This is a genomic window from Streptomyces canus (assembly GCF_030816965.1).
Taxonomy (GTDB): Bacteria; Actinomycetota; Actinomycetes; order Streptomycetales; family Streptomycetaceae; genus Streptomyces; species Streptomyces canus_E.
This window is the reverse complement of sequence record NZ_JAUSYQ010000002.1, coordinates 6,449,704-6,563,411: the sequence shown is the minus strand read 5'-3', so window position 1 is coordinate 6,563,411 and position 113,708 is coordinate 6,449,704. Positions and strand designations below refer to the sequence as shown.

Genomic DNA, 113,708 nt, shown 5'->3' with positions numbered 1-113,708 from the left:
ACCGTGCCGACCTTCTCGGATGCGATCCTCGTCTATCTGCGCGACCCGCTGCCCGTCGGCGACGAGCGGCCCACCGGCCCTCTTGTGCTCCGGCTGCGGCGCAGTGACCGGATCCCACAGCAGGAGCGGGACCTGGAAGACGGCATCCTGCCGGTGCCGGTGCCGGAGAACCCGACCGAGCTGGACGCCCTCGGCACCGAACTGTGCGAGGTGCAGCCGGGCAGTGCGCTCGCCGAGGTGCTGCGCGGGGTGCGGCCGGTCTTCACGGACACGCCCGCGGCCCGCGCCGCGCTGCCCGAGCTGCTCGGCGAGGGCGGCGAGTTCACCGTACCGACCGGTCGGCGGTCGATTCTGGCCCCGCTGCGCGGCCGGCGCCGGGTCATCGGCGCCGCCCTGTTCCTGCGCCGCCCCGACCGCGTCCCCTTCGACCCGGACGACCTGCTCGTCGCCGCCCAGCTCGCCACGCACAGCGCGCTGGGCATCGACAAGGCGGTCCTCTACGGCCGTGAGGCGTACATCGCCGACGAGCTGCAGCGCACCATGCTGCCCGAGACGCTCCCGCGGCCGACGGGAGTGCGGCTGGCGTCGCGCTATCTGCCCGCCGCCGAGACGGCCCGGGTGGGCGGTGACTGGTACGACGCGATCCCGCTGCCGGGCAGCCGGGTCGCCCTGGTCGTGGGTGACGTGATGGGCCATTCCATGACGTCCGCGGCGATCATGGGTCAGTTGCGGACCACGGCACAGACGCTGGCCGGGCTCGATCTGCCCCCGCAGGAGGTGCTGCACCACCTCGACGAGCAGGCGCAGCGGCTCGGTACGGACCGTATGGCGACCTGCCTCTACGCCGTGTACGACCCGGTGTCGCACCGCATCACCATCGCCAACGCCGGTCATCCGCCACCGGTGCTGCTGCACCTGGGCGGCCGTGCCGAGGTGCTCCGGGTGCCGCCGGGCGCGCCGATCGGTGTCGGGGGCGTGGACTTCGAGGCCGTGGAGCTGGACGCGCCGGCCGGGGCAACGCTGTTGCTGTACACCGACGGGCTTGTCGAGTCCCGGCTGCGGGACGTGTGGACCGGCATAGAGCAGTTGCGGGAGAAGCTCGCCGCGACGGCTCAGCTCACCGGACCGGATCATCCGCCGCCGCTGGAGGCGCTGTGCGACGAGGTGCTCGACATGCTCGGGCCGGGTGACCGGGACGACGACATCGCGTTGCTCGCGGCCCGCTTCGACGGGATCGCGCCCAGTGATGTGGCGTACTGGTTCCTGGAGCCGGAGGACGCGGCGCCGGGGCGTGCGCGGCGCCTCGCGCGGCGGGCGCTGTCCCGCTGGGGCATGGAGGATCTCACCGACTCCGTCGAGCTGTTGGTGAGTGAGGTCGTCACCAACGCGGTGCGGTACGCGACCCGGCCGGTGACGCTTCGGTTGCTGCGGACCGATGTGCTGCGGTGCGAGGTCGGGGACGACGTGCCGCAACTGCCGCGGCTGCGGCAGGCCCGGGCCACCGATGAGGGTGGGCGAGGGCTGTACCTCGTCAACCGGCTGGCCCGGCGGTGGGGAGCGACCCGGCTCAGCACCGGCAAGGTGGTGTGGTTCGAGCTCAACAGGAGCTGAAGCACCGCTGACATGCGAGAAGGGGCGCCCGGTGGTCACCAGGCGCCCCTTCTTCTTCGCTACTGGTCGTCGTTCGGGTCGAACGGGTTCTCCGGTGAGGTCGTGATGTCGACCGGAGTGCTCTGCTCGCCGGTCGGCGCAGACTGCGACGGCGTCTCCGACGGCGTCTCCGAGGGGGTCTCCGACGGCGTCTCCGAGGGAGTCTCCGAGGGTTCCTCCGTGGTCGGGGTCGACGACGGCGTCTCGGACCGGGTCGGGGTCGGGCTCGGGGTCCAGGTGGGCTGAACCGCTGCGCCCTGGTCGGTGTCGAGGTCGAACTTGGTGTTCTCGGCCGCGACGCCGAAGGTGTACGCCGCCCAGATCTGCGCCGGGAAGCCACCGCCATTGACGCGGGGGAGGCCGGCGGTCTTGTACATCTTGGTCTGGGCGCCGGTCTTGGCGTCCTCACCGAACAGGGCGACCGAGGTGACCAGGTCCGGTGTGAATCCGTTGAACCAGGCCGAGAGGTTGTCGTCGGAGGTACCCGTCTTGCCGGCGACCTTACGGCCGTCGCGGGCCGGGTTCTCCGCCACGGACACCTTCGCCGTACCGTCGGCGACCACGCCGGTCAGTACCGAGGTCACCGTGTCGGCGGCCTTCCGGCTGATGACCTGCTCGCCGATCGGGTCCGGCAGCCGGGTCTCGGTGCCGCCCTGCTCCGCCGACTTGATGATGGTCGGCGTGACCTGCTGGCCGTGGTTGTCGAGCGTGGCGTAGACGCCGGCCATCTGGATCGGGCTCGCGCCCATGGTGCCCAGGGTGTAGGCCGGCAGCGGCTTCAGCTTGCCGGTGTCCATACCGAGCTTGGTGGCCGTCTCCAGCACCTTGTCCATGCCGACGTCGACGCCCATCTGCGCGAAGACGGAGTTGATGGACTGGTTCATCGCCGTCTGGACGGTGACCTGCTTGCCGTAGTTGTGGTCGTCCTCGTTCTCGGGAGCGAATCCGACCTTGTCGCCGTTGCTGTCCACGACCTGACGCTTGCTGGTGCCGTCGTAGATCGTGTTCGCGCCGATCGTCTTGCCGCCCTGCGTCTCGGAGGCGTTCTCCAGGGCGGCGGCGAGGATGACCGGCTTGAAGGTCGACGCGGGCTGGTAGTCGGTGCGGTTGGCGTTGCTGATGAAGTGTTTGGTGTAGTCCTGCCCGCCGTACAGCGCGACGATCTTCCCCGTCTTGGGGTCGACGGAGACGGCGCCGGCCTGGACGTTCTTGTCGACCGTCCGCTTCTTCGGGTCCAGTTTGCTGATCAGCTGGGTCTTGACGGACTTCTCCAGCTGGGCCTGCTTCTTCTTGTCGATGTTCAGAGTGATGGTCCAGCCCGAGTTCTCGACCCGGGCCTCGGCCTCGTCCTGGGTGATGCCCTGCGTCTTGACCAGCTGCTTCTCCAGCTGCTGGTTGGCGAGCTTGACCAGGTAGCCCTTCTGGCCCTCGAGACCGGGGGCGGCCTTGGGCGCCAGGGGCACCGGGAACGTCATGGCGTCGCGCTTGGCCTTGTTCAGCCAGCCCTGCTCGACCATGTTGTCCAGGACGTAGTTCCAGCGGTTCTGCACCAGCTTCTTGCCGGTCGGGCTGGCGACCGCCCAGTCGTACTGGCTCGGGGCCTGGAGCAGCGCGGCGAGATACGCGCCCTGTTGGACGCTGAGCTTCTTGGCGTCGACGCGGTAGTAGTCCCGGGCGGCGGCCTGGATGCCGTAGTCGCCGCGGCCGTAGTAGCTGGTGTTGATGTAGCCCGCGAGGATCTCGTCCTTGGACTTCTGGCGGTCCACCTTCAGCGAGATGACCAGTTCCCTCAGCTTGCGCGTGATGGTCTGGTCCTGGTCGAGGTAGTAGTTCTTGACGTACTGCTGGGTGATCGTCGAGCCACCCTGCTTGCCCTTGCCCGACAGAGTGTTGATCAGGCCGCGGGCGGTGCCCTTGAGGTCGACGCCGGCGTCCGTGTAGAAGGTCTTGTTCTCCGCCGCCACGAAGGTGCGCTGGACTTCCTTGGGCACCACGGCGAGGTCCACGATCTCGCGGTTGGTGTCGCCGACGCGGGCCAGGACCGATCCGTCGCTGTACTTGTAGATGTTGCTCTGCTTCTGCGCGGCCGCGTTGCCCTTGGGGACGTCGACCATCATGTACAGCACGATGAAGGCGCCGATGCCGAGCAGGCAGAAGCCGAGGAAGGTGCCGAGGATCTTCTTCCAGGTGAAGAGCCGGCGTATGCGGCTCTTACCATTCTTCGCGCCCTTCTTACCCCGCGCGGCGGCCTTGCGCGCCGCGGCCCTGCCGCCCGGGGTGACACCCTCGCTCGGCGTCCCGGACGAGCGCGTGGGCGGCGCCGCGCGGCGGCCACCGCGCTGACGTGCTCTTCTCTCTTCCGCTCGTCCCATGGGTCGACTCGCTCCGCTTCCTCATCGGCGGCCACACAGGTTCGTGGCACAGGTCAGCTCAGAAAGCTAACACCGGTCCATATGGCGCAGGACCTTCGATCGGGTCTTGGGGGGGCGTGAGAATCAGCACCCGCCTCCTCGGAACCAGACCTCCGAGAGGGTGTCAAGGTTGCCGGGACGGGGTAAAGTGATATCACTTAGTTAACACCGAGCTAGACTCGAGACGGGGGACCTCCATGTCCGCGCAAGACTCCGCATCCATAGCCGACACACCCGACATGCCCGCCCCGCGCGTGCGGGAGTTCGCCGCGCACAGCATCGGCGGCGCGCTCGCGCTGCTGCTGGGCCTGGTCGGGCTGCTGCTCGCCGTCTTCCTGTTCGCCGCGAGCGGCGAGAGCCCCGGTTTCGCCGTCGGTGGGGCCGCCGTCCTGATCGTGGCGCTCATCTCGCTGCGCGGCCTCAACACGGTGGCGCCGGGTGAGGCCCGAGTGGTCCAGCTCTTCGGTCGCTACAAGGGCACGATCCGCCAGGACGGCCTGCGCTGGGTGAACCCCTTCACCTCCCGTACGAAGGTCTCCACCCGGGTCCGCAACCACGAGACCGCCGTCCTCAAGGTCAACGACGCCTACGGCAACCCGATCGAGCTGGCCGCGGTCGTGGTGTGGAAGGTCGAGGACACCGCGCAGGCCACCTTCGAGGTGGACGACTTCGTGAAGTTCGTCGCCACCCAGACGGAGACGGCGGTACGGCACATCGCCATCGAGTACCCCTACGACGCCCACGAGGAGGACGGGCTCTCGCTGCGGGGCAACGCCGACGAGATCACCCAGAAGCTCGCCACCGAACTGCACGCGCGCGTGGAGTCGGCCGGCGTCCAGATCATCGAGTCCCGCTTCACCCACCTCGCCTATGCGCCGGAGATCGCCTCGGCGATGCTCCAGCGGCAACAGGCCGGCGCGGTCGTCGCGGCCCGGCGGCAGATCGTGGAGGGCGCGGTCGGCATGGTCGAGGAGGCGCTCGCCCGGATCACCGAGCGGGACATCGTCGAGCTGGACGAGGAGCGCAAGGCGGCGATGGTGTCCAACCTGATGGTGGTGTTGTGCGGCGACCGCGCCCCGCAGCCGGTTCTCAACACCGGGACCCTTTACCAGTGACGACACCTTCCGAGGGGGGCTCCCCCGAGCGGCGGCCTCAGCAGCGCAAGCAGGTGCTGCTGAGGCTGGACCCGCTGGTGTACGAGGCGCTGGCGCGGTGGGCCGGGGACGAGCTGCGGTCGGCGAACGCGCAGATCGAGTTCCTGCTGCGCCGGGCCCTGAAGGAGACCGGCCGGCTTCCCGGCGACACCGGGCCGCTGCCGCGCCGGGGTCGGCCACCCAAGGACACCCGGGACACGTAGCAGAACCGTGACAATCGGCCCCCACCTGCGGCTGCTCACCGCCTGACCCCATCTACACACGCCGCGTATACATGCGGGGTATACACCGCATGTACAGTCCTCTCCATGTCCATCGGTCACACCCTCCTAGGGCTCCTGGAGTCCGGGCCCCGCCACGGTTACGACCTCAAGCGGGCCTTCGACGAGAAGTTCGGTCACGACCGGCCGCTGCACTACGGCCAGGTCTACTCGACGATGTCGCGGCTGCTGAAGAACGGGCTCGTCGAAGTCGACGGGATCGAGCCCGGCGGCGGACCCGAGCGGAAGCGGTACGCCATCACCGACGCCGGGATCACCGACGTCCAGCGGTGGCTCGCGACGCCGGAGAAGCCCGAGCCGTATCTCCAGTCCACGCTGTACACCAAGGTCGTCCTCGCGCTGCTCACGCACCGGGACGCCGGCGACATCCTCGACAACCAGCGCGCCGAGCACCTGCGGATGATGCGCATCCTCACCGACCGCAAGCGCAAGGGCGACCTCGCCGACCAGCTGATCTGCGATCACGCCCTGTTCCATCTGGAAGCCGACCTGCGCTGGCTGGAGCTCACCGCCGCGCGTCTCGACAAGCTCGCGGAGGTGGTGGTCAAGTGACCCCGGCCGGTTCCCTGCTCGTAGCCGACGAGCTGCGCAAGACCTACGGTCCGACCGTCGCACTCGACGGCGCCGAGTTCTCCATCCACCCCGGCGAGGTCGTCGCCGTGATGGGCCCCTCCGGGTCCGGCAAGTCGACCCTGCTGCACTGTCTCGCCGGGATCGTCACGCCCGACTCGGGCTCGATCACCTACAACGGCCGTGAAATGGCCACGATGAACGACGCCGAGCGCAGTGCGCTTCGGCGCTCCGAGTTCGGTTTCGTCTTCCAGTTCGGGCAGCTCGTCCCCGAGCTGACCTGCGTGGAGAACGTGGCGCTGCCGCTGCGGCTCAACGGCACGTCCCGCAAGGAGGCCGAGAAGGCGGCGCTGGGCTGGATGGAACGTCTCGAGGTCGACGACCTGAGGAAGAAGCGGCCCGGTGAGGTGTCCGGCGGTCAGGGGCAGCGCGTGGCCGTGGCCCGCTCCCTGGTGACCAACCCGCGCGTGCTGTTCGCCGACGAGCCGACCGGCGCGCTCGACTCCCTCAACGGCGAGAGGGTCATGGACCTGCTCACCGAGGCCGCCCGGTCCACCAACGCGGCCGTCGTCCTCGTCACGCACGAGGCACGGGTGGCCGCCTACTCCGACCGCGAGATCGTCGTACGGGACGGGAAGTCCCGGGACATGGAGCGGGTCGTATGAGTCTCAGGCAGTGGTGGCGAGACCTCGCCATGGGGGTCCGGTTCGCCTTCGCGGGCGGACGCGAGGGGTGGGTCCGGGCGCTGCTGACCGCGGTCGGCGTAGGTCTGGGGGTGGCGTTGCTGCTGCTGACCACCGCGCTGCCGAGCGCCCTGGCGGTCCGGCACGACCGGGAGGAGGCCCGTACGGACATCACGTACAGCGACAAGGTCATCCCGAAGGCGGCCGACACCCTGCTGGTCGCTGCCACCGGAACCACCTTCCGGGACATGAGCGTCCGCGGCCGGGAGCTGGAGCCCGAGGGACCGAAGGCGCCGCTGCCGCCGGGGGTCGGGAGCTTTCCGGCGGCCGGCGAGATGGTCGTCTCCCCCGCGCTGAAGAAGCTGCTGGAGTCCGGCGACGGCAGGCTCCTGCGGGACCGGCTGCCCGAGCGGATCGTCGGCACGATCGGCGAGAGCGGGCTCATCGGTTCCCATGAACTCGCCTACTACCGGGGCGCCGAGGGGCTCGCGGCCCAGGGCATCGACGGCGGCCGGGTCGTCCGGATCGACCGCTTCGGGGACCCGAACCCGACCGAGGAGCAGACCGATCCTGTCATGCTCCTGCTGATCCTCGTCGTCTTCGTCGTCCTGCTGATGCCGGTCGCCGTGTTCATCACCGCGGCCGTGCGCTTCGGCGGCGAGCGGCGCGACCGGCGGCTCGCGGCCCTGCGCCTGGTGGGCTCCGACGGCCGCTCGACCCGGCGGATCGCCGCCGGCGAGGCGCTCGCGGGAGCGGTGCTGGGGCTGGTCCTCGGCACCGGGTTCTTCCTGATCGGACGTGAAGTGGCGGGCTCCGTCGAGGTGTTCGGGATGAGCGTGTTCCCGAGCTACCTCAACCCCTCCCCCGCACTGGCCCTGCTGGTCGGTCTCGCGGTGCCCGCCGCGGCCGTCATGGTGACGCTGTTCGCCCTGCGCGGCGTGGTGATCGAGCCGCTCGGCGTGGTGCGTACGGCCAAACCCGCACGGCGCCGGCTGTGGTGGCGGCTGCTGCTGCCGCTGGCCGGACTCGCGATGCTCTACCCGATGGTCGGACAGGGGCGCGACGAGGGCGACTTCAACCAGTACCTCGTCACCGGCGGTGTCATCCTGCTGCTGGTCGGCGTGACCGCGCTGCTGCCGTGGATCGTCGAGGCGGTCGTGGCCCGGCTGGGCGCGGGCGGACTGTCCTGGCAACTGGCCGTGCGACGACTCCAGTTGAGCAGCGGTACGGCGGCCCGGATGGTCAACGGCATCGCGGTCGCGGTGGCCGGGGCGATCGCGCTGCAGATGCTGTTTGCGGGTGTCGAGGGCGACTACACCAAGAGCACCGGCTACGACGTCTCGCGGGCGCAGATGCAGGTGAGCGTGCCGGACGGGAAGACGCTCGCCGCGACCGCGAAGGAACTCGCCGCGACCAAGGGCGTGGAGAAGGTGTACGCGTTCGACGAGGGGTATATCGCCGACGGGCCGGGCGACGAGGCGCGCTGGAGCCGGGTGACCGTCGCCGACTGCGCGTCGCTGCGCGAGATCGCCGTACTGCCCTCGTGCCGCGAGGGCGACTCCTTCGTCCTTCAGGGCGGCGGGGACGACGGCGAGGAGGGGGCCCTGACCGCCAAGCCCGGCCGGACGCTCTACTTCGAGACCGAGACCTCCGACGGCTCCGGGAACACCAAGCCGGTCGCCTGGACTCTGCCGAAGGACGTCAAGCAGGCCCGCTCCGTCGTGGATCCGACCGGCTACAAGCGCGGCGGCCTCCTGATCACCCCGAGCGCCCTGTCCTCGACGGTCGCGCCGGGCGTGCGCGGGCAGGTCTATCTGCGGCTCGACGAGTCGCTGCCGGACGCGCGCGAGTACGTACGCAACACGGCGGCCCGCATCAACCCGCTCGAAGAGCCGATGAACTGGGTGTCGTTCGAGCGCAACGACCGCTACGAGTCCATCCGCACCGGCCTGTTCGTCGGCGCCGCCTGTGTCCTCGCGCTGATCGGGGCGAGCCTGCTGGTCTCCCAGCTGGAGCAGCTGCGTGAGCGCAAGAAGCTGCTGTCGGCGCTGGTCGCCTTCGGCACCCGCAGGCGCACCCTGAGTCTGTCGGTGCTCTGGCAGACGGCGATCCCGATCACGCTGGGGCTGCTGCTGGCCTCGGTGGTGGGGCTGACGCTGGGCGCGGTCCTGCTGCGGATGACGGACACCACGGTGCGCGTGGACTGGCCGAGCGTGCTGTCGATGACCGGCGTGGGGGCGGCGGTGGTCATCGTGGTGACGGTGCTGAGCCTGCCGCCGCTGCTGAGGCTGATGCGGCCGGACGGGCTGCGGACGGAGTAACCGCCCGCAGCCGGCCGTCCACCAGTAGTGCTTCACCACCCGCCGGGTTCTCGCTGTTGACCAGGACCTCCTGGAGAAGTGGTTGTCACCGCTGACCCCGCGGCGCTCCTTGAAGACGTCCTCGGTCATCACGACCGTACGGCCCAGGACAGGTCGAGGGTCGCACCCGCCAGGAGGTCCAGGACCTCCGGCGGGTGGTTCTCGACGGTCTCGTACGAGGGCGTCGGTGCGAGGGACTTGACCAGGCCCATCACCTGGTCGGAGAAACTCCTTCTGGCGCTTTCTCGGTCGCCTTGTCGGTGAGGATCGAGCCGATCCTGTTCAGGGTCGGCTGGGTCGCCCGGTGCAGGTGGTCCACGTCCATGCCCTCGTCGCCGAGCACCACCATCAGGGCGGTGTCACCGACGGCGTAGAAGGCGGCGCAGCCGTGACCGCCGGGGCGACCGCCCGCGGCACGCTGCGCCGGACGGATTCATTTGGGCCTTCCGTTTCGGAGTCGGAAGAAGCTGCCGGGTTTTCGGCGGGGCAGATCGGTTCCTGTCGCGGACGGGGACTGCTCCACGGGCGTGGGCGTGCGAGGCCGGAGTTCATCGCCGTCGGGAAGAGAGCGGACCACGATGGGCGTGGACGGTCCGGCGCACATCAGGAGCCCCTCGTCGAGCATGCGCGCGACCTCTACCGTCAACTCGCGCCGCAGGGGCCCGGATCCGTTGTCCGTGCCCGCGCGCACGGGCCGTTCGCGGCCGGGGTGCACCGGGTGCGGCAGCGCGGCCAGGGCGGTGAGTCTGCGGATCACGTCCTGCAACAGCCGCAGAGGCGGCTCACCCCGGGGGACCTGCGCGAACGGCTCCGCGGTGGCGCGGCGTTCGCAGTCCTCCACCCGGCCCGCGGCCAGCGCGAACGCGGCGTCGTGCAGGGCCGGCGCGCACACCACACGCAGCTGCGCGGCCCCCGCGTAACCGTGCGCGATGAGCGCGGTGGCCGGCCGGCGCGAACCGCCGGACTCCCGCACCAGCTCGGCCCACTGCTCGCCACTGACCCGCCCGGAGCGCAGCAGCGGTGCCTCGGGTCCCTGGGCACCGGGCGACTCCACGGCGACCACGTGGCCGTCCCCCAAGTGGAAGGTGCCACCGGGTGTCCCGGTGATCCGCAGCTCTCCGGTGAAGCCGTCACGGCCGCACGCGGCCAGGGCCTGTGCCAGGTGTTCGTGGCCCGACATCACACCCCCGCCGCCTCGCACGTACGCCTGACGCGTAGCGCTGAGGAGGGAATGTGTATCAGTCCGGGCGCATATTCCGGGGGCTGGTTTCCTACCTGCCGCCAGTTGACGGAAGTTGAATTCGCGGGCTGTTCAAAGCACTGTGTTCGGCGTTCATTCGACCGAATCCGAGGGAGGTTTTTCGGGGTCCGGGGGCGGTTCCGCCGGGCCCTGTTCATCCGCTACGGCCTCGTCCTCGATCTCGGGTGGCGCCGACTGCTCCTCGGCGTACGCCTTGAGGTAGCTCACCACCGTGTTCGTCACCGCCACCAGCGGTACGGCCACCACCGCGCCGCCGATGCCGGCCACCATGCCGCCCGTCGCGACCGTGAGGACGACCGCGAGCGGGTGGACGCGCACCGCGCGGCCGAGGATGAACGGCTGGAGGATGTGGCCCTCGATCTGCTGGACGGCGAGGACCACCACGAGCGTCATCACGGCCGTGAACACGCCCTGCGTGACCAGCGCGACGAGTACCGCCAGCGCTCCGGAGGCGACCGCGCCCACGAGCGGGATGAACGAGAACAGGAAGATGAAGACGGCCAGCGGGACGGCCATGGGGACGTCGAGGAAGTAGATGCCGATGCCGATGAAGACGGCGTCGATGAGGGCCACGAGGACCGTGCCGCGGACGTAGGCGGTCAGGGTGCGCCAGGCGCGCGGTCCCGCGCCGGCCACGGCGGGCCGGGCGGCCGCGGGGACCAGCTTCAGCGTCCACGCCCAGATGCGCCGGCCGTCGTAGAGCAGGAAGAGCGTGGAGAAGAAGGTCAGCAGTATGCCGGTGAGCGCCTCCACGACGACCTGGACGCCCTCCAGGCCCGCCGACGTGATCTGGTCGGTGTTGGCGCCGACCGCCTCCCGCAGGTTCTTGGCGATCTGGTTGATCTGCTTGTCGGTGACGTGGAAGGGGCTCTTCAGGAGCCAGTTGCGCAGGTCGTCGATGCCGTTCTGGATCTGGTCGGAGAGGTCGTCGATGTTCTCCATGACCTGCCAGGTCACGAACCAGCCCAGCAGCCCGATGATGACGAAGCCGAGGATCGCGGTGAGAGCCGTGGCGGGGCCGCGCGGGACGCCGTGCCGCATGAGGCGGGCCACCGTCGGCTGGAGCAGCGCGGTGATGAGCAGGGCGACGACGAAGGCGAAGACGACGAGCTGTACGGAGCTGATCACCCGCATCAGCACCCAGACGGTGCCCGCGAGCACCAGCAGCCGCCAGCCGGCCTCGGCGGCGACCCGTACGCCCCACGGCACGGCCTGCGCCGGATCGGGACGGGGAACCAGCACGACAGGGGCGCGGGAGGCGGCGCTCGACGGCCTCTTCGACCCGCGCTCGGACGGCTGGGCCGAGTCAGCCTCGGCCTCCTCACGGGCCACCTCCGCGCGGCGCTCGTCCAACCGCTCACCCATATCGGTCAGTCGGGTACCGATCCGACCGAGCCACCCTGGCACTCGCGACATGATCCGTCCTCTTCCCCCGTCTCTCCTCACCACTCCCCCCTGGAGTCGTCCGGTCCGACCGTACATGGCAGAAGCCCCTCCCCCTAGGACGGGGAGGGGCTTCGCGAGGTTGAGAGCAGGGCGCGCTCAGTACCAGTGGTTGGCCTGCCAGAACGACCAGGCCTCGCAGGGGCTGCCGTACCGGCTGTCCATGTAGTTGAGGCCCCACTTGATCTGGGTGGCCGGGTTGGTCTGCCAGTCGGCGCCGACCGACGACATCTTGGAGCCCGGCAGGGCCTGGAAGAGACCGTAGGCACCGGAGGAGGCGTTGACGGCCTGGTAGTTCCAGCTGGACTCGTGGTCCACGATGTTGCTGAAGCACTGGAACTGTCCGCTCGGCACCATCGAGGCAGCCATCGCCTGGATCTGCGCGACGGTGTACGAGCTCTGGACCGGGAAGCTGGAGGAGCTCCTGCTGGCCTTTTCCTTGGCCTCGGCGCGCTCTTTGGCTTCCTTGGCCGCCTTCTCGGCGGCCTCCTTCTTCTCGATCGCGGACTTGGCGGCGGCCTTGCGCGCCGACTCCTCCGCGACCTTCTTGGCGCTCGCGTCCGCGGCGATGGCCTGGGTGTCGGCCTGCTGCGTGAGGGACGCGGTCTGCACCTGAGCCTGCTCACCCGCGGGGATGTCCGCCAGGAGCGTCGTGTCGGCTGCCGTCGCCTCGGCGTCGTTCGGCTGCGCGACACTGCCGGAGGCAACTCCGACAACGCTTCCGACAGCGGTGACCGCGGTGGCGGAGGCCACTGCGAATCCCCGGACCGAAATCGGGCTCACACGGTTTCCTTCCAGCATCGCCCGCTTCGGTGACCCTGGCGGACGCAATCGTGCCCCTAGACACTGGCCTCCCAACTAACGGGGTCACGGGAGGCACGGGCCCGGTGGGCAACTCCCTCGCGGGGAGCGCCGCATGGTGCGCGGGCGGCATACGACGACGCTGTGGAGTTGGTGGTGTTGCTGTGGTGCCGTACCGCTGGGGGTACAGGTGTGTCGTATGCGGGGCCTGACAGGAATGAGACTCTGCCGTAACCGGACGCCGGGTGGCAATTCTGAGTTGCGTGTGAAAGCTCACATCCCGTTTGGGCCCAGGGATTTCGAGAAACAGCACCACGCGAAGGCGCCGCCCGGCTAGGCTCTTGGCCTTTCCGGACGGCGCCAACTGGCCCTGGATTACCCCAGATGGCCTAGATCTGGCCGTCTTCGAGCATTTCGGTCACAAGGGCCGCGATCTGGGACCTCTCGGACCTCGTCAGCGTGACGTGGGCGAAGAGGGGGTGACCCTTCAGCTTCTCCACCACGGCGACGACACCGTCGTAGCGACCGACCCTCAGATTGTCCCGCTGGGCCACGTCATGGGTCAGAACGACCCGTGAATTCGCGCCGATTCGGGACAGAACGGTGAGAAGTACATTCCGTTCCAGGGACTGCGCCTCGTCCACGATCACGAACGCGTCGTGGAGCGAGCGGCCGCGGATGTGGGTGAGCGGCAGAACCTCGAGCATGCCGCGTGCGGTGACCTCCTCGATGACCTCGCGGCTGGTGACCGCGGACAGCGTGTCGAAGACCGCCTGCGCCCAGGGGCTCATCTTCTCGGACTCGGAGCCCGGCAGATAGCCCAGTTCCTGCCCGCCGACCGCGTAGAGCGGACGGAAGACCATGACCTTCTTGTGCTGGCGGCGCTCCAGGACCGCCTCCAGACCCGCGCACAGCGCGAGCGCCGACTTGCCGGTGCCGGCCCGGCCGCCCATGGACACGATCCCGATGTCCGGGTCGAGGAGGATGTCCAGCGCGATGCGCTGCTCCGCGCTCCTCCCCTTGATGCCGAACGCCTCCCGGTCGCCGCGCACCAGACGGACGTTTCCCTCGGGCGAGACCCGGCCGAGGGCCTTGCCGCGCTCCGAGTGGATCGTCAGCCCGGTGTGCACGGGGATGTCGGCGGCCTCGGGAACGTAGACATGCCCCTCGTCGAAGAGGATGTCCACCTGTTCACCCGGCAGGGTCAGCTCGGACATTCCGGTCCAGCCGGAATTCTCCGTGATGGCGAGTTCGGCGCGGTACTCCTCGGCGAGGAGCCCGACCGAGGACGCCTTGATCCTGAGCGGGAGGTCCTTCGACACGACAGTGACGTCGAACCCCTCGGCCTGCAGGTTGCGGGCGACCGCGAGGATGCGGGAGTCGTTGTCACCAAGGCGGTATCCGGACGGCAGCACGCTGGGGTCCGAGTGGTTGAGCTCGACACGGACGGTCCCGCCGAGTTCCCCGATCGGGATGGGGGCGTCGAGTCGGCCGAACCGGACCCGGAACTCGTCGAGCAGCCGCAGGGCCTGCCGGGCGAAGTAGCCGAGTTCGGGATGGTGCCTCTTGGCCTCCAGCTCCGTGACCACGACGATGGGGAGCACGACCTCGTGCTCGTCGAAGCGGTTCAGGGCGTTCGGGTCGGCCAGCAGGACGCTGGTGTCGAGAACATAGGTGCGCCGGTCAGGCATGCGGCGCTTTGTGCTGGTCACCACGGAAGGACGTACCCCCTCGGATGAGGTCGGGGAGCGACGGAGTGGAGCTGGACCGGTCGTCGGCCCGTTTGCACGGACCGGGAACCGGCCCTCCACTGCTTCTTCCGTGCTGTGACCGCACGGTCGAGCTGGTGCAAGGGGCCTCCCGGGCGGACGGCCCCGTGCCGTCCGCTGAGATCCGACACCCGTGGTTCGGGCATCGACCTGACTGCCTTATGCCCTCGAACAAGCGATGCCATGCCGACTCATGTGACGACGCCCTGGTGAACTCCTGGGGATCCGGGGGTATCCCGCTGAAAATGTGACACTTCTGCCCCGAACGGGGTACCCGGAACGGTTGGTCAGCCGCCGTAGCGGCGGTGGCGTGCCGCGTAGTCGCGCAGCGCGCGCAGGAAGTCGACCTTGCGGAAGGCCGGCCAGAAGACCTCGCAGAAGTAGTACTCCGAATGGGCGGTCTGCCACAGCATGAAGCCGGACAGCCGCTGCTCACCGCTGGTACGGATCACGAGGTCGGGGTCGGGCTGGTCGCCGGTGTAGAGATGGCGGCCGATCATGTCGATGTCGACGGCCTCGGCGAGCTCCTCCATCGAGGTGCCCTTGTCGTGCGCGTCCAGCAGCATCGACCGTACGGCGTCGGCGATCTCCTGGCGGCCGCCGTAGCCGATGGCGACGTTGACGAGTATGCCGTCGACGTGGGCCGTGGACTCCTCCGCCTCCTTCAGCGCCGTCTGCATCGGGGAGGGCAGCAGGTCGGGGGTGCCGACGTGGTGGACCCGCCAGCGGCCGTCGGCGGCGAGGGTGCGGACGACGTCCTCGATGATGCCGAGGAGGGGACCGAGCTCCTCCGGCGGGCGGTTGAAGTTGTCCGTCGACAGCAGCCAGAGGGTGACGACCTCGACGTCCGTCTCGGTGCACCAGCCGAGGAACTCCTCGATCTTCTCCGCGCCGGCGCGGTGGCCGTCGACAGGGGTGGAACCGGCTGCCTTCGCCCAGCGCCGACTGCCGTCCACGATGACACCGATGTGCTTCGGCACCTGGGCGTGGTCCAGGTGGCCTTCCACCCGGCGTGCGTAGAGCCTGACGAGCAGGCCGCGCAGCTTGTCGCGCAGGTTCACGTGATTGTCAGCCCCTTTGACGGATGGCGGTCCCCGCGGCTAGAGCGTACCGGGGAGTGTCGGACGCCCGGTGTACGGGGGGCCATCTGCCCGTGCGCTCCTGCGTGTTGTGGGGGCCGGTGGTGTCGGCGCGGCGGGGCTGTGAAGCCCTTCGGGTGGGTGGCCCCTGCGTCGGCAGGAAGAAGCGTCCTGGTCCGCGCGAGAAAAAACGGGCCGGTCCGTGGGGGGGAGACGGACCGGCCCGAGGGGGGGGTTCCACCATAACCCTTCGTGAGGAATGGTGGGCGCATCGGCGCGCCAAAACTACTCTCCGGAGTCGGACGGCGACGGCACGGTGGCCGATCGAAGCCCTGTTCATGGGGGTTTCGTGGCCGAATCACGGCGGAATCATGGGGACGTGGGGCATCGCCCAAGCGGGTGACTCCGGGTCGGAACGTTTCTTTGACGCCGGGAAGTGGGCGCGGCACCGCGCAGCCCCCTCCTCTGCGCGGTGCCACCGCGCAGCTTTGCTGACGCGAATTGCCTCGCTTTGAATTTACGTCAGCCGCAGACTGGAGGCGAGCCGCCTGGGATAACGATGTGGAAACCCCGTGAAGACCATGGATATGCGGTCCAGGCCGACGCACGATGCACCAGTTGTCCGATTTGCAGCTATCTGGGAGCCGTCTGCACCCGGGAACGTCAGGCGCGTGGCTTACGGGCCTCCAGGAGATGGCGGCTGCTGTGGGCGACGAAGGGGCCCTCGGACTCGATCCGCTCGTGCAGGGACCGAAGCCGGGGCTCGTACTCGGCCACGGTGAAGCCGGGGACCATCCACACCACCTTGCGCAGGAAGTGGACGACGGCGGCGATGTCGTGGAACTCGATCCGCAGGCGCTCGGCGCGCAGGTCGACGATCTCCAGTCCGGCGGCCTCGGCGGCGGCGCGCTCGCGGTCGGGGTGACGGTCCGAGCTCTGCTCCTCCGGCTGCGGGCCGAGAAAGTGCTCGACGAGTTCGAAGACGCTGCGCGGGCCGACGTGCTGGGCGAAGTACGTGCCGCCCGGCTGCAACACGCGCGCGATCTCCGCCCACTGGGGGTCGACCGGGTGCCGGCTGCTGACCAGATCGAAGGTGTCGTCGGCGAAGGGCAGCGGCGCGTCCTGCGGTGCGGCGACGACCACGATGCCGCGCGGACGCAGCAGGGCGGTGGCCTTGGCGACGTTCGGCGGCCAGCCCTCGGTGGCCGCGGCGAGCAGCGGTGTCCGGACCCTCTGCCCGAGGGCGAAGTCCAGGACCTCGCCACCGCCGGTCTGGATGTCGAGCGAGGCGGTGGCACCGGCCAGGCGGTCGCCGAGGGAGCGGGCGAACCCCCACGAGGGCCGCGCCTCGGTGGCCCGCCCCTCGAACCACGAGAAGTCCCAGCCCTCGGTGGGCACGGCGGCGCCCTCGGCGACGAGGTCCTCGAAGGTACGGGTGCGGTGGGAGGTCATGGGAGTGATCGTCGCAGGATGACGCGGGCGGGCGCCGCTCGTTTTTTTCGGCCACTTCGGGATTCCGGCCACTTCAGGACCGGGGATCCCCTCCGCCCAGCGGGTCAGGGCACCAGGGGCCGGACGTCCTCCGCGGCGAACCGTACGAAACTCTCCGGGTCGGGTTCGTCGGCCGTCGGCTGGAGGACGACCGTGTCGGCGCCGGCGTCGGCAAGTCGCTGGACGGCCTTGGCCACCGCCCCCGCGTCCCCGGCGACGCCGAGGTCGGGGACGTCCGCGACGCCCTCTGCGGTGAGTTCGGCGCGCAGCCGGGCGGCCGCGTCGGGCCCGGTGGCGGTGAGGAGGTAGACGACGATCCGGTGCCGGTCCGGCCGCCCCGCCTTCTGCCGTCCCTCGTCGATGAGCCGACGGGCCCGGCGGACCCCCTCGGGCGGGGTGTTGGCGGTGAGCACCGTGCCGTCGGCGGCCTCGCCCGCGAGGCGCAGGGTGCGCGGGCCGGTGGCCCCGGTGAGCACCTCGACGGGACCCTCGGGCGGCCAGTCGAGGGCGACGTCGTCCAACGAGACGTACCGCCCCCGGGTGCTGACGCGCTCGCCTGCCAACAGGGCGCGCAGCGCGACGAGGTGCTCGCGCAGCAGGGTGAGCGGCGACTCCGCCCGCGCTCCCACCTGCCCCATCCAGTCCTGCACACCATGGCCGACACCAAGGACCGCCCGCCCGGGGAACATCCGGTGCAGGGTGGCCGCCTCCATCGCCGTGATGGCGACGTTCCGCAGCGGCACCGGGAGCAGGCCGACGCCGATCCGCACCCGCTCGGTCCACGCGAGGGCGGCAGCGGCGGTGGAGATTCCGCCCTCCCTGAAGCAGTCCTCCCACAGCCAGAGCTCTTCGAGCCCCGTCTCGTCCGCGAGCCGGGCGAGGGCCCGCAGCCGCTCGGGAGGGAGTTGGGGGCGGAACACCGCGCCGAGTTCGGTCATGCCGACCTTCCTACCCGTGGGGAGGGACAGGACAACTTCTTTACGGCGTCGGCTCGTACCGCAGCAGTACGACGCCGTTGCCGAAGGTGTGCGACTCGACGAGCCGGAGGGAGGTCAGCGTGTCGGTGTGCGGGAACAGGGGCTTGCCCCGGCCGACGAGAACGGGGTGGACGTAGATCCGCAGCTCGTCGACGAGGCCGTACCGCAAAAAGGTCTTCCCCAAGTCGGCCCCGCCCAGCGCGAGATCACCACCCGGCTGCGCCTTCAGCGCCCGGACCTCTTCCGGTACGACCTCACGGACGAGCGTGGAGTTCCAGTCGACGTCCGTGAGGGTCCGGGAGTAGACGATCTTGGGGAGATCCCGCCAGATCGGAGCGAACTCCCTGACGGATGCGGGGGCGTCGGGGTCGGCGTCGGCGGTGGGCCAGTAGTCGGCCATGAGCTCGTAGACGACCCGGCCGTGGAGCAGTCCGCCCATGCTCCCGACCGTGGCGTTCATGTGCGTGTGCAGTTCGTCGTCGACACGGTGCCAGCTGATGTCCCGGTCGGGGCCCTCGATGTAGCCGTCGAGGGACACGGACATCATCAGGACGATTTTTCGCATCGGCCACCTGACCTGGGCAGAAGAGAGAGGATCGACACCCACGGTACTGGGGCGACAGGGACGGCGTGGGAACGCCAGGGCGGGAGGTGGCTCCGGGATGGGGCGCTGGCTGGACGGGCGGGGCAAGCTGGTCGTGCACGGGGAGCGGGAGGAGTTCGCCGTACCGCTGGAGATCGCGAGCTCCTACCGGGCCCGGACGAAGGGACTGCTGGGACGCGACCGCATCGAGGGTGCCCTGCTCCTCTCCCCCGCGGGCAGTGTGCACACCTTCCGGATGCGGTTTCCCATCGACGTCGCCTACCTCGACCGCCGGCTCCGCGTCATCGCCGTACGCACGATGAAGCCGGGGCGACTGGGGCTGCCGCGGCTGCGGTCCCGGCATGTGCTGGAGGCGGAGGCCGGGGTGATGGAGGGGTGGGGGGTGCGGGTGGGGGTGCGGGTGGAGGTGGCTCTCGGGTAGGCAGTGGAGATCAGGTCGAGAACGGCAACGGGACGCGTCGCGTCCAAAGACGCAGCTGGGCCCCATGGACGACACGGTTGTGACCCGGGTCCCGCCGTCAGCCACGCGACGTCAGGCATTCCGGAAGGACGGGACCCCAGTGCGACCAGGCCCTCGGCCGCCTCCTGAAGGACACGATCAACTGGTTCTGATCACCGAGCCCGGACAGTAAAAGGACGGTAAGATCAGCCGACTTGTGAGACGGGCGTGATGGCCGGGGGGCCAGTGGCGCGCGGCCCGTCTCCTTTAAGGGGAGGGTCTTCCGTGGCTCGTCATGTCTTCGCGTCTCTGCGGCTCGTCGCCGCCTCCGCAGTGCTGGCGGCCGGACTGAGCCCGCTGCTGCCGTCCGCCGCCGTGGCTGAGGAGGCGCAGGAGACGGTAGTGCCGGCGACGCTGCGGAGTTCCCATCTGACGGGCTCGCTTGTCGGATACAACAGCGCGGACTACGGCACGGAGGGTGCCGGTGCCCAGGGCTTCTTCCACCGCATCGAGGGCCACTCGGGGATCATGTGGACGCGGTACGCGGACGGTGAGTCGATCGCCGCGCCCCCGATCGCAGGGGCGTACCTCGTGTTCGGCACGGGCAGTGACGTCCTCGACTACCGCTACAACGACGGCCGTAGCCTGCTGTTCGACGCCGTCAGCGGTACGACCCACACGGTCCGGATGACCGAGGGACGGACACTGCTCCGGTTCTACGGCAGCACGGCCGTCACCTATCGCAGCGTGACCGGTGAGGACGGTACGACCACGGCCAAGGACCTCCGTCTGTCGACCGTGGGCGATGACGGGGCCATGATCGACACCGAGATCGCCGGCGTGCCCGAGGGAAAGGTGCTGGGCTTGCCGCGGGGCGCGGACGAGACCAGCGTCTTCTTCCACGCCAAGTGGGACGGCAGCTTCCGGATGGTGGAGGTCGACCGGGAGACCGCCCAAGTGCGCGGCTGGACCCAGCCCTTGCCCTCGGACTACACCAACGTCCGCTTCTCGCGGGACCACGTGGCGCTCTATGGCAAGCCGAGCAACCCCAAGGTCCTCGTGGTACCGCGCTCCGACCTGTCGGCCACCGCGACCGAGGTCACCCTGGGCGACGGCACCAGCGCGGCCCCGGCCACCGATGTTGCCCTCGTCGGCGACTGGCTGGTCCACCGGCCCAGCGGCGGAAAGGCCGTCAAGGCGGTGCCGATCAAGGGCGGTGCCGCTGTCACCCTGCTCACCTCCTCCAACGAGGGCGTCTCCGCCGCGCCGGACGGCACGGCCCTGTATCTCGGGCGTACAGCCGCCGACGACTGGGGGTTCCAGCGCTTCGTCCCCGGCGCGGACGGCGGCCCGCCGGTCGTCTCGCAGGCGAAGGCGCTGCCGAGGCCGCCGTTCAGGATTCAGGGGCTGGCTCTTGAGCAGGGGCGGCTGGTGGTCGCCGACGGCAGCGGCCGGGAGCGGGACACCTACGTGCGGACCGTCGCCGCGACCGGCACACCCACGTTCGGGGCGCGGTCCCCGTACGACGGGACCGAGACGTCGCTGTACGACTGCCCGGTTCAAGAGGGTGGCTGCCGGATCTTCGGTACGGCCGACAACCGTGTGGTCTGGCTGGCGAAGAACTCGGTGGACGACGACCGTCTCACCGCCGACGGACCCGCCCCGTACGGCTACCGTTCCCTGAGCGTCCCCGCGGGCGGGCGGATCACCGACGTCTCCGGCCGGTACGTGATCCACACGACCGCGACAAAGCAGTCCGTCTACGAGATCGACAACAGCACTGCGGCCGTCACCCGCACCCCCACCGCATCCGCCCTCTCCGGCGACATCTTGTGGACGGCGGGGGCGAGTCCCGGTGAGGTCACCGCGTACAACCTCTCGACGAAGAGGACCACCGAGACCCTGAAGCTCAGCTCTGGCTGCACCCCCACCGAACTCCAGGCGCTGGGCCGCTACTTGTACTGGACCTGCGACGGCAGGGCCGGCGTCCACGACCGAGCGACAGGCAAGTCCGTGCCGGTCCCGGCAGACGAGGCCAAGCTCGGCGACGGGTTCGTCGTCACGCACGACAAGCAGGCCCGAAAGCTGACGCTCACCACGGTCGCCGACGGGACGGCCGCGAGCCGGGTGATCGGGGACCTGCCCGACACCGGGACCTCGCAGCGGGACGTGCGCTGGACCGTCGACGAGGCCGGCGCCAACGCGGCCTACGTGGACGACAAGGAGCAGGTGCACCTCGTACCGTCCGGGGTGGCGCAGCAACCGCTGCGCCCGCTGGGTCCGGCGGTGAACTCGTCATGGCTCAACGCCCGGTACACGGACCCCACGTACTACGCCCTCACCACCCTGGCGTTGTCGAAACCCGCGAGCTGGCGGATGACCGTGCGCAGCAAGGCGACGGGGAAGGTCGTCGACACGGTCGACGGCGAGGCCCGCGGGGAGATCAAGGCCGGATGGGACGGGATGACCGCGGGTGGACTCGCACCCAACGGCTGGTACGACTGGACCCTGTCGGCCGCCCCGGTGGACGGTGTCGGCACGCCGGTGTCAGCGCACAGCAGCTTCCGGCTGGTGGAGGCGGCCCCGGTGCACCGGGACCACGTGGGCGCGGACGGTAACCCCGACGGCATCGGCGACCTGCTCGTCCTCAACTCCTCGGGCCGGCTGAACTTCTGGGCGGGCACCGGCAAGGGCACGTTCTCCGGGCAGTCCATGGGCAATGCTTGGCCCACCAGCATCAAGGCGGTGCCGTTCGGGGACCTGAGCGGTGACCGATGCAATGACGTGCTCGTGCGGTACAGCAGCGGGGCCCTGCGGCTGTACAGGCCGGGCTGCGGTGAGTATCTGGAGCCGTCGACGCCGTACACCAGTCTCGGCACCAGCGGATGGACGCAGTACGACGTCCTGACCGCGCCCGGTGACGTGACCAAGGACGGCCGCCCGGACCTGATCGCCCGCAACTCCTCCACCGGCACGGTCTACCTCTACAAGGGCACGTCCACAGGGAAGCTCTCCGCGCGGGTGAAGCTCTACGACAACTGGAAGGGCTACAAGAAGATCGTCGGCACCGGTGACCTCAACGGCGACGGCATCGGGGATGTACTCGCCCAGGACAAGTCCAACAACCTCTACCGGTACGACGGCAGGGGCAACGGCACCTTCAAAGCGCGCGTGAAGCTGTTCACGGCGTGGGGTGGCTCCTACAACGTGATCGTCGGAGTCGGGGACATCACTGCCGATGGCAAGGCGGACCTGGTCTCCCGGGACACCGGTGGTGTGCTCTGGCGCAATGCCGGGAACGGCAAGGGGTCGTTCGGGGCGCGGGTGAAGATCGCGAGCGGCTGGCAGGGCTACAAAGGCCTGTTCTGACCACCCTGGGATGTGCGTCACGGTTGCTGTGGGCCAGGGTGCAGCGGCCCATCGAGCCGACCTCGGGCCGTGTCACCGCGACGCACTGCCGCCTCGGTTTGCTGTGAGAGCCGATGTGCTCATCGTCACGTAGGTGGCGCTGCGTCAGCGGAGGTGCCTGCCGGCGAGGGTGATGAATGTGCGGATCGACCGTCGTGGTTGGCCGACGCTCGCGGTGAGCGCGGCGGCGCCCGCTGTCGCAGCGAGTTCACGTAGTGGAGGTGGCCTCGCCGACACTCCTGAGCAGGAGCGCACGCCTCGGCCCCCTCCCGTGGCGGGATCACTCCGCTCTCGCCGCGTGATCCGGCCAATCGGGCTCGTGTCAGCCGTCTGACGGGGAGTTGTCAGACTCGCGGGGTTCGATGTCCTCGGCTTCCTTCCCCCCACCGAGGAGTGTCATGACCCACACCCCTGTCGACACGCAGGACGAGGCTGTTCCCGACTTCCCGATGCCCCGGGCGGCAGGGTGTCCGTTCGCCCCGCCCCCGGCGATGATGAAACTGCACGCCGAGGAACCGGTCTCCAGGGTCCGGCTGTGGGACGGCAGCGTGCACTGGCTCGTCACCCGCTACGAGGACCAGCGGGCCCTGTACGGCGACCCGCGCCTCAGCGTCGACACCACCCGGCCGGGTTTCCCCTACCTGAACGAGGCATTCCGGGAGACCGCCGCCAAGAACCCGCCGTCCTTCCTCAACATGGACGACCCCGACCACGCGCGCATCCGCCGGATGGTGACCGGTGCGTTCACCGTCAAACGCATCGAGGCCATGCGCCCGGCCGTCCAGCGCATGACCGACGAGCTGATCGACGAGATGCTGGCCGGCCCCAAGCCGGTCGATTTGGTGGAGGCCCTCACGCTCCCCCTGCCGTCACTGGTGATCTGCGAACTGCTCGGTGTCCCCTACGAGGACCACGACTTCTTCCAGGCCAACAGCAAGGTGGCGCTCCGGCGGGAGGTGACCGCCGAAGCGGTGCGGGCCGCCTTCGCGGAGATCTACCAGTACCTGAGCGGCCAGATCGACGCGAAACGCGCCGACCCGGCGGACGACATGCTCTCCGAGCTGGCCTCCCGGGTGCGGACCGGCGACCTCACCCACCACGACGCCACCATGCTGGGTGTCCTGCTGCTCGGCGCCGGGCACGAGACCAGCGCCAACATGCTCGCCCTGGGCATCCTCGCGTTCCTGGAACACCCCGACCAGCTCGCCGTCGTCCGCGACACCGACGATCCGAAGGTCCTGGCGTCCGCCGCCGACGAGATGCTGCGCTATCTGACGGTCGTCCACAACGGCCAGCGCCGACTCGCCCTGGAGGACCTGGAGATCGGCGGCCGGTCCATCCGGGCCGGCGAGGGCGTCATCATTCCGGGCGCCACCGGCAACTGGCAGGCCGACGTCTTCCCCGAGCCCGAACGGCTCGACGTCCGCCGCGACGCCCGCCGCCACATGGCCTTCGGCTTCGGCATCCACCAGTGCCTGGGCCAGCCCCTGGCCCGCCTGGAACTCCAGGTCGTCTACCACACCGTCTTCCGCCGCATCCCCACCCTGCGCCGGGCCACCGACCTCGACAAGATCCCGTTCAAGGACGACGGCATCGTCTACGGCGTCTACGAGCTGCCGGTGACCTGGTGAGGTGCGGTTCGGTCAGTTCTCCCCCCGCGGGAACGACACCTCCACCCGGCGGTTCTTCTTGCGGCCCGGCTCCGTCGAGTTGGAGGCGATCGGGTAGTCCTCGGAATAGCCGCGGACCTCGTAGGTGATGCCCGAGTCCTTCAACTCCTGGTCGAGTACGTCCTGTACGGCGTTGGCGCGCTGCCGGGAGAGGGTGAGGCCGTGGGCGTAGCTGCCGAGGTTGTCGGTGAAGCCGAAGACGCGGATCCGGGTGGCGTTCTGGTTCTTGATCTCCGCCGCGATCGCGGAGATACGGGCCTTCGCCTCGCCGTTCAGCTTCGCGCTGTCCTTGCCGAACAGGACCTCTGCCTGGAGGGCGAACTTCACGTCCGCGTTGGTGTCCTCGCGACGTTCGTCCCCGCTCTGGTCCTCGACGACCTGCTTGATGTCCAGGACCTTCGGTTCGGCGAGGGTGGCGCCTTCCGGGAGCTTCAGATCCGGGTCGTTGGGGTCCACCTCGACGGGTGCGGTGGCGGAGGGTTCGGTGCCCGGGGGGACGCTGGGGCCGTCGTCGGCCTGGGCCGGGGTGAGGGTCAGGGCCGCCATGAGCGAGGCGACCGTGATGGCCAGGGCGAGGCGAGGTGGGGTTCGGGTGGCGGTCATGGTGGGCGTCATCCGGAGATCTGGATGGGGGCGGAGGCGAAGGTGGGGAGTTGGAAGGTGACGTCGGTCGTGGTGGTCGGGGGGGCCGGGAACTGCATGAACACCGGAATGGACGCGCCTGCCTCGATCCTCGGCATGCCTGTCGTCGTCAGAGGTCGGCCGTCAGTGTCGCGCAGAACGTAGTAGCGCTTCTTGGACTTGGAGTCGACGAGGGTCGCCCCGCCCAGTGACGAGCCGTGCCTGAGGATCTCGGTCTCGTCACCCGCCGTCCGTACCGAGACGCGGGCCGCCTTGTCCGCGTCGTTCTTCATCTCGCCGCTCACCGTGAGGAATCCCCCGGAGTCCCGCTGCACGGAGTCGATCTGGAGGACCAGCCCGTCCTCACCCTTCAGTTCGGCGATGGGCTCGTCCGTGCCCTCTTGCGTGCTCGCGCCGGAGCCACCGCTCTTGGAAGCGGACGCGGACGCTTCCGGCTTGTCGTCGTCGCCTCCACCGCCGCAGCCGGCCACGCCGACGGCCAGACCGGCCGCGATCGTCAGCGCGACCATCCCCCTGCGGGCCTTCGCCGTGAACCGAATGCTCATCACTGCGCTTCCTTCACCACTCGTTGTTCGTTTGTCAGTCAGCCAGATGAACGTCGAAGAGATCCTCGGGCTTCGGGAGATCCTTGAGATCCGTCGGGTCCAGAGTCCACTCACGTCCGTCGCACGTGAGCGTCGGCAGCACGTCCGCGTCGGCGTCCAGTCCCGGTGGGTCGAAATCGCAGGCCAATTCGATGACGGCAGTGGCCTGCTGTACCGACCTCTTGTCCTCGGTGCCCGGGACGATGGAATCACCGACGGTCTTGTTGGTCGTTGCCTCGACCTTGTAGCCCGGGGGCATCCCCGGCAGCGCCGCGCAGTCAACCGTGGCGTCGTTCTGCGCGGCCAGTTGGTCCGCCCGCGCGCAGCCGTCGAATGGCACCCCGAGGCCGTCGAAGATGTCCTGCCACTTCGTGGGATCGAGTACGTTCTTCACCCACTCGTCCCTGAGTTCGTCCCGAGTGTCCAGAGCTGCGGCCAGCGCCGCGGCGTCGGCCGCCGTCTGGGCGCCGTTCCGGTTGGCCCCGGCCTGGCCGACCGCCAGGAAGGCGAACGCGAGAAAGAGCAGACCCGCCACCACCATGATGTAGATGGGGAAAGCCTGCCCTGCGTCGTTGTGCCGAGGGGCCCGCGTCAGGCGCCGATGACTTCGTCGATCTTGTCGACGATCGCGTCGTAGATGGCCTGACCGATGTCCGTCCCCGTAATAGCCAACACAATCGCCACCACCACCGCGATGATGCCCAGGTACTCGACCGCGGTCTGACCCTTGTCGTCGTTGAACCGGTTGCTCATTGCGGGCCCCTTCGGCGTCGTCGCTGTCGACAACCGGAACGTAGACCTGCGGATGCCGGTCGGCGCAGGGCCCCTGGGCCCAAATCCGGGCCCAACCTCGCGTCGACACCGCTCACCCCACCCCTCGGCCCGAACTCGGCGCCGTGCCCAGCCACTTCGCGGCGGCCTCGGAGCGGCTCGTGCTGTGGAGCTTGGCGAAGATGCGGTTGATGTGGTTCTTGACCGTCTTCTCGCTGATGAAGCAGGCGGCGGCGATCTGCTGGTTGTTCATGCCGGATGCGATGAGGTTCATGATCTCCGCCTCCCGCGCGCTGAGTTGGAAACGCGACCTGTCCGTTGACGACTGTCCCACAGATGATTGCAGTTGCGAAAGCCCTTTGAAGGGGAAGGGCGTTACTTGCACCGGAAGATGGTGGTTTACATGTGCATTCGCATCGCGTAGCTGGGTCAGCAGTGCGCCCGCCGCCGTGGGCGTGAGGTGGGTGCGGCCCTGCACGGTGTCCCTGACGGCCAGGACGAGCTGGTCCGCCGTGAACTCGCCGTGGACGAGGTAACCGTCGGCTCCCCTGCGCAGCGCCTCCTGAACGGTCTCCGGCTCTCCGCTGTACGTCAGCATCAGCACCGGGGCGATCGGCACGAGGTACGGCAGCGCCGAGATCCCGTCGACACCCGGCATCCGGACGTCCAGGAGGATCACGTCCGGGTGGTACCGGCTCGCGGCCTCGTACGCCTCGCGGCCGTCCGCCGCCTCCGCCACGACCGTGATGTCCTCGCGGCCCGTAAGGAGGGCGGTGAGGCCCGCTCGGACCACCGGGTTGTCGTCGGCGACGACGATCCGGACGGGGGTGGGCGGGGCCGTCGGGAACAGCGCGAACGGTGGAGCGGGGTGCTGGGGGTCGTCCGGCATGTCGCGGCCTCCTCTCGTGGTGGGGCGGGGGGTCATCGGTCCGCCCGCGGGAGTGACAAGGGGAGTTCCAGGAGTACTTCCGTGCCCTTCGCGTCCGCGCCCTCGCCGATGTGGATACGGGCGCCCACCGACTCGGCGCGTTCCACCATGCCGACCAGGCCGAAGTGGCCGGAGCGGCGGAGTTCGTCGAGGGTGGTGTTCGGCGGGAGCCCGCGGCCGTCGTCCTGGACGCTGATGCTGAGCAGTTCATGGTCGGGGTCCACGTCCGCGGTGACGTCGATGCGCGTGGCCTCGGCGTGCCGGTGGGCGTTCTCCATCGCCTCCTCGGTGATGGTGAGGAGTTGGCGGGCCACAGGGTGCGGGACGGCGAGCGCGGGGTGGGGGTGGGCGGGGGCCCGGTAGGTCGCCTGAAGGGTCGTACGGGCGCTGAAGTTCCTCGTGCGGGTGGCCAGTTCTTCAAGTACGTCCGTGGCGGGGGCCTGTTCTCGGCGCAGGTCTGTCAGGAGTTCGCGGGACTCCGTTGCCGCTCTGCGGGCTGCTCGGGCCACCAGCCCGGCCTGTCGTTCCAGCAGGGCCGGGTCCGGGGTGGGGGCCGCCGCCGACGTCGCCAGGCCTTCCGCCGCCAGGGCCACGCCGTGGAGGGTCTTCGCCACCGAGTCGTGCATCTCCCGCGCCAGGCGGGCCCGTTCCTCGCTGATCGCCTCCGCCACCGCCAGGCGGGCCTTCATCGCGGTGAGGGCCTGGGTCGCCGTGCCGAAGCGGAGCAGGAGGTTGCGCAGGGTGGAGCCGACCGCGCCCGTGATCACGCAGAAGCCGGGGAGAAGAAGGATGTCGGCGGGGGTGGCGTTCGGGTGCGGGAGGGCGGTCTGGGCCAGGAGCAGGATCAGGGACTGCAGGGACGCGAAGACCGCGGCGCCTCGCCAGCTGTAGGCGATACCGGCGAGGAGCGGGGTGCAGACGCTGACGTAGGCGAGCGTGGTGTCGGGGCCCGCGGAGATCAGGAGGAGGCTGGCGAAGAGGGTGTCCGCGGCGAGGAGGGTGGGGTGGCGCAGGAGGAGGGGGCCGAAGCGTTCCCAGTCCCTGAAGAGGGCGTACGACACCATGAAGGTGACGACGACCGCCGCGCCGACGAGGCGGGCGCCGAGGCCGGGGTTGGCGTTGAGGAGGGCGGCTGGGGCGGCCAGGGCGATCATCGCCAGGCGGAAGCCGAAGACCTGACGGCACATGGCCTGGAGGGCGTTGACCTGGATGTCCAGTGCGGGTGGCCCCTGCGGGGGCTTGTCACCGCCGGCGGCCGCGCGTCCGTGCAGCTCCATCGACTTCCACGACTCCGCTCCCGGCCGTCGCCCCACCCTCCGTGCACCCGTCATCGACATCGCCCGGTCCTCTACTTCCCCGTGATCGTGCCGAAGTCGGTCCCCGAGCCCAGGAGCAGACCCGCGGCCAGCAACAGCATCGTGGCCGGGACCATGAAGGTAGTGATCATCATCGTGGCCTTGGGAACCGCGCGGGCGGCCTTGCGGCGGGCGTTCTGGGCGTCCGTGCGGCGCATGTCCTTGGCCAGGGAGACCAGGGTGTCCACGATGGGAGCGCCCAGTTCCTCGCCCTGCTGGAGCGCCGTCACGAACATCGCGACCTGTTCGGAGTCGTTGCGGCGGCGCAGCTCCGCGAAGGCCTGGCGGCGGCTCATGCCCAGGTCCATCTGGCGGAGCGTGATGCGCAGTTCGTCGGCCCAGGGGCCCTCGTACTTGGAGGCCACCCGGTCCAGTGCCTGCCGGAAGCCCAGGCCCGCGCTCACCACCACCGCCAGCACGTCCAGGAAGTCGGGGAGCGTGCGCTCGATGACGTCCTTCCTGACCCGGATCGCCGACCAGATGCCGACCTCCGTCCAGAACGCCCCGAAGGCCAGGAGCAACAACGCCACCAGAACCTGCCCCCGCAGCAGGAAGACCAGGAAACCCAGGGCGCCGAGGAAGCCGTAGACCGCCCTGCGGGCCGCGTAGCGGTTGATGGTCAGGCCGCCCGGGTTGCCCGCCAGGTCGATCTTGCGGCGGTATTTCGCCACCTGTCCGGGGCCCATCAGCCGCAGGACCGCGGGCGCGTAGCGCATGCCCATGCGGTCGATCAGGGAGTCGACCGCGCCGGTGCGGGTCGATCCGACCTCCAGTGCCAGCACCAGGTCGCTCGGCAGTTTCGCCTCCGCCCGGTACATGCGGATACCGGCGAAGACGCCCCACACGCTGACGGCCATCAACAGGGCCAGTCCGATACCGATCACAGCCGCCCCTTCCTCAGACGTCGATCCGTGACAGGCGGCGGATCAGGATGAATCCCACCGCGTAGAGGGAGAATGCGATGATCACCGCCCCCTGACCCAGCGGTGAGCCCGTCATCCGCTCCAGCGCGCCGTCCTTGACGCCGTTCATCAGGAACAGCGAGCCGATGCCCAGGACCGGGACCGCGTACGACGTCATGTTCACCTGGGAGAGCTGGGTGCGGACCTCGCGCCGGGTCTCCTTGCGCTCCTCCAGCGTTTCGGTCAGGTTCCGCAAGGCGCTGACCACTTGGCCGCCCGCCCGGCTCGACAGCACCAGGGTCGTCACCAGGACCACCAGCTCCCGGGACGGCAGTCGCTTCGCCATCTCGTCCAGCGCGTCCTCCATCGACACGCCCACCGCCAACTGGTTGGCCACGTTCGCCAGTTCCTCCCCGGCCGGAGCCTCCAGCTCCTCCGCCGCCATGCCGATCGCGGTGCGCAGGGCGAGGCCCGCGTGGGTGGCGTTGGCCAGGATGCGGGCCAGTTCGGGGAGTTGGTTGATGAACTTCTCGATGCGCCTCTGTCGCTGCCAGTTGAGGAACTGCACCGCCGCCCAGACGCCCGCAAGGCCGGCCAGCGGGCCGAAGAAAGGCGCCAGGGTCGCCTGGCCGACCAGCCACAGGCCTCCGACGAGCCCGACCATCGCGGCGAAGAACTCGCCCGGTGTCACGTCCAACCCGGTCGCCGCCAGCCGGAGTTCCAGCTGCCTGCCGAACCGGGTGCGGCGCAGCCGGCGGTCCAGGTCGCGGAAGTGCCGGCGGCGGCCGGTGTACGGCACCTGGCTCACGGCCGACAGCCGGTCGACGAGCGCCGCCCGCTGGGCCCGTCCCCTGGCGTAGAAGTGGACGCCCACGACGGCGAGCGCGCAGGTCAGCAGGGTGGCGCCGATGGTGAGCGTGACTAGGGTCTGGAGGTCCATGGGGGTGGGTCCTACCTGGCTTCTCGGAGGGCCAACTGGTTCGCGGACTGGGCCACGCCGAAGGCCTGGGGCGTGGGCTGGCTCGCCATGTAGAGGCGGTCGACGGCACGGCGCGGAAGCGGGAAGTACGCGAACCGGCCGTGGATCCGGCCGTCCGCCGCCATGGGCTGCGCGTCGAAGCGGGCCACCGTGGCCAGCCGGTACGGCTCGGCGCCGTGGCTGTCGAGCAGGGCGATCTCGGTGATCCGGCGGGCGCCGTCTGCGAACCGGGTGAGCTGGATGATCACGTCGACCGCGCTGTTGATCTGGTCGTGCAGCGCCTCGAAGGGGATCTCCACCTCCGACATCGAGGCCAGGGTCTTCAGCCGCATCAGGGCGTCCTCCGCGCTGTTGGCGTGGACGGTGGCGAGGGAGCCGTCGTGGCCCGTCGACATCGCCTGGAGCATGTCGAGGGACTCGCCGCCGCGGACCTCGCCGACCACGATCCGGTCGGGGCGCATGCGCAGCGAGTTGCGGACCAGGTCACGGATGGTGACCCGGCCCTGGCCCTCCACGTTCGGCGGGCGCGACTCCAGCCGGACCACGTGCCGTTGCTGGAGCTGGAGTTCGGCCGAGTCCTCGATGGTGATGATCCGGTCGCCCTCCGGGATGAGCCCGGACAGCGCGTTGAGCAGTGTCGTCTTTCCGGTGCCCGTCGCGCCCGACACGATGATGTTGAAGCGCGCCTGCACGAGGGCCGCCAGCAGGTACAGCATGTTCTCGTCGAGCGAGCCGAATCCGACCAGTTCCTGGAGCGTGTAGGAGCGGGGGAAGCGGCGGATCGTGAGGATCGCGCCGGTCAGGGAGAGCGGCGGGATGATGACGTTCACCCGCTCGCCGGACGGGAGGCGCGCGTCGACCATCGGGTTCGTCTCGTCCACGCGCCGGTTGACCGTGGAGACGATGCGCTCGATGGTCTGCATCAGCTGGTCGTGGGACGGGAAGCGCAGCGGCAACTGCTCGACGCGGCCCCCGCGTTCGACGAAGATCGAGTCCGGGCCGTTGACCATGATCTCGGTGATGGAGGCGTCTTCGAGCAGTGGCTCCAGGATGCCGAGACCGAGCGCCTCGTCGACCACCCGCCGGATGAGCTGCGAGCGTTCGACCGTCGACAGGACCGGCCCCTCACGGCTGATGATGTGCCCGAGCACCCGCTCGAGACGGGCCCGGCGCTCGGCCGCCGCCAGCGAGCTCATCTCGGCGAGGTCGATCTCCTCCAGGAGCTTGGCCCGGTAGGAGGAGACCAGGTGGCCGTCCTCGCCCCGGCTGCCGTTCTCCTCGGGGGTGTTGATGCGGGACCGCAGACTCATGAGGTACCTCGTTCAGTGGTCGAGCGGCATGGTGGCGGTCTTGACGGCGGGATCGAAGTCCCAGCCGGGGACGATCGAGGGGATCTGGACGGTGGCGGTGACGGTGACCGAGTCGCCGCCGCCACCCTCGGCGCAGTCGACGGACAGCCAGTCGCTGATCGCGTTCACACAGCCTTCCTGCGCGCTCCGGTCCAGCGAGGCGGCCCGCGCCCCGGCCCTGGCCGCCGTACCGGCCTGCTGGGCGGTGTAGGCGATGAGCCCGATCTGGACGCCCGCCATGGCGACGAGGATGAGGATCGGGATGAAGCCCAGGTATTCGAGGGCCACTTGGCCGCGGTCGCGGTCTTTTCGGCTCTTCCAGCTCTTTCGGCTCTTCCGGGAGTACGACATCTCAGTCCTTGTCCTCCTCCACGGCGCCCGCGTGTCCGTCGACCTGGAAGGGGAAGGCGATCGCGCCCGGGAACAGAACAGGGACGTCGAGGTGGACATCGGCCGTGACATAGCCGCCGCCGGTGCTGCAGCTCACCTGGCCGCTCCAGGCGCCGGGCAGCTTGTCCAGTCCCGCCTGTTCGCACGCGGCCTCCCGCTCCCCGGGCGGCGCGGCCGTCGCGGCCCGTACCGCCTCGTCCGCAGCATTCCCCGCGAGCGTGAAGGTGTACCCCAGCAGCACGAACTGCCACAGCAACACCAGCGTGATCAGGATCAGCGGAGTCATCCCGAGGAACTCGACGGTGACCTGGCCGTCGTCCCCGCGGGACCGCTCCGGATCTGCCCGGCCGGCCGGCTCGGCGTCGCGGGGCGGGCAGCCCGTGCCCCTGACGCCCGTGCCCCCGGCCGCGGCAAGGTCGGTCGTCGAGACCTCGCGTCGGGGCTGTCCGCCCCGGCTCCCGCCCGGCTCGGCCGGGAAGTGCCCCTTCCCGCGACCGGCCGGATCCGCCGGACTGGCCCCCACTGCCGCGGCGCTCACCTCCCGAGCTCCCTGCGCCGCCGGAAGGTCAGCGCGCCGCGCTCCCGGCCGCCGTTGCGATGGGAGTTCGCCTCCGAGCCCTTGACCAGGCCCAGTTCACCGGCGAGCGTCCACAGGGCCTGCTTCACCGTGCCCTTGGCGTCGAGTTCGTGGACCCGGCCCGCGTCCACCGCGCCCTGGAGCTCCTTGAAGTTCGCCGGGATCACGGTCGCCGCGACGCCCGTGCCGGTGATCTTCTGGATGAGCGCGGGCTGGATCTCCGTACCCCGGCTGTGCCGGTTGACGACGACGGTGGTCTCCTCCGCCTTGCGGACCTGGAGCCGGTCCCACATGCGCACGGCGCGCTTGGCGCCGCGTACGGCGACCACGTCGGGCGTGGTGACCAGCAGGGCCGTGTCGGCCATCTCCACGACCGCCGCGCCGGCCCCGCTGAGTTGTGCCCCGCAGTCGACCACCACGATCTCGTAGCGGGAGCGCAGGGCGCTCACGATCTGACGGGCGGCGCGCTCGGTGACCTCCTCGCCGCGTTCGCCCTCGCCGGGGGCGAGCAGCAGCGCCAGGCCCGTGTCGTGGGGGAAGACGGCGTCGGCGAGGACGCGCGGGGAGATGTCGGTGATGGTGGCGAGGTCGGCGACCGAGCGGCGGAACTGGACGTCCAGGTAGGAGGCGACGTCGCCGGTCTGGAGGTCCATGTCGAGCAGGGCGGTGGTGCGGCCGGAGGCCTGGGCGGCGAGGGCGAGCTGGATGGCGGTCATGGTGGCGCCGACGCCGCCCTTCGCGCCGCTGACCGTGACGACGGTGCCGCCGGCGCCGGTGAACACGTCGGTGGCGGCGCCCAGGTGCCGTCGTACGCCCACCGACCACTGGGCGACCGCGTGCACCCGGGTGGCGAGCTCCTCGTAGCCGAGCGGGAGGGAGATCAGACCGCGGGCGCCGTAGTCCATGGCGGCCTGGAAGAGGCCGGGACTGACGTCGGAGGTGACGAGGATGACGCCGACGGCCGGGAAGCGCAGGGCGACCTCACGGATCAGCTCCAGGGCCGGGACGGGCCCGATCCGCTCGTGCACCACGACGACCTCGGGCAGCTCGTCGATGGACTCGGACGCCAGGCGCGCGAGGGTGTCGATGAGCTGGGTGGAGTCGGTCACCGGGCCGACCGGCTCGGCGTCCGGGAGCTGGCTGAGCAGCGTGGTGAGGGAGCGGACCGCGTCCGCGTCGCCGACTGCCGGGAGGATCCTCGTGGGCATGGCGGCCTCTCACTTGTCCTTCGCGAGTTCGTACGTGCGCTCCTGCTCGGGCACGGTCCCGGTCTCGCCCGGCGCGACCAGGGCGAGCCGGACCCGCTTGGCGAACGACTCGGCGTACGTGATGCGCTGGGCGTCGAGGGCGGAGAGGGCGAAGGTGATGGGGCGGGCCTCGGTCGCCGCGCGGGTGTGGTCGTCGGCGTCCGGCTGGAGCGGGGTGAGGTCGCCGACGTCCAGGACCCGGGCGTTCGTCACGATGATCTTGGACTGGTCGGGGTCACCCTCCTTCTGTCCCTCGAAGGTGGCGTACACGTTGACCGCGGAGCCCGCCGTGATCTTGCCGGCGACGCCGGTGGCCGCGTCGATCATGATGGCGATCTCCTGCTGCCCGGGCTGGAGCGCGGGCTGGTCGACGATCATGTCGCTCTGGAGCAGGGAGCCCTTCTTGAGGGTCGTCACCGCGATCTTGTCGCGGATGGCGTCGAGGTCGGTGATCGCGTTGGCGGACAGCCAGCGCTCGGGCATCTCGGTCTTCTCGAACTGCGCCGCGCTGAGCCGGGTGTAGGGCTCGATGTCCTTCTTGACCTCGTACGCCGTGACCTCGGGGCCGACCTTGGACTTCACGTCGTCGATGACGGAGAGCACGCCGGCGAAGGCCGCGAGGGCGCCCAGGACCGACAGGAGCAGGAGTATCACGCCGCGGCGCTGACGGGAGTTCATGAACCGTACAACCTCGTTGGGGGGCTCGGTCGAGCGGAATCGGGGACGGGGGCGATCCGGTACGGCTCACCCGGCGGGCAGTTGGTGCTGTTGCTGCATTTGGTTCTGAGGAACGGGCGTCACGGGTGCGGTGGCCGAACAGAACACGCAGCGGTCACCGATGACGTCGATACCGCACCAGTGACAGACGTTCTGCCGTACCGAGGTGACCAGTTGGTAAAGGACGGACAGGTCGGGCAGGAAGCTGCAGAACTCGATCAGCTTGCCGGTGCCCCACCACTCGGCGGACTCGGCGGGCAGCGGGCTCTCGCGCAGCCCCTGGATCCGCCAGGACTTGGCCAGCGCCCCGGAGACCCAGTCGGACTGGAGCTGACCGCGCGCGACCAGCATCGAGGTGGCGAACTCCGGGCCGGCGAGCGTGGCGTCCGGGGCGATCCTGACGAGCTGCGGCTGGGGGTGGGCGAGCACGGCGAACTGACTGCCCGGCACCCAGGACTTGGCGTGCGACTTCAGGCCGACGGGGACCCGGTCGAGCTTGGCCACCGAGCCGAGGAGCGCGCCCGCGTGGAGGTAGTGGGTGAGCAGCCGGCCGGCCGAGGCGAGGACGCCCGGGCTGAGGTCGCAGGAGGCGAGCTGTCTCAACTGGCGGGCGAGGACGGCGATCCCGAGGGGCGGCAGATCGGGCCGGAACAGGGCGATCCGGTCGCTCTCCAGGAGGGAACGCACGGTGCGCAGCCGCTGGTCCACCTCCGGGGGCACGGCACGGGAGTACACGACGATCACATGGCCGTGCTGGTCGATCAGTGCCTGGAGGGCGGCGAGCGAGTGGTCGAGCGGCTGCCGGCCGAGGCCGTCGAGCACGACGGCGGGCAGAGTCCGCTCGTCCTGCGCCGGCAGCGCCATGTCGGCACCGGTCACGGCGATGGCAGTTGGCACGCGCAGCTCCCCGTATCCCATGCCCGTGGGTCCGACGGATCACTCCGGCGCACCCGGTCGACTTCACTGCGTGACTACCTGAGCACTGTAACCACGGCTCTATGGCCGGAGAACAGCGATTCTTTGACTTCCTGGCCTGCACGAGGGATCAAAAGCGGGCGATTACTGCCCAGATGGGGCGCACTTGCCACGTGCGCGGGCCAGAGAAAGGCCGGTTGCGCACCCACCCCTGACGGCATCCTTGACAGCCGTATTGGTCTGGACCAACTTTCTTGTCATGCTCATACTCAGCAGAAGAACGGCGCGGTTCTGGACCGCGGCCCTCGTTACGGCACTCGCCCTGGCTGTCGCGGGCCCCGCGTCCGCCGCGGACGTCAACAACGCCAAGAACGCCGGCTTCGAGTCCGGCCTGACCCACTGGACCTGTTCGGCGAGCAGCGGTACGACCGTCTCCTCCCCCGTGCACGGCGGCTCGGCCGCGCTGAGGGCGACGCCGGCCGGGCAGGACAACGCCAAGTGCGTCCAGTCGGTGGCCGTGAAGCCGAATGCCACGTACACGCTGAGCGCCTGGGTACAGGGCGGCTACGCCTACCTGGGCGCGACCGGCACCGGCACGACGGACGTGTCGACCTGGACCCCCGACACCGCGTCCTGGAAGCAGCTGACGACCACCTTCACGACGGGCGCCTCGACGACCTCGGTGACGGTGTACACGCACGGCTGGTACGGACAGGCCGCGTACCTCGCGGACGACGTGTCGGTGTACGGCCCGGACGGGGGCGGCGGGGGCGATCCCGCCCCCACGGTCCCGGCGGCACCGGCCGGCCTGGCGGTCTCCGGCACGTCCTCGTCGTCCGTCTCCCTGTCCTGGAACGCGGTGTCGGGCGCGACGGGCTACAACGTCTACCGGAACGGTACGAAGGTCACGGCGGTGACCGGGACGTCGGCGACCGTGACCGGACTGGCCGCGTCGACCTCGTACAGCTTCCAGGTCACGGCCGTGAACTCGGCGGGTGAGTCGGTGAAGTCGGGCGCGGTGACGGGGACGACGACCGCTTCCCCGGGCGACGGGGGCAGCGCGCTGCCCAAGCACGCGGTCACCGGGTACTGGCAGAACTTCAACAACGGGGCGACGGTCCAGAAGCTGTCGGCCGTGCAGTCGCAGTACGACATCATCGCGGTCGCCTTCGCGGACGCCACGACGACTCCGGGCGCCGTGACCTTCACCCTGGACTCGGCCGGGCTCGGCGGGTACACGGTCGACCAGTTCAAGGCGGACATCAAGGCGAAGCAGGCGGCCGGGAAGAAGGTCGTCGTCTCCGTGGGCGGCCAGAACGGCACGGTCTCGGTGAGCGACCCGACGTCGGCGGCGAACTTCGCGAACTCGGTGTACGCGCTGATGCAGACCTACGGTTTCGACGGAGTCGACATCGATCTGGAGAACGGGCTCAACGCGACGTACATGTCACAGGCGTTGCGATCGCTGTCGGCAAAGGCGGGGCCGGGTCTGATCCTCACGATGGCGCCCCAGACCATCGACATGCAGTCGACGTCCAACGCGTACTTCCAGACCGCGCTGAACGTGAAGGACATCCTCACGGTCGTCAACATGCAGTACTACAACAGCGGTTCGATGCTGGGCTGCGACGGCAAGGTCTACTCCCAGGGCTCGGTGGACTTCCTGACCGCCCTGGCCTGCATCCAGCTGGAGGGCGGACTGTCCCCGTCGCAGGTGGGGCTGGGCCTGCCGGCGTCCACGAGCGGGGCGGGCAGCGGTTATGTCTCGCCCTCCGTGGTGAACAACGCGCTGGACTGCCTGACGAAGGGGACGGGTTGCGGCTCCTTCAAGCCGTCGAAGACCTACCCGGACCTGCGCGGCGCCATGACCTGGTCGACCAACTGGGACGCGGCGGCGGGCAACGCGTGGTCGGGCACGGTGGGACCGCACGTGCACGGGTTGCCGTAGCCGTTGGTCAGGGCGCGGCCGGGTTGTCGCCCTGGGCGACCGGCATGATCTCCCGGCCCGTCTCCCCGATCGTCGGTCGCAGCTCCTGCGCACCCGTGCCGCGGAGCGTGACCAGGGCGGAGTGCCCGGGGTCGACCGCGCGGTCCGGGCGGTTGTAGCGCACGATGCTCGTCACGGTCAGATCGATCGGCGCCCGTGTGTCGCGAACCAGCGAGAAGCGGGCGCCGAGGCGGACCGGGCCGCGGAGGCAGCGCACGACCACCGTCGCCTCCGTCGCCGTGGCGCTGCGCACTTCGTGGATCTGGAGCTCCGCGTCCACCGTCACGCCAGTGGCCGGTAGTACCCGAGGACCGGTGCCAGCTGGGCGAACCACCGGCCCAGGGTGTCCCGGCTCTTCGCGTCGACGACGCACTCGTAGAAGCGGCTGTCGAGGTGGACGACGGCCATCATCAGGGTCTTGCCATTCGGGCCGGCCTTGTAGTGGACGCTGCGGATCTCGTGCCAGGGGAACTCGGCGGAGTGGCCGTGGTCCTCGAAGGCGACGCCCGCGGAGTCGACGACGATGGAGTTGTGCCGGTCGACGGCCATGAACTCCGGGCCCCCGGGCGCCTCTTGGGGCGGCTGAGAGGTGAAGGCCGACGGGGGCGGTGGCGGGCCGAAACCCGGTGGGGCGCCGTACGGGTGGGGCTGGTTGCCGTAGGGCGGTGGCTGGGTGGTCATCGGCATCCGTCCCCTTGCGTCGCGGACTGTGTCCAGGTCATCTGAAACATTCTCCCCACCCCACAGCGTCAGTGAAGTGAGGACGTCTTCCACGGCCGGGCACACAGCACCAGGGGGAACACATGAGACAGGCCCGCGCGGACGAGTACGCGGAGTTCGCCGCTGCCCGGGCCGGACACCTGTACCGGTCGGCGTGTCTGCTGACCGCGGGTGACACTCATCTCGCGGAGGACCTGGTGCAGGAGGCGCTCGGCCGGATCTACGTCCGCTGGAGCAGGATCTCCCTCGTCGGCAACCCCGCGGCGTACGCGCAGACCGTCCTGGTCCGGGTGTTCCTGACCCATCAGCGCCGCCGCAGCAGCAGAGAGCGCGCGACCGACGTCCTGCCGGACGTGGCCGCCGCCGGTGTCGACACGCCCCTGCGGCTGACGCTGCTCGACGCCCTCGCACGGCTGCCCGCCAAGGACCGGGCCGTGGTCGTCCTGCGCTACTGGGAGGACCGGTCCATCGAGGAGACCGCCGGTGTCCTGAACGCCAGCGCGGCAGCCGTCCGCACGCGCTGTACCCGAGCCCTCAAGCAGCTGCGCGGGCTCCTCGGCGAGGACATCGGCGCCTACGCCCGGCCCTGACCGGCCCCCTGACTTCCCTTTCGTCCGACCGACCCGGAACGGTGGCTGCCCCATGTTCACAGACCAGCACAAGGACCCCTTCGAGGAGCGGCTCGTCACCGCCCTGCACGAGACCGGCGGCGAGTTCGACACCGACCGCACGGCCCTCGCCGCACGCGGCGCGGCACGGGGCCGGCGCAAGCGGTTCGTGCGGCGGGCCGCCGTCGCCGGAGGCACCGCGAGCGTCGTGCTCGCCTGCGTCGGCGGAGCGCTGGTCCTGCGGCCGGGCGGTACGGCGACCGAGGCCGTGCCGTCGTCCATGACGGCCTCCGCCAAGCCGAAGCCGAGCGTCACGGCCACGCCCGCGACCGGCGAGCAGATGATCGAGACCCTCAAGAAACTGTTGCCCGAGGGCGAATTCAGCGAGGAGCGCGGGCGGGGCACCGAGCCGACCGACGACCTGAAGGTGCCCGCGCCGTACGCCGGGCTCGTCTTCGACGACGGCGACGGCGCCGCGGCCGTCGAGGTCGGCGTGGGCCGGGTGCAGCCGGGCGGTACGGAGGCCCGGCAGGCGGCCCAGTGCCCCGACCGGGCGTACATCCCGTACGACGCCTGCAAGACGAGTCGGCTGGCCGACGGCTCCGTGGTCACCGTGCTCCAGAGGTACGAGTATGCCGACCGCCGGGTGGACACGAAGCTCTGGACCGCCGAACTGGTCACCCCGACCGGGCAGCACATCACCGTCAGCGAGTGGAACGCGGCCGCCGAGAAGGACAAGCCCGTCACCCGGACCGATCCCCCGCTGAACCCGGCTCAGTTGACGCGGCTGGCGGCGGCGAAGGAGTGGCGCACGGTCGCGAACGCCCTCCCCGAGCCCCTCCCCGAGCCGGAGCTCCCCGGCTCCGACCTGCACGCCCGCACCAACCTGCTGGCCCTGCTGCCCAAGGGACTGAAGGTGACCGACAAGAGCAGCGACGACGGCGACTTCGCCTACGCCGTGGTCGACGACGGCAAGGGCAGGAGCATGGTCCAGGTCAATGTGCAGCCGAACATGCTGGACTCGGCCGGCGACCTCTTCGGCTCGAACTCCGAGACCCTGCCCGACGGCACCCGGGTCGCCGTCAGACAGGGCCGGGGGGACAGGGCCGACCAGGTCATGTGGACCGTCGACACCATGCGCGCCGACGGCAGGCGCGTGGTGATCAGCGCCTTCAACGCCGGCACCCAGTACGAGCCCGCGACCCGTGCGACCCCCGCGCTGACCATCGCCCAGATGCGGAAGATGGCGCTCGACGCCCGGTGGTGGAGCGGCAGTTAGAAGAACTCCGACCACGGCTGGTCCCAGATCTGCTTCACGCACAGGACCAGGAACAGCAGGCCAGCGATCGCCAGCATCCCGTTGCTCAGGGGGCCGTTGCGCCACTCCCTGGGCGTGCGGGAGGTGTTCAACAGCCACATCAGTGTGCCGGCCAGGAAGGGGAGGAAGGCCGCGCCGAGGACGCCGTAGAGGATGACCAGGCGGAAGGGCTGGCCCTGGAAGAGGAGGACCATCGGGGGGAAGGTCAGCCAGAGCAGGTAGGCGCGGAAGGGCCAGGAGCGCTCGCGGGAGCCGGACGCGACCTCCTGGCCGGAGGCCGCCGCACCCTCGCCGCCGCGGTACCGCGCCACGAAGTCCGCGAACATCAGGCTCACGCCGTGCCAGACGCCGATCAATGAGGTGAAGGACGTGGCGAAGAAGCCGATCAGGAAGAACTTGGCGGTCGCCGAGCCGTACTCGTCCTCCAGGATGTCGCTCAGCTGGATGAGCCCCTTGTCGCCGCTCGCGATCGCCACGTCAGCGTTGTGCAGCAGTTCCGCGCCGACGAAGAGCATGGCGACGACGAAGATGCCGGTGGTGATGTAGGCGACCCGGTTGTCGAGGCGCATCACCTTCATCCAGCCGGTGTTGGTCCACCCCTTGGCGTTGACCCAGTAGCCGTACGCCGCGAGCGTGATCGTGCCGCCGACGCCGCCGATCAGACCGAGGGTGTTGAGGATCGAGTCCTTCTCGTCGGGCAGGACGGGGAGCAGGCCCGCGAAGGCGTCCGGCAGGTTCGGGGTGACCCTGATCGCCAGGTACACCGTCACCACGAACATGACGCCCACCAGGACCGTCATGACCTTCTCGAACACCGCGTACTTGTTGAACCAGACGAAGACCAGGCCGACCAGACCGCAGGCGATGGCCCACCATTCGAGGTCCATCACGTCGGGGAACAGGGCCTGGAGCGGCAGCGCGCTGGACGACATCGCCGCCGCGCCGTACACGAAGCCCCAGATCACCACGTAGGCGGCGAAGAACCAGGTGGTCCAGCGGCCCAGGCTCGCCCAGCCGTCGAACAGGGTGCTGCCGGTGGACAGATGCCAGCGGCCCGCGGCCTCCGCGAGGGAGATCTTGACCAGACAGCCGATCACCGCGGCCCACAGCAGGGTGTAGCCGAAGTTGCTGCCCGCGATGAGCGTGGCGACGAGGTCTCCGGCGCCGACGCCGGTCGCGGCGACGACGATACCCGGCCCGATGTACCGCCAACTGGACTTGCGCGGTACGGAGTTCGCCTCACCGGTCACTGTGTTGTCCGTGGTGTCCGCCATGAAGGTCAAGAAACCCTAAAGATCGCGGCCAGGCAAGAGGGCGTGCGGTGAAGGAAGACAAAGGTCGCCCGGGCGACGAGGGTGTCCGTCGGTGGCCCGGTGGAGCGGGCCGGCCGGGGGTGCACCAAGTGCCCACAGCCGACGCACAGTTCACGCCATCGCGTCTTTATTCGCTCTTGACCTGACCATGTCACAAGCAGACCATGAGCGGCACACCCGCACCGGCAGCACGTCGCTGAACCACCCCCGCTCCACTCCCCCACTTCCGGAGATCCCGGAAACCCCGGAGAACCCAGGAGACTTCATGCGACTTCGCATACGCGGTTCCGGCACCCGCGGCGGCACCCGCTACGCCGCCCTCGCCGCCGTTATGGCCCTCACCCTCGCGGCCCCGCTCTCCGCGAACGCCGACAGTGCCCCGAAAGCGGCACCGAGCGCCGAGGACGTCCGGCAGTACGAGATCCACCAGCACACAACGCCCGTGACCCGTACGGCGATCCAGCAGAGCGGCGTGACCGTCGACGAGGCCGACGAGGAGACCGTCGTGGTCTCCGGGAACGCGGCCCAGATCAAGAGACTGCGCCGACTCGGCTACCAGGTCGTCGAGAGGGGAGCGGCCCCGGACCGGATCGCCGAGGACGAGGTCCGGCTGTACGACTTCCCGTCGGCCGACTCGCGCTACCACAACTACGCCGAGATGAACGCCGAGATCGACCAGCGCCTCGCCGCCTACCCGAACATCATGAGCAAGCGGGTCATCGGCACGTCGTACCAGGGCCGGGACATCGTCGCCATCAAGATCAGCGACAACGTGGCGACCGACGAGGCCGAGCCCGAGGTGCTGTTCACCCACCACCAGCACGCCCGCGAGCACCTCACGGTGGAGATGGCCCTGTATCTGCTGCGCGAACTCGGCGCCGGCTACGGGAGCGACGCACGGGTGACGAACATGGTGAACAACCGTGAGATCTGGATCGTCCCCGACCTCAACCCGGACGGCGGCGAGTACGACATCGCCACCGGTTCCTACCGCTCGTGGCGCAAGAACCGGCAGCCCAACTCCGGTTCCTCGGCCGTCGGCACCGACCTCAACCGCAACTGGGCCTACCGCTGGGGCTGCTGCGGCGGTTCGTCCGGATCGACGTCCTCCGAGACTTACCGGGGTACGGCCGCCGAGTCGGCGCCGGAGGTCAAGGTCGTGGCCGACTTCGTGCGCAGCCGGGTCGTCGGCGGGGTCCAGCAGATCAAGTCGAACATCGACTTCCACACGTACAGCGAACTGGTGCTGTGGCCCTACGGGTACACGTACTCCGACACGGCGACCGGCATGACGGCGGACGACAACGCCGTGTTCAAGGCCGTCGGGCAGAAGATGGCCGCGAGCAACGGGTACACGGCGGAGCAGGCGAGCGACCTGTACATCACCGACGGGTCGATCGACGACTATCTCTGGGGCACACACAAGATCTTCTCGTACACCTTCGAGATGTATCCGTCGTCGAGTTCCGGTGGTGGGTTCTATCCGCCCGACGAGGTGATCGAGCGGGAGACCTCGCGGAACCGGGACGCGGTGCTGCAGCTGCTGGAGAACTCGGACTGCATGTACCGGTCCATCGGGAAGCAGGCGCAGTACTGCTAGGGCGGTGGGTGTTCGGGGTGGTGGGGAGCTGCGGGCCGGTTGCGGCTGGTCGCGCAGTTCCCCGCGCCCCTAGGGGGTCTCCTCGGGCTCTTCCTTCTCCGGGGCCGGAGTCTCGTCCTCGAAATACGTGTCCAGGACCTTGTCCAGTTGCTCGTCCCACTCGGTGAAGAGGGACCTCGACGTGGCCTCGATCTCGATCGGGTACCAGCGGCGGTCGGGGGTGTGCACCGTGATGGTGAACCGCTTGCCGAAGCGCGGGGACTCCGTCTCGACGGCACCGATCTCGTCCCAGCGGAACTCACAGGCCTGGTCGTCGAGGGAGAGCCGTACGCCCTGGTGATCGGCGACGATCTTCGCGCGCCGGTCGGCGGCCTCGAACACGGGCCCGTCGGCGGGTTCCTCGGCCACTTCGGTCTCCTCGGAGACCGCCGCCTCCGCCGCGGGTTCGTCGGCCTCCACGGCCTCCTCCGCCCTGGCCTCCTCCGCCTCGCCGGACACGGGTGAGGTGAGCCCGGGGATGAAAGCCGGGTCGAATCCGGCGCCTTCCAGGGGCTGGCTGCTCGAACCTATGCGCTGCTCCACAGCGGGCAGTATGGTCGACGATCCTGTGCCCGACACAGCCGGCCCCTACATCGTTATCGGACGCCTACATGGGGCCACACCGCCTACACGAACACACTCAGGACCGCCGCCACCACAAATCCCGCCACCGACAGCACCGTCTCCAGCACGGTCCACGTCCTGAGCGTGTCCCGCTCGCTGATGCCGAAGTACTTGGCGACCATCCAGAAGCCCCCGTCGTTGACGTGCGAGGCGAAGATGGAGCCGGCCGAGATGGCCATGATGACGAGTGCGACGAAGGCCTGGGAGTGGTCGCCTTCCGACAGCAGCGGCGCGACGATGCCGGCCGTGGTGACGATGGCGACCGTCGCCGAGCCCTGCGCCACGCGCAGGACCACCGAGATCAGGTAGGAGAGCACGATCACGGGCAGGCCGACGTCGTTGAAGGTGTCGGAGAGCGCCTGGGCGACCCCGCTGGCCTTGAGGACGGCGCCGAAGACACCGCCCGCGCCGACGACGAGCAGGATGTTGCCGACCGGCTTGAGGGACGCGGTGGACACCGTCTCCAGGGACTTGCGGGACCAGCCGCGGCGGATGCCGAGCAGGTAGTACGCGAGAACCAGGGCGATCGTCAGCGCCACGAAGGGGCTGCCGAAGAACTCGATCACCGAGCGGCCCGTGGAGGGGTCGAGCGCGATCGAGGAGAAGGTGGCGGCGAGGATCAGGATCAGGGGCGTACCGATGATGCCGAGGACCGTGCCGAGCGGTATGGGGTCCTCGCGCGGCACGACACCCTGCGACCGCTGCTCCTCGATCACCGCCTGCTTCGCCTCCGCGGCCGCCTCCACCATGTCCTGCGGTACGGCGACGAAGATGCGGCGGCCGACCCAGGCCGAGTAGACCCACGCGGCGAGCACCGCGGGGATGCCGCAGACGATGCCCATGAGGATCACCCAGCCGAGCTCCACATTGAGCAGACCGGCGGCCGCGACCGGGCCCGGGTGCGGGGGCAGGAACGCGTGGGTCATCGAGAGGCCGGCCAGCAGCGGCAGACAGTAGAGCAGGATCGACTTGCCGCTGCGCTTCGCCGCCGCGTACACGATCGGCGCGAGCACGAAGATACCGACGTCGAAGAAGACCGGGATGCCGAAGATCAGACCGGTGAGGCCCATGGCGAGCGGGGCGCGCTTCTCGCCGAAGAGGTTCAGCAGCCGGGACGCCAACACCTCAGCGCCGCCGCTGACTTCGAGAATCGCCCCGAGCATCGTGCCCAGGCCGATGATGATCGCGACGTGGCCGAGGATGCCGCCCATTCCGGACTCGATGGTGGACACGGCGTCCGACCGCTGGACCGTGCCGAAGAGTTCGGTGACCGAGAGACCCGCGAGCAGGCCGACGGCTATGGAGACGCCGAGCAGAGCGACGAAGGGCTGGAGTCTCGCCTTGATGATCAGGAAGAGGAGCAGGGCGATACCGATGGCGGCGACCGTGAGGAGACCGGCCGTGCCGTCGATGAGGAGGAGCAGACCGCCGGTGTGCGGGGGTGTCTCGGTGGTCGCGGCGAGCGGTAGGGACATGGGGGGAGGTCCTCTGCGTAAGTACATGGAGCTTTCGGGCAGGGGGCATCGCGGTACGGCCCGGTCACGGGCCGCACCGGTCACGGCGTGCGGGAGTCGGTGGAGCCGGCGGAGTCTCAGCCGAGAACGGCGAGCGCGTCGATCTCGATGAGGAGCCCGGCGGGAAGGCCGACGTAGACGGTGGTCCGCGCGGCGGGCGGGGCGGTGAGGCCCTGCTCCTCGAAGTAGGTGTTGTAGATCGAGTTCATCTCGGCGAAGTGGTCCACGTCCGTCAGATAGACGCGGATCATCATCGCGTCGTCCCAGGAGGCGCCGCCCTCCTCCAGGATCGCCTTGACGTTGGCGAGGGTCTGGAGGGTCTGCTCGCGCAGGGTGGGCCCGGCGGGCGTGGGCGGCTTGCCCTCCTCGGCCGGGAGGAAGCCGACCTGTCCGGCGACCTGGAGGATGTTGCCCTTCTTGACCCCGTGGGAGAACTTCGCCGGCGGGGTGGTGTGGGTCTTGGGGGTGAGCGCGATCTTGTCCGTCATACGGATTCCTTTGCTGTTGTTCTGCCCGAGTACTCGCCGCTGATGGCGTCGGCCGTACGGCGGACCTGCGGAAGCAGGGTGAGGAGTTCCTCGGCGGTGACGACGACGTTCGGCGCGGAGACCGACATCGCGGCGACGACCTTGCCGTCGGCGCCGCGGATGGGGGCGGCGACGCAGTTGATGGACTCCTCGTGGCCACCGAGGTCGGTGGCCCAGCCCTGTTCGCGCACGCGCTCCAGCTCCTTGAGGAAAGCGGGTGCGTTGGGTGTCGAACGGGCCGTGTACAGGGGGTAGTCGAGCTTGTCCGCGAGGGCGTGTCGCTCGGCTTCGGGGAGATCGGCGAGCAGCAGTTTCGCCACGGCCGCGACGGTGATGGCGACGGGCTTGCCGATCCGCGAGTACATCCGCACGGGGTACCGGCTCTCGACCTTGTCGATGTACAGCACCTCGTCCTCCTCGTACACGGCGAGGTGGACGGTGTGCCCGCACAGCTCGTTCAGCCGTACGAGATGGGGGTGGGCGATCTCGCGGATGTCGAGGTTCTCCATCGCCTCCTGGGCGAGGGCGATGAGGCGGGCGCCGAGGCGGTAACGCTGGTCGGACTGGCGGTAGACCATGCCGTGTTCGTGGAGCGTGCGGAGGAGTCGCAGCGCGGTGGACTTGTGGACGCCGAGGCGGTCGGCGACCTGACCGAGGTCGGCGGGTCCCTCTGCGAGCAGCGGCAGGATGCTGAGTGCTCGGTCGACGGTCTGACTCATGGGGTGCGTACCTCCTCCGGGGCCGTACCGGCTTGCGTCCAGCCGGGGCCGAGTCGAAGTGTCCCCCACGTGTCGTCCGCGACGGCGGCCAGTCGGTCGGAGGTGTCGCGGGTGGGGGGTGTCGCGAGGTCGCCGGGGGTGGTGAGGGCGGCGGCGGCGTAGAGGTGGCCGTGGCGGAGGCGGGTCTTCAGGGGAAGGCCGCGGAGAGTGGCGGAGAGGAACCCGGCAGCGAAGGCATCACCGGCGCCCGTGGTCGCCACGACGTCCACGTGCAGGGCGGGGACGAAGATGCCCGGCTCCGGGGCCGGCCGGGGATGGGCGTCGCCCACCCACGCCGACGCAGCACCGTCCTCCGCAGACCCAGAGCCACCCCCAACGGCACGACCACCCGCAGACTGCGCGGAACGGGCTGAAAGACCGACACCCCCCGGCCCCGGGTCGGCGTCGCCCACCCACGCCGACGCAGCACCGTCCCCCACAGCCCCGGAGCCACCCCCAACGGCACGACCACCCGCAGACTGCGCGGAACGGGCTGAAAGACCGACACCCCCCGGCCCCGGGTCGGCGTCGCCCACCCACGCCGGCGCAGCACCGTCCTCCACAGCCCCGGAGCCACCCACAACGGCACGACCACCCGCAGGCTCGGTGCGCAGGGGAGAGGGGGCAGCAGTTTGTGTCTGCGGGCCGGTGTCCGACTTGAGGGGCGCGGGGCTGTGTCGAAGTGCGGCTCCGCCTCGGGGGGTGAACGGACCCGGCCGACCCGCGGCCGACACGAATGCCGTAGCCCCCACCCCTCCCTGCTTCACCACCAACACCCCTGGCTCGGGCAACGCGGCCCGAATCGCCGACGGTCCGCCCGAAATCCCCCACGCCTCCTCCGCCTCGTCCTCCCCCACGAACACGATGTCGGCCCCCCGAGCCAACTCCAGCAACACCCGCGGACCGTCGGCGTCCCGCCACAGGCCGGCCCGGTGGTTGACGTCGAAGGACACCAGCGGCCGGCTCTCACCCGGCGCCATCAGCGCACGCAGCAGCGCCAGACACCCCTCCGACAACGCCGCCGTGATTCCCGACAGATGCAGCACCCGAGCCGCCCGCACCGCCGCCAGGTCCACGGTCTCCACCGACATCGCCGACGCGGCCGACCCCGCCCGGTAGTACGCGACCTCATGCGCGTCCGTCGCCCGGTCCCCCGCCGTACGGAAGTACACCCCGGTAGGACGCCAGGAATCCCGCCCCACGGCGGAGACATCGACCCCGTACCCCCCGACCGTCTCGAGCAGGTGGTCCCCGAACCCGTCCGACCCGACCCGGCTGACCCACCGAACGGCATGGCCGGCGGCAGCCAACCCGCACGCCACGTTCGACTCCGCCCCGCCGATCGCCCGGTCGAAGGACGGCACGTCGGCGAGCCGGCCCGCACGCGTGGGCAGGAACGTGACCATGGACTCGCCGAGCGCGACGACGTCCACGACGTCGGGGGCATTCACGATGGTCGTAGCTCCTCGTCGATGGCGGAGGGTCACGGCGGCTCCATTGACCCCGCGTTGGCCTGGATGTTAGACAGCAGTAAGCGTTATACGCAATGGCCGTTGCAGATGTCGCAACCCACCTGATCAGGGAGGCCCCTTGTCCCTCGCCCGCCTCGCAGAGGACCGCGTCGACCACCGTTTCAAGGGCCTCCCCCCGGACGCGGACGGCCTGTCCGTCGCCGAGCTGACCGCCCAGCGCCGCAACCTCTTCACCGGCGGCTTCACCACCCCCCTGCTGGCCCTCTCCGCCGAGCGCCTGGAGCACAACCTCGCGCTCATGGAGACGTACGCCGCCCGCCACGGCCTCGCCTTCGCCCCGCACGGCAAGACGACCATGGCCCCCCAGCTCTTCCGGCGGCAGATCGACCACGGCGCCTGGGGCATCACCCTCGCCGTCCCCCACCAGGTACGCGTCGCCCGCGCCTTCGGCATCGAGCGGATCTTCCTCGCCAACGAGCTCGTGGACCCGGCGGCGCTGAAGTGGATCGCCGCCGAGCTCGACACCGATCCCGCCTTCCGCTTCATCTGCTACGTCGACTCCGTGCGCGGAGTCGAGCTGATGGACGCGGCCCTCCGGGGCGCCGCCCGTCCCCTGGACGTCGTCGTCGAGCTCGCCGCCGGCGAGGGCGCCCGCACCGGTGTCCGTACGGAGGCGGAGTGCGCGGCGGTCGCCGACGCGGTCGCGGCCACCGGGACGCTACGGCTCGTCGGCGTCGCCGGATACGAGGGCGAGGTCCCCGGGGCGGACCCGGAGCGCGTCCACACCTGGCTGCGCCGGCTCGTCGCCCTGGCCGCCGACTTCGACAAAGCGGGACGGTTCACCGCGGCGGGGCCCGACGAGATCGTGATCAGCGCCGGCGGCAGCGCCTGGTTCGACGCGGTCGCCGACGTCTTCGCCGAGATCCCCGAACTCTCCCGCCCCGTCCTGAAGTTGCTCCGCTCCGGCGCCTACGTCTCGCACGACGACGGCCACTACCGCAAGGTGACCCCCTTCAACCGGATCCCCGAGGAGGGCGCCCTGGAGCCGGCGTTCCGCCTGTGGACGCAGGTCGTCTCCCGCCCCTCCCCCGAGCAGGCCTTCACCAACGCGGGCAAGCGGGACGCCGCCCACGACCTCGACCTGCCCTTCCCCCAGGTGGTCCGCCGGGGCGACACCGAGCGCCCGGCCACCGGCATCGAGGTGACCGCCCTCTCCGACCAGCACGCCTGGCTGCGCACGGCTGCCGGAGCCGACCTGGAGGTCGGTGACTGGCTGGGCCTCGGCCTCTCCCACCCGTGCACGTCCTTCGACAAGTGGCAACTCATCCCCGTGGCGCAGGCCGACGGCACCGTTGTGGAATACATCCGCACGTTCTTCTGAGACGCGAAGGGAGTCCGGTGATGGAAGAGCTCGTCATCCGGGACGCCGACGTCGTCGACGGCAGCGGCGCGCCCTCGTACCGCGCCGACGTCGTGGTCGACGGCGGCCGGATCGTCTCGATCGTCAAGGAGGCGGCCGACGCAGGCTGTCAACGCCCCACGGCGAGAAGGGAGCTGGACGCCGAAGGCCTCGTCCTGTCCCCCGGCTTCATCGACATGCACGCCCACAGCGACCTGGCCCTGCTGCGCGACCCCGACCACAGCTCCAAGGCCGCGCAGGGGGTCACGCTCGAAGTGCTGGGCCAGGACGGGCTGTCGTACGCGCCGGTCGACGACCGCACCCTGGAGGAGGTCCGCCGCGCCATCACCGGGTGGAACGGCTACGGCGACGACGTCGACTTCGACTGGCGGTCGGTGGGCGAGTACCTGGACCGCCTCGACCGCGGGATCGCCGTCAACGCGGCCTATCTGATCCCCCAGGGCACGCTCCGCGCGCTCGTCGTCGGCTGGGAGGACCGCGAGGCGACTCCGCGGGAGCTGGACCGTATGCGCCGGCTGGTCGCGGAAGGCATGGAACAGGGCGCGGTCGGCATGTCGTCGGGCCTGACCTACACCCCGGGCATGTACGCCAAGGACGCCGAACTGACCGAGCTGTGCCGGGTGGTGGCCGAGTACGGCGGCTACTACTGCCCGCACCACCGCTCGTACGGGGCGGGCGCGCTGGAGGCGTACGAGGAGATGGTCGCCCTGGCCCGGGAGGCCGGCTGTTCCCTCCATCTCGCCCACGCCACCATGAACTTCGGCGTGAACAAGGGCCGGGCGCCGGAACTGCTCGCCCTCCTGGACGAGGCGCTGGCGTCGGGTGCGGACATCAGCCTGGACACCTATCCCTACACCCCCGGCTCCACGACCCTCGCAGCCCTGCTGCCGAGCTGGGCGAGCGAGGGCGGCCCCGAGGCCGTCCTGAAGCGGCTGGCGGACGACGACACGGCCGAGCGGATCCGGCATCACCTGGAGGAGATCGGTGCCGACGGGTGCCACGGTGTGCCCGTCGAGTGGGACACCATCGAGATCTCGGGCGTCGGCGACGCGGCCTTCGCGGACCTCGTCGGCCGTACGGTCGCGGAGTCGGCCCGCTCGCGAGGCGAGAGCCCCTGGACGACCGCCCGCCGGCTCCTGCTCGCCGACCGGCTGGCCCCGTCGATCCTCCAGCACGTCGGCCACGAGGAGAACGTCCGCACGATCATGCGGCACCCGGTGCACACCGGCGGCTCCGACGGCATTCTGCACGGCGCCAAGCCGCATCCGCGGGCGTACGGCACGTTTCCCAGGTATCTGGGCACGTACGTGAGGGAGTTGGGCGTCCTCTCCCTGGAGGAGTGCGTCGCGCATCTCACCTCGCGTCCGGCGTCCCGGCTGCGCCTGCCGGACCGCGGCCTCGTCAGGGAGGGCTACCGGGCCGACCTGGTCCTCTTCGACCCGGAGACGGTGGCACCGGGGTCGACGTTCGAGGACCCGCGCCGGTTGCCGACCGGTATTCCGCACGTCCTGGTCGACGGACGGTTCGTGATCGAGGACGGCCGGCGCACGGACGTCCTGGCAGGCCGGGCGGTCCGTCACAGTCCCGTGCGACGGAACGCCCCGCACAGCGCTACGGCTTAGGCAGCGTGCACGCGCTCGCGTTCAGGTTGAGCTGGTTCCCCGTCGTGAAGCAGGCCGGGATGTTGTAGATCTCCTGGGCGTAGTTGATGCCCTCGCGGACGGTGACGTTGCCGTTCGCGTCGACCTCGCACGGGTTGTTCTCCGTGCAGCGCTCGCCGTCCTCGTTGCCGGTGTTGTTGACGGCGACGACCTTGCCGGTGGACTGGTCGATGACGGGCGAGCCCGAGGTACCGCCGATGGTCTGGCAGGCGGAGGTGTAACGGACCGAGTCCTTCCAGGTCCAGTCACCCTCCTTGAGGCGGTACGCGAACCCGTCGATGTTGCAGCTGTAGAGCCTCTTCCAGTAACCGGAGGCCACGGTGATGGCGGTACCGGCGGTGGGGTGCGTTTCCTGCACGGTGAGCGCGGAGATGCCGTACGAGCTCTTGATCGACGCGTACGTGCTGGTGAGCTGGTAGATCGAGACGTCCGTGTCGGTCATCGTCCCGTAGGCGAGCTTGTTGGCGCGCAGGGTGGCGACCCTGGTGCCGGAGGAGTTGAGCAGTCCGAAGGTCCGGCTGGAGGCCTGGTCGGTGAGCACCTCGCCCGGCTCCGGGAAGCCGGTGGTGAGGCAGTGCCCGTTGCTGAGCACCAGCGCCGGGTCGGTGTCCAGGGAGTTCGGGAACCGGATGACCGAGCCGGAACAGTTGCTGAGCGAGACGGTCCCGGCGAGGGTCACAGCCTTCAGCTTGGGCGACGGTGACGTGAGCTGCGACAGACTCGCCGTGGTGGACGTGACCACGTCGTGGACCACGGAGGTGACCGTGTCCGTGTCGACGCCCTTGCCCACGCTCGTGGCCGTGGGTTCGGCCGCGACCGCGGGTGCCGTACTCATCCCGGCGAAGGCCAGGATGCTGAGCGCGGCGACGAGAGGCTTTCTCATGTGGGGGTCCCCTCTTGCGACTTGGGCGGCCGGAAATCTTCCGGCCGCCCGCGATTTTGTCATGCACATTGTGAAGATAGGTGGGTTATTGGGCAAGAAGCTGTGTCAAGCCCGCGCGTTCGGCCTGGCCGGGAGGGGGGTCCGGCGGCCGGAGCGGAGCACGGCGTCGATGCGTCGGTACAACTCCCTGCTGGACATGGTGATCTCCGCGCCCAGTTCCCGGCAGCGGCTCTCGCGGTTCGGAGTGATGCGGGCCGTGTAGAAGATCGCGGGTCCGTCGTAACGGCCACTGTCCCGCCAGCGCCGAAGAGCCGTGAACCCGGCGTCGCCGTCCCTACCGCGCGCCACGTCGGAGATCAGCAGGTCGACACGGGTGGGTCCGTCGATGATGCGCTCCGCCTGCCGCGCGTCCTCGGCGACCGCCACCTGCGCGCCCAGGAACTCCAGATCCGCGGCGTGCTCGGCGTTGTTCTCCGGATGGTCGTCGACCCACAGGACGAAGGCGCCCGCGTAGGGGCGGGGCCTCTCCTCGCCGGACTCCACCGTCGCGACCGGGCCGACGCCGCGCCTGAGACGCTCCACCAGCTCGGTGGCGTCGGGCATGCCCATCAGTTCCTCGACGAGCGTCACGAAGTTCTGGTCCCGCTCCAACGCCGGGAAGCCGTTGGGCAGATACTCCTCGAGCCGGGCCAGGACGGCGCCCCACTCCTCCCGGTCGTCCAGGGCGGGCGCGGCGAGGCCGTGCTCGGTGAGATGGTTCGCCGTGGTCTGCCAGGCCTCCCCGTCCGGCGTCACCGACGGCCGGCTCAGCACCCTGCGGGCCACCCGGTAGTCGAGGAACTCCCAGGCCGCGTTCCTATGGCTGCGGTCCCCCGCCAGCAGGGTCCGGTAGAAGTCCGCGTACAGATGTTGCAGGAGCAGCGTGCGGATGACCGCCTCCGAGTCGAACCTCTCCCACACCGGGTTGAGCGAGCACTCCAAGCCGAAACCGTTGATGAGCCGCTTGATCCGGCGCGGGTTGCGGGCCGAGCGCTCGGCGATCAGTCGCACCAGCGCGTCGTCCGCGAGCAGTTGCTGCACGCCCGAGCGCTCGGCACACCGCCGTACGTACGCCTCGATGCGCTCGTCCCCCGTCACCGGGATCCGGTAGCTCGTCTGGAAGATCTTCTCCATGAACGCCGACCCCGCGGGGCCCAGGTCCCGCAGCAGGCCGGACGGGCCGAGCGCAGAGCGGTCGCAGCCGATGACGAAGGCCAGCCCCGGCACGTCCAGATAGATCTTGACCGCCTCGCACACCGCGAGCACGGTCTCCTCCGAGCAGCGGTCGAGGTCGTCCACGAAGACCACGAGCAGGCGTGAAGGTTCGTGCGGCGCCGACTGCGCCCACTGCCGGGCGACGTCGCGCAGGGCCTGGCGCATGTCGTTGCGGGCCTTCGCGTCGACGGACAGGTCGCGCCAGAACCGGTCGACGATCCCGGCCGCGCCGAAGGGTGCCGCGGCCACGGTCAGCGTCGTCTGCACGGCGCGGACGAGCACGGCCTGTTCGTCGAGGCGGTTCAGTACGCGGTGCAGCAGCCGTCTGTCGAAGCGGGCCAGGACGGACTTGATGAGCCCCTCCAGGGCGTCGTCCCCCGTGGCGGTCCAGGCGTTGTACCAGACGGTCTCGACATCCCTGTATCCCTGCCGCAGCTCCGCCTCGACCAGCTTCATCAGGCTGCTCTTGCCCATCCCCCACCCGGCGTCGACGGCGAGCGTGAAGGGGGTCGACGTACGGGAGTCGTGCACCAGCTTGGCCAGCTCCCGGGCGGCCCGGCCGGTGCCCAGCAGGTCGGACTCCTGGTCCGTCACCGGCTCGTCGTTCAACAGCGCGAAGTCCATGCCAAGCCCTCCCCGTTCGGCATGGTCAACTTACCGAGTCGGACGGCTACTTGGGGCCTGCGGTGCTGCCCTGTCCGCGTCCTTTGCCGTCGGAGTTGCCGGGGCCGTCGGCGGAGGCGGAGCTCGACGAGGGCGATGGCGACGGCGAACCTGAAGGGGTGGGCCGGGTGCCGGAGGAGGCCCCCGCCGACGGACTCCCGTCCGTCTCCTCGCCCGCGGACGCATCCGCGGAGGTGTCCACGCCGGACGCGGCGGCACCGCTCGCCGGCCCGCCGGAGGCCGTCGCCCCCGGGACCGCCGGGCGACCGGAGGACGCCGGGTCGGTGGCGTCGCTCGCCCCGGCGGAGGCCGACGGGGTGCCGTCCCGCTGGTCCTGCGCGGGCCCCGAGGAGGAGCCCGAGGAGGACAGCCCAGCGATCAGGGCCGCCGCCGACACCACCCCGACGGCTCCGACCGCCACGACCACCCGTCGCGAGCGCCGGACGCCCATGCCGCGCGCGGCGCGCCGCCGGGCGGCCCGGCCGGCGGGCAGCGGGCCGGGCGGCTCCCGGTCGCCGGGCTCCGGGGCCGCGGGTTCGACCCGGGGGAGCTCGGCCGTCGCGTCGTACACGTTCTGCCAGCCGTGCGCCGCCGCCGGATCCGTGTACTCCTCGTACGCCGGGGCCGGTGCGGGCTGCGGCTGGTAGACGTTGGGCGCCCCGGACTCGTACTCGACTGGGCTCGACATGGCGACGGATTGTAGAGACGGATGTGCCAGGTGGGACAGCTACCGGCGATAACAGCCCAAACGGACGTGTCTCACGTGGCGGAAAGCACGGCCCGCGAAGCGTTACCGGGCCGTAAGCTCCCAGACATGCAGGTGATCCAGTCGACCAAGCTCGCGAATGTCTGTTACGAGATCCGGGGCCCGGTTCTCGAGGAGGCGATGCGCCTGGAAGCGGCCGGGCACCGCATCCTCAAGCTGAACACGGGCAACCCCGCCGCCTTCGGGTTCGAGGCGCCGCCCGAGATCCTGGAGGACGTCCTCCGGAACGTGTCGACGGCCCACGGATACGGCGACGCGAAGGGGCTGCTGGCCGCGCGGCGAGCCGTCGTCATGCACAACCAGACCATCGGCATCGAGACCGACGTCGAGCACGTCTTCATCGGCAACGGCGTCTCCGAGCTGATCGTGATGGCGATGCAGGGCCTGCTCGACGACGGCGACGAGGTCCTCGTACCCGCTCCCGACTACCCGTTGTGGACGGCCGCGGTGTCGCTGTCCGGCGGGACGGCCGTGCACTACCGCTGCGACGAGCAGGCGGACTGGATGCCCGACCTCGCGGACGTGGAGCGGAAGGTCACCGACCGCACCAAGGCGATCGTCATCATCAACCCCAACAACCCCACGGGCGCGGTCTACGACGAGACCATGCTCAAGGGCCTGACCGACATCGCCCGCCGACACAACCTGCTGGTCTGCTCGGACGAGATCTACGACAAGATCCTCTACGACGGTGCCACGCACACCCCGACGGCGTCGATCGCCCCGGATCTGCTCACCCTCACCTTCAACGGCATGTCGAAGGCGTACCGGGTGGCCGGGTACCGCGTGGGCTGGATGTCGATCTCCGGCCCCCGCGCCCACGCCGACTCCTACATCGAGGGCCTGACCATCCTGGCCAACATGCGCCTGTGCGCGAACATGCCGGGACAGCACGGGGTGGTCGCCGCGCTCAGCGGGCGGCAGTCGATCAAGGACCTGGTGCTGCCGGGCGGCCGGCTCGTCGAGCAGCGGGATGTGGCGTACGAGCTGCTGACCCAGATCCCCGGCGTGAGCTGTGTGAAGCCGAAGGGGGCGCTGTATCTCTTCCCGAGGCTCGACCCCAATGTCTTCAAGATCAAGGACGACCGGCGGATGGTCCTGGACCTGTTGCGCCAGGAGAAGATCATGGTCGTCCAGGGCTCCGGCTTCAACTGGCCCGAGCCCGACCACTTCCGGGTGGTGACCCTGCCGACGGTCGGTGACCTGCGGGACGCGGTGGGGCGGATCTCGAACTTCCTGGATGGGTACGGCCAACTTTAGACAGAATCTAAGCTAGGATGGTTTCCTGCCAGCATCAGGAGGCCATCCCATGTACGAACCGATCCGCACCAAGTCGGTCCACAGCACGATGGCCGACGCCCCTTCCGACTTCCCCCACCGCTCACGCGAGGAAGAGCTGGACATCCAGCTCGCCGGCCATCTCGCCGCACTGCTCGCCGTCACGGACGAGCTGCGTGCGCTGGCCCCGTCCGCCGACCTGGACACCGCGGCCGAGCGGCTCGCCGAACAGGTGGCCCGGCTGCGGGGAGGCCGTACGCAGGATCGCGCGGTGGCCTCCGGCGGGCGGCGCGAGGCACAGGTCGTGCCGCTGCACCGGCGGGCACATGCTCTGGCCGGGCGGGCGCTGGTCGTCGCCGCGTCCCGCGCCGACACGGCGGCGGCGATCCTGAGCGCCGAGCGCATGGACGCGCACGCCGCAGCGCTGCCCGAACCGAGGGAACTCACCCCCGCGGGCTGACCCTGCCGGCTCCCCATGAGCGGCCCCGGTCCGCGTGCACCCGCAGCGAGGCGCGGACCGGGCGCCATGTTTGTCAGAAGACCTCCCTGCGTACATTCGGGTGGACTGCGGGCCCCACGTTCCCGCCAAGCGGCGGCACCGTCGGCACGGCCTCGTAGCGTCGATGGACATGGCACTCGTCCACGATCAGATGACGTCGACCGCGACACCCAGGTTCTCCGTCTTCACCCCCAGCCACCGGCCCCGCTTCCTCGACGATTGCCTGGCGACCCTGCAGGCGCAGACCTGTCCGGACTGGGAGTGGATCGTCCTGCTCAACAACGGCGCCCGGTGGCGGCCGGAGCAGCCCGACGAGAGAGTCCGGGTGGAGATCGCCGACGAGATCGTCGGTGTCGGAGCGGCGAAGCGCAGGGCCTGTGAACTGGCGCGCGGCGAGATCCTCGTGGAACTCGACCACGACGACCTGCTGGCGAAGGCGTGCCTGGCGGAACTCGGCAAGGCCTTCGACGCGCGTCCCGACGCCGTGTTCGTCTACAGCAACACCGCGCAGATCGGGGAGGACGGGAAGCGCGACGACAGTCGTTTCAACGAGGAGCACGGCTGGCACTACGAGGACGTGCGCGTGGACGGGCGCAAGCTGCTTCAGGTCAGGTCCATGGCTCCGACCCCGCACAACGTCGCCTACATCTGGTACGCGCCCAACCACGTGCGGGCGTTCCGCAAGGACGCCTACGACAAGGCCGGCGGGTACGACGCGGCTCGCACGGTCCTGGACGACCAGGACCTGATGTGCCGTCTGTACCACATCGGCGACTTCCACCACATTCCCCGCTGTCTGTACCTCCAGCGGATGCACCCGGCGAACACCCAGCGCGACCCGGAGATCAACGCGCACATCCAGCGCGAGACGGTCGCCCTGTACGACAAGTACATCGAGGCCAACGCCCTCGCCTGGACCTACCGGAGGGGACTGGTCGCGCTGGACCTCGGCGCGGCCCGCCGCAAGCCGCCCGGCTACGTGGGCGTGGACAAGTACCCGGCGGAGGGCGTCGACATCGTCGCGACCCTGCCCGGCAGGGTGGACCTGCCCGATGACTCCGTCGGCCTGATGCGAGCCGTGAACTTCCTCGAGCACGTGCCCGCGAAGGTGCCGCTGATCAACGAGCTGTACCGGCTGCTGGCACCCGGCGGCATGCTCCTCACGGTGACACCCAGCTCCGACGGCCGGGGCGCGTACCAGGACCCGAGTCATGTCGCGTACTACAACGAGAACTCGTTCTGGTACTACACGGACAACCACTACCGCGCTGTCGTGCCCGATCTGGAGGCGCGGTTCCAGAGTTCGCGACTTGCCACCTACTTCCCGTCCGAGTGGCACTCCGAGAAGAACATCTCGTATGTGACCGCCAACCTCATCGCGATGAAGGACGGCGCCGAACGGTGCGGCGGGCCGCTGCTGGTGTAGCAGCCCGAGCGGCGAAGCCAGGCAGGCAGCTCCAGAGCCAAGAGGGCGGCCGCCGGTTGTCGTGGGCCGGCACACCTTACGCAGGCCGGGCGCATGGTTCTCGGAGTGCGTTTGTGCCCGGTGGTCGCCGCCGGGGCGATTCGACGGGTCGTCACTCGAACGGTGCCCCCTCGGCCGAAGCCTCGGGGGCACCACTCAGAGGGGAGTTACGGGGTCACATCGGCGCAGACCACGTAGGCGGTGACGAGGGCTCCTGTGCCGGTGGCGATGCCCTGCCACCCGGTGGGAGGCGTCACCGCGGTACCGCCGATCGGGTAGCTCCCGGTGAGGGGGGTCGCGGCCAGGGCTCCGCCGCCGGTGGCGACATCGGTGCCCAGGCAGTTGGCTGTCGCGGTTCCCGCGGCGGTGGCGGTGATGACGTAGGAACTGCCGACCGAGCCCGGAGTTCCCTGCGGGCCCTGCGGCCCCCGTGGCCCCCGTGGCCCCTGCGGCCCCTGCGGACCCCGTGAACCCTGCGCGCCCTGCGGACCCCGCGGACCCTGCTTGCCAGGCTTGCCCTGGGGGCCGCGGCCGCGGTCCTGGAGGGCGCGATCCTGGTCGGCGCCGCCCGGTTGCAACGCCGCCTGCCCATCAGAGCCGGCCCTGCGGATCGCGTCGGCGATGGCGCCGGTGGGGGCGTTGTTCGGGCGCAGTTGCGGCACGGTGCGGTCGGCGCTCGACCCCTGCATCGCGTCGGCGGCAGCCACCGTGCTCGGGACGACGCTGAGCGCCACGGCGACCGCACCCACCGACACCATCGTGGCGGATCTCAGGCGCGAGATTCTGATCGTTCTGCGGTTCAAGAGAACCTTCCTCACGGTCAGGAGGGATCAGACTCGTAAGCGCGCACTTCATGCGCTTCATTTCGCTTGCGCGCCTCATCCCTTATGGACACAGACGAGGCACTTCTTCCCCTTTCATGAAAAAATGATGAAACATCTGCCCCTTCGGTGAACAAAGATCACCCCGGCGACGTCGGTGTCTTTGGCGCCCATTGCCCACACCGCCAAAAGGGTGACCTTGGTCGAATGTCCGGCCCTGGCCTTCGAGAATGGGCTGCCGCGAGGCACAAGCGAAGGCCCGCCGTCGTCTCTCGCGTCGGGGCGGACGGGAGAGACGACGGCGGGCCACGGACCCCGCACGCCGTTGTACGAAGTCTCGCCGGTTCCGGGTGCCGCCGTCAGGGGGCGGTTCAGCCCAGGCGCTGCACCAGCGCGTGGTACTCGTCCCACAGCTCCTTCGGCGTGTGGTCACCGAAGGTGTTGAGGTGCTCGGGGATCAGGGATGCCTCGTCCCGCCACACCTCCTTGTCGACCGTGAGCAGGAACTCCAGGTCGGACTCGGCCAGGTCGAGGCCCTTGGTGTCGAGCGCGTCCTTGGCCGGCAGGATGCCGATCGGGGTCTCGACGCCCTCGGCCTTGCCCTCCAGCCGCTCCACGATCCACTTCAGAACGCGGCTGTTCTCGCCGAAGCCGGGCCAGACGAACTTGCCCTCGTCGTTCTTGCGGAACCAGTTGACGTAGTAGATCTTGGGCAGCTTCGACTGGTCCTTGCCCTTGGCCACGTCGACCCAGTGCCCCATGTAGTCGCCCATGTTGTAGCCGCAGAACGGCAGCATGGCGAAGGGGTCGCGGCGCAGCTCGCCGACCTTGCCCTCGGCCGCGGCGGTCTTCTCGGAGGCCACGTTGGCGCCGAGGAAGACGCCGTGGTTCCAGTCGAAGGACTCCGTCACCAGCGGGACCGCGCTCGCGCGCCGTCCGCCGAAGAGGATCGCCGAGATCGGCACGCCCTTGGGGTCCTCCCACTCGGGCGCAATGATCGGGCACTGCGCGGCGGGGGTGGTGAAGCGGGCGTTGGGGTGGGCGGCGGGCTCGTCCGAGTCCGGGGTCCAGTCGCGGCCCTTCCAGTCGGTGAGGTGGGCCGGGGTCTCCTCCGTCATGCCCTCCCACCAGATGTCGTTGTCGTCGGTGAGGGCGACGTTGGTGAACACGGAGTTGCCCCACAGCGTCTTCATCGCGTTGGCGTTGGTGTGCTCACCGGTGCCGGGCGCGACGCCGAAGAAGCCGGCCTCGGGGTTGATCGCGTAGAGGCGGCCGTCCTCACCGAAGCGCATCCAGGCGATGTCGTCGCCGATCGTCTCGACGGTCCAGCCGGAGATCGTGGGCTCCAGCATGGCGAGGTTGGTCTTGCCGCAGGCGCTCGGGAAGGCGGCGGCGACGTACTTCGACTCGCCCTGCGGCGGGGTGAGTTTGAGGATGAGCATGTGCTCGGCGAGCCAGCCCTCGTCGCGGGCCATCACCGACGCGATGCGCAGGGCGTAGCACTTCTTGCCGAGCAGGGCGTTGCCGCCGTAGCCCGAACCGTAGGACCAGATCTCGCGGGACTCCGGGAAGTGCGAGATGTACTTGGTGGAGTTGCAAGGCCAGGGAACGTCCTCCTGGCCCTCCTCCAGCGGCGCCCCGAGGGTGTGCACGGCCTTGACGAAGAAGCCGTCGGAGCCGAGTTCGTCGAGGACCGGCTGTCCCATGCGGGTCATCGTGCGCATGGAGACCGCGACGTAGGCGGAGTCGGTGATCTCGACGCCGATCGCGGAGAGGTCCGAGCCGAGCGGGCCCATGCAGAAGGGGACGACGTACATCGTCCGGCCCTTCATCGAACCGCGGAAGACGCCCTTCTCGCCGGCGAAGATGTCCCGCATCTCCCCCGGTGCCTTCCAGTGGTTCGTCGGCCCCGCGTCCTCCTCCTTCTCCGAGCAGATGAAGGTGCGGTCCTCGACGCGTGCGACGTCGGTCGGGTCGGAGGCCGCGTAGTAGGAGTTGGGGCGCTTGATCGGGTCGAGCTTCTTGAAGGTGCCCTTCGCCACGAGCTCCTCGCACAGGCGCTCGTACTCCGCTTCGGATCCGTCACACCAGACCACGCTGTCCGGCTGGGTCAGTTCGGCGATCTCGTTCACCCACGAGATCAGTTCCTTGTGCTGGGTGGGGATGACGGGGGGAGCCGCGATGTCGCGCGCCACGATTGCTCCTAGATGAGGGATTTTTTGTTTGGAGGCCCCGTGGGGGCTGCGACCCGGATGCTTCTCGTGCCTTTTGGTGGTGACCTTGGCGCTCATCCGGTGCCGACCGCACTCATTTGATCATCCGACTGAAGCGCCCATCTGTCCAGAGGGCATCACAGGTGAGCGGAGTGAGGATCGCCACGCTCCCTTCGCGCACAGCGCGTTTATTTGCGTGCACTTAGCGTTCAGCCAACCGTCTCTTTACTGGTCAACTCCCGTGAGACGATGGCCACTCTTGGCCGTTCCTCACGCTCTACTCATGCGTAACTTACGGTCCCGTAGGTACGATGCCGGTCATGACGCCGCCCGCCCACGACGCCGACGCACCCTCCTTGCCGCACCAGATCAAGCAGCACGCCCAGGACCTGGCCGAGCCCATCAAGCCGAAGCTGCGCGGCTGGCTGCACCTCGGCATGTTCCCGGCCGCACTGATCGCGGGGCTGACACTGACCGCCCTCGCCCACTCCACCAGAGGCCGGATCGCCTGCGGGATCTTCGCCCTGACCGCCTGCCTGCTGTTCGGCGTCAGCGCGCTGTACCACCGGGGCACCTGGTCCCCCCGCATGGACGGCGTGCTGCGACGACTGGATCACGCCAACATCTTTCTGATCATCGCGGGCACCTACACCCCGCTGACCATGCTGCTCCTGCCGGGCAGCAAGGGGCGGTGGCTGCTGTGGGGCATCTGGGGTGCCGCGGTGGCCGGCATCCTCTTCCGGGTCTTCTGGGTCGGCGCCCCGCGCTGGCTCTACACCCCCTGTTACATCGCGATGGGCTGGGCCGCCGTCTTCTTCCTGCCCGACTTCATGCGCGCCGGCGGTGTCGCGGTCCTGGTCCTGGTCGTCATCGGCGGCCTGCTCTACAGCGCGGGCGGCGTGATCTACGGCCTCAAGCGGCCGAACCCGTCACCGCGCTGGTTCGGCTTCCACGAGGTGTTCCACTCCCTCACCGTGGCCGCCTTCGCCGTCCACTACATCGGCATCTCACTGGTGGCCTACCAGCACACGTAGACCGGTCCACGCCTTTCGAGGGCCACGGCTTCCGAGCCGTGGCCCTTTTTGCATGCCGAAACCAATTGACAGTTGCTAGTTTTTGAGAGTTACTCTCATTTCATGGAAACTATCACCCCGGACCCCCGTCGCTGGTGGGCCCTGGCCGCCCTCGTCGCGAGCATGCTGACGCTCGGCTTCGACCTGACGATCCTCAATGTGGCGCTGCCGACCATGGCCGCCGATCTCGACGCCGGCACCGGCGCGCAACAGTGGATGGCTGACGCGTACGTCGTCGTCTTCGCGGCCCTGATACTCCCCGCGGGCCTGCTCGGCGACCGGTTCGGGCGGCGCCGGATGCTGATCACCGGACTCGCGATCTTCCTCGCCGGATCACTGGTCGGCGCGCTGGCGAGCGATGTGAACGCGGTGATCACCGCCCGCGCGGTGATGGGCATCGGCGGCGCCCTGGTCACCCCGCTCGCGCTCTCCGTGCTGCCCACGCTCTTCGCCCCCGACGAGCGCACCAAGGCCGTCGGCATCGTCTCCGCCGCCTCCGCGCTCGGCCTGCCACTCGGCCCGATCATCGGCGGCTGGCTGCTGAACCACTTCTGGTGGGGCTCGGTCTTCCTGGTCAACGTCCCGATGGCCGCGATCGGCATCGCCGCCTGCGTCTTCCTGCTCCCCGAGACCCGCGACCCCTCCTCTCCCAGGGTCGACGCCCTCTCCGCCGCACTCACCGTCACCGGCCTCGGCGCCCTGGTCTACGCGATCATCGAGGCACCCACCCGCGGCTGGAGCGACCCGCTCGTGCTCGGCATGCTCGCGGCGTCCGTCCTGCTGATCGCCGCCCTGGTACTCCGCGAACGCCGGGTCCGGCGCCCCATGCTCGACATGACCCTGCTCACCCACCGCGGCTTCCTCTTCAACACCGTCGCCGCGACCCTCGTCAACTTCATCCTCTCCGGCCTGCTGTTCGTGCTGCCGCCCTTCCTCCAGGCCGTCCTCGGCCACGACGCCCTGGGCACCGGCGTCCGGCTGCTGCCGATGATGGGCGGGCTGCTGGTCGCCTCCCGTCTCGCCCCCAAGGTCGTCGCCCGCTTCGGCGCGCGCGCCTCGGTGAGCGCCGGTCTGGTGGTGCTGGCCTTCGCCGGACTCCTGGGCAGCCGTACGACGGTGGACTCCGGCTACGGATTCGTCGCGCTGTGGCTCTCCCTCACCGGCTTCGGCTTCGGCCTCTCGCTCATCCCCGCCATGAACGGCGGCCTCAGCGCCCTGCCCCGGGACCGCGCCGGCAGCGGCTCCGGACTCCTGATGACCATGCGCCAGGTCGGCGGCGCGATCGGCATCGCCCTGCTCGGCAGCCTGCTCGCCGGCACCTTCCGGGACCGCCTCGACGTCACCGGGCTGCCCGCCCGGGCCGCCGACACCGCCGGGGAGTCCGTGGTCGCCGCTCACATGGTCGCCGAGCGCACCGGCTCCACCGATCTGCTGACCTCCGCGAACAGCGCGTACGTCCACGGCATGGGCGTCGTCCTGCTGGTCTGCGGGATCGCGGCCCTTGTCGCCGCGCTGCTCGCCGCGGCCTTCCTGCCGGGCACACCCCGCCCCGCCGAGACCTCCACAGCCCCGGACATGGCTGCCGAGGAGGCGGATGCCCGACAATGAACCCCATGACGGCCGCACGCTCCCCTCTCTCTCCCGCCGACCGCCCCCAGCTGGGTCTTCGTGAGCGCAAGAAGATCAAGACCCGCGAGGCGATCCGCACCGCGACCTACGCGCTGATCAAGGAACAGGGCTACGACGCCACGACCGTCGAGCAGATCGCCGAGCGGGCCGAGGTGTCACCGTCGACCGTCTTCCGCTACTTCCCGACCAAGGAGGACATCGTCCTCACGGACGAGTACGACCCTCTGATGATCGAGGAACTGCGCGCCCGGCCCGCCGACGAGCCGTGGATCGACTCAGTGCGGCACGTGATGCGCCTGGCCCTCGACGGCACCATGGCGGAGGACCCCGAGTCGATCCGCGTCCGGGCCCACCTCGGGGTCCAGGTCCCCGCCGTCCGCGCCCGGATGCTCGAGACCATGTCGGAGACCGGGCGCATGCTCCGCGAGGCCCTCGCCGAACGCTCCGGCCTGGCCGCGGACAGCCTCCAGGTCCGCGTCTACGCGATGTCCCTCATCGGCGGCCTCATGGAGGTCTCCATGTACTGGGCGGAGAACGGCTTCGAGGGCGACCTGCGCGACCTCGTGGACCAGGCCCTGGACGTCCTGGACCAGGGCCTGCCGGCGCAAAAGCCCTGAATCCGCTCTCCCCCGTCGTGGCATCCTGACCGGGTGAACGGTCCCGAGATCCACGTCGAGTTCGCCCCCGGCCTGGCCGTGTTCCTCGCGAGCGGCCGCCGCCGGGGGCCCACCGCCCTCACCACCGACGGCGTCTCCTCCCTCGGCCACGTCGTCGAGTCGACCGGCGTCCCGCTCACCGAGGTCGGGGCCCTGCGGGTGAACGGCCGCGAGGTCTCGAGGTCCTACGTCCCCGTCGCGGGCGACTCCGTGGAGATCAGGGACGTCACCCGCCCCCAGCAGATCCCCGGCGCTCCCCTGCGCTTCCTTCTCGACGTCCACCTCGGCACCCTCGCCCGCCGCCTGCGCCTGCTCGGCGTGGACACGGCGTACGAGTCCACGGACATCGGCGACCCGGCCCTCGCCACCCGCTCCGCGACCGAGAAACGCGTCATGCTCAGCCGCGACCGGGGCCTCCTGCACCGCAGGGAACTCTGGGCGGGCGCCTTCGTCTACAGCACCCGCCCCGAAGACCAACTCCGCGACGTCCTGGACCGCTTCCGCCCCGAACTACGCCCCTGGACCCGCTGCACAGCCTGCAACGGCCTGCTGCGAGAGGCCACCAAGGAGCAGGTGGCGGACCGGCTGGAGGGCGGGACGGAACGGTCGTACGACGTCTTCGCCCAGTGCCAGGAGTGCGGCCGCGCCTACTGGAAGGGCGCACACCACGAACAGTTGGAGGCGATCGTGGCGAACGCCCTGGCGGAGGTCAACCGCCCAACGCCACCCGCAACGCCTCCGCGTCGGTCGTAGGCGCCTCACAGGTGAAGTGCCGGCAGACGTAAGCGGTGGGTTCGCCGTTGACGAGGATCCGGTCGGCGAGCAGCGGGAGTTCATCGCTGTCCGGCGTCCCCACCGCGACCACGGCACCGGGAGCGGTCCCCAGAAGTGCCGTACGGTGCAGGGCCTTTGTGGCGTCGTCGGTCAGCGCGGGTCCCACGATCGCGACCTCCTTCGGCCCGTCGAGGTATGCCTCCGCCACCGCCAGCCCCCAGCCGACGAACCGCGGCACCCGGGGCCCGAGCGCCTTCACCACACCGAGTGCCTTCTCCGCGGCCGCACGATGGGGCTCGGCCCCGGTCTGCGCGGCGTAGGACAACAGCGCCCCCGCCGCGGCCGTCCACCCGGAGGGCACCGCGTTGTCGGTCGGATCCTGCGGCCGGCGGATCAGCCGCTCGGCGTCGGCGGCCGTGTCGAACAGCGCCCCTTCGGGCCCGGTGAACCGCGTCAGCACATGGTCGAGCAGGAACCCGGCGAAGTCGAGCCAGACCCCCTCCCCGGTCACGGACGCCAGCGCGAGGAAACCCTCGGCGACATCGGCGTAGTCCTCCAGCACACCGGCGTTGGCACCGACCTGCCCGTCCTTGCTGGTACGGGACAGACGGGCCTGCTCGTCCAGATGCAGCCGTACGAGCAGATCGGCGGCCCCCAGAGCGGCCTCGACCAGGTCAGGACGGTCGAAGTAGGCGCCGGTCTCGGCGAGCGCGGCGATCGCGAGCCCGTTCCACGCGGCGACGACCTTGTCGTCCCGGCCGGGGGCGGGGCGCTGCGCACGTGCGTCGAGGAGCCGCCGCCGGATCGACTCGATCTTCTCGGCTTCGAACACGGTGTCCTGCTGAGGGAGCTGGAGGACGGACTGCCCGTGCTCGAACGTGCCCTCCTCGATGACGCCGAAGTACTGGGCGGCGAGGTCGGCGTCCTGCTCCCCGAGCACCTCACGCAACTGCTCCGGCGTCCACACGTAGTACGCGCCCTCGACGTGCCTGCCCGTCCCGTCGTCACTGTCGGCGTCCAGCGCGGAGGCGAACCCGCCCTCGTTCGTACGCAGCTCACGGACCATGAAGTCGGCGGTGTCGAGGGCGACCCGGCGGGCGAGATCGGAGCCGGTGGACCGCCACAGGTGGGCGTAGACGCGGCACAGCAGGGCGTTGTCGTACAGCATCTTCTCGAAGTGCGGCACGATCCAGTCGCGGTCGACGGAGTAGCGGGCGAAGCCGCCGCCGAGCTGATCGTGGATGCCGCCACGGGCCATGCGCTCGCAGGTGTCCCGGGCCATCTGCAGGGCGCCCTCGGCACCGGTGCGGGCGTGGTGGCGCAGCAGGAACTCCACCACCATGGACGGCGGGAACTTCGGCGCCCCGCCGAAACCGCCGCGCTGCGCGTCGTACTCCCTCGTCAGCCCGAGCAGAGCCGCGGCGAGCTGCTCCTCGCCGGGTGCCTGCGAGTCGCCGTAGGAGATCTCCCGCCCGGCGAGATCCCGCACGATCTTCCCGGCGACCTCGGCGACCTCGTCCCGCCGCTCGGTCCAGGCGGCCCGGACACCCTCGAGGACCTGCCGGAAGGAGGGCATGCCCTGGCGGGGGGAGGGCGGGAAGTAGGTGCCGAAGTAGAAGGGCTCGGCGTCCGGCGTGAGGAACACGGTCATGGGCCAGCCGCCCTGCCCGGTGGCGGCCTGCACGGCCTCCATGTAGACGGCGTCGACGTCGGGGCGTTCCTCGCGGTCGACTTTGATGTTGACGAAGTGCTCGTTGAGGAAGTCGGCGGTGGCCCGGTCCTCGAACGACTCGTGAGCCATGACGTGACACCAGTGGCAGCTCGAATACCCGACGCTCAGCAGGACGGGCTTGTTCGTCTTCCGCGCCTCCTCGAAGGCCTCGGCCGACCAGGGCCACCAGTCGACGGGGTTGTCGGCGTGCTGAAGGAGGTAGGGGGACGTCTCGTGGGCCAGTCGGTTCGGCATGGGGTCCATCCTGCCGCAGTACCCCGCGGGTCAGGCGTCAGGCGTGTCCCGACGGCGACGTCGAGCTTCCCGGTGCGGCCCTCTCGCCCCGATGCCCCGTCCGCAGCACACTTGACCAAGAAAGCCGTTGCCGCCGGAGGGGGAAGTGACATGCGGGACAGTCATCGGGCGGAGGCCGAACGGCTGTTGGGCCGGGCGGTGGAGGAGGAGGTGCGGCGTTCGGGCGGGCGGGTCGACGGGGCCGTACTGCTCGCGCGGGCCCGAGGATCACTGGACGCGATGGCGCAGACGGCCGCCGAGGAGTACGAGGCCTACACGCGCGCGCTGGACGAGTCGCAGGCCGGTCAACTCACCTTCCGGCAGCGGTACTCCAAGGAGGCGTCCGGAACTCCTCTGCTGGTGGCCGCGGTCGCCGCCCTGGCTGCCGCCGTGGCCGACCTGGCGCTCGGCACCGACACGGGCACCGCGCTGGGCGCGGGCGTGACCGTGGGCGTCGTGGCCGCGGCGGCGACCGTGGTGAAGGTGGCCGGCTCGCATCTGCCGGCCGCGCACCACCGGGCGGGCGCCATCGGCCAGCCCGGCGGCCCCGAGCAGCTCCGGCTCCAGTGGCTGACGGCCTTGGAAGTACGGGGCATCCGGCCCTTCCTCGACCAGCAGCGGGTGCTGAGCGCGTCGACGGGGCCGAAGAAGGCGGGCCCGCGGCTGCGCGGCACGGACAAGAGCGCGGCGGCTCGCGGCAGGAGCGTGCTGGAGCAGTCGTTCGGTCAACTTCCGGAGCCCATCAGCGAGTTCGCGGATCGCCGGGCGGAGATGGGCCGCATCCGGCAGTGGGTGCAGGCCTCGCGCGCGACCACCGAGACCCGGCCCACGGTGGTCGTGCTGCACGGACCGCCCGGCAGTGGCCGGACGGCACTCGCCGTACGGGCGGCGCACGACCTCAAGGACTACTTCCGCGGCGCCTGCGTCGTGGACCTGCGCGGCGACAACCCGGAGGAGTCCCCGCTCTCCACCCGGGACGCGCTGCTGCATCTGCTGAACCGGCTCGGTGCCCCGCGTGAGCAGCTGCTGTTCCGTGAGCGTTCCTCGCCCGACCAGCAGGTCAAGCGGCTGAGCGAGCTGTACCACCAGCATCTGACCGGTCTGCCGGTGACGATCGTGCTGGACGACGCCTCGGACCCCGAGCAGGTGCGCGCCCTCGTCCCCGAGCGTTCCGACAGCCTGGTCCTGGTCACCGCGCGCGAGCCGCTCGGCCTGCCGTCGGACCTCGCCGCCCAGGTGCACGAACTCCCCGTCGCCGCCCTGGACGCGGCGGGCGCCGAGGAGCTCCTGGACGCGGCCGCGCAGTCGGCCACCGGTCCTTATGACGCCCAGTCCGCCGACCGGATCAGGGAGCTGTGCGGCGGCCTGCCCCTGGCCCTGCGCATAGCGGGCTCGTCCCTCGGTCCTCGCTCCCCGCGCCAACTGGCCACCGATCTGGGCGCGTACGGCCCGGTCGGGCCCGTCGAACGCGTCCTGTGGCTCCGTTACACCGACCAGTCGGAGCAGGCCCGCCGGCTGCTGCGCCGTCTCGCGCTGGCCGGCCGGTCCTCGCTCGGCGCCGCCGCGGCCGCCGCGCTGCTGGCCACCGACGAGACGGAGGCGACGCGGCACCTGGTGGCGCTGGCGCGCGCGGGCCTGATCGACCACGTCCGCGGCAGCCGTTACCGCGTCCACGACGTGGTCCGCGCCTTTGCCCAGGCCAGACTGCTGGACGAGGAGGAACCGGCCGAGCGCACGGCCGCGCAGGAACGCCTCATCGTCAACTACGCCGACCTCGCCGACTCCGTGCTGCGCCTGGTCGACGGCAACATGTCGACCCGCTCGGACCGCTTCAGTCCGCACGGCTTCACCTCCCTCGACGAGGCGCTGCGCTGGCTGGACGACGAGTCGAGTTTCATCACGGCGGCGCTCAGGCACGCGGAGGGCGTCAACCAGGGGGCGGTCCTCAACCTCCTGGGCGCGCTGTGCGACTACTGCCTGTTGCGCGGCGACCTCTACCGCCTGGGCGAGATCAGCGAGTTGGCGCAGGCGGTGGATCAGGGGCTGCTGGTTCGCTCGGTGCAGTGGCGCACCGGTATCGCCGCCCGCCAGCTGGGCGAGCTGGACAAGGCGCGCACGACTTTGACCTCGGTGGTCGAGCTCTACATGGAGGCCCACCACGACGCGGGCGCCGCGCGCGCCCTGTGTTCCCTGGGCATCACCCTCCACCACCAGGGCCATCTGACCGAGGCTGCGGCGAAGCTCGAGGAGGCCCTGGCCCTCCAGTCACCTCCCGAACTGGCCACGGACCGCGCCTGGACCATGCACGCCCTGGCGGCGGTCGAACGCGACCGCGGCCGCGTCGCGCAGGCACAGGACCTGCTGGCCCGTTCCCTGGTCCTGCACCGCGCCGGCGAGTCCGTGCACGGCGAGGCCTGGGCTCACTTCCAGCTCGGCCAGCTGGCCCTGCGCATGGGCGACGTACCGGGCGCGGAGACGGAGCTGAGAACAGCGCTCGACCTGTACGGCCGCACCCGCGACGCCCGTGGTGAGGCGTGGGCGCTGACCCAGCTGGCGCGGGCCCGTCTGGTGGCCGGGGACCCGTCGGCGGCGGTGGACGGCCTGCGCCAGGCGGCCTCCCGCCACCGCGACAACGAGGACGCGCGCGGCGAGGCGTGGACGGTGTACTACCTGGGTCAGGCGTTGGAGGAGACGGGCAACCTGGATCTCGCGGTCCGTGAGCTGGAGCGCTCGCGGACGATGTTCTCCCGTATGCGGGACGTCTACGGTCTGGCCTGCGCCCGCCACCACTCGGCCCGTGTCACCCGCGACCAACGCGCCGCGCAGACGGGTTCGTTGCGCAACTCGGGTTTCGCCCGCCAGCTCCTGGTCGACGCCCGCGCCGACTTCCAGCGCATCGGTGTCGCCCATGGGGAGGCGTGGACCTGCCTCGAACTGGCGGTGGTGGACGCGGGCAACGGCCGTACCCCCCAGGCCCTCGCCCTGTGCGACGAGGCGGTGGCCCTGTTCGCTTCATACGGCGACCAGCGGGGCGAGGACTGGGCCCGCTTCCTGCGCTGCACCCTGCTGCCGTACGCGGCACCGGGCGGCGTGGAGATCGGCGCGGCGGTCGCCCAGGAGGAACTGGCGGACCTGGGCCGCCGGGAGCACGGGGCACGGGACGAGAAACTGGACGACTACGTGGGGGCGTACGGACTGCTGCTGGAGCGGGGCGTGAACCTGGACACCGGGTGGCAGGCATGGCGGCTCGGGATGGTGCCGAACCGGCACGCGCGGGAGGTCATGGGGGTGGCGGTGGCCCCGGCGCGGGGGTGAAGTTCGCGGTTCGTCCGTCCGGCGGGCCGGTGGGGGGCGGACGCGTACCGGCTGCGGTCGCTACGCCCTCGGGTGCCGGTATCCGTGCCTGTGCCTGTGCCTGTGCGAGGCGGTGTACGACCCCCCGACCCGCGATTCCACCCCGTCGAGCGGGGTGAGGGTGTTGTGCGGTGCGGCGCCCGCGGCGGTGTCGATGATCCGGGCGCCGGTCCGGGCGCCGGTCCGGGTCTGCTGTCGCCGGCCGGGCACAGCCGTTGACGGGAGGGGCCTCGGGCGCCCCCTCCCGTCGCCGCCGCGTGGCTCAGCCCTTGGCCGGCGAAGTCTTGCCGGACGGGCTGTCGGTGGTCTCCTTGCCGGAGGCCGCCTCGTCCGGGGACTCCTTGAAGTCGACCTTGTTCATGTGCTTGCTCATGGACTTCATCAGGGCCCACACCGCCAGGGCCATCGCCGCGAAGACGATGAAGCCGAGGACTCCGGGGGTGACCTTGTCCTCGTCGACCTCCTTGGCGAGGGTCGCGAGGTGCGTCATTGCCAGGCTTGCGCTTGCGCTCATGTCAGGCATTGTCGCGGATGCCCGCAAACAGGTCGTCCTCGGGGAGGGAGGTATCGACGAGGGACTTCGCGAGCTCGTACTCCTCCGTCGGCCAGACCTCCTTCTGGAGGTCCAGCGGAACCTTGAACCAGCCGCCGTCGGGGTCGATCTGCGTGGCGTGCGCGATCAGGGCCTTGTCGCGGATCTCGTAGAACTCCGCGCAGGGAATGTGCGTGGTCAGGGTGCGGTCGCGCATCGGCGACTCGTCCCAGCGCTTGAGCCAGTCCCCGTACGGCGACTCCATGCCGCGCTCGATCAGCGCGTGGTGCAGCGCCTCGGTGCGGGGGCGGTTGAAGCCCTGGTTGTAGTAGAGCTTGAGCGGCTGGTAGGCCGGGCCGAACTCGGACTCGGGGAACTTCTCGGTGTCCGCCGCTCCCTCGAACGCCACCATCGAGATCTTGTGGGTCATGATGTGGTCGGGGTGCGGGTAGCCGCCGTTCTCGTCGTAGGTGGTGATCACCTGGGGACGGAAGGTGCGGATCTGCTTCACCAGCTCGCCGGCCGCCTTGTCGACGTCCTCCAGGGCGAAGCAGCCCTCGGGCAGCGGCGGCAGCGGGTCGCCCTCGGGCAGGCCGGAGTCGACGAAGCCGAGCCATTCCTGCCCCACGCCGAGGATCTCGCGGGCCTCGTCCATCTCCTTCTTGCGTACCTCGTGGATGTGCTCCTCGATGTACTTGTCGCCCTGGAGCTTCGGGTTGAGGATGGAGCCGCGCTCCCCGCCCGTGCAGGTCACGACCAGCACGTCCACCCCCTCGGACACGTACTTCGCCATGGTGGCCGCGCCCTTGCTCGACTCGTCGTCGGGGTGGGCGTGCACGGCCATCAGTCGCAGCTGGTCAGTCAAGACTCAATCCTCAGTAAGTCGGCGCCCCGGTGTCTTCGGGTGCGAACGGCGGCTTCTATAGTGACCGAATCGGGGGGCGATTAATTCCACGGCCTTGGTTTACCAGGAGACGATCATGAGCACGGCGAGCACCCAGCTGCCCGAGGGGCGCTACGGCCGCTCCTCGGACGAGCGTGCCGACCACAAGCTCCGGATCGCCGGTGCCGTCCTCGGCGCCCTCCTGCTCGCGTTGATCGGCTACTTCGCCTACCACTACGTCGTGCAGAACAAGATCAGCGCCGAGGTGATCACGTTCGACGCGGAGAAGTCCGCGGTGCAGGTGCATCTGGAGGTCCGCAAGGACTCCGGCACCTCCGGCTACTGCACGGTCCGCTCCCAGGCGGCGGACGGCACCGAGGTGGGCCGGGCCGACTTCCGCTTCGGCGGTGATGCCACCCGCATCGACAAGGTCGTCACGCTCCGTACGACGGCCCCGGGCACCACGGCCGAGCTGCTGGGCTGTCACGCCGACTGACACCACCCTCGATACGTGACCGCTGACCTGCGCTGACGTATTTCTGATGGCTTATGTCCTCCCCCTTCGGCCCCTGAATTGTTAGGCTCGTGGTTTCGCCCATCCGTGAAGGCACATTCTTCTGGGTAGGGCGATGCTTTGTATTCCCAGTACCTACGAGGAGCACCTGTGACCCAGACCAGCGAAGACGTCACCTGGCTGACCCAGGAGGCGTACACCAAGCTCAAGGAAGAGCTGGCGTACCTGTCTGGTCCCGCGCGCGAGGAAGTCACCGCGAAGATCGCGGCCGCGCGCGAGGAGGGCGACCTGCGCGAGAACGGCGGGTACCACGCGGCCAAGGAAGAGCAGGGCAAGCAGGAGCTCCGCATCCGCCAGCTGACCCAGCTCCTGGAGAAGGCCAAGGTCGGCGAGGCTCCGGCGTCCGCGGACGGTGCGGTGGCGCCCGGGATGGTCGTGACGATCGCCTTCGACGGTGACGAGGACGACACCATGACCTTCCTGCTCGCCTCGCGTGAGTACGCGAGCGCGGACGTCGAGACGTACTCGCCGCAGTCCCCGCTGGGCTCCGGCGTGATCGGCCACAAGGTCGGTGAGGACGCGGAGTACGAACTGCCGAACGGCAAGAAGGCCTCCGTGACCATCCTCAAGGCCGAGCCCTACAACGGCTGACTCCGGCCGACCGTCTGTCCTTGGCGGGCCCCCGGCGCCCTCGCGGCGCCGGGGGCTCTGTCATGCGGTGGCGGAGCGGTACTTGCGGACCGCCAGGGTCCTGAATATGACGATGATCAGGATCGAGTAGATCAGCGAGGCCCAGACCGGGTGCTGCATGGGCCAGGCGTCGGAGGGGGACACACCCGGGTTGCCGAACAGCTTGCGGCAGGCCTGGACCGTGGCGCTGAACGGGTTCCAGTCGGCGACGTGCCGCAGCCACGGGGTCATGCGGCTGGAGTCCACGAACGCGTTCGAGATGAACGTCACCGGGAAGAGCCAGATCAGCCCTCCCGAGGTGGCCGCTTCAGGCGTGCGCACAGACAGGCCGATCAGGGCGCCGACCCAGGTGAACGCGTACCCGAGCAGGAGCAGCAGACCGAAGGCGCCGAGGACCTCGCCGAGGTTGGTGTGGGTGCGCCAGCCGACCAGCAGGGCGACCATGGCCAGCACGAACAGGGTCAGCGCTGTCTGCACCAGGTCGGCGAGCGTCCGTCCGGTGAGCACCGCGCCGCGGGCCATGGGCAGTGAGCGGAAGCGGTCGATGAGCCCCTTGTGCATGTCGTCGGCGATCCCCGCGCCGGCGCCCGCAGTGGCGAAGGTGACGGTCTGCGCGAAGATCCCGGCCATCAGGAACTCACGGTAGACGGAGGAGTCCGTGGTGCCGCCGATGTTCATGGAGCCGCCGAAGACGTAGCTGAACAGCACCACGAACATGATCGGCTGGATGAGGCCGAAGATGACCATCTCCGGGATCCTGGACATCCGGATCAGGTTGCGCTTGGCGATGACCAGCGAGTCCCGGGCGGACTGGCTGAGGGGGTTGCCGGGGGCAGCGACCCGCGCAGCGTCGGTGACGGCGCTCACTTGGCGTCCTCCTTCTTGTCGTTGTCCTCGTCCTTGACCTCGGCCGCATGTCCCGTCAGTGACAGGAAGACGTCGTCGAGGGTGGGGCGGCGCAGGCCGATGTCGTCTATCTCGATGCCGCGAGTGTCGAGTTCGCGGATGACCTCGGCGAGCAGCTTGGCGCCGCCGGTGACGGGCACGGTGAGCTTGCGCATGTGGTCCTCGACCGTGGTGTCGCCCTTGCCGAAGCCGCGCAGGACCTCGGAGGCGGCCTGGATGTGCTCACGTTCATGCACGACGACCTCGACGCGCTCGCCGCCGGTGCGGGCCTTGAGCTGGTCGGAGGTGCCCGTGGCGATGACATGGCCGTGGTCGACGACGGCGATGTCGTGGGCGAGGTGGTCGGCCTCCTCGAGGTACTGGGTGGTCAGCAGCAGGGTGGTGCCCGCGGTGACCAGCTGTTTGATGACTTCCCACAGCAGTTGGCGGTTGCGTGGGTCGAGGCCGGTCGTCGGTTCGTCCATGAACATCACGGGCGGTGAGACCACCAGGGCGGCCGCGAGGTCGAGGCGGCGGCGCATGCCGCCGGAGTAGGTCTTGGTGGGGCGGTCGGCCGCGTCGGCGAGGTCGAACTGCTCCAGCAGCTCGGTCGCGCGGACCTTCGCCTGCTTCGCCTTCATCTGGTAGAGCTGGCCGACCATCTGCAGGTTCTCGCGGCCGGTGAGGTATTCGTCGACAGCCGCGAACTGGCCGGAGAGGCCGATGGAGCGGCGCACGGCGTCGGGGTGCTTGAGGACGTCGACGCCCGCGACGACCGCCGAGCCGCTGTCCGGCTTCAGGAGGGTCGTCAGGCAGCGGACGGCCGTCGTCTTGCCCGCGCCGTTCGGTCCGAGGAGGCCCAGGACGGTGCCCTCCGGGACATCGAGGTCGACGCCGTCCAGAGCCCTTACGTCACCGAAGGTCTTGACCAGGCCTTCGGCATAGATGGCGCCTGGCATATGAGTCTCCACGTCGTCGGGGATTCTTGGGAAAGCCTAGGTTTGTACGCCATTTGCCACCCGCCATTTTTCTTCCGCGGGCGGCGTGAGCGGCGGCACGAGACACACCATAACGCGATGTATCGCGTCTCTCAATGGACTTGCTCGAAAGAGTGACTTCTACGTCCTGAAGGGGGTCCTGGCCTCAGTCGATGACCGTGTAGCCCGCCTCGCGGAGGGCCCGGCCGACCTCGGCGCAGTGCTCCGGCCCCTTCGTCTCCAGGTGCAGCTCGACCTCCGCCTCCGCGAGCCCGAGCCGTGGATCGGTCCGGACGTGGCTCACGTCGAGGACATTAGCGTCGACCACTGACAACACCCCGAGAAGCGTCGCGAGGGCACCGGGCCGGTCCGTGAGCCGGAGCCGGACGGCCAGATAGCGGCCCTGGGCGGCCATGCCGTGCCGCAGCACCCGTTGCAGCAGGACCGGGTCGACGTTGCCGCCGGACAGCACGGCGACGACCGGCCCCTCGAAGGCGCCCGGGTCGCTCAGCAGCGCCGCGACCGGGCTCGCCCCGGCCGGCTCGACGACCAGCTTGGCCCGCTCCAGGCACAGCAGCAGCGCGGCGGACAGCTCGTCCTCCGTCACCGTGCGGACCTCGTCGACGAGTTCGTCCACGATCCCGAACGGCACGTCCCCCGGCCGCCCGACCTTCATGCCGTCGGCCATCGTGGCCGGGTTCTCGATCGACACCGGGTGCCCGGCCGCCAGCGAGGGCGGATACGCCGCCGCGCCCGCCGCCTGCACACCCACGATCCGCACATCCGGCCGCAGGGCCTTCACGGCGATCGCGACACCGGCCGCGAGTCCGCCGCCGCCGATCCCGAGGACGACCGTGCGCACCTCGGGGCACTGCTCCAGGATCTCGAGTCCGACCGTGCCCTGGCCCGCGATGACGTCGGGGTGGTCGAAGGGATGGATGAACACCGCGCCCGTCTCGGCCGCGTACTCCTGTGCGGCGGCCAGCGTCTCGTCGACCACCTGGCCGTGCAGGCGCACCTCGGCGCCGTAGTGCCTGGTGGCGCTGATCTTGGGCAGCGGGGCGCCCTTCGGCATGAACACCGTGGAGCGCACGCCGAGCAGCGTGGACGCCAGCGCGACGCCCTGCGCGTGGTTTCCGGCGCTCGCGGCCACGACACCCGCGGCCCGCTCCTCGGGCAGCAGTCCGGCGATCCGGACGTAGGCGCCGCGGAGTTTGAACGACCCCGTCCGCTGGAGGTTCTCGCACTTGAAGTGCACCGGCGCGCCCACCAGCTGGGTCAGGTGGCGGCTGCCCTCCATCGCGGTCGTCCGCGACACGCCCGACAGCATCTTCTGCGCGCCGCGCACGTCGTCGAGCGTCACCGGCGGCACGGGGCGGGCCTTGCGGTAGTTCATGACTCAAGTCTCGCAGTTCACACGTGCGTACCCGCGCTGTGACCAACGTCCGAGACGGGTTTAGTCAGCGCTGGTACGGCCTGCCTCCGGGCCGCGTACCCTGTCCCCCAACCCAGCAGCCCTTCATGAAGTGAGCCCCCGGCCATGCCCACAACACCTGAAATGTCGATGGACATGACGACCGTCGGTGACACCGGTCTCCTCGACACCCTGCAGCACGAGGTGGCGGTCTTCGCCCGTCGTGCCGAACAGACCCGGCTCGGCGGGGTGGGGCAGGTGCGCAACTCCATGGACCGCGCCGCGTACCTGCTGCTGAACCGGCTCGACAAGGAAGGCCCGATGGGCGTCAAGGCGCTCGCGGCGAGCATGGGGATCGACTCGTCCACGGTCACCCGGCAGGTGGCGCCGCTCGTCGACACCGGGCTGGTCAAGCGCACCTCGCACCCCGAGGACGGACGCGCGGTGGTGCTCCAGCTGTCCCCGCGCGGGCAGTCCCGGCTGGAGGAAGTGCGCTCCTCACGACGTCAGTTGATGGCTGAGCTGACACACGACTGGGCGCCGGAGGAGCGCGAGGCGTTCTGCACGCTCCTCACGCGCTTCAACACCGCCCTCTCCTCCCGGATGGCGGTCCAGGGGGTCCCGGGACCGGAGGCACAGTCCTCGTAGGCACGCGCACACGCGTGTACCGCCCCGCCTCTTGACCGGACGGCCGTGCCGGGCCTCATATGAGACCGGGTCCTCTGAGACCGGGTCCTCGTGGTCGTACGAAGCCGTCGTACGGCCATCCGCAGGCGGGGAGGTGCGGTGCGGCAACGGCAGGTGGTCCAGGGCACACGTCGGGCCCGGGAGTTCGAGGCGTTCGTCGCGGGCGCGGCCGGGCGGCTCCTGCATGCCGCGACGCTCCTGACGGCGGAGGCGCCGGACGACAACCCGCGCGCGCGACGCCTGCTGACGCTCGCGCTCGCGCACACGTACGCGTGCTGGGACCGGCTGCGCGGTGAGGATCCCTACGACCGCGCCCGCCAGCACCTCGCCCTGCGGTTCGCACACGGAGCATGGCGCCGCCACGGCGTCCTGCTCCGCGGCCGCACGCACCCCGACAGCCCGTTGTCCCGGCTCGCCCCCCAGGAGCGGCTGATCCTGGTACTGCGCCTGTACGAGGGCGTGGCCGAGGAACAGGCGGCGGCCCTGCTCGGCCTGCCGGCGGAACGCGTCCGCACGATCTGCGACCGGGCGACGGCCACGCTGCTGCACCCACCGCGCGGGCCCGCACCGGCGGTGGTGAAGGCGAAGGTGGTGGCGTCATGAGGAGGCGGGACGGGAGGGGCGGCCGTGCCGTGAGACACCCGCGTCGTCGCGGGAGGTGCACGTGAACCGGACCCAGCGTGAGGCCGCCGTGCGGCAGATCATGGAACGGGGAGCGCCGCAGGTGCCCGCGGATCTGTACGGGGACGTCGTACGGCGTGGATCGCGCATGCTCCGGCGCAGGACAGCGGCGCGCCGGATCATGTGGCTGCTGTTGTTCGCCGCGAGTGTGGCGTTCGTGGTGTGGGCGCTGACCGCGCGCCCGTGGGTGGAGCCGCCGTCCACGACGACTCCACCGATGAGGGGCTGGTGAGCCAGGACCGGCCTACTTGGCGAGCGCCTGCTGCAGGTCCTCCAGCAGGTCGTCGACGTTCTCGATGCCCACGGACAGGCGAACGAGGTCGGCGGGGACCTCGAGCGCCGAGCCCGCCACGGACGCGTGCGTCATGCGGCCGGGGTGCTCGATCAGCGACTCGACGCCCCCCAGGGACTCCCCCAGCGTGAAGATCCTGGCGCGGTTGCAGACCTCGACGGCCGCCTCCTCGCCGCCCTCCACCCGGAAGGAGACCATGCCGCCGAAGGACCGCATCTGCTTGGCCGCGACCTCGTGCCCGGGGTGCTCCTCCAGGCCCGGGTAGAGCACCTGCGTCACGCGCGCGTGACGGGTCAGCATGTCGGCCACCTTCGTGGCGTTCTCACTGTGCCGGTCCATGCGCACCGACAGCGTCTTGGCGCCGCGCAGCACCAGCCAGGAGTCAAAGGGCCCGGCGACGGCGCCCATCGCGTTCTGGTGGTACGCCAGTTCCTCGCCGAGTGCCTCGTCGGCGGTGACCAGGGCGCCGCCCACGACGTCGGAGTGGCCGCCCATGTACTTGGTCAGGGAGTGCACGACGACATCGGCGCCGAGCGCCAGCGGCTGCTGGAGGTAGGGCGTCGCGAAGGTGTTGTCGACGACGAGCTTCGCGCCCGCGTCCCGGGAGACCTGGGCGACGGCGGCGATGTCGGTGATGCCGAGCAGCGGGTTGGAGGGGGTCTCCACCCACACGGCCTTGGTCTTGGGGGTGATCGCGGCCCGTACGGCGGCCGGGTCGCTGGTGTCGGCGACCGACCACTCGACGCCCCATCGGGCGACGACCTTCGCGAAGAGGCGGAACGTGCCGCCGTACGCGTCATTGGGGATGACCACGTGGTCACCGGGGCTGAGCAGCGTACGCAGCAGGCAGTCCTCGGCCGCCAGTCCGGACGCGAACGCGAGGCCCCGGCGGCCGCCTTCGAGGGCGGCGAGGTTCTCCTCCAGGGCGGTGCGGGTCGGGTTGGCGCTGCGGCTGTACTCGTAACCGCCGCGCAGACCGCCCACGCCGTCCTGCTTGTAGGTCGAGACCTGGTAGATCGGCGGGACCACCGCTCCGGTGACGGGGTCCGCGGTGTTGCCCGCGTGGATCGCGAGGGTCTCGAAGTGCTGACTGATGTGCCTGTCGCTCATGGGCTCCGAGGGTAGTCCGCCCGGGGGACCGATGACGGACGACGGGCTCCGCACGGCCGTACGGCAGGGTTTTCCCCAGGCGTTCGGGCCGGCCGGGGGAGTTTTCCCCAGGACATTCGGACCGGGCCGGGAGTTTTCCACAGGGCGCCGACCGGGTTGGGCAATTGTCGGCGGCGTCTGGAACTCTTGAGGCATGGAGATTCTCTGGGTCCTGATGGCGGCGGTCATGCTGGGCTTCGTGCTGCTTCCGTTCCTGCGGCGCAGGCGAGGCGGTATCGAACAGGTCCCGGCGGGCCACCCGGACGCCGCGGACCCGGAGGACTACGGCTTCGTACGGCAGGAGGAGCTGGACATCCGTATGCCCGGCCCCGACCAGGATCTGCTGGACGTCCTGGACCTGGTGCAGCGCACACAGGACTACAAGGCGGCCTCCCAACTCCTCGTCGGCACCGAGCGGGAGGGTGAGCTGCGCTGGCAGCGCGTGCAGGCCTTCGCAGGAGCCGCCTCGCTGGAGCTGCAGCAGCGTCCGGGCGGGGTCAGCGAGGCACCGGGCGGGCAGTGGCTGCGGGTGTGGCGGGCCGAGCAGCCCAAGGACGCAGGCGGCGCGGCCGTGCACGCGGAGTTCCTGGTCCACCAGGCGTGGCGGACCTCGACGCCGGGCACGGACGAGTTCCGGATCATCATGGAGGAGGCGAAGGTGGCCTGCGGCGAGGCGGCGCTGCTGGCCCCCGGCGATCCGGTCCCGTACATCATCGAGCTCTCAGTGGCGCGCGGACTGGCCTATTCGCAGGCGGAGTTCGAGCAGCTGTGGCTGAAGATCCTGGACCGCGCGCCGACCCACATGGGGGCGCACCTGGCCGCGCTGCACTACTGGTGCGAGAAGTGGCACGGCTCGCGGGAGCTGGCGTACAGCTTCGCGGAGGCGGCCGCCGCCCGGGCCCCGCGCGGCTCCCTCCTCGCCGCCATGCCTCTGTTCGCGGTCTTCGAGCACCTGCCCGAGGTGAACCTGGTCAGCGGCTTCTACCGGAGCGAGGTCGTGACCAAGGCGATCCACGGCGCGCTGCACGCGGTCCACTCGGCCCGCGCCGACGATCCGATGCTGGCCCACGTCCGCCATCTGCTGGTCTTCTTCCTCGTGCGCGGCGAGCGCTGGGCGGAGGCGATGAGCCAGCTCGTACACATCGACGGCCACGTCGGTGCCCTGCCCTGGACGCTGTCCGCCGATCCTGCCGCGGAGTTCGCGATATACCGGGCACTGGCGGTGGCGGGGTACGAGGCGAACGGCGGGAGTCCGGCGACGCTGGCGCAGTGACCGCACCGCCGTGGCGGTACCCGGGTGATCCGGCGGGCGCGGCACCTTCGGACTGACGGCGGGCTCAGGCGCCGGGCTCACGTCGACGCCGGGCTTGTCGGAATGCGGCCCCGCACGGAAACGTTCTCGGTGCCGACCCGCATCACTGTGCGACGCGCACGGACAAAGGAGCCCACCTCATGCTGTTCGGCCGTACGCCCGTCCTGCCCACCGCCGAACAGGCGCTGACCGGCCGCCCCGAGCCGATCTTCACGGTCCCCGACCGCCACACCGTCCTCGGCACCCCGCTGCTCGGCCCCTACCCCGAGGGCTACCGGATCGCCGACTTCGGCCTGGGCTGCTTCTGGGGCGCCGAGCGCACGTTCTGGCAGCTCCCGGCGGGAGTGTGGACGACCCTGGTCGGCTACCAGGGCGGCCACACCGAGAACCCCACGTACGAGGAGATCTGCTCGGGTCTCACCGGCCACACGGAGGCGGTCCGCGTGGTCTTCGATCCCGCCCTCATCTCCTACGAGCGCCTTCTGAAGACCTTCTGGGAGGCCCACGACCCGACGCAGGGTTTCCGCCAGGGCAACGACGTCGGCACCCAGTACCGCTCGGCGATCTACACCCACACTCCCGACCAGGCAGCCGTGGCCGAGGCCTCCCGAGCCGCCTACCAGCAGGTCCTCACGTCCTCGGGCCACGGCACGATCTCCACGGAGATCCTCCCCGCGAAGGGCCGGACCTTCTATCCGGCGGAGGGATACCACCAGCAGTACCTCGACAAGAACCCGGCGGGCTACTGCGGGGTGGGCGGGACCGGTGTCTCGTGTCCGATCGGCGTGGCCAAGGCTGATGGCTGAGCCACTGTCGCCGGAGGTCACGGCGACCCTGCGCGCACTGCTGGCCGGCCCGGATCCGGTGAGCGGCGCCCTGCTGGCCCAGGTTCCCCACACGCGCGTCTCGGGCCGATGCGGCTGCGGCTGCGCAACGGTCGATCTGGAGGTGGACCGTACAGCGGTCGCTCCCGCGCCGCCGCACGACAATCCGGCTGTGGACGCCGGTTACACCGACCCGCACTGGGCCGGTGTCATGGTCTGCTCCGAGGACGGTTACCTGTCGCTCCTGGAGATCTACTCGGTCTCCGACGAACCGATCTCGACGTGGCCGGACCCCCGTTTCATCGAGCGATGAACAACCAAGCGCACGCACCAGCAGTACCTCGACAAGTAGTCGGCGGGTTACTGCGGGATCTAGCGGGACGGGGGTCAAGCCAGGTGACCCGTTCGGGACGATCTCGGGGGCTTCCTGCCCACACGGCGCCGCTGCCGGCCCTCTCCGTCGCGGCCAACGAGAGTCGAAAATCAGTGGCCGACTAAACCGACCGACCCCACGCTGTACGCCATGGAAGAACCGCAACGCAGGATCCGTGCGGCCTACTCGGAATCCACGATCACCGTCTACCAGGCATACTCCCCGGAAATCGGGCTGCCCGCCGTCCGCGACGGCCGTTTTCCCTCCGCGTGGAAGCGGGACAGAATGACGTGGATCAAGCCGTCGTTCCTGTGGATGATGTACCGCTGCGGCTGGGGCGCGAAGGCCGGGCAAGAGACCGTCCTTGCTGTCGAGATCACCCGCGACGGCTTCGAGTGGGCGCTGCGCCACGCATGTCTGTCGAGCTACGTCCGCGGAGTACACCCCGACCGAACCACCTGGCAGCGTCAGTTGAAGCGGTCGCCCTCTCGCGTGCAGTGGGACCCGGAGCGGGACCTTCGCCTCCAGCCCTGCGGTATCGGTCCTTGCAGCTGGGACTCTCCGGTGCAGCTGTACGACACTACGCGGACGAGTGGACGGTCGCCGTCCGCGACGTGACCCCGCTCGCCCACGAGATCCGTGCCCTCGTCAGCGGAGATGACGTGACCGCCGCCACGCGGCTGCTGCCCCAGGAACGCCCTTATCCCGCTGGAGACGAGTTGCTTGCCCACCTCCTGGGATGACGAACTGACTCAACCGGCAGTCGAGCGCGCCGACGGGTCACACGGCAGCGCAGACTCTCCGGGACGGGGGTCAAGCCACGTACCCGTTCGAGACCAACGGAAGAGCGTCGTGCCCGACGGGCATCACGCCCTCACCGGAGCACCTTCTTGCGCAGCCGTCAGGCCATTACAAGGTGGCGCCTGGGGCAAGGGCAAAGGGACTTGGTGGGCTGGGCCAGTGGTGGGGTGTTCCGGCCGGGCTCCTGGCGACTACGCCGAGCTCCGGCCGTCGGCTTCTCCCCTTCCGGCCGCACCCTCGCCGTGGCGACGAGCAGCGACGTGACCCAGTGGAGGCGCCCGCCGCGTCCGTGATTCGCGTTCGGTGCGCTTGACCTTGACACCGTGACAAGCCCTTCACTGCCTGCTCAGGAGGTGGTCTCGGTGACCATGACGGAACAGGGACAGGGACAGGGACAGGGGAAGGATCAGGAACAGGACGCGGGGGTGGTGCGAGCGCTCCAGGGTCTGGGGGACGGTCGTTCGTCCGTGCGGCTGCGGGCGGCCCTGGCGGTCGGTACGGCGCCGGATCCGCGGTTCGTCGACAAGCTCGTCGAGCGGTGCGCGGTCGAGCCCGAGTTCTTCGTCCGGGACATGCTCACCTGGGCCCTCACCCGCCATCCGGTGTCGGTGACGCTCCCCGCGCTGCTCCGCGAAGTCGGCTCGGAGCGTGTGCAGGCGCGGAGCCAGGCCTTGCACACGCTGTCCAAGATCGGGGACCGGCGGGCGTGGCCGGCGATCACCAGGGCGCTGCTGTCCGACGGCGACGACGAGGTGGCGCGCAGTGCCTGGCGGACCGCCGTGGTGCTGGTGCCGGAGGGAGAGGAGTCCGGGTTGGCCGCCGTGCTGGCGACGCAGCTCGGCCGTGGCGAGCGGGAGACGCAGCTGAGCCTCAGCAGGGCGCTGGTTTCGCTGGGTGAGGTCGTGCTGCCGGTTCTGCGGGCTGCGACGACGGCCCCTGACCGTCATGTGCGCACACACGCGCTCGCCACGGAACGGCTGCTGCGCGACCCTGATGCCGGATTCGAGTTCGCGATCGAGGAGGCGAAGCGCGTAGTGGCCCTCGGCGGGAACGGCCAGGAGGGACGATAGGGCGTGTTGATCGGTGAGGTGGCGCGACGGTCCGGGGTCAGTGCCCGCATGCTCAGGCACTACGAGTCGCTCGGCCTGCTGCGCCCTTCGGGTCGTACGGGTTCCGGCTATCGGGAGTACTCCGGCGACGACATCCGGCGGATCTTCCACATCGAGAGCCTGAGGTCGCTGGGACTGTCGCTGCGTGAGATCGGGCGCGCGCTCGACGATCCCGGCTTCACACCCTCGGCGCTCGTCGACGACCTCATCCGTCAGACGCGCGAACGCATCGCGGCCGAGACCGAGCTGCTCACGCGGCTCCGCCGGATCGATGCCGCGGAACCCGCCGACTGGCCGGACGTACTCCAGGTCGTCGTGATGCTTCGGGCTCTGGGATCGAAGAGCGCCGCCGCCCGTCAGCGTGCGGCCCTGTCCTCGGTCGACGAGGTCCGCGTGCCGGTGGAGGCCCTGGTCGAGGCGGTCCTCAGGGAGACGGATCCGAACGTCGCCGGGGCCCTTCGATGGGCGCTGGCACGATCGGGCGACGGCAGCGCGGCACTGCTGGCGGAGGGCCTGGGCTCACCGTCGGCGGCGGTACGGGAACGGGCCGTTCGGTCCCTCGCCGAGATGCCGGGGGACGAGTCGACCGCCGGGCTGCGTGAGGCTCTCGCGGACCCCGATGCCGTGGTCCGCGGCCAGGCGGCGCTGGCGCTCGGGACGCGTGGCGTGGCCGATGCCGTCCCGGCGCTCATCGACATGATCGTGGCGGGGCCGAACGACACCGACGCGGCCGACGCGCTGAGCATGCTGGCGGGCGACACCGCGACCGCGGATCGGATCGCCACCGGGCTCGTCGACCGCCTCGACCACGACGCCGCCGAGACGCCCGCCCGCGCCCGGCTGACCCAGGCGCTGGCGGACATCCCCGGAGCCACAGCCGCACGCGCCCTCGTGGAGCTGTCGTACGACGTCGACCGTGCCGTCGCGCTGACCGCGAGGTATCTGCTTCGGCTCCGCGAGGCACGGTGACGGATCTCTCGGCAGCGGATCAGGTCTGCGGGCCGCCTCGCGGTCAGCCCTCCGCGCGGGCGGGCAGCCGCCATCCCGGCCGCGGGAAGTGGCAGGTGTAACCGTCCGGGTAACGCTGGAGGTAGTCCTGGTGCTCGGGCTCGGCCTCCCAGAAGGGGCCCACCGGCTCCACCTCGGTGACGACCTTGCCCGGCCACAGACCAGAGGCGTCGACGTCCGCGATCGTGTCCTCGGCGATCCGCTTCTGCTCGTCGTCCACGTAGTAGATCGCCGAGCGGTAGCTGAGGCCGATGTCGTTGCCCTGGCGGTTCTTGGTGCTCGGGTCGTGGATCTGGAAGAAGAACTCCAGGAGCGTGCGGAAGTCGGTCTTCTCGGGGTCGAAGAGGATCTCGATGGCCTCCGCGTGCGTGCCGTGGTTACGGTACGTCGCGTTCGGCACGTCACCACCGGTGTATCCCACCCTGGTCGCTGTGACGCCCGGGAGCCGGCGGATCAGTTCCTCCATGCCCCAGAAACATCCACCCGCCAACACGGCCCTCTGTGTCTGCGTGGCCATTGCGGCCCTCCCATATCTGTCGGCTCGGTCAGTCGGGCCACTCTGCTCGCACGTCACCGGCATTCTGTGCCCACCCTCCTCAACGCACGAGGGTTCCGGACGATTCCGGGCCACCCGACCGACCTCGACGACCGGTGCCTGGACGTACTTGGTGCAGGCCATGGTCCCGGCGTGCCTCGGCAGGGCGTTGGTAGCCTGCGTGACCACTGCCGGATGGGGGGGGTGATCATGGGAGCCGGTTCGGGCGTCCTCGTCGGCGGGGTCACCGCGGTGGTGTGCGTCGCCGCGATCGGCAGGGCATGGGCTGCTTGTGACATCGGCGTCAACGCGGCAGCCAACAGCTTGACCTTGCTGTTCCTCGTGCCTCTCATATGGATGGCCACGTCGGTTCCGTGGATGATCCTGCACAGCACCCTCGGAAGGCGTTACCCCCACACCGCTCTGGTCGCAGGGCTCGTCTCCACTCTGTGGTTCGCCTGGTTCCTCGTGACGTGGCTCGGCATGCCGGACTCCTACCCCGACCCGTTGTGCCCGGGCAACGTCCCACCCTGGTGGCCGAGTTACCTCCCGGCCTGACAGCGGCGCCATGCGGCACCTCGGCGGACGCCATGTGTCAAGCATTTCGACCCCGTTGAAAAAGAACCGCAGCCGCGGCCGTCCCGGCCTACGATCGCCCGCATGCTGATTCAGCGGATATTACGGATGATCGTCGTGCTCGCTGTGGCCCTCGCCGGAGCGATCGGGGGTGCTGTGGGGACGGCACAGGCCGAGGGAAGCCGGTCCACGTCCGACCGGCAGCTGTTGTTCTACAACCACTCCTACGGGGTCCTCGACCGGGAGACCGCCGACGCCATCGAGCACTCCGACTACCTGAGGGACTTCGCCGACTTCCAGGTCCGCACCACGACCGGAACCGGCGGGCAGACCTGGACCGGCCGCTATCTGATGGGCCGGCAGACCTACCTGGAACTGTTCGGAGTCGGTGACATCGCCGGCCCGGACGGCACCCTCGGCTCCGGCGGGCTGGGCCTGTCGACCGAACGGGACGGAGACCTGGCGACGGTCACCGAGCGACTGAAGAGCGAGGGGGTCGCCGACCCCGTCGAATTCCTCCAGACCCGGGACTTCGGTGACGGTGTGCCCGTGCCGTGGTTCGACGCACTCCTCACCACCACCGAGTACGACGCCTTCAACGCCTGGGCGATGGAGTACCGGCCGGAGTACTTCGCCGATCCTCGCAGCAACACCGAGCCCGCCGCTTTTCCCGGTGACGTCGGCCGGGAGCGCTACCTGTCCGACGACTACCGCACCCATCTGATGCGCGACGTGACCTACGTCCACTTCGCGGTCACCGAGGGCGACCTCGCCGACACCGTGCCGCTGTTGCGGGCCGGCGGGTTCGCCGTCAAGAACGTGCCGGGCGGTGGCGTCGTCGCGGAGGGGGGCGGCACCACGATCAGGTTCGACGCCGTCGCGCGCGAAGAAGCGGGGTTGCAGCGGGTCGAGATGTCACTCAACCGCCCCGTGAAGGACCGGCACGTGGAGCAGATCGGCCACTCGACCCTCACCGTCGGCCCCGGCAGCCGTGCCGTGTGGACGTTCGCCGGCAACGGCACCCGGTAGACCGCGGGTGCGCCCCCGACGCGGGGCGCACCCCGAGACCGGACAGAAAAGGCCGGCACACCGATGAGTCCTCGTGCTCGCGGACGTCTACAGGCGCGACAGTTCCGCGAGACACGAAACGAGGCGACGAAGCATGAGCACCGAGCAGACGACCGGGGCCAACGGCTTCTCCTACGAGCTGACCCGAACGCTGGACACTGCGGCGGCGCGGGTGTGGCGGGCGTGGACCACCGCCGACCAGTACGCACAGTGGGCCTACGCCGCTCCCGGCTCCGTCGAGATGGACGTACGGCCGGGCGGCGCGTGGAAGGCCACGATGGTCACACCCGACGGCGGACAGTTCCCGCTGACCGGCTCCTATCTCGAAGTCGACGAGAACCGCGTACTGGTGGTCGGTATGGATGTACCCGGCAGGCCCGCGCCCGCGGTCATGACCATGGAACTCGAAGAGCAGGACGACCGCCGTACGCGGATCGTGCTCCGCCAGACCTGTGACACCGCGGAGGAACGCGACATGGCCGAGCAGGGCAGCACCATGCTCCTCGACAGCCTGAGTGCCTTCCTGACCGGTGCGGCGAAGGGCTGAACCACGGCCCGCTGACCCGCCCGTGCCCCTCGGGGAACGTCAGCCCCCGCTGCGTACGGCCTCGTCAGGATCTCCAGCCGATGGCCGTTCGGATCGTCGAAGTACGCACCCCGGCCCCCGTCGTTGCGGTTGATCTCGCCCGGGCGGTGGTGGAAGGGGTCCGCCCAGTAGGTCAGCCCCGCCTCCTGGATCCGGGCGAAGATCGTGTCGAAGTCGTCCTCGGTGACGAGGAACGCGTAGTGCTGGGGGGTGATCTCGTCGCTCGTGTCCATGTAGTCGAGGGTCACGCCGTTGGGGATCTCGACCGGGATGAAGGGACCGTACTGCGGGCTCACCCTCAGGCCCAGGATGTCGGCCAGGAAGCGGGCCGAGGCGTGCTTGTCGTGTGCGGCGACGATGGTGTGGTTCAGCTGAACGGTCATCGCTACCTCCCTCGTTCAGACCTTACTCCGCGCCAGGTTAAGGTAAGCCTTTCCTTAGCAAACCTCAGCCCCGTACCTCCGCGGAGTAGCCGTGCGCGCAGCAGCAGTGAAGGCCGTCGTGGCCGCGACCGTCGTCGGAGGGCTGCTCGCCGGTTGCTCGTCGTCCTCGTCGGAGACGAACGGGACCACCGAGAAGGCGGCCGGTGACCGCAATCCCGTGCTGGGCGCCTCCGAAGGCCCCTCCACCGCACCGAGCGCCCTCGCCGACGGTATGGGCTCCGACCAGGACACCGACGGGACCTTCCCGCGCACGGTCACACACTTCGAGGGCAGGACCACGGTCAGGGCCAAGCCGAAGAGGATCGCCGTGCTCAGCACCGGGCAGCTCGACGACCTGCTGTCCCTGGGGGTCATCCCCACGGCCACCACCCGCGCCGACAACGCAGGGCTCGTGCCCGGCTATCTCGCGGACGCCTTTCCCCTGTACAAGAAGCAGCTCGCCGGCATGACCGACGCGGGCACCCGGCAGGCCCCCAACCTGGAGACCCTCGCCGCCGCCAAGCCCGATCTCATCCTCGCCAACGACTCCCTCGGCGACCTCTACCCCAAGCTGTCGAAGATCGCGCCCACCGTGATCACCGCCGGCAACGGCATCAACTGGAAACGTGACCTGCTGCTCGTCGGCGACGCGGTCGGCAAGGGCGAGGCGGCGCGGAAGCTGCTGGACGACATCGTCGCCGACGCCCGCGCGAAGGGGCAGAGGATCGAGGGCGACCCGGCCGTCTCCATGGTCCGCTTCACTCCCGACCGCACCCGGATGTTCGGCGTGTCCTCGTTCACCGGGTCCATCGCCGTCGACATGGGGCTCTCCCGGCCCAAGTCCCAGCAGTTCAACGCCATCTCGGAGGACATCGGCGCGGAGAGCGTCGACACCGCCGACGGGGACTGGATCTTCTACTCCGTGCAGGGGGACGCGTCCAAGACGGACGCCGGGAGCGTCGTGGCCGGGCCGCTGTGGAAGTCGATGAAGGCGGTGACGGCCGGGCAGGCCGTGAAGGTCGACGACGACCCCTGGTTCCTCAACGCCGGGCCGTCCGCCGCTCGGCTCGTCATCTCCCAGCTCGCCGACTCCCTCGGCAAGTAGTCGCGTGATACGTCGTCTCGCCTGGCCTGTGGCCGTCCTCGCGGTGGCCTGCGCCGGGGTGCTCAGCCTCGCGGTCGGGACCCGGGCGGTGCCGCTGTCCGCCGTCGTGGACGCCCTGCTGCACGGCGGCGGGTCGCCGGACGCGCTCGTCGTACGGTCGCTGCGGGTGCCGCGGACCGAGATCGGGCTGACGGCGGGAGCGGCGCTGGGAGTCGCGGGGGCCGCGCTGCAGGCCGTGACGCGCAATCCGCTCGCCGATCCCGGGATCCTCGGGCTGAGTCAGGGTGCCGCGGCGGGGGTCGTGGTCGCCATCGGGCTCGGGCTCGCGAACGGGTTCTCCGGGTATGTCTGGTACGCCTTCGCCGGAGCCGTCCTCGCGGCCTGTCTCGTGTACGGGATCGCGGCTCGGGGGCGGGGCGGGGCGTCGCCGGTGAAGCTGGCGCTCGCGGGGACGGCGTTGTCGGCGATGACCGCCGGGGGCACGACCGTTGTCCTGACGTCGAGTTCTGCGACCCTCGACCAGTTCCGGTTCTGGCAGGTGGGGGCGTTGAGCGGACGTGACGCGGGGACGGTCGTACGGATACTTCCGTTTCTCGTCGTCGGGGCTGTGCTGGTGCTGGGGTGCGCGCGGGGGCTGGACGCGTTGGCGCTGGGCGACGAGACGGCTCGGGCGCTCGGGCATCGGGTCTCGTGGGTGCGGGGGGCCGCGGCGCTGGGGGCGGCGCTGCTGACCGCGGCGGCGGTGGCCGCGGCGGGGCCGATCGCGTTCGTGGGGCTCGCGGTGCCGCATCTGGCCAGGCGGCTCGTGTCGGGCGGGCACCGGGCGGTGCTGCCGCTGTCGGCGTTGCTCGGTGCCGCGTTGCTGGTGGGGGCGGATGTGGTGGGGCGGGTCGTGCGGGCTCCCGCGGAGGTGCCGGCGGGTGTCATGACCGCGCTGGTGGGGGTGCCTGTGCTGGTGGTTCTCGTACGGCGTCGCGGGGCCGTCTCATGAGCGGCACTCGGCGTGCTGCCGTGCCCACGGAGGTGCCTCGCCAGGTGGTACCGCGGCTGCGGGCCGGTGGGGGCCGGTCACGCAGTCGAACCATCGTCCTGCGTCCCGGTCCCCGGTTGTCGCTCCTCGTCGACCGTCGGTCCGTCCTCGTCGCCCTGCTTCTGCTCACCCTCCTCCTCGTCGTCATGGCCGCCTCCGCCTCCCTCGGCCAGACGTACATCTCCCCCACCGAGGTCTGGCGCACCCTCCGCACCGGATCCGGCGCCCACGACCTGGTCGTCAACGAACTCCGCGTCCCCCGGATCGTGCTCGGCGCTCTCGTCGGGGTGGCGTTCGGGCTGTCCGGAGCGCTCGTGCAGACCGTCACCCGCAATCCCCTGGCCAGCCCCGACGTGATCGGCGTGGGGCACGGGGCGGCTGCCGCGACCGTGCTCGCCCTTGCCACCGGCGTCGTCTCCTCACCCGGGGCCATGCCCCTCGTCTCCGTGGGGGGCGGACTTGCCGCCGCCGCCCTCGTCCACGTGCTCGCCTGGCGGCGCGGTATGCAGACCGGTCGGTTCGTGCTCGTCGGTGTGGGGATCGGGGTCGCTCTGTCCGCCGTCGTGCAGCTGTATCTCACCGACTCCGAACTCGACGCCGCCGAGCAGGTCAAGCTGTGGCTGACAGGGAGTCTCAACGGGCGGGGCCGGCAGCAGGCGGGGCCCCTCGGCGTCGTACTCCTGCTGTGTCTGCCCGCGCTGGCATGGGCGAGCAGGGCCGCGCGGCCGCTCGGGCTCGACGCGGACACCGCCGCCGCGCTGGGCGTGCGGGTGGACCGGGTGCGGCTCGGGCTGACCGTGCTCGGGGTGGTGCTCGCCGCCACCGCGACCGGTGCCGCGGGGCCGATCGGGTTCGTCGCGCTGACCTCGCCGCAGCTGGCCAGGCGGCTGACCCGGACGCCCCAGCTGCCGCTGCTGTGCTCGGCGCTGACGGGTGCCGTCGTCCTGGTGGCCGCCGATCTCACCGCGAGGACACTGCTGCCCCCACTGGAGATCCCGGTCGGGGCCCTGACCTCGCTGGTCGGCGGACCGTATCTGCTGTGGCTGCTGGGTCGACGAACGGCCGTGCGCTGAAGGAGCTCCCGCAGGAACGAGCCGCGCACTGAAGGGTCTCTCCCGGCAGCGAGCCGCACACCAAAGCACCTCGCCCGGCAGCGACCCGTACGCCCAAGACCCACCCACCGGAACCACCGGAACCACCAGAACCAGCCATACGCCAAAGGGCCCCGGCATCGAACCGGGGCCCTTCGTTCACACCAGGCGCGTCAGATCGTCGCCGTGTCGATCACGAACCGGTAGCGCACATCGCTGTTGACGACCCGCTCGTACGCCTCGTTGATCTCCGACGCGGCGATCAGCTCGATCTCGGAGCCGATGCCGTGCTCGGCGCAGAAGTCCAGCATCTCCTGGGTCTCGGCGATGCCGCCGATCGCCGAACCGGCGAGGGTCTTGCTGCCGCCGATGAGGGAGAAGAGGTTCAGGGAGATCGGCTCCTCGGGGGCGCCGACGTTCACCAGGGCGCCGCCGGCCCTGAGCAGGCCGAGGTAGGCGCCGAAGTCCAGCGGGGCCGAGACCGTGGAGAGGATCAGGTCGAAGGAGCCGGCCAGGTCCTTGAAGGTGTCCTCGTCGCTGGTCGCGTAGTAGTGGTCGGCGCCCAGCTTCAGGCCGTCGTCCTTCTTGCGCAGGGACTGGGAGAGGACGGTCACCTCGGCGCCCAGCGCGTGCGCGATCTTGACGCCCATGTGGCCGAGACCGCCCAGACCGATCACCGCGACCTTCTTGCCGGGGGCGGCGCCCCAGCGCTTGAGCGGGGAGTACGTGGTGATGCCGGCGCACAGCAGCGGCGCGGCCTCGTCGAGAGCCAGGCCCTCGGGGATGCGGACGACGAAGTTCTCGTCGACGACGACCTTCTCGGAGTAGCCGCCGTAGGTGGGCTCGCCGTCCTTGCCGACGGAGTTGTACGTGCCGACGTTGCCGCCGGTGCAGTGCTGCTCCAGGCCGGCCTTGCAGTTGTCGCACTCACGGCAGGAGTCGACGAGACAGCCGACGCCCACCCGGTCGCCGACCTTGTACTTGGTGACGCCGGGGCCGACCTCGGAGACGATGCCCGCGATCTCGTGGCCCGGGACCATCGGGAAGATGGCCTCGCCCCAGCCCTCGCGGGCCTGGTGGATGTCCGAGTGGCAGATGCCGGCGAACTTGATGTCGATCAGGACGTCGTTCTCGCGGACCGCCCGGCGCTCGATGGTGGTGCGCTCCAGGGGAGCCTTCGCGGCGGGGGCGGCGTATGCGGCAACAGTGGTCATGAGGGTGGTTCTCCTCGGGAGAGTGCGTGCCCGGCTGCCTTCTGTCTTGTCCATCCGTCCGGGCACGCTTCACAGCCTGCCCCAGGAATCGACACCCACCCAGGCCACAGCTTTGCGTACGTTCGCTGTGCCTACTACTGGCGGGGACAGGATGGTGGGCGTACGACCGTGAATACTTGACGTATGGACGACATGGCCGAGGATCTGCCCGGAGGCCGCTCACTGGACCGGCGCGCCGAGCTCAGCGAGTTTCTGCGCACCCGGCGGGCCCGGCTGAAGCCGGAGGACGTGGGGCTGCCGGACTTCGGGCGGCACCGCAGGGTACCGGGGCTGCGCCGCGAGGAACTGTCGCAGCTGGCGGGCGTCTCGGTGGCGTACTACACGCGCCTGGAGCAGGGCAACGGGCGCAACGTCTCGGCGGAGGTCCTGGACGCCATCGCCCGCGCGCTCCGGCTGACCGACGCCGAGCGCGCGCACCTCACGCATCTGGCGAAGCCCAAACAGCACAAGAAGAAGACCACCGCGCGCACCGAGCAGGTGCGTGGGTCGATCCGGCAACTGCTGGACTCGATCGACGTCCCGGCGTACGTCTCGGGGCGGCGGTCGGACATCGTCGCCTGGAACCGGATGGCGGCGGCGGTCTTCGGGGACTGGTCGGAGCTCCCGGCGGAGGAGCGGAACTGGGCCCGGATGATCTTCCTGCGGCCGGAGTACCAGGACCTGTTCGTGCCGTGGGAGCAGAAGGCCAGCGACGTGGTCAGCTATCTGCGCATGGACGCCGGCTGCCATCCCGACGATCCGCGGTTGTCCGCCCTGGTCGGCGAGCTCTCCGTGAAGAGTGAGGAGTTCCGGCGTCTGTGGGCCACTCACGACGTCAAGGAGAAGAGCTTCGGCGTCAAGCAGCTCCGCCACCCGCTGGTCGGTGAACTGACCCTGAACTTCGAGTCGTTCCCCCTGTCCGACGGCACCGAGCAGGCCCTGATCACCTACCACGCGGAACCGGGCTCCCCGTCGGCGGAGGCGCTGCGGCTGCTGGCGAGCTGGGGCGCCGACGCGACCCGGGCGGGCGAGTCCGCGCGCTCCTGAGCCGGTCTCAGCCCTGGTACGGCGGCGCCGCTCCCCAGTTCCACTTCGGCACCGGCTGCTCCGCGGGTGGCTTGGCGTCCGGTCCTGAGAAGTGGACCGCGAGCCGGGTGCCCCACTCCACGTAGGCGAGGAACGCCGAGCGGAACTCCGCGTCGGTGGGCAGGCCGGCCTCGTCGGCCGCGTCCTGGATGAGGTTCACCCAGCGGCGGCGCTGCTGCTCGGTGATGTCCCGGCCCAGGTGCTTGGCGACCATGTGGCCGTGGCCGCCCTGGGTCTCGGAGTAGGCGGCCGGACCGCCGAAGACCTCCGCGAGCCAGAGGGCCACGTGCTCGGCGTGCTCGGGGGCCAGCCCCGCGAACACCGGGGCCAGGAGATCGTCGGCGAGGACCTTCTCGTAGAACACCGTGGTGAGCCGACCGAAGGCCTCCGCGCCGCCCGCCCATGCGAACAGGGTCGGGACGGCGGCGCCCCGGCCGCGGACCGTCGTCGGTTTGTAGTGGCGCATCTCCTCGATGTTCTCGATGTACGGCCGGATCTCGGCGAGGAAGTCCGGGAACAGCTCCGACGTGCGGAAGCCCTCCAGGTGGTCCTCGGTGGAGGTCCAGGTGATGCGCAGGACGAAGTGCTCGAAGTCCTCCTCGCAGCGCGCCAGTTCGTAGTCGACGCACTGCGGGGCCGCCGCCAGCTGGGTCGCGGCGTGCGTGTAGGCGGACAGGAACTCCGCCGAGCGGTCTTCCGGGATGCGGTAGCGGATGTACTCGACGGTCTCTGTGGTCATGGCCTCACACAAACACGGAGCCCTGCCGGAAGCTCCCCTTCCGACCCGGAGTTCGCTGTGGGCTCACCCCGGGCCGCGCCGGACCACGGTCACGTCGAGTTCCAGGGCCACCTTCCCGGCGATCATGCCCCGCCCCCAGGTGATCCCCCAGTCCCTGCGGTCGAGGGTGTCCCTGGCCGCGAACCCGGGCCCGCGGGCACCCTGGCGTCGCTCTCGGTGCCGGTCCGCTCCAGGTCGAGGACGACCGTCCTGGTCACGCCCCGCACGGTGAGGTCGCCGGTGAGCCGGAACCCCGGACCGGCCGGTTCCACGGCGGTGAGCCGATCGCCCGCTTCCTGGCCGGTCTCGTCACCGGGGCGCCCGAGCCGGCCCTTGTGGAACGCACGGTGAACGGCCGACCGGGCCTGGTGGTCCAGGTGGACGACACCGTTCAGGCGGTCCTCGCCCTCGATGTCGGGGACGACCGGGTCACCCGTATCCGGGCGGTACGGAATCCGGAGAAACTGCGGCCCTGTACGGCGGGCTGAGGCACGGAGAAGGCCCGCCGGAAGCGGTGCTTCCGACGGGCCTTTCCCTTACTGCGTCCTACAGATCACTTCGCGTAGTACGCGTTGTAGATCGAGATCGTCGACTTGTTGCCCTTCTTGTCGGCGATCTTGGCGTGGAAGGAGATGGCCTTCCCCTTCGCCGGGTTCTTCACGGTGATCTTGCCGCCCGAGACCGTGACCTTCTTCCAGGTCTGGCCGTAGTCGTACGACACGTACACCGCGAGGGACTTCAGGTTGGAGCCCTTGGCGGAACCCTCGACGGTCAGCGGGATCTTGACCGTCTTACCGGCCTCGACACGGCTGTCCAGACCCGTGGCCGCGTTGAAGCGGACCATGGAGGCGGGCAGCTTGGTGAGGTCTGCCGTCTTCTTGGACGCGAACGTCCAGCTGGCGTCGATCCGGGTGGAGGCCGCCGCGACCTTGACACTGCGCTTGACCGAGGTCGTCAGCTTGTACGAGGCCTGGCCGGCCGGGACCTTGAACGTCTTCTCGCCGAACAGCGGGTCGTCGTTCGAGCCGACCTTGACGCCGTTCTTGTACAGCGTGGTGTTCACCGAGGTGAACACCGAGGAACCGGCGTGGCTGTTGCTGTCCGCGAACAGCGGGAGGTAGCCGAAGATCTCGTTGCCGTCGCGGTACAGACCGAAGTCGGCGTTGAGATGCGGACCGAAGACCGCGGTGTTGAAGGTCTTCCCGTACGACTTGCCGCCCTTGAAGGACTGGGCGGCACCGAGGGTGTAGTACGCCTCGGAGACCGGGAAGCCGTCCTGGTCGACGCCGCCGGTCTGCTCGAAGTCCATCTGCCACTTCACACCGCTGAGGGTGGACAGGTGCAGGGTGCGGGTGCCCGGCAGGGTCTGCTGGATCCCCATCGAGGAGGCGGAGAAGGAGCCGGGCAGCCAGCCCACGGCGTTGATCGAGCCCTTCTTGCCGCTCGACGCCGCGCCCATGCCGACCTTCACCTTGGCCAGCTCGCTCGCCTTGTAGTGCTTGGTGTAACCGGTGGCGAACTGCTTGACCTTGCCGCCGGCGACGGTGTCGTACTGCTCGGTGGCGCCCTTGCTCCAGTGGCCGTCGAACTGCTCGGTGAGCGAGCCGTCGGTCACCTGCGGACCGATGTGCGCGGTGTTGAAGCCCGTGTACGAGTCCAGGAACCAGCCGAAGCCGTAACCGCCGTCGGGCGTCTCGATCTGGAAGCCGGGCGAGGCGAACTCCGACTTGGCGGCCGCGTCCGGCACGGTGATGTCGACCGGCTTGGCCTTGCGCGCGTCCAGGGTGACCGTCGTGCTCTTGGTGACGTTCAGCTTCGGCTGGACCATCCAGTCGGTGCCCTTGGTGACGTCCTCCGGGTCCACGAAGGTCGTGGTGCTGAGGACGTAACCGCCCTTGGGCACACGCACGGTGACGGTGCCGTCCTCGTCGTACGGCGAGTACCACTTGCCGTTGCCGAGGCCGGAGATACCGCTCAGGTCGCTCGAGTAGTTCTTGGTCGGCTGACCGTCACGGCCGAGGACCTTCAGCGTGACGTCGTACGACTCGACCTCGCGCTGCACCGCGGCCGCCGTGCGGACGGTCTGGCCGCCGCCCGTCGCGGTCACGTACGCCGAGTAGGCACCGTCGAGCGTGCCGCCCAGCTTCGTGTTGACGATGAGGTCGACGGAGGCCTTGCCGCCGTTCGCCGGGACCGTCACCGTGGTGGCGCCCAGCTTGAAGAAGCCGGCCGGAGCGGCCTGGCCCTTCGGGTTGGTGGCCGTCGACGACAGCTTCAGCGTGACGTCCTTCGTACCGAGGTTGCGGTACGTCACCTGCTTGGTGTCCGGCTTGTCGTCGGTGTGCGGCCACTGCTGGGTGCCGAAGCTCACCGACACCGGGTCGGCGACGACGGTCTGCGTGATGGCCTTGTCGACCTGGATACGGCCCGAGCCCTGCTGGAACGGGGTGTACTTGCCGCCCTTGGCGGAGCCCGTCAGGGCGCCCTTCAGCTCGGCGTAGCCCCAGTCCGGGTGCTCCTGCTTGAGGATCGCCGCCGCGCCCGCGACATGCGGGGTCGCCATCGACGTACCGGAGATGGTGAGGTAGCCGGCCGGCTTCTCGCCGACCTCCTTGTCGATGAGGCTGCCGGGAGCGGCGGCCGCGGTGATGTCCACGCCGGGCGCGGTCACGTCGGGCTTGATCTGCCCGTCGAGGCCGGGGCCGGTGCTGGAGAAGGAGGCCAGCTTGTCCTTGTCGTCGACCGCGCCGACGGTCAGGGCGGAGGCCGCCGAGCCCGGGGAGCCGATGGTCTGGTCGCCGAAGCCGCCCTCGTTGCCGGCGGCGATGGCGAACAGGATGCCCTTGGTCTGCGAGAGCTTGTTGACCTCGGCTTCCAGCGGGTCGATCTCCGGGGTGTCGCCGCCGCCCAGGCTGAGGTTGACGACGTCGGCGCCCTGCTCGGCCGCCCACTCCATGCCGGCGAGGATCTCCGAGTCCTCGCCATAGCCGTCGTCGCTGAGCACCTTGCCGTTGAGCAGCTTGGCGCCCGGCGCCACACCCTTGTACTTGCCGCCCGACTTCGCGCCGGTACCGGCCGCGATGGAGGCGACGTGGGTGCCGTGGCCGAACTTGTCGGTCGCGTCGGCGGAGGTGGAGAAGTTCTTTGCCGCGATCACCTGGTCCTTGAGGTCCGGGTGGGTCGCGTCGATGCCGGTGTCCAGGACGGCGATCTTGACGCCCTTGCCGTTGTAGCCCTTGGCCCAGGCGGTCGGGGCGCCGATCTGCGGCACGGACTTGTCGAGGCTGGCCTTGCGGACGCCGTCGAGCCAGACGTGCGCGATGCCGGAAGCGGTCTTGTCGCCGTTGGTGACCGCGTCCCACAGCTCGGGCGCGTCCTCCTTCGGCGTCTGTACCGCGTCGGCGTTCAGGGAGGCCAGGGTGTGGCGGAGCGTACCCGCGTCCCGGACGTCGCCCTTGGCCGCGCTCGCCGCGCCCTTGTAACCGACGATCACCTTCAGTCCCTTGCTCTGGGACTTGCGGGTGGCGGCCTTGTTGAGCTCGGTGACGTCGAAGAGCCGCTGGTCGAGCTTGCCGGTCGACACCAGGCGGACGACGTCGGACGGCAGCACATAGGTGTGGCCGTCGGCCTTGCGGAGCTGAACGGGTATGTGCTCGCGGCCCTTCGCGGGCTCCAGGCCCACCACGCGGCCCTTCGCGTCCACGACGACGCGGTCACCGGTGATCAGGGTGATGCGGTGCTTGGGCGTGAGCTGCGCCTTGTTGGTCTGCGCGACGCTCGCCGTCTGCTGCGAGTCCGCCGACGCCGGGCTGGTCATGCCCGCCGCGAGCGCTACCGCGGCTGCCGTGGCGATCGTCGCCGCGCATGCCTTTTTCACTTGTCTGCGCAAGTTTCCCCCTTGCAGAAGGACCGGGTGAAATCCCCGTTCACCCGGCCGAGGGGAGACTCGCACGCATATACGTGCACCCCCCGGTGCTCAAAGTATGCCGAGGGGTGATCACGACCTCAATAGACAACTGCCTGACAGCAAAGTCTGTTACAAGACTGCCGGGTTCACGGGGAGTTGAGGTGCCCGGTTCAGGAGGCGGCGTTCTCCTTCACCGTGATCCTGCCCTTGCGGATCGTGGCGAGACGCGGGGCCTTCTTCGCGATGGCGGAGTCGTGGGTGACCATGATGAAGGTCAGCCCCAGCTCCTTCCACATGCGTTCGAGTACGTCCATGATCTCGTCGCGCATCGACTCGTCGAGGTTGCCGGTGGGTTCGTCGGCGAGGAGCACCTTCGGCTGCTTGACGAGGGCGCGGGCGATGGCGACGCGCTGCTGCTGGCCGCCGGACAGCTCGGAGGGCAGATGCCTCAGGCGCTCCCCGAGCCCGACGGAGGTGAGGGCCTCGGCCGCCCGCTCCCGTCGCTCCTTCACCTTCACGCCGAGGGGTACGAGGGCGGTCTCCACGTTCTCCTGGGCGGTGAGGGTGGGGATGAGGTTGAAGGACTGGAAGACGAAGCCGATGTTCTCGCTCCGAACCTTGGTGAGCCTGGCCTCCGACAGCTTGGCCAAGTCGGTGCCGTCGAGCACGACTTCGCCCTCCGTGGGCTTGTCCAGTCCGCCGAGCATCTGGAGCAGGGTGGACTTGCCGCCGCCCGTGGGGCCCTGGATGACGAGACGGTCCCCGTCGGCGATGGTGAGGTCGACACCGGCGAGCGCGTCGACGGTGTCCTTGCCTCGGGTGTAGCGCTTGGTGACGCCTCTGAGTTCGTACATGGTGAGCTCCTGGGGTGGTGGGTTCGGGGTGGTGCGGGTCGTTGTCGGCTGCGGGCCGGTGGACGCCGGCCGCGCAGATCCCCGCGCTTTTGCGGGGCACGGTGGGGGCCGGAGTGACTGAACCCACCCGGGGGCGCGGGGAACTGCGCGACCGGCCACGACGCTCCCCCAACGGCGAGACCGCGGGGCGAGGCACATCCGTGGGCGCATCGGCACCGCAGCCGACGCCCGCTACTCGACGCGGCGCAACGCGTCCGCCGGCCGCAGCCGGGACGCACGCCAGCCCCCGAACGCTCCCGCGATGAGACCGCCCGCCACCGCCAGGCCCACCGCGATCGCCACGGTCGTGAGACTGACCGGGGCCGTCAGGGCAACGTCCAGCGTCTTGGCAGCCACCTGGCGACCGGGGCCGCCGAAGCCACCCCCACCACCGGGACCACCGGCACCGCCACCGCCACCGCCCAACTGCGCCTGCAGTGTGGGGCTGATGGCCGTCACGACGTACGCCCCCGCGAGACCGAGCGCGATACCCAGCGCACCGCCCAGCAGCCCGTTGACCATCGCCTCGCCGACGACCTGCCGGGTCACCCGCCCCGACTTCCAGCCCAGTGCCTTGAGCGTGCCGAACTCCCGCACCCGGCGTGAGACGGCGGACGAGGTCAGCAGACCGGCGACGAGGAAGGCCGCGACGAGCACGGCGATGGACAGCCACTTGCCGACGTTGGTGGCGAGCGAGGAGGCCGTCGACAGCGACCCCGACACCGTGTCCGCGAGATCCGCCGAGGTCGTCACCGTCGTACCCGAGATGTTCTTCTGGATCGTCGACTTGACGGAGTCGATCTTCTGCGAGTCGGTCGCCTTGACGTAGATCGTGGTGACCTTGTTCTTCGAGTCGCTGAGGGTCTGCGCCTGAGCGAGGGGGATGTAGACGTTGGCGGCAGCGTCCCCGCTGTCCGCGGTGGCGATACCGATCACCTTGAACTTGACGCTCTTGATGGTGACGGTGGAGCCGACCTTGAGCTTCTTCTCCTTGGCGTACGCGGAGTCGACGACGGCGACCTTCGCGGCGGTCTCGGCCGACGTGAACGTACGTCCGCTGGTGATCTTGGAGGAGGTCAGCGGGCCGAGGGCCGCCTTGGTGACGTCGGTGCCGAAGACGGAGTAGCTGTTGACGTCGAAGTTGGCGCCACCGCCCCGCACTTCACCCTGAGGCGGCCCGCTGCCGCCGCCGTTGCCTCCGGGACCGCCCTGCTGGTTGCCGCCGTTCTGGTTCTGCTGGAACTGTCCGCGAGTGAACTGCCCGCTCACCTTGATGACTTGCAGACTCAGCCCGCCGACCGCGTCCGAGACCCCGGTCTGCTGGTCGACCTTGGTGACCGTGGAGGTGGACAGGGTCTGGAACCCCTGCACCAGGACCCGGTCGCTGCTCTGCTCCGAGTCGGAGCCGTTGTCCTGCGCGTCGAACTGGAAACGCGGCCGCTCCGACGAACTGGCCTGTGGCTGGGCGGCCTTGGTGACCGTCATGTCGGTGCCCAGCCCGTACAGCGACTGGAGGACCTTGTCCTGGGCCTTCCCCATGCCGGACGACACGGAGCTGACCACGATGACCAGCGCGATCCCGAGCGCGAGCCCGGAGGCGACGACGAGGGCCGCCTTTCTGCGGCGGCGCAGTTCGCGCCTCAGGTAGGTGAAGAACATGGCCGCAAGCTAGGTACGGCGCGTGATGACTGGATAAGGCACACATAAGAGCTGCATGAGAAGGCTGTCCGTGAGCCAGGGATGAGCCCGGACGAGCCTGTCAGAAACGCGGCTGCGGTGGACTGTCCGAAAGGTGAGGGCGGCCACCCGATCGGGTGGCCGCCCTCGAGCGACCTGTGTCAGCAGTCGGACGTCAGACCGCCGACCCCGCCTTCCAGTCCGCCCAGTTCAGGTTCCAGCCGTTGAGGCCGTTGTCCGGGGCCACCGTCTTGTCGCCGGTGTTGGAGACGACCACCACGTCGCCGACGATCGAGTGGGTGTAGAACCAGTAGCCCGCCGTGCCGGTGTCGTTGGCGCCCTTGGTGTCGGACAGGCCCACGCAGCCGTGGCTGGTGTTCACGTTGCCGAAGACGGACTTGGCGCCCCAGTAGTTGCCGTGCACGAACGTGCCGGAGTTGGTGAGCCGGATGGCGTGCGGCACGTCCTTGATGTCGTACTCGCCCTTGCCGTCGTCGTCGGTGAAGCCCACGGTCGCGCCGTTCATGCGCGTCTCCTTGAACTTCTCGGACATCACCATGACGCCTTCGTACGTCTTGTTCTCCGGCGAACCGGCCGAGATCGGGATGGTCTTGATCGTCTGGCCGTTGTGCGTGATCTTCATCTGCTTGGTCTTGGCGTCGACGTACGAGACCTGGTTGCGGCCGATCTTGAACGTGACCGTCTTCTGCTGGACGCCGTAGACACCGGAGGCGCCCTCGACACCGTCGAGCGCGAGCTTCAGCGTGACGGTGGAGTTCTCCTTCCAGTAGTCCTCGGGGCGGAAGTCGATGCGGTTGGCGTTGAACCAGTGCCCGACGACCTCCTGACCGCTGCTGGAGGAGACGGTGATGCCCTTCTGGACGGCCGCCTTGTTGCTGATCGCCTTGTCGAAATTGATCGACACCGGCATGCCCACGCCGACCGTCGAGCCGTCCTCCGGCGTGAAGTTGCCTATGAAGCTGTTGGCCGGGGAGACCGTCGTGAACGAGGCGTTCTCGTGGGCCACGAGCCCGTCGGTGTCCTTGGCCTCCGCGGCGACCTTGTAGGTCGTGGAGCGCTCCAGCTGGGTGTCGGGCTTCCAGCTGGTCTTGTCGGCGGACAGCTCGCCGGCGATCTTCGTGCCGTCGGTCGTCGTCATCGTCACGTCGGTGAGCGTGCCCTTGCTCACGGTGACGGCGGCGGAGTTGTTGATGGAGGCGTTGTCCGTGCCGTCCTTGGGCGTGATCTTGATCTCGGCCTGGGAGCTCTTCTTGGCCGCCGCTTCGTCGGCCTTGGCCTGCGAGGTGTCGCCGCCGCTACCGCTCGAGGAGGAGTCGTCGCCACCGGAACAGGCCGAGAGCACCAGCACCCCGCCGAGCAGTGCGGACGCGACCGTCAGGCCCCTGCGCCGCTTACTGACCGTCATCACACGCTTCTCCATCGTTGCCGAATCCCAGAAAACCCGAGAGCCCGAGAGTCCCCGTCAATAAAACCTAAACGCTACGACCGGTTCGTCCCGTTCCACCTTCTGAGAAGATGTGGGGCACACCACGTCCGCTGTGGCGGAGGGTGTGTCTGTCGGTGCGTGCGACCCCTGAGACGACGAAACCCCGGACGGCGGTTGCCGCCCGGGATCACGATTTCCCCAAGCGCGCTCAGCCGACGGCCTCTTCTTCCTCGTCGTCCCGGACATCATCCTCGTCGAGGTCCCAGTCCGGCGAATCCGGGTCGTACTCGATCCGCTCACTGCTCCAGGAGGCCTGGGCGAGTTCGACGCCCGACAGGTCCCCCACCAGGTCGAACGGGTCCACGAGATAGGCCAGGGCCTCCGCAGTGTCTTCCGTCACAGCGCCCTCGGCGTGCGCCCGCTCGTCGTCCGGCATGTCCGGATCCTCCGCGATCCGCGCCAGCGCGGCCCGGGTCACGGCGTCCTGGTCGTCGACCTCCACGACGAGTTCCACCCGAAGCCGTACAAAACGTGATGTCTCTTCAGTGCTCATGCTCGGAGCGTAAAGCCCACCGCTCCCGTGACTTTCCCGTGACCCGCGCCTTTCACTAACATCGCCCCACACGGCCAATTCGCCAGCACCACAAGGGGATCGATATTCCGTGTCATCCGTTCGCCGTCCGTTGCTGACCGCCACCGCCGCGGGGACCCTTCTGGGTGCCCTGTGGTTCGTCCCGTCCGCCAACGCGACCCAGGACAGTCCGGCGAGAACAGAGCCGTCCCCGCAGGTCACGGCACAGGCGCGGGTCACGACCACGAGCGCGGAGACGTCCGTGGACGACACCCGGCTCGCCGACACCGGCAGCTTCGACACCACGCCGTACGTCGTCGGCGGCACCCTGTTCCTCACTCTGGGTGCGGGCTTCGTCGTCTATTCGGTGCGCCGGGAACGGCTGGGCTTCTGAAGCCGCTTGGGCTCCGCTTGAACCTGCTTGACGATTTCTTGGCGCACCGTTCATAGTCCGCACCATGAAGAGATCATCGAGGGCGCGCATAGGTGCCACGGCGACCGTGAGCGTGCTGTCGCTCGCCCTCATCACAGGATGCGGCGGGGGTTCGGACGACGACTCCAAGGAGTCCGGGACGTCCAAGGAGACCGGTGCCGCCTCCTCCTCGAGCACGACCACGGCCGCGAAGGCGCTCAGCGCGGCCGAGTTGAAGAAGCTGTTCCTCGCCAAGAGCGATGTCGCGGGGTACGAGGTCGACACCGCCGACGACGGCACCCTGCCGAAGTCCAAGAGCGAAGTGAAGACCGACAAGACCGAGTGCGCCCCGCTGGCCCACGCCATGGCGGGTCTCGCGCCGGGCGACACGGACGCGAGCGCGAGCTACACCGTCACGAAGATCCCCACGGCCACCACGACCCCGGACAAGGCCTCCCTCGAGGACGCCCTGAACGTCGAGATCACCTTCGTGGGCCTGTCCTCCTACGACGGCGACGGCGCCGAGAAGGCCGTCACGTCCGTCTCCGACGCCATCGCGGCCTGCTCCGGCGGCTTCACCATCACCGCCCAGGGCGAGAAGCAGAAGGTCACCGAGGTGGCCTCGGTGAAGGCCTCCGGCAAGGGCGACGAGTCCGTCGCGTTCTCCGTCGCCTCCGACATGGACGGCGAGGGCACGGCCACCATCAACACCGAGGTGGTCCGCGTCGGCAACGCCGTCTCCTCGTACTACACGGTGAACTTCGCCTCGTTCGACAGCGGCAAGGCGGCCCCCGTGCCGACGGCCGTGATGGACGCCCAGCTGACCAAGCTCAAGTAACCGCCGCGAGGGCCCTGTTCGGTCGTACGGCGAACAGGGCCCCGTCTCCTTACAGCAGCGGCCCGGTGACGGCCTCCACCGCCGACACCAGCCGTCCCTCCCGTACGAACACGTCGGCCGCGGCGAGGTCGGGCGCCAGGAACCGGTCGGGACCGGGACCCTCGACACCCGCCTTGCGTACGGCGCTGATGACGGCCTGCGTGGCCGGCGCCGGGCTCAGGCCCTCGCGCAGCTCGACGGCGCGCGAGGCGGCGTAGAGCTCGACGGCGAGGACCCGGGTGAGGTTGTCGACGGCGGTGCGCAGCTTGCGCGCGGCCGACCACCCCATCGAGACGTGGTCCTCCTGCATCGCGGACGAGGGGATCGAGTCCGCGGACGCCGGTACGGCCAGCCGCTTCAACTCGCTGACCAGCGCGGCCTGCGTGTACTGGGCGATCATCAGTCCGGAGTCGACGCCGGCGTCGTCCGCGAGGAACGGCGGCAGCCCGTGGGACCGGTTCTTGTCGAGCAGCCGGTCGGTGCGCCGCTCGGCGATCGACGCGAGATCGGCGACGGCGATGGCGAGGAAGTCGAGGACGTAAGCGACGGGCGCGCCATGGAAGTTGCCGTTGGACTCGACGCGACCGTCCGGCAGGACGACGGGGTTGTCGACCGCGGACGCCAACTCCCTCTCCGCCACCAGCCGCGCATGCGCCATGGTGTCCCGCCCGGCCCCGGCGACCTGCGGCGCGCAGCGCACGGAGTAGGCGTCCTGGACCCGGGGCGCGTCGTCCTGGTGATGCCCGGTGAGCTCCGAACCCTGCAGCACGGCCAGCATGTTGGCGGCGGAGGCCCCCTGCCCCGGATGCGGCCGGATGGCGTGCAGTTCGGGAGCGAGCACCTTGTCGGTACCGAGCAGGGCCTCCAAGGACAGGGCGGCGGTGATGTCGGCGGACTTGTAGAGCATGTCCAGATCGGCGAGCGCCATGACCAGCATCCCGAGCATGCCGTCGGTGCCGTTGAGAAGGGCGAGCCCCTCCTTCTCCCGCAGCTCGACAGGCTCGATCCCGTGCTCGGCGAGCAGCTCACCGGCAGGCCGGACCACACCGTCGGGCCCCTCGGCGTCCCCCTCCCCCATGAGCGTGAGGGCACAGTGGGACAGCGGCGCGAGATCGCCGGAGCAGCCGAGCGAACCGTACTCGTGGACCACCGGCGTGATCCCGGCGTTGAGCACGGCGGCCATGGTCTGCGCGACCTCGGGCCGCACCCCCGTGTGTCCCGAGCAGACGGTCTTGAGCCGCAGGAACATCAGCGCCCGGACGACTTCCCGCTCCACCCGCGGCCCCATCCCCGCGGCGTGCGAACGGACGATGTTGCGCTGCAGTTGGGCGCGGAGCTCCTGGCTGATGTGCCGGGTCGCGAGGGCACCGAAACCGGTGCTGACGCCGTAGACGGGCTCGGGCTTGGCCGCGAGGGCGTCCACGATGCCGCGGGCCGCGGCCAGAGCGGCGACCGCCTCCTCGGAGAGCTCGACGCGGGCACCGTCTCGTGCCACGGCAAGGACGTCGGACGCGGTGACCCCGGACGTCCCCACCACCACAGTGTGCATATCCATATTCAGGAGCGTACGCATTGAATTCCAGGATGTCACTACTGGGTCGGGGCTACGCCCCTTACACGTACACGCCCCCTCAGGGCAGTCGCCCCCGGAACTGCCGCCGCTCCGGGCGGGCGTCTCCCCGGAAGGAGCGGCATCGGCCAGCCGTACGACGGGATCGTCGGGCCCTGCCCGCCCCGCGACGACGGGCTTGACGGCGCGTTCGGCCTTGGCCCGGTACTGCGCGGCGTCGGCGAGCCGGAACAGCCGCCGGGCGGACTGAACGGGCCCGATCGGATCCGCGGTGGAGGCGACCCCACAGGCCACTCCCTCGCCCAGTTCCAACTCCCCGGCCCGCCGGCAGAGTTCATCGGCCGCCCTGACCACGTCGTCGGCGGACGGACCGACGGCGAGCAGACAGAACTCGTCCCCGCCGAGCCGCGCGGCGAGGGCGCCCGGCAGCATGGCCCCGCACAGCGAGAGCACCGAGCCGAATCGTTCCAGCAACCGGTCGCCCACGGCGTGCCCACGGGTGTCGTTGACCCGCTTGAGCCCGTTCAGATCACACACGACGAGGCTGACGACGACACCGTCCCTCTTGTGCCGGTCGACGGCCTCGTCGAGCCGCGCATCCACGGCACGGCGATTGGCGAGCCCGGTCAGGGCATCCGTGAACGCCAGCCGTCTCGCCTCCTCCAGCCGCTCCGCCTGGGCGATTCCGGCGGCGACCACGGCGGCCAGAACGGTGGCGAAGTCGGCGTCCTCCCGCCCGAAGACGGGGGCACCGGCGGGCCGGGCGACATACAGCTCCCCCCACGCCCGCCCGTTCAGCACGATCGGAGCGACGACACAGCTCCCACGCCCCCTCCTGCGCAGCGCGGCGACCCGCTGATGCACATAGCCGGGCCGTCCCCCGGCCGCGGGACCCTCCGCCGTCTCGACCCACGCGTTGGGCTCGCCGCCCCCGGCCCACCGCTCGTGCAGAAACTCGGTGATCTCCGGGAACTGGTGCACGGGGTAGGCCTCACCGTCGGGAAACTCCTCCTCGCCGGCGGCCAGCTCCCCCACGTTCACCAGCACCCTGAGCCGCCCGAGCTCCCGCTCCCACACGGACAACGCGGCAAAACTCCCCCCGAGCGCACGGCACGCCCCAGCGGCGGCAGCCCGCCACGCCTCCCGCGAGCCATGGGCCGCCGCCATGCCCTGAGCCAACGCCACGACGGCGGCCAGCCGGATGTCCTCACCCATCACTCCAGGCTAGGGAGGATTCGGGTGGGGGCCCGGTTGTGGTTGGGCCGTTCGAGAACGCGGTCAGCCGCGCTGGGCTCGGGCCGGGCGCCTACGGGGGTGCCACGCCGGGTTGTCGGGCGGCTGCGGGTCCGTTGTGGCTGGTCGCGCCCCGCGGCGGAGCCGCTGATGTCACAGCCCCGCGCCCCTGGGGAGCTGCAGTCACCCGCATGACGACGGACCGTCCACCACCGCGCGCACCACGACGGACCATTCGCCGCACCGCGCGCCACGACGGACCGTTGGCCGCGTACGGCGCGCAGGGGACGGGGTGGGGTGTCCGCCCGCAGCGGCCGGCGTCCGTCATCCAGTACTGCTCAATCGACAGCAACCGCCGGACCGAGGACGGACACCCCCCACCCCGGCCCCGACCCACCCACCGAACCCCACGCGCTACACCAGCCCCCACCGGGGCCGCACCTGCGCCGCAGGCATTCAGGGGCGCGGGGAACTGCGCACAACGCCCGCCCCCACCAAACCCGCACAGGCCGCCGCAGGCACCCCCGTCAAACCGCCGGAGGCCACCGCGGCGCCCGGCGCTCGTTGAACGCCGCCACGCCCTCCGCCCGGTCCCCCGAGAACGCCACCGCCCGCCATGCCGCGTCCTCCACCTCGAGCCCGGCCCGCAGGTCCAGCCCCTGCCCGAGCCGCAGCGCCCGCTTCGCCGCACGCAGCCCCACAGGCGAGTTCGCGGCGATCCGAACCGCCAGCGAAAGCGCCTCCGCCCGGTCCTCCCCAGCCTCCACCAACTGATCCACCAGCCCCAGCCGGTGCGCCTCCTCCGCCTCCACCCGCCGCGCGGTGAAGATCAGCTCCGAAGCCCGCGCCGCCCCCACCCGCCGAGGCAGCAACTGCGTCCCTCCGCCCCCGGGGATCACCCCCACCGACACCTCCGGCAACCCCACCACCGCCGTACGGTCGGCCACGATCAGGTCGCATGACAGCGCCAGCTCGAACCCCCCGCCCAACGCGAACCCGTGCACCGCGGCGATCGTCGGCACAGGCAACTCCAGCACCCCCGTGTACGCCCCCCGGGCCACCGGTCGCTGCCGCAGCAGCTCCGCGTCACTGAAGGAGTTCCGCTCCTTCAGATCCGCCCCGACACAGAACGCCCGCTCATGCGTGGAGGTCACCACGACGACCCGTACCCCCTCATCACCCCCCAGCGAGGCACAGGCGGCGGCGACGGACCGTGCCATCTCCGTGGAGACCGCGTTCATCGCCTTGGGCCGGTCGAGCACCAGCTCGGCGACACTGCCCTCCTCATGCCGCCGCACCAGCACGAACTCCCCGAACCGCTCCTCACCCATGGCACCCTCCCGGTTAACGCGAGTTAACAAGAACGCTTCCGATCATCGCAGCCCCACCCCCACCGCGAAAGGTTCCCGCCGACCCACCCGACACCCCGTACGAGTGACATCCCGCCCAACTCCTCACCCACCGCCCACAGCAGCGCACAACGTGCGCCCCGCCACGGCGCACGGGGGCGCAGGCGCACAGGGGAGGAAGCATGACGGCGACGATGACCACGGCGGCAACGGCGACGGCGACAGGACTGGCGGACGGCACCAGCACCGGCACCGACACCACCCGCCTGTTCGGACCGCGCGGCCGCCACCGCAAGCCCCGCCCCCGCAAGGTCCTGCTCGCGGCGAGCGGCCTCACCCTCGCCGCCGGCGCCCTGAGCCTCGTACGGATGCCCCCTGCCGCGGGAGTGGGCGGCTTCGGCGCGGCGGAGGCGAACCCGCAGGCCGCCCCGGGCGTGGACACGGACATCGACACCGGCACGGACCGAGCGACGAACGCCGCCGCGACCGTGGGCTCCGTACCGCAGGCGAGCCCGTCGTCGACCACGGCGATGGGCGGGATCTCCGCGACGCGCACACCGGTCACCTCGTCGGCCCCGCCGTGGTCCGCGACCGCCGTACCCCTACCCCTCGCGGCGGCCCCCACGACGATCCCGGAGGCACCGAACACCCCGGCACCGACCGCCACGGCGTCCACCACGCCCCACGCACCGGCGGCGACCACGGCCCCGCAGCCGGCCCGGACCACGCCCACGCCACAGCCCACTCACCCGACCCAGCCCGCACCCGGCCTGTGCGTACCGGTCATCGGCCTGTGCGTGCAGCAGCGCGGCTAGGAGGGGGTCCCGTCCCTGCGGGTCAGCAGCCAGGGCTCGACGACGCCGAGTCCACGCACCGGCCGCTGCCACATCGGCTGGAGCGCGAAGCGGTACGTCGGCGGCTCCTCGCCCTCCTTCTCGGCGGTGGCCGCGGCCTCGGCCGCCTCGGCCTCGGAGGCGGGCGCCTCGCCGGAACGGATCAGCTCCTCCGCGAAGGCGCTGTCGACGAGAACGGCGTCGCGGGGAGCTATCGAGGTCAGCCGGGAGGCGAGGTTCACCGTCGTACCGAAGACATCGCCCATACGGGTGGTCACCGTGCCGAAGGCGATGCCGACGCGCAGCTCGGGCATGGTCTCGTCGTTCGCCATGGTCTCGATCAGCCGCAGGGCGATCTCGGCGGCCACCGCCGCGTCGTCGGCCGCGTACAGCACCTCGTCACCGAGTGTCTTGATGAGCCGCCCGCCGCGCGCGGCGACGAGGTCGGCGGCGGTGGTCTCGAAGGCCTCGACGAGTTCGCCGAGCTCCTCCTCCTCCATACGGCGGGTCAGCCGCGTGAACCCGACGAGGTCGGCGAAGCCCACACACAGCCGCCGGTCGACCATCTCCTCGTCGTCGGCGGCCTGCACGACCCGCCCCGCCGAGGCGGAGAGCTGGCGGCGCCAGACGTAGACGAGGAACTCCTCCAGCTCGGGCAGGAGCAGCTCGATGATCGGGTACGTCACCTCGGTGCGGGTCATGCCCGGCTCCGGGGGGTCTGTCAGGCCCTCCAGGAAGGAGTCGATCTGCCACTCGGCGAGCCGGGCGGTGGTCTGCCCGGTGGACCGTGCCACCTGCACGGCCATGGCCTCGCTCAGCAGCCCCGCCTCGACGAGACCGGCGAGCCGGCGCAGCGCGAGGACGTCCGCCTCGGTGAAGGCCTTGGCCTGCCCGACGTCGGCGAAGCCCATCGCCCGCCAGAAGCGGGTGGCCAGCTCCATGGAGACACCGGCGGTGCGAGCCGCCTGAAAAGGGGTGTAACGCCGCTCTGCGCCGAGGATGAGCTGCTCGAGACGCACGGCGAGCGGGTGCGGGGTCGCGTCCGCGCCGGAGCCCGTGTCGTCTGCGGTCACGCCTGCTGCCCTTCCGATCTGTCACGGTCAGGTATCGACCGGCCTCAACTGTACGGCAGGTGTGCGCCAGCTCACGTCCTCGCTCCGCCAGGTGGAACCGACAGACCGTGAGTGGCTTGCCTCTCTGGTCGGCCGCGGGGGCGTCGTGGCTGGTCGCGCCCACGCGGCGGAGCCGCCTGTCGATACAGCCCCGCGCCCCTGGGTAGGCCACGTCTACGCCGGTCGCAAGTGCACGATGTCTCCTGCCCCGACCGGCTCCTGCACCCCTTCCTCCGTCGCGATCACCAAGCGGCCGTCGCCATCCACCGCCACCGCCTCCCCCACGGGCGAACGATCTCCTGGCAGCTCGGCCCGCACTGTACGTCCCAGCGTCGCGCACCCCGCCGCATACGTCTCCTGGAGGCCGCTCACCGCCGGATCGCCCGCCGCCGCGCGCCAGCGGTCGTACCACTCCTCCAGGGAGCGCAGAACGGCCCGCAGCAGGGGGTCCCGGTCCGTGCTCACCGCCCCGGCCAGCACCAGCGAACCCGCCGTCGGTACCGGCAGCTCGTCCTCCCGGAGGGTGACGTTGATGCCGACGCCCACGACGACGCCGCCCTCGCCCGCCCGTTCGGCGAGGATCCCGCCGGCCTTGCGTTCCTCGCCGCCCACGGTCACCAGGAGGTCGTTGGGCCACTTGAGGGCCGTGTCCACGCCCGCCGCCCTCGACAGGCCGGTCGCCACCGCCACCCCCGTCAGCAGCGGCAGCCAGCCCCAGCGGGCCACCGGCACGTCCCCGGGCGTCAGCAGAACGGAGAAGAACAGCCCCGACCTCGGCGGCGCGGTCCACTGCCGGTCCAGGCGGCCCCGGCCCGCGGTCTGCTCCTCGGCGACGAGGACCGCGCCCTCGGCCGCCTTGCCCGCGGCGGCACGGGCGACCAGGTCGGAGTTGGTGGAGCCGGTGCCGGCCACCACCTCGATCCCGGACCACAGCCCGCCCTCCCGCACCAGCCCGCGGCGCAGCGCGGCCGCGTTGAGGGGCGGCCGGTCGAGGTCCGACCAACGGCTGTCGTCTCCTGAAACATCTCGCGGCGTCATGCAAGCCACCCTAGGTGTGTGAAACGCCGCACTGCTGATTGGTGGGGGCACCACTACTCTACGGATGAGTAACCGTCCCCCCTTTTGAGCAGGCAGGGAGCCGCGATCCCGATGTCCGAGCCGGAAGCGACCGACATTCACACCACCGCGGGCAAGCTCGCGGATCTCCAGCGTCGTATTGACGAGGCGACGCACGCCGGCTCCGCACGCGCCGTCGAGAAGCAGCACGCCAAGGGCAAGCTGACGGCCCGTGAGCGCATCGAGCTCCTCCTCGACGAGGGTTCCTTCGTCGAGTTGGACGAGTTCGCCCGGCACCGCTCCACCAACTTCGGCCTGGAGAACAACCGCCCCTACGGCGACGGTGTCGTCACCGGCTACGGCACGGTCGACGGCCGCCCCGTCGCCGTGTTCTCCCAGGACTTCACCGTCTTCGGCGGCGCCCTGGGCGAGGTCTACGGCCAGAAGATCGTCAAGGTGATGGACTTCGCGCTGAAGACCGGCTGTCCGGTCATCGGCATCAACGACTCCGGCGGCGCCCGGATCCAGGAGGGAGTGGCCTCCCTCGGTGCCTACGGCGAGATCTTCCGCCGCAACACCCACGCGAGCGGTGTCATCCCGCAGATCAGCCTGGTCGTCGGTCCCTGCGCCGGCGGAGCCGTGTACTCCCCGGCGATCACCGACTTCACGGTCATGGTCGACCAGACCTCGCACATGTTCATCACCGGCCCCGACGTCATCAAGACGGTCACCGGTGAGGACGTCGGCTTCGAGGAGCTGGGCGGCGCCCGCACCCACAACTCGGTGTCCGGCGTGGCCCATCACATGGCCGGGGACGAGAAGGACGCCATCGAGTACGTCAAGCAGCTGCTGTCGTACCTGCCGTCCAACAACCTCTCCGAGCCGCCGGTCTACCCGGAGGAGGCGGACCTCGCGATCACCGACGAGGACCGCGAGCTGGACACGCTCGTCCCGGACAGCGCGAACCAGCCGTACGACATGCACACGGTCATCGAACACATCCTCGACGACGCCGAGTTCTTCGAGACGCAGCCGCTGTACGCGCCGAACATCCTCACCGGCTACGGCCGGGTCGAGGGCCACCCGGTCGGCATCGTGGCCAACCAGCCGATGCAGTTCGCCGGCTGCCTCGACATCACCGCGTCCGAGAAGGCGGCCCGCTTCGTCCGCACCTGCGACGCCTTCAACATCCCGGTGATCACCTTCGTCGACGTGCCGGGCTTCCTCCCCGGCGTCGACCAGGAGCACGACGGCATCATCCGCCGCGGCGCCAAGCTGATCTACGCCTACGCCGAGGCCACGGTTCCTCTGATCACGGTGATCACCCGCAAGGCCTTCGGCGGCGCCTACGACGTCATGGGCTCCAAGCACCTCGGCGCGGACCTCAACCTCGCCTGGCCGACCGCCCAGATCGCCGTGATGGGCGCCCAGGGCGCGGTCAACATCCTGCACCGCCGCACGATCGCGGAGGCGGAGGCGGCAGGAGAGCTGGAGGCGACCCGCGCCCGCCTGATCCAGGAGTACGAGGACGCCCTCCTCAACCCCTACATCGCGGCCGAGCGCGGCTACATCGACTCCGTGATCATGCCGTCGGACACCCGCCGCCACGTGGTCCGGGGCCTGCGCCAGCTGCGCACCAAGCGCGAGTCCCTGCCCCCCAAGAAGCACGGCAACATCCCCCTCTAGCCCTGCCGGGAGCCGTCATGAACATCAAGGTCGTACGGGGTAACCCCACCCCTGAGGAGCTCGCCGCCGCCCTGGCGGTGGTCCGGGCCCGCGCCGCGGCGGCGACGACAACGCCGTCCGGCGCCGAGGAGCAAAGCGCCGCGTGGTCCGACCCGTCACGGATCGCGGGCCACCGCCTGCCCCAGCCAGGGCCCGCCTCGTGGGCGCGCACCTACTGGCCGGGGTAGGGCGGCTCACCCGTCGGAGAAGTTGAGTACGCGTACTCAGGCGCCCTCCCGGAAGTCGCCGCACGCTGGAAACCATGCTGTGGTCCGACCCCGAGAACGAACCTCCCAAGGAACTGCGCGACACGCAGGAGATGCTTCGGCGTCTGAGCATCTTCCTGGCGCTGGCCATGGTGCTCGCGATGATTGTGATCGGACTAGGCTGACCGCATGACCGACCAGCCGCGCCGACGACTCGTCCTGGCCTCCCAGTCACCCGCTCGCCTGAACCTGCTGCGGCAGGCCGGCCTCACCCCCGAGGTACTCGTGAGCGGGGTCGACGAGGACGCCGTCACCGCCCCCACCCCCGCCGAGCTCGCGCTCGCCCTCGCCGAGGCGAAGGCCTCCGTCGTGGCCGCGAAGCCCGAGGTCAAGGGTGCGCTGGTGATCGGCTGCGACTCGGTGCTCGACCTGGACGGCCAGGCACTGGGCAAGCCGGCCGACGCCGAGGAGGCGACGGCCCGCTGGAAGTCCATGCGCGGGCGCGCGGGCACCTTGCAGACCGGCCACTGCGTCTACAACACGACGAGCGGCCGGTATGTCTCCGGCGTCGCCTCGACCGTCGTCCGCTTCGGCGAGCCGACCGACGACGAGATCGCCGCATACGTCGCCTCCGGCGAACCCCTCTACGTCGCGGGGGCGTTCACCCTGGACGGCCGCTCGGCCCCGTTCATCGAGGGCATCGACGGCGACCACGGCAATGTGATCGGCCTCAGCCTCCCGCTGCTGCGCCGGCTGCTGGCCGAGCTCGGCGTCGGCATCACGGAGTTGTGGGCGCCGGCGGCGACGTGACCGGCGAGCCGCCGGCCCCCTGAGGCCTCTCCGGCTCCTTGGCGCCCTCGGGGCCACCCGGACCCTGC

The 113,708-nt window shown here is 70.1% G+C and carries 104 protein-coding genes and 5 pseudogenes (2 of these 109 only partly in view); 49 read left to right on the top strand and 60 right to left on the bottom strand.

Translation table 11 applies throughout. The features are described from left to right. Positions 1-1,611, top strand: partial view of a SpoIIE family protein phosphatase gene (locus QF027_RS31280; RefSeq protein ID WP_307078457.1) — the 3' portion only. Its footprint begins 525 nt before the window's first position; only the last 1,611 of its 2,136 coding nucleotides appear in the window; the start codon falls outside the window, past its left edge; the stop codon is at positions 1,609-1,611. A gap of 59 nt (positions 1,612-1,670) precedes the next feature. On the opposite strand, the gene QF027_RS31275 is transcribed toward QF027_RS31280, so the two are convergent. Further along, positions 1,671-4,022, bottom strand: a complete 2,352-nt coding sequence (locus tag QF027_RS31275) for a transglycosylase domain-containing protein (protein ID WP_307078455.1) — start codon at positions 4,020-4,022, stop codon at positions 1,671-1,673. A 236-nt stretch (positions 4,023-4,258) separates the two neighbouring features. Between QF027_RS31275 and QF027_RS31270 the strand changes: the two genes are divergently transcribed. From QF027_RS31270 to QF027_RS31250, 5 genes are all read left to right on the top strand, one after another. Further along, the gene (locus tag QF027_RS31270) at positions 4,259-5,176 is read left to right on the top strand and encodes an SPFH domain-containing protein (protein WP_307078453.1); all 918 of its coding nucleotides are present in this window, start codon (positions 4,259-4,261) and stop codon (positions 5,174-5,176) included. Next, positions 5,122-5,418, top strand: coding sequence for a hypothetical protein (locus tag QF027_RS31265; RefSeq protein ID WP_373430955.1), 297 nt, complete (start codon positions 5,122-5,124; stop codon positions 5,416-5,418). The genes QF027_RS31270 and QF027_RS31265 overlap by 55 nt, the downstream gene beginning before the upstream one ends. 105 nt (positions 5,419-5,523) lie before the next feature. After that, complete coding sequence (locus tag QF027_RS31260) at positions 5,524-6,048, top strand: PadR family transcriptional regulator (protein ID WP_057609981.1); 525 nt, start codon at positions 5,524-5,526, stop codon at positions 6,046-6,048. Next, on the top strand, positions 6,045-6,731 hold the full coding sequence (locus QF027_RS31255) for an ABC transporter ATP-binding protein (RefSeq protein ID WP_057609980.1): 687 nt from the start codon (positions 6,045-6,047) through the stop codon (positions 6,729-6,731). Before QF027_RS31260 ends, QF027_RS31255 begins: the two co-directional genes overlap by 4 nt. Beyond that, on the top strand, positions 6,728-9,070 hold the full coding sequence (locus tag QF027_RS31250; RefSeq protein ID WP_307078452.1) for an ABC transporter permease: 2,343 nt from the start codon (positions 6,728-6,730) through the stop codon (positions 9,068-9,070). Before QF027_RS31255 ends, QF027_RS31250 begins: the two co-directional genes overlap by 4 nt. Before the next feature lie 46 nt (positions 9,071-9,116). On the opposite strand, the pseudogene QF027_RS49690 reads toward QF027_RS31250, so the two are convergent. The 10 genes and pseudogenes from QF027_RS49690 to QF027_RS31200 all read right to left on the bottom strand — a co-directional run. Then, a pseudogene (locus QF027_RS49690) lies at positions 9,117-9,321 on the bottom strand (hypothetical protein); the annotation flags it as partial. Further along, positions 9,321-9,506 (bottom strand): annotated as a pseudogene (locus QF027_RS31240) (roadblock/LC7 domain-containing protein); the annotation flags it as partial. The pseudogenes QF027_RS31240 and QF027_RS49690, both read right to left, overlap by 1 nt. Positions 9,507-9,542: 36 nt before the next feature. Beyond that, entirely contained in the window at positions 9,543-10,289 is a 747-nt protein-coding gene (locus tag QF027_RS31235) for a MarR family transcriptional regulator (protein ID WP_307078450.1), read from the bottom strand. A 153-nt stretch (positions 10,290-10,442) separates the two neighbouring features. Beyond that, positions 10,443-11,786, bottom strand: a complete 1,344-nt coding sequence (locus QF027_RS31230) for an AI-2E family transporter (protein ID WP_306976887.1) — start codon at positions 11,784-11,786, stop codon at positions 10,443-10,445. 126 nt (positions 11,787-11,912) lie between these two features. After that, entirely contained in the window at positions 11,913-12,596 is a 684-nt protein-coding gene (locus tag QF027_RS31225; protein WP_306976889.1) for a transglycosylase SLT domain-containing protein, read from the bottom strand. A gap of 407 nt (positions 12,597-13,003) precedes the next feature. Further along, a complete protein-coding gene (locus tag QF027_RS31220) occupies positions 13,004-14,329 on the bottom strand; it encodes a PhoH family protein (RefSeq protein ID WP_306976891.1) in 1,326 nt (441 codons plus the stop codon). A 341-nt stretch (positions 14,330-14,670) separates the two neighbouring features. Continuing rightward, complete coding sequence (locus tag QF027_RS31215; protein ID WP_306976893.1) at positions 14,671-15,444, bottom strand: isoprenyl transferase; 774 nt, start codon at positions 15,442-15,444, stop codon at positions 14,671-14,673. Between the two features lie 681 nt (positions 15,445-16,125). Further along, positions 16,126-16,914 (bottom strand): methyltransferase domain-containing protein, encoded by a 789-nt coding sequence (locus tag QF027_RS31210; protein ID WP_307078448.1) that lies wholly within the window; start codon positions 16,912-16,914, stop codon positions 16,126-16,128. 104 nt (positions 16,915-17,018) lie between these two features. Then, positions 17,019-17,891 (bottom strand): LLM class flavin-dependent oxidoreductase, encoded by an 873-nt coding sequence (locus tag QF027_RS31205; RefSeq protein ID WP_307078446.1) that lies wholly within the window; start codon positions 17,889-17,891, stop codon positions 17,019-17,021. A gap of 40 nt (positions 17,892-17,931) precedes the next feature. Beyond that, positions 17,932-18,495, bottom strand: a complete 564-nt coding sequence (locus tag QF027_RS31200; protein WP_306976898.1) for a dihydrofolate reductase family protein — start codon at positions 18,493-18,495, stop codon at positions 17,932-17,934. 97 nt (positions 18,496-18,592) lie between these two features. Here QF027_RS31200 and QF027_RS31195 point away from each other — a divergent pair, with 97 nt between their 5' ends. From QF027_RS31195 to QF027_RS31185, 3 genes are all read left to right on the top strand, one after another. After that, positions 18,593-18,955, top strand: coding sequence for a DUF192 domain-containing protein (locus QF027_RS31195; RefSeq protein ID WP_306976900.1), 363 nt, complete (start codon positions 18,593-18,595; stop codon positions 18,953-18,955). 303 nt (positions 18,956-19,258) lie between these two features. Next, a complete protein-coding gene (locus tag QF027_RS31190) occupies positions 19,259-22,342 on the top strand; it encodes an FG-GAP repeat domain-containing protein (protein WP_307078444.1) in 3,084 nt (1,027 codons plus the stop codon). A gap of 437 nt (positions 22,343-22,779) precedes the next feature. Further along, positions 22,780-24,012: a cytochrome P450 gene (locus QF027_RS31185; protein WP_307078442.1), complete on the top strand. Its 1,233-nt coding sequence runs from the start codon at positions 22,780-22,782 to the stop codon at positions 24,010-24,012. 12 nt (positions 24,013-24,024) lie between these two features. Here QF027_RS31185 and QF027_RS31180 read toward each other — a convergent pair whose 3' ends face one another. The 14 genes from QF027_RS31180 to QF027_RS31115 all read right to left on the bottom strand — a co-directional run bounded on the left by QF027_RS31180 (position 24,025) and on the right by QF027_RS31115 (position 35,410). Next, on the bottom strand, positions 24,025-24,654 hold the full coding sequence (locus QF027_RS31180) for an OmpA family protein (protein WP_307078440.1): 630 nt from the start codon (positions 24,652-24,654) through the stop codon (positions 24,025-24,027). An 8-nt stretch (positions 24,655-24,662) separates the two neighbouring features. After that, on the bottom strand, positions 24,663-25,238 hold the full coding sequence (locus tag QF027_RS31175) for a hypothetical protein (RefSeq protein ID WP_307078438.1): 576 nt from the start codon (positions 25,236-25,238) through the stop codon (positions 24,663-24,665). A gap of 34 nt (positions 25,239-25,272) precedes the next feature. Then, on the bottom strand, positions 25,273-25,872 hold the full coding sequence (locus QF027_RS31170) for a pilus assembly protein TadG-related protein (RefSeq protein WP_307082559.1): 600 nt from the start codon (positions 25,870-25,872) through the stop codon (positions 25,273-25,275). Next, on the bottom strand, positions 25,869-26,030 hold the full coding sequence (locus QF027_RS31165; RefSeq protein WP_249125848.1) for a Flp family type IVb pilin: 162 nt from the start codon (positions 26,028-26,030) through the stop codon (positions 25,869-25,871). The genes QF027_RS31170 and QF027_RS31165 overlap by 4 nt, the downstream gene beginning before the upstream one ends. 112 nt (positions 26,031-26,142) lie before the next feature. Next, a complete protein-coding gene (locus QF027_RS31160; protein ID WP_307078436.1) occupies positions 26,143-26,937 on the bottom strand; it encodes a response regulator in 795 nt (264 codons plus the stop codon). Between the two features lie 32 nt (positions 26,938-26,969). Next, positions 26,970-28,253 carry a sensor histidine kinase gene (locus QF027_RS31155; protein ID WP_307082556.1) on the bottom strand — a complete coding sequence of 428 codons (1,284 nt, stop codon included), beginning with the start codon at positions 28,251-28,253 and terminating at the stop codon, positions 26,970-26,972. Between the two features lie 71 nt (positions 28,254-28,324). Beyond that, the gene (locus tag QF027_RS31150; protein ID WP_306986550.1) at positions 28,325-29,212 is read right to left on the bottom strand and encodes a DUF5936 domain-containing protein; all 888 of its coding nucleotides are present in this window, start codon (positions 29,210-29,212) and stop codon (positions 28,325-28,327) included. A 16-nt stretch (positions 29,213-29,228) separates the two neighbouring features. Next, entirely contained in the window at positions 29,229-30,173 is a 945-nt protein-coding gene (locus tag QF027_RS31145) for a type II secretion system F family protein (protein ID WP_306976914.1), read from the bottom strand. An 11-nt stretch (positions 30,174-30,184) separates the two neighbouring features. After that, the gene (locus QF027_RS31140; protein ID WP_306976916.1) at positions 30,185-31,522 is read right to left on the bottom strand and encodes a CpaF family protein; all 1,338 of its coding nucleotides are present in this window, start codon (positions 31,520-31,522) and stop codon (positions 30,185-30,187) included. Between the two features lie 12 nt (positions 31,523-31,534). Then, complete coding sequence (locus tag QF027_RS31135) at positions 31,535-31,912, bottom strand: TadE/TadG family type IV pilus assembly protein (protein ID WP_307078434.1); 378 nt, start codon at positions 31,910-31,912, stop codon at positions 31,535-31,537. 1 nt (position 31,913) lies between these two features. Beyond that, positions 31,914-32,237: a pilus assembly protein gene (locus QF027_RS31130; protein WP_306986551.1), complete on the bottom strand. Its 324-nt coding sequence runs from the start codon at positions 32,235-32,237 to the stop codon at positions 31,914-31,916. A gap of 248 nt (positions 32,238-32,485) precedes the next feature. After that, the gene (locus tag QF027_RS31125; protein ID WP_307078433.1) at positions 32,486-33,736 is read right to left on the bottom strand and encodes an AAA family ATPase; all 1,251 of its coding nucleotides are present in this window, start codon (positions 33,734-33,736) and stop codon (positions 32,486-32,488) included. Between the two features lie 9 nt (positions 33,737-33,745). Then, the gene (cpaB, locus tag QF027_RS31120) at positions 33,746-34,453 is read right to left on the bottom strand and encodes a Flp pilus assembly protein CpaB (protein ID WP_307078431.1); all 708 of its coding nucleotides are present in this window, start codon (positions 34,451-34,453) and stop codon (positions 33,746-33,748) included. 66 nt (positions 34,454-34,519) lie between these two features. Next, positions 34,520-35,410, bottom strand: coding sequence for a hypothetical protein (locus QF027_RS31115; protein WP_306976924.1), 891 nt, complete (start codon positions 35,408-35,410; stop codon positions 34,520-34,522). Between the two features lie 256 nt (positions 35,411-35,666). Here QF027_RS31115 and QF027_RS31110 point away from each other — a divergent pair, with 256 nt between their 5' ends. After that, positions 35,667-37,355: a chitinase gene (locus tag QF027_RS31110; protein ID WP_307078429.1), complete on the top strand. Its 1,689-nt coding sequence runs from the start codon at positions 35,667-35,669 to the stop codon at positions 37,353-37,355. A 7-nt stretch (positions 37,356-37,362) separates the two neighbouring features. Here QF027_RS31110 and QF027_RS31105 read toward each other — a convergent pair whose 3' ends face one another. After that, entirely contained in the window at positions 37,363-37,680 is a 318-nt protein-coding gene (locus tag QF027_RS31105) for a hypothetical protein (RefSeq protein WP_307078426.1), read from the bottom strand. Next, complete coding sequence (locus QF027_RS31100) at positions 37,677-38,075, bottom strand: hypothetical protein (protein ID WP_306976931.1); 399 nt, start codon at positions 38,073-38,075, stop codon at positions 37,677-37,679. The genes QF027_RS31105 and QF027_RS31100 overlap by 4 nt, the downstream gene beginning before the upstream one ends. Positions 38,076-38,197: 122 nt before the next feature. Here QF027_RS31100 and QF027_RS31095 point away from each other — a divergent pair, with 122 nt between their 5' ends. Both QF027_RS31095 and QF027_RS31090 read left to right on the top strand, forming a co-directional pair. Continuing rightward, complete coding sequence (locus tag QF027_RS31095) at positions 38,198-38,704, top strand: SigE family RNA polymerase sigma factor (protein ID WP_306976933.1); 507 nt, start codon at positions 38,198-38,200, stop codon at positions 38,702-38,704. A gap of 52 nt (positions 38,705-38,756) precedes the next feature. Beyond that, a complete protein-coding gene (locus QF027_RS31090; protein ID WP_307078423.1) occupies positions 38,757-40,001 on the top strand; it encodes a hypothetical protein in 1,245 nt (414 codons plus the stop codon). On the opposite strand, the gene QF027_RS31085 is transcribed toward QF027_RS31090, so the two are convergent. Then, complete coding sequence (locus QF027_RS31085) at positions 39,998-41,314, bottom strand: Nramp family divalent metal transporter (RefSeq protein ID WP_307078420.1); 1,317 nt, start codon at positions 41,312-41,314, stop codon at positions 39,998-40,000. The genes QF027_RS31090 and QF027_RS31085 overlap by 4 nt on opposite strands. 304 nt (positions 41,315-41,618) lie before the next feature. On the opposite strand from QF027_RS31085, the gene QF027_RS31080 reads away from it, so the two are divergent. Continuing rightward, complete coding sequence (locus tag QF027_RS31080; RefSeq protein WP_307078418.1) at positions 41,619-42,953, top strand: M14 family metallopeptidase; 1,335 nt, start codon at positions 41,619-41,621, stop codon at positions 42,951-42,953. 69 nt (positions 42,954-43,022) lie between these two features. Here the strand turns inward: QF027_RS31080 and QF027_RS31075 are convergent, their stop codons facing one another. The 5 genes from QF027_RS31075 to QF027_RS31055 all read right to left on the bottom strand — a co-directional run bounded on the left by QF027_RS31075 (position 43,023) and on the right by QF027_RS31055 (position 47,866). Beyond that, complete coding sequence (locus tag QF027_RS31075) at positions 43,023-43,535, bottom strand: hypothetical protein (protein WP_306976942.1); 513 nt, start codon at positions 43,533-43,535, stop codon at positions 43,023-43,025. A gap of 83 nt (positions 43,536-43,618) precedes the next feature. Continuing rightward, entirely contained in the window at positions 43,619-45,091 is a 1,473-nt protein-coding gene (locus QF027_RS31070) for a GntP family permease (RefSeq protein ID WP_306976944.1), read from the bottom strand. Between the two features lie 116 nt (positions 45,092-45,207). Continuing rightward, entirely contained in the window at positions 45,208-45,618 is a 411-nt protein-coding gene (locus tag QF027_RS31065) for a RidA family protein (RefSeq protein ID WP_306976946.1), read from the bottom strand. Next, positions 45,615-46,376 (bottom strand): IclR family transcriptional regulator, encoded by a 762-nt coding sequence (locus tag QF027_RS31060; protein WP_306976948.1) that lies wholly within the window; start codon positions 46,374-46,376, stop codon positions 45,615-45,617. Before QF027_RS31060 ends, QF027_RS31065 begins: the two co-directional genes overlap by 4 nt. Beyond that, the gene (locus tag QF027_RS31055) at positions 46,373-47,866 is read right to left on the bottom strand and encodes a sugar kinase (RefSeq protein ID WP_307078416.1); all 1,494 of its coding nucleotides are present in this window, start codon (positions 47,864-47,866) and stop codon (positions 46,373-46,375) included. Before QF027_RS31055 ends, QF027_RS31060 begins: the two co-directional genes overlap by 4 nt. Positions 47,867-48,005: 139 nt before the next feature. Here QF027_RS31055 and QF027_RS31050 point away from each other — a divergent pair, with 139 nt between their 5' ends. Beyond that, positions 48,006-49,268: an amino acid deaminase gene (locus tag QF027_RS31050; protein WP_306976952.1), complete on the top strand. Its 1,263-nt coding sequence runs from the start codon at positions 48,006-48,008 to the stop codon at positions 49,266-49,268. Between the two features lie 20 nt (positions 49,269-49,288). Then, a complete protein-coding gene (locus QF027_RS31045; protein ID WP_307078414.1) occupies positions 49,289-50,929 on the top strand; it encodes an N-acyl-D-amino-acid deacylase family protein in 1,641 nt (546 codons plus the stop codon). Here QF027_RS31045 and QF027_RS31040 read toward each other — a convergent pair. From QF027_RS31040 to QF027_RS31030, 3 genes are all read right to left on the bottom strand, one after another. Beyond that, positions 50,919-51,851, bottom strand: coding sequence for a S1 family peptidase (locus tag QF027_RS31040; protein WP_307078412.1), 933 nt, complete (start codon positions 51,849-51,851; stop codon positions 50,919-50,921). The two genes, QF027_RS31045 and QF027_RS31040, sit on opposite strands and share 11 nt — an antisense overlap. A gap of 105 nt (positions 51,852-51,956) precedes the next feature. Next, positions 51,957-53,729, bottom strand: coding sequence for a P-loop NTPase fold protein (locus QF027_RS31035; protein ID WP_307078410.1), 1,773 nt, complete (start codon positions 53,727-53,729; stop codon positions 51,957-51,959). 46 nt (positions 53,730-53,775) lie between these two features. Then, positions 53,776-54,456: a hypothetical protein gene (locus QF027_RS31030; protein WP_307078408.1), complete on the bottom strand. Its 681-nt coding sequence runs from the start codon at positions 54,454-54,456 to the stop codon at positions 53,776-53,778. Between the two features lie 126 nt (positions 54,457-54,582). On the opposite strand from QF027_RS31030, the gene QF027_RS31025 reads away from it, so the two are divergent. The 3 genes from QF027_RS31025 to QF027_RS31015 all read left to right on the top strand — a co-directional run bounded on the left by QF027_RS31025 (position 54,583) and on the right by QF027_RS31015 (position 57,737). Next, positions 54,583-55,794, top strand: a complete 1,212-nt coding sequence (locus QF027_RS31025; RefSeq protein WP_306976964.1) for a pyridoxal phosphate-dependent aminotransferase — start codon at positions 54,583-54,585, stop codon at positions 55,792-55,794. Positions 55,795-55,843: 49 nt separating this feature from the next. Further along, positions 55,844-56,272: an SCO4983 family protein gene (locus QF027_RS31020; protein ID WP_306976966.1), complete on the top strand. Its 429-nt coding sequence runs from the start codon at positions 55,844-55,846 to the stop codon at positions 56,270-56,272. 169 nt (positions 56,273-56,441) lie between these two features. Then, positions 56,442-57,737 carry a glycosyltransferase gene (locus QF027_RS31015; RefSeq protein ID WP_307078405.1) on the top strand — a complete coding sequence of 432 codons (1,296 nt, stop codon included), beginning with the start codon at positions 56,442-56,444 and terminating at the stop codon, positions 57,735-57,737. 206 nt (positions 57,738-57,943) lie between these two features. Here the strand turns inward: QF027_RS31015 and QF027_RS31010 are convergent, their stop codons facing one another. Next, positions 57,944-58,579: a hypothetical protein gene (locus QF027_RS31010; RefSeq protein WP_307078403.1), complete on the bottom strand. Its 636-nt coding sequence runs from the start codon at positions 58,577-58,579 to the stop codon at positions 57,944-57,946. 389 nt (positions 58,580-58,968) lie between these two features. Then, a complete protein-coding gene (locus tag QF027_RS31005) occupies positions 58,969-60,792 on the bottom strand; it encodes a phosphoenolpyruvate carboxykinase (GTP) (protein WP_306976972.1) in 1,824 nt (607 codons plus the stop codon). A 338-nt stretch (positions 60,793-61,130) separates the two neighbouring features. On the opposite strand from QF027_RS31005, the gene trhA reads away from it, so the two are divergent. From trhA to QF027_RS30985, 4 genes are all read left to right on the top strand, one after another. Beyond that, on the top strand, positions 61,131-61,844 hold the full coding sequence (gene trhA, locus QF027_RS31000) for a PAQR family membrane homeostasis protein TrhA (protein ID WP_306976975.1): 714 nt from the start codon (positions 61,131-61,133) through the stop codon (positions 61,842-61,844). A gap of 102 nt (positions 61,845-61,946) precedes the next feature. Continuing rightward, positions 61,947-63,491, top strand: a complete 1,545-nt coding sequence (locus QF027_RS30995) for an MFS transporter (protein WP_307078401.1) — start codon at positions 61,947-61,949, stop codon at positions 63,489-63,491. 5 nt (positions 63,492-63,496) lie between these two features. Continuing rightward, complete coding sequence (locus tag QF027_RS30990; protein WP_307078400.1) at positions 63,497-64,129, top strand: TetR/AcrR family transcriptional regulator; 633 nt, start codon at positions 63,497-63,499, stop codon at positions 64,127-64,129. Positions 64,130-64,162: 33 nt separating this feature from the next. Next, the gene (locus QF027_RS30985; RefSeq protein ID WP_307078398.1) at positions 64,163-64,921 is read left to right on the top strand and encodes a Mut7-C RNAse domain-containing protein; all 759 of its coding nucleotides are present in this window, start codon (positions 64,163-64,165) and stop codon (positions 64,919-64,921) included. Here the strand turns inward: QF027_RS30985 and QF027_RS30980 are convergent. Further along, positions 64,878-66,908, bottom strand: coding sequence for a thioredoxin domain-containing protein (locus QF027_RS30980; protein ID WP_307078396.1), 2,031 nt, complete (start codon positions 66,906-66,908; stop codon positions 64,878-64,880). The genes QF027_RS30985 and QF027_RS30980 overlap by 44 nt on opposite strands. 150 nt (positions 66,909-67,058) lie before the next feature. On the opposite strand from QF027_RS30980, the gene QF027_RS30975 reads away from it, so the two are divergent. Beyond that, positions 67,059-70,262, top strand: a complete 3,204-nt coding sequence (locus QF027_RS30975; protein ID WP_307078394.1) for a tetratricopeptide repeat protein — start codon at positions 67,059-67,061, stop codon at positions 70,260-70,262. A gap of 301 nt (positions 70,263-70,563) precedes the next feature. Here the strand turns inward: QF027_RS30975 and QF027_RS30970 are convergent, their stop codons facing one another. Together QF027_RS30970 and mca are read right to left on the bottom strand one after the other, a co-directional pair. Beyond that, positions 70,564-70,824 (bottom strand): hypothetical protein, encoded by a 261-nt coding sequence (locus QF027_RS30970; RefSeq protein ID WP_306976987.1) that lies wholly within the window; start codon positions 70,822-70,824, stop codon positions 70,564-70,566. Further along, positions 70,817-71,677: a mycothiol conjugate amidase Mca gene (gene mca, locus QF027_RS30965; protein ID WP_266568629.1), complete on the bottom strand. Its 861-nt coding sequence runs from the start codon at positions 71,675-71,677 to the stop codon at positions 70,817-70,819. The genes QF027_RS30970 and mca overlap by 8 nt, the downstream gene beginning before the upstream one ends. Positions 71,678-71,813: 136 nt before the next feature. Between mca and QF027_RS30960 the strand changes: the two genes are divergently transcribed. Both QF027_RS30960 and greA read left to right on the top strand, forming a co-directional pair. Further along, on the top strand, positions 71,814-72,212 hold the full coding sequence (locus tag QF027_RS30960) for a DUF4307 domain-containing protein (RefSeq protein WP_306976988.1): 399 nt from the start codon (positions 71,814-71,816) through the stop codon (positions 72,210-72,212). Positions 72,213-72,380: 168 nt separating this feature from the next. Further along, the gene (greA, locus tag QF027_RS30955; protein ID WP_123991357.1) at positions 72,381-72,881 is read left to right on the top strand and encodes a transcription elongation factor GreA; all 501 of its coding nucleotides are present in this window, start codon (positions 72,381-72,383) and stop codon (positions 72,879-72,881) included. A 60-nt stretch (positions 72,882-72,941) separates the two neighbouring features. On the opposite strand, the gene QF027_RS30950 is transcribed toward greA, so the two are convergent. The 3 genes from QF027_RS30950 to ilvA form a co-directional block, all read right to left on the bottom strand. After that, positions 72,942-73,787 (bottom strand): ABC transporter permease, encoded by an 846-nt coding sequence (locus QF027_RS30950; RefSeq protein WP_306976991.1) that lies wholly within the window; start codon positions 73,785-73,787, stop codon positions 72,942-72,944. Next, positions 73,784-74,764: an ATP-binding cassette domain-containing protein gene (locus QF027_RS30945; protein WP_306976993.1), complete on the bottom strand. Its 981-nt coding sequence runs from the start codon at positions 74,762-74,764 to the stop codon at positions 73,784-73,786. Before QF027_RS30945 ends, QF027_RS30950 begins: the two co-directional genes overlap by 4 nt. A gap of 184 nt (positions 74,765-74,948) precedes the next feature. After that, positions 74,949-76,178, bottom strand: coding sequence for a threonine ammonia-lyase (gene ilvA, locus QF027_RS30940; RefSeq protein ID WP_306976995.1), 1,230 nt, complete (start codon positions 76,176-76,178; stop codon positions 74,949-74,951). A gap of 162 nt (positions 76,179-76,340) precedes the next feature. On the opposite strand from ilvA, the gene QF027_RS30935 reads away from it, so the two are divergent. The 3 genes from QF027_RS30935 (at position 76,341) to QF027_RS30925 (ending at position 77,796) form a co-directional block, all read left to right on the top strand. Beyond that, on the top strand, positions 76,341-76,844 hold the full coding sequence (locus QF027_RS30935; protein ID WP_020118471.1) for a MarR family winged helix-turn-helix transcriptional regulator: 504 nt from the start codon (positions 76,341-76,343) through the stop codon (positions 76,842-76,844). A 138-nt stretch (positions 76,845-76,982) separates the two neighbouring features. Further along, complete coding sequence (locus QF027_RS30930) at positions 76,983-77,486, top strand: sigma factor-like helix-turn-helix DNA-binding protein (protein ID WP_306976996.1); 504 nt, start codon at positions 76,983-76,985, stop codon at positions 77,484-77,486. Between the two features lie 61 nt (positions 77,487-77,547). Next, the gene (locus tag QF027_RS30925; RefSeq protein WP_266560218.1) at positions 77,548-77,796 is read left to right on the top strand and encodes a hypothetical protein; all 249 of its coding nucleotides are present in this window, start codon (positions 77,548-77,550) and stop codon (positions 77,794-77,796) included. Between the two features lie 12 nt (positions 77,797-77,808). On the opposite strand, the gene QF027_RS30920 is transcribed toward QF027_RS30925, so the two are convergent. Continuing rightward, positions 77,809-78,966 carry a cystathionine gamma-synthase gene (locus QF027_RS30920; protein WP_306976999.1) on the bottom strand — a complete coding sequence of 386 codons (1,158 nt, stop codon included), beginning with the start codon at positions 78,964-78,966 and terminating at the stop codon, positions 77,809-77,811. A 193-nt stretch (positions 78,967-79,159) separates the two neighbouring features. Here QF027_RS30920 and QF027_RS30915 point away from each other — a divergent pair, with 193 nt between their 5' ends. The 6 genes and pseudogenes from QF027_RS30915 to QF027_RS30890 all read left to right on the top strand — a co-directional run bounded on the left by QF027_RS30915 (position 79,160) and on the right by QF027_RS30890 (position 84,393). Then, positions 79,160-80,278 (top strand): hypothetical protein, encoded by a 1,119-nt coding sequence (locus QF027_RS30915; protein ID WP_307078392.1) that lies wholly within the window; start codon positions 79,160-79,162, stop codon positions 80,276-80,278. A 179-nt stretch (positions 80,279-80,457) separates the two neighbouring features. Continuing rightward, positions 80,458-81,123 (top strand): peptide-methionine (S)-S-oxide reductase MsrA, encoded by a 666-nt coding sequence (msrA, locus tag QF027_RS30910; RefSeq protein WP_307078389.1) that lies wholly within the window; start codon positions 80,458-80,460, stop codon positions 81,121-81,123. After that, on the top strand, positions 81,116-81,454 hold the full coding sequence (locus tag QF027_RS30905; protein WP_307078387.1) for a hypothetical protein: 339 nt from the start codon (positions 81,116-81,118) through the stop codon (positions 81,452-81,454). The genes msrA (QF027_RS30910) and QF027_RS30905 overlap by 8 nt, the downstream gene beginning before the upstream one ends. 210 nt (positions 81,455-81,664) lie before the next feature. Then, positions 81,665-82,257, top strand: a pseudogene (locus tag QF027_RS30900) (DUF4291 domain-containing protein). Positions 82,258-82,683: 426 nt separating this feature from the next. Next, positions 82,684-83,385, top strand: a complete 702-nt coding sequence (locus tag QF027_RS30895) for a HEAT repeat domain-containing protein (protein WP_307082554.1) — start codon at positions 82,684-82,686, stop codon at positions 83,383-83,385. 3 nt (positions 83,386-83,388) lie between these two features. Next, on the top strand, positions 83,389-84,393 hold the full coding sequence (locus QF027_RS30890; protein WP_307078384.1) for a MerR family transcriptional regulator: 1,005 nt from the start codon (positions 83,389-83,391) through the stop codon (positions 84,391-84,393). Between the two features lie 43 nt (positions 84,394-84,436). Here the strand turns inward: QF027_RS30890 and msrA (QF027_RS30885) are convergent, their stop codons facing one another. Continuing rightward, positions 84,437-84,949 (bottom strand): peptide-methionine (S)-S-oxide reductase MsrA, encoded by a 513-nt coding sequence (gene msrA, locus QF027_RS30885; RefSeq protein ID WP_057607654.1) that lies wholly within the window; start codon positions 84,947-84,949, stop codon positions 84,437-84,439. A 228-nt stretch (positions 84,950-85,177) separates the two neighbouring features. Between msrA (QF027_RS30885) and QF027_RS30880 the strand changes: the two genes are divergently transcribed. The 3 genes from QF027_RS30880 (at position 85,178) to QF027_RS30870 (ending at position 87,158) form a co-directional block, all read left to right on the top strand. Then, positions 85,178-85,525 (top strand): hypothetical protein, encoded by a 348-nt coding sequence (locus tag QF027_RS30880; protein ID WP_307078381.1) that lies wholly within the window; start codon positions 85,178-85,180, stop codon positions 85,523-85,525. A 126-nt stretch (positions 85,526-85,651) separates the two neighbouring features. Then, on the top strand, positions 85,652-86,572 hold the full coding sequence (locus QF027_RS30875; protein ID WP_307082551.1) for a DUF5829 family protein: 921 nt from the start codon (positions 85,652-85,654) through the stop codon (positions 86,570-86,572). Positions 86,573-86,705: 133 nt separating this feature from the next. Then, positions 86,706-87,158 (top strand): SRPBCC family protein, encoded by a 453-nt coding sequence (locus QF027_RS30870; protein ID WP_307078379.1) that lies wholly within the window; start codon positions 86,706-86,708, stop codon positions 87,156-87,158. A gap of 44 nt (positions 87,159-87,202) precedes the next feature. Here QF027_RS30870 and QF027_RS30865 read toward each other — a convergent pair. Next, positions 87,203-87,580: pseudogene (locus QF027_RS30865) on the bottom strand (VOC family protein); the annotation flags it as partial. Positions 87,581-87,671: 91 nt separating this feature from the next. On the opposite strand from QF027_RS30865, the gene QF027_RS30860 reads away from it, so the two are divergent. From QF027_RS30860 to QF027_RS30850, 3 genes are read left to right on the top strand one after another with little or no spacing between them, the layout of a single operon-like run. Next, positions 87,672-88,724: an iron-siderophore ABC transporter substrate-binding protein gene (locus tag QF027_RS30860; RefSeq protein WP_307078377.1), complete on the top strand. Its 1,053-nt coding sequence runs from the start codon at positions 87,672-87,674 to the stop codon at positions 88,722-88,724. A 4-nt stretch (positions 88,725-88,728) separates the two neighbouring features. After that, positions 88,729-89,715, top strand: coding sequence for a FecCD family ABC transporter permease (locus QF027_RS30855; protein WP_307078375.1), 987 nt, complete (start codon positions 88,729-88,731; stop codon positions 89,713-89,715). Between the two features lie 20 nt (positions 89,716-89,735). Then, positions 89,736-90,827 carry a FecCD family ABC transporter permease gene (locus QF027_RS30850; RefSeq protein WP_444876109.1) on the top strand — a complete coding sequence of 364 codons (1,092 nt, stop codon included), beginning with the start codon at positions 89,736-89,738 and terminating at the stop codon, positions 90,825-90,827. Positions 90,828-91,018: 191 nt separating this feature from the next. Here QF027_RS30850 and QF027_RS30845 read toward each other — a convergent pair whose 3' ends face one another. After that, entirely contained in the window at positions 91,019-92,059 is a 1,041-nt protein-coding gene (locus tag QF027_RS30845) for an NAD(P)-dependent alcohol dehydrogenase (RefSeq protein WP_306977024.1), read from the bottom strand. A gap of 183 nt (positions 92,060-92,242) precedes the next feature. Here QF027_RS30845 and QF027_RS30840 point away from each other — a divergent pair, with 183 nt between their 5' ends. After that, positions 92,243-93,145 carry a helix-turn-helix transcriptional regulator gene (locus QF027_RS30840; RefSeq protein ID WP_307078373.1) on the top strand — a complete coding sequence of 301 codons (903 nt, stop codon included), beginning with the start codon at positions 92,243-92,245 and terminating at the stop codon, positions 93,143-93,145. A 7-nt stretch (positions 93,146-93,152) separates the two neighbouring features. Here QF027_RS30840 and QF027_RS30835 read toward each other — a convergent pair whose 3' ends face one another. After that, the gene (locus tag QF027_RS30835; RefSeq protein WP_306977026.1) at positions 93,153-93,923 is read right to left on the bottom strand and encodes a group II truncated hemoglobin; all 771 of its coding nucleotides are present in this window, start codon (positions 93,921-93,923) and stop codon (positions 93,153-93,155) included. Between the two features lie 386 nt (positions 93,924-94,309). On the opposite strand from QF027_RS30835, the gene QF027_RS30830 reads away from it, so the two are divergent. Next, complete coding sequence (locus QF027_RS30830; RefSeq protein WP_307078370.1) at positions 94,310-94,450, top strand: hypothetical protein; 141 nt, start codon at positions 94,310-94,312, stop codon at positions 94,448-94,450. A gap of 65 nt (positions 94,451-94,515) precedes the next feature. Here the strand turns inward: QF027_RS30830 and QF027_RS30825 are convergent, their stop codons facing one another. From QF027_RS30825 to QF027_RS30805, 5 genes are all read right to left on the bottom strand, one after another. After that, positions 94,516-97,839, bottom strand: a complete 3,324-nt coding sequence (locus tag QF027_RS30825; RefSeq protein ID WP_306986556.1) for a S8 family peptidase — start codon at positions 97,837-97,839, stop codon at positions 94,516-94,518. Positions 97,840-98,039: 200 nt separating this feature from the next. Next, positions 98,040-98,723: an ABC transporter ATP-binding protein gene (locus tag QF027_RS30820; RefSeq protein WP_306977031.1), complete on the bottom strand. Its 684-nt coding sequence runs from the start codon at positions 98,721-98,723 to the stop codon at positions 98,040-98,042. Positions 98,724-98,954: 231 nt separating this feature from the next. After that, positions 98,955-100,421 (bottom strand): ABC transporter permease, encoded by a 1,467-nt coding sequence (locus QF027_RS30815; protein ID WP_307078368.1) that lies wholly within the window; start codon positions 100,419-100,421, stop codon positions 98,955-98,957. Positions 100,422-100,614: 193 nt separating this feature from the next. Further along, positions 100,615-101,880 carry a L,D-transpeptidase gene (locus QF027_RS30810; RefSeq protein ID WP_306977036.1) on the bottom strand — a complete coding sequence of 422 codons (1,266 nt, stop codon included), beginning with the start codon at positions 101,878-101,880 and terminating at the stop codon, positions 100,615-100,617. A gap of 214 nt (positions 101,881-102,094) precedes the next feature. Beyond that, complete coding sequence (locus QF027_RS30805; protein ID WP_306977038.1) at positions 102,095-102,439, bottom strand: hypothetical protein; 345 nt, start codon at positions 102,437-102,439, stop codon at positions 102,095-102,097. 130 nt (positions 102,440-102,569) lie between these two features. Here QF027_RS30805 and QF027_RS30800 point away from each other — a divergent pair, with 130 nt between their 5' ends. Further along, the gene (locus QF027_RS30800; protein ID WP_266568632.1) at positions 102,570-102,851 is read left to right on the top strand and encodes an LPXTG cell wall anchor domain-containing protein; all 282 of its coding nucleotides are present in this window, start codon (positions 102,570-102,572) and stop codon (positions 102,849-102,851) included. Positions 102,852-102,915: 64 nt separating this feature from the next. After that, positions 102,916-103,707, top strand: a complete 792-nt coding sequence (locus QF027_RS30795; RefSeq protein WP_307078366.1) for a hypothetical protein — start codon at positions 102,916-102,918, stop codon at positions 103,705-103,707. Between the two features lie 49 nt (positions 103,708-103,756). Here QF027_RS30795 and hutH read toward each other — a convergent pair whose 3' ends face one another. From hutH to QF027_RS30780, 3 genes and pseudogenes are all read right to left on the bottom strand, one after another. Next, positions 103,757-105,295: a histidine ammonia-lyase gene (gene hutH, locus QF027_RS30790; protein ID WP_307082548.1), complete on the bottom strand. Its 1,539-nt coding sequence runs from the start codon at positions 105,293-105,295 to the stop codon at positions 103,757-103,759. 219 nt (positions 105,296-105,514) lie between these two features. Next, positions 105,515-106,483 (bottom strand): annotated as a pseudogene (locus QF027_RS30785) (diguanylate cyclase domain-containing protein); the annotation flags it as partial. Positions 106,484-107,076: 593 nt separating this feature from the next. After that, positions 107,077-107,880, bottom strand: coding sequence for an enoyl-CoA hydratase/isomerase family protein (locus QF027_RS30780; protein ID WP_306977045.1), 804 nt, complete (start codon positions 107,878-107,880; stop codon positions 107,077-107,079). 200 nt (positions 107,881-108,080) lie between these two features. Here QF027_RS30780 and QF027_RS30775 point away from each other — a divergent pair, with 200 nt between their 5' ends. Continuing rightward, a complete protein-coding gene (locus QF027_RS30775; RefSeq protein WP_307078363.1) occupies positions 108,081-108,713 on the top strand; it encodes a hypothetical protein in 633 nt (210 codons plus the stop codon). Here the strand turns inward: QF027_RS30775 and QF027_RS30770 are convergent. Together QF027_RS30770 and QF027_RS30765 are read right to left on the bottom strand one after the other, a co-directional pair. Next, positions 108,710-109,804, bottom strand: a complete 1,095-nt coding sequence (locus QF027_RS30770; protein WP_306977049.1) for an adenylate/guanylate cyclase domain-containing protein — start codon at positions 109,802-109,804, stop codon at positions 108,710-108,712. The genes QF027_RS30775 and QF027_RS30770 overlap by 4 nt on opposite strands. A gap of 213 nt (positions 109,805-110,017) precedes the next feature. Then, positions 110,018-110,881 carry a biotin--[acetyl-CoA-carboxylase] ligase gene (locus tag QF027_RS30765; protein ID WP_307078361.1) on the bottom strand — a complete coding sequence of 288 codons (864 nt, stop codon included), beginning with the start codon at positions 110,879-110,881 and terminating at the stop codon, positions 110,018-110,020. 111 nt (positions 110,882-110,992) lie between these two features. Here QF027_RS30765 and QF027_RS30760 point away from each other — a divergent pair, with 111 nt between their 5' ends. From QF027_RS30760 to QF027_RS30745, 4 genes are all read left to right on the top strand, one after another. Beyond that, positions 110,993-112,585, top strand: a complete 1,593-nt coding sequence (locus QF027_RS30760; RefSeq protein WP_307078359.1) for an acyl-CoA carboxylase subunit beta — start codon at positions 110,993-110,995, stop codon at positions 112,583-112,585. Between the two features lie 17 nt (positions 112,586-112,602). Then, the gene (locus tag QF027_RS30755; protein ID WP_306977056.1) at positions 112,603-112,812 is read left to right on the top strand and encodes an acyl-CoA carboxylase epsilon subunit; all 210 of its coding nucleotides are present in this window, start codon (positions 112,603-112,605) and stop codon (positions 112,810-112,812) included. 74 nt (positions 112,813-112,886) lie between these two features. Continuing rightward, complete coding sequence (gene mmpB / locus QF027_RS30750) at positions 112,887-113,015, top strand: morphogenic membrane protein MmpB (protein WP_306977058.1); 129 nt, start codon at positions 112,887-112,889, stop codon at positions 113,013-113,015. A gap of 4 nt (positions 113,016-113,019) precedes the next feature. Further along, positions 113,020-113,640, top strand: coding sequence for a nucleoside triphosphate pyrophosphatase (locus tag QF027_RS30745; RefSeq protein WP_306977060.1), 621 nt, complete (start codon positions 113,020-113,022; stop codon positions 113,638-113,640). On the opposite strand, the gene QF027_RS30740 is transcribed toward QF027_RS30745, so the two are convergent. Then, on the bottom strand, positions 113,609-113,708 hold the final stretch of the coding sequence (locus QF027_RS30740) for a hypothetical protein (RefSeq protein WP_306977061.1). 422 nt of this gene lie beyond the right edge of the window; the window shows 100 of its 522 coding nt (coding positions 423-522); its start codon lies off the right edge, out of view — the gene reads right to left on this strand; the stop codon is at positions 113,609-113,611. The genes QF027_RS30745 and QF027_RS30740 overlap by 32 nt on opposite strands.

Excerpts from the sequence above, each read along its gene's own strand:
- QF027_RS31125 (WP_307078433.1), bottom strand. The coding sequence starts at position 33,736 with ATGCCCACGAGGATCCTCCCGGCAGTCGGCGACGCGGACGCGGTCCGC.
- msrA (WP_057607654.1), bottom strand. The coding sequence starts at position 84,949 with ATGGCCACGCAGACACAGAGGGCCGTGTTGGCGGGTGGATGTTTCTGG.
- QF027_RS30995 (WP_307078401.1), top strand. The coding sequence starts at position 61,947 with ATGGAAACTATCACCCCGGACCCCCGTCGCTGGTGGGCCCTGGCCGCC.
- QF027_RS31060 (WP_306976948.1), bottom strand. The coding sequence starts at position 46,376 with ATGAGTCAGACCGTCGACCGAGCACTCAGCATCCTGCCGCTGCTCGCA.
- cpaB (WP_307078431.1), bottom strand. The coding sequence starts at position 34,453 with ATGAACTCCCGTCAGCGCCGCGGCGTGATACTCCTGCTCCTGTCGGTC.
- QF027_RS31130 (WP_306986551.1), bottom strand. The coding sequence starts at position 32,237 with ATGACTCCGCTGATCCTGATCACGCTGGTGTTGCTGTGGCAGTTCGTG.
- QF027_RS31070 (WP_306976944.1), bottom strand. The coding sequence starts at position 45,091 with ATGTCCCTACCGCTCGCCGCGACCACCGAGACACCCCCGCACACCGGC.
- QF027_RS30835 (WP_306977026.1), bottom strand. The coding sequence starts at position 93,923 with ATGACCACAGAGACCGTCGAGTACATCCGCTACCGCATCCCGGAAGAC.
- QF027_RS30810 (WP_306977036.1), bottom strand. The coding sequence starts at position 101,880 with ATGGAGAAGCGTGTGATGACGGTCAGTAAGCGGCGCAGGGGCCTGACG.
- QF027_RS31250 (WP_307078452.1), top strand. The coding sequence starts at position 6,728 with ATGAGTCTCAGGCAGTGGTGGCGAGACCTCGCCATGGGGGTCCGGTTC.
- QF027_RS31100 (WP_306976931.1), bottom strand. The coding sequence starts at position 38,075 with ATGACCACCCAGCCACCGCCCTACGGCAACCAGCCCCACCCGTACGGC.
- QF027_RS31085 (WP_307078420.1), bottom strand. The coding sequence starts at position 41,314 with ATGGCGGACACCACGGACAACACAGTGACCGGTGAGGCGAACTCCGTA.
- QF027_RS31020 (WP_306976966.1), top strand. The coding sequence starts at position 55,844 with ATGTACGAACCGATCCGCACCAAGTCGGTCCACAGCACGATGGCCGAC.
- QF027_RS31210 (WP_307078448.1), bottom strand. The coding sequence starts at position 16,914 with ATGACCTCCCACCGCACCCGTACCTTCGAGGACCTCGTCGCCGAGGGC.
- QF027_RS30975 (WP_307078394.1), top strand. The coding sequence starts at position 67,059 with ATGCGGGACAGTCATCGGGCGGAGGCCGAACGGCTGTTGGGCCGGGCG.
- trhA (WP_306976975.1), top strand. The coding sequence starts at position 61,131 with ATGACGCCGCCCGCCCACGACGCCGACGCACCCTCCTTGCCGCACCAG.
- QF027_RS31080 (WP_307078418.1), top strand. The coding sequence starts at position 41,619 with ATGCGACTTCGCATACGCGGTTCCGGCACCCGCGGCGGCACCCGCTAC.
- QF027_RS30980 (WP_307078396.1), bottom strand. The coding sequence starts at position 66,908 with ATGCCGAACCGACTGGCCCACGAGACGTCCCCCTACCTCCTTCAGCAC.
- QF027_RS31200 (WP_306976898.1), bottom strand. The coding sequence starts at position 18,495 with ATGCGAAAAATCGTCCTGATGATGTCCGTGTCCCTCGACGGCTACATC.
- mmpB (WP_306977058.1), top strand. The coding sequence starts at position 112,887 with ATGCTGTGGTCCGACCCCGAGAACGAACCTCCCAAGGAACTGCGCGAC.
- QF027_RS30815 (WP_307078368.1), bottom strand. The coding sequence starts at position 100,421 with ATGTTCTTCACCTACCTGAGGCGCGAACTGCGCCGCCGCAGAAAGGCG.
- QF027_RS30960 (WP_306976988.1), top strand. The coding sequence starts at position 71,814 with ATGAGCACGGCGAGCACCCAGCTGCCCGAGGGGCGCTACGGCCGCTCC.
- QF027_RS30845 (WP_306977024.1), bottom strand. The coding sequence starts at position 92,059 with ATGACCACTGTTGCCGCATACGCCGCCCCCGCCGCGAAGGCTCCCCTG.
- QF027_RS30755 (WP_306977056.1), top strand. The coding sequence starts at position 112,603 with ATGAACATCAAGGTCGTACGGGGTAACCCCACCCCTGAGGAGCTCGCC.
- QF027_RS30870 (WP_307078379.1), top strand. The coding sequence starts at position 86,706 with ATGAGCACCGAGCAGACGACCGGGGCCAACGGCTTCTCCTACGAGCTG.
- QF027_RS30820 (WP_306977031.1), bottom strand. The coding sequence starts at position 98,723 with ATGTACGAACTCAGAGGCGTCACCAAGCGCTACACCCGAGGCAAGGAC.
- QF027_RS31175 (WP_307078438.1), bottom strand. The coding sequence starts at position 25,238 with ATGAGCATTCGGTTCACGGCGAAGGCCCGCAGGGGGATGGTCGCGCTG.
- QF027_RS31230 (WP_306976887.1), bottom strand. The coding sequence starts at position 11,786 with ATGTCGCGAGTGCCAGGGTGGCTCGGTCGGATCGGTACCCGACTGACC.
- QF027_RS31115 (WP_306976924.1), bottom strand. The coding sequence starts at position 35,410 with ATGGGATACGGGGAGCTGCGCGTGCCAACTGCCATCGCCGTGACCGGT.
- QF027_RS31095 (WP_306976933.1), top strand. The coding sequence starts at position 38,198 with ATGAGACAGGCCCGCGCGGACGAGTACGCGGAGTTCGCCGCTGCCCGG.
- QF027_RS31165 (WP_249125848.1), bottom strand. The coding sequence starts at position 26,030 with ATGAGCAACCGGTTCAACGACGACAAGGGTCAGACCGCGGTCGAGTAC.
- QF027_RS30935 (WP_020118471.1), top strand. The coding sequence starts at position 76,341 with ATGTCGATGGACATGACGACCGTCGGTGACACCGGTCTCCTCGACACC.
- QF027_RS31065 (WP_306976946.1), bottom strand. The coding sequence starts at position 45,618 with ATGACGGACAAGATCGCGCTCACCCCCAAGACCCACACCACCCCGCCG.
- QF027_RS30875 (WP_307082551.1), top strand. The coding sequence starts at position 85,652 with ATGATCGTCGTGCTCGCTGTGGCCCTCGCCGGAGCGATCGGGGGTGCT.
- QF027_RS31185 (WP_307078442.1), top strand. The coding sequence starts at position 22,780 with ATGACCCACACCCCTGTCGACACGCAGGACGAGGCTGTTCCCGACTTC.
- QF027_RS31145 (WP_306976914.1), bottom strand. The coding sequence starts at position 30,173 with ATGGACCTCCAGACCCTAGTCACGCTCACCATCGGCGCCACCCTGCTG.
- QF027_RS31260 (WP_057609981.1), top strand. The coding sequence starts at position 5,524 with ATGTCCATCGGTCACACCCTCCTAGGGCTCCTGGAGTCCGGGCCCCGC.
- QF027_RS31090 (WP_307078423.1), top strand. The coding sequence starts at position 38,757 with ATGTTCACAGACCAGCACAAGGACCCCTTCGAGGAGCGGCTCGTCACC.
- QF027_RS31270 (WP_307078453.1), top strand. The coding sequence starts at position 4,259 with ATGTCCGCGCAAGACTCCGCATCCATAGCCGACACACCCGACATGCCC.
- QF027_RS31035 (WP_307078410.1), bottom strand. The coding sequence starts at position 53,729 with ATGGACTTCGCGCTGTTGAACGACGAGCCGGTGACGGACCAGGAGTCC.
- QF027_RS31025 (WP_306976964.1), top strand. The coding sequence starts at position 54,583 with ATGCAGGTGATCCAGTCGACCAAGCTCGCGAATGTCTGTTACGAGATC.
- QF027_RS30765 (WP_307078361.1), bottom strand. The coding sequence starts at position 110,881 with ATGACGCCGCGAGATGTTTCAGGAGACGACAGCCGTTGGTCGGACCTC.
- QF027_RS30905 (WP_307078387.1), top strand. The coding sequence starts at position 81,116 with ATGGCTGAGCCACTGTCGCCGGAGGTCACGGCGACCCTGCGCGCACTG.
- QF027_RS30805 (WP_306977038.1), bottom strand. The coding sequence starts at position 102,439 with ATGAGCACTGAAGAGACATCACGTTTTGTACGGCTTCGGGTGGAACTC.
- QF027_RS30745 (WP_306977060.1), top strand. The coding sequence starts at position 113,020 with ATGACCGACCAGCCGCGCCGACGACTCGTCCTGGCCTCCCAGTCACCC.
- QF027_RS31040 (WP_307078412.1), bottom strand. The coding sequence starts at position 51,851 with ATGAGAAAGCCTCTCGTCGCCGCGCTCAGCATCCTGGCCTTCGCCGGG.
- QF027_RS31160 (WP_307078436.1), bottom strand. The coding sequence starts at position 26,937 with ATGCCGGACGACCCCCAGCACCCCGCTCCACCGTTCGCGCTGTTCCCG.
- QF027_RS30990 (WP_307078400.1), top strand. The coding sequence starts at position 63,497 with ATGACGGCCGCACGCTCCCCTCTCTCTCCCGCCGACCGCCCCCAGCTG.
- ilvA (WP_306976995.1), bottom strand. The coding sequence starts at position 76,178 with ATGAACTACCGCAAGGCCCGCCCCGTGCCGCCGGTGACGCTCGACGAC.
- QF027_RS31045 (WP_307078414.1), top strand. The coding sequence starts at position 49,289 with ATGGAAGAGCTCGTCATCCGGGACGCCGACGTCGTCGACGGCAGCGGC.
- QF027_RS30920 (WP_306976999.1), bottom strand. The coding sequence starts at position 78,966 with ATGAGCGACAGGCACATCAGTCAGCACTTCGAGACCCTCGCGATCCAC.
- hutH (WP_307082548.1), bottom strand. The coding sequence starts at position 105,295 with ATGCACACTGTGGTGGTGGGGACGTCCGGGGTCACCGCGTCCGACGTC.
- QF027_RS31205 (WP_307078446.1), bottom strand. The coding sequence starts at position 17,891 with ATGACCGAACTCGGCGCGGTGTTCCGCCCCCAACTCCCTCCCGAGCGG.
- QF027_RS31110 (WP_307078429.1), top strand. The coding sequence starts at position 35,667 with ATGCTCATACTCAGCAGAAGAACGGCGCGGTTCTGGACCGCGGCCCTC.
- msrA (WP_307078389.1), top strand. The coding sequence starts at position 80,458 with ATGCTGTTCGGCCGTACGCCCGTCCTGCCCACCGCCGAACAGGCGCTG.
- QF027_RS31235 (WP_307078450.1), bottom strand. The coding sequence starts at position 10,289 with ATGTCGGGCCACGAACACCTGGCACAGGCCCTGGCCGCGTGCGGCCGT.
- mca (WP_266568629.1), bottom strand. The coding sequence starts at position 71,677 with ATGGCCGTGCACGCCCACCCCGACGACGAGTCGAGCAAGGGCGCGGCC.
- QF027_RS31155 (WP_307082556.1), bottom strand. The coding sequence starts at position 28,253 with ATGGAGCTGCACGGACGCGCGGCCGCCGGCGGTGACAAGCCCCCGCAG.
- QF027_RS31195 (WP_306976900.1), top strand. The coding sequence starts at position 18,593 with ATGGGGCGCTGGCTGGACGGGCGGGGCAAGCTGGTCGTGCACGGGGAG.
- QF027_RS30775 (WP_307078363.1), top strand. The coding sequence starts at position 108,081 with ATGACGGCGACGATGACCACGGCGGCAACGGCGACGGCGACAGGACTG.
- QF027_RS31030 (WP_307078408.1), bottom strand. The coding sequence starts at position 54,456 with ATGTCGAGCCCAGTCGAGTACGAGTCCGGGGCGCCCAACGTCTACCAG.
- QF027_RS30780 (WP_306977045.1), bottom strand. The coding sequence starts at position 107,880 with ATGGGTGAGGAGCGGTTCGGGGAGTTCGTGCTGGTGCGGCGGCATGAG.
- QF027_RS31140 (WP_306976916.1), bottom strand. The coding sequence starts at position 31,522 with ATGAGTCTGCGGTCCCGCATCAACACCCCCGAGGAGAACGGCAGCCGG.
- QF027_RS30895 (WP_307082554.1), top strand. The coding sequence starts at position 82,684 with ATGACGGAACAGGGACAGGGACAGGGACAGGGGAAGGATCAGGAACAG.
- QF027_RS30795 (WP_307078366.1), top strand. The coding sequence starts at position 102,916 with ATGAAGAGATCATCGAGGGCGCGCATAGGTGCCACGGCGACCGTGAGC.
- QF027_RS30880 (WP_307078381.1), top strand. The coding sequence starts at position 85,178 with ATGGGAGCCGGTTCGGGCGTCCTCGTCGGCGGGGTCACCGCGGTGGTG.
- QF027_RS30840 (WP_307078373.1), top strand. The coding sequence starts at position 92,243 with ATGGACGACATGGCCGAGGATCTGCCCGGAGGCCGCTCACTGGACCGG.
- QF027_RS30970 (WP_306976987.1), bottom strand. The coding sequence starts at position 70,824 with ATGCCTGACATGAGCGCAAGCGCAAGCCTGGCAATGACGCACCTCGCG.
- QF027_RS31015 (WP_307078405.1), top strand. The coding sequence starts at position 56,442 with ATGGCACTCGTCCACGATCAGATGACGTCGACCGCGACACCCAGGTTC.
- QF027_RS30760 (WP_307078359.1), top strand. The coding sequence starts at position 110,993 with ATGTCCGAGCCGGAAGCGACCGACATTCACACCACCGCGGGCAAGCTC.
- QF027_RS31180 (WP_307078440.1), bottom strand. The coding sequence starts at position 24,654 with ATGACCGCCACCCGAACCCCACCTCGCCTCGCCCTGGCCATCACGGTC.
- QF027_RS30915 (WP_307078392.1), top strand. The coding sequence starts at position 79,160 with ATGGAGATTCTCTGGGTCCTGATGGCGGCGGTCATGCTGGGCTTCGTG.
- QF027_RS31135 (WP_307078434.1), bottom strand. The coding sequence starts at position 31,912 with ATGTCGTACTCCCGGAAGAGCCGAAAGAGCTGGAAGAGCCGAAAAGAC.
- QF027_RS31275 (WP_307078455.1), bottom strand. The coding sequence starts at position 4,022 with ATGGGACGAGCGGAAGAGAGAAGAGCACGTCAGCGCGGTGGCCGCCGC.
- QF027_RS30945 (WP_306976993.1), bottom strand. The coding sequence starts at position 74,764 with ATGCCAGGCGCCATCTATGCCGAAGGCCTGGTCAAGACCTTCGGTGAC.